General features: G+C 34.5%; 90 protein-coding genes, 2 tRNA genes and 3 rRNA genes (2 of these 95 running past the window's edge). 50 read left to right on the forward strand and 45 right to left on the reverse strand.

Annotated elements, in window-relative coordinates:
* From cysS to FLAK523_RS08120, 3 genes are all read right to left on the reverse strand, one after another.
* Nucleotides 1–937: the 5' portion of a cysteine--tRNA ligase gene (gene cysS / locus FLAK523_RS08110; protein WP_248902428.1), read on the reverse strand. The gene continues 542 nt to the left of window position 1, outside the view; the window shows 937 of its 1,479 coding nt (coding positions 1–937); its start codon is at nt 935–937; its stop codon lies beyond the left edge, outside the window.
* Nucleotides 938–1,081: 144 nt separating this feature from the next.
* Entirely contained in the window at nt 1,082–1,753 is a 672-nt protein-coding gene (gene folE, locus FLAK523_RS08115; protein ID WP_248902430.1) for a GTP cyclohydrolase I FolE, read from the reverse strand.
* Nucleotides 1,754–2,023: 270 nt separating this feature from the next.
* Nucleotides 2,024–3,217 (reverse strand): pyridoxal phosphate-dependent aminotransferase, encoded by a 1,194-nt coding sequence (locus FLAK523_RS08120; protein WP_248902432.1) that lies wholly within the window; start codon nt 3,215–3,217, stop codon nt 2,024–2,026.
* A gap of 204 nt (nt 3,218–3,421) precedes the next feature.
* Here FLAK523_RS08120 and FLAK523_RS08125 point away from each other — a divergent pair, with 204 nt between their 5' ends.
* Nucleotides 3,422–4,750, forward strand: a complete 1,329-nt coding sequence (locus FLAK523_RS08125; RefSeq protein ID WP_248902434.1) for a retropepsin-like aspartic protease — start codon at nt 3,422–3,424, stop codon at nt 4,748–4,750.
* 57 nt (nt 4,751–4,807) lie between these two features.
* Here FLAK523_RS08125 and FLAK523_RS08130 read toward each other — a convergent pair whose 3' ends face one another.
* Nucleotides 4,808–5,197, reverse strand: coding sequence for a DUF1573 domain-containing protein (locus FLAK523_RS08130; protein WP_248902436.1), 390 nt, complete (start codon nt 5,195–5,197; stop codon nt 4,808–4,810).
* 227 nt (nt 5,198–5,424) lie between these two features.
* On the opposite strand from FLAK523_RS08130, the gene FLAK523_RS08135 reads away from it, so the two are divergent.
* Entirely contained in the window at nt 5,425–8,058 is a 2,634-nt protein-coding gene (locus tag FLAK523_RS08135; RefSeq protein ID WP_248902438.1) for a valine--tRNA ligase, read from the forward strand.
* Nucleotides 8,059–8,208: 150 nt separating this feature from the next.
* Here FLAK523_RS08135 and FLAK523_RS08140 read toward each other — a convergent pair whose 3' ends face one another.
* The 10 genes from FLAK523_RS08140 to FLAK523_RS08185 all read right to left on the reverse strand — a co-directional run bounded on the left by FLAK523_RS08140 (nt 8,209) and on the right by FLAK523_RS08185 (nt 19,560).
* Nucleotides 8,209–8,757 (reverse strand): porin family protein, encoded by a 549-nt coding sequence (locus FLAK523_RS08140; RefSeq protein WP_248902441.1) that lies wholly within the window; start codon nt 8,755–8,757, stop codon nt 8,209–8,211.
* Between the two features lie 322 nt (nt 8,758–9,079).
* Nucleotides 9,080–10,987 carry an alpha/beta fold hydrolase gene (locus FLAK523_RS08145; RefSeq protein WP_248902443.1) on the reverse strand — a complete coding sequence of 636 codons (1,908 nt, stop codon included), beginning with the start codon at nt 10,985–10,987 and terminating at the stop codon, nt 9,080–9,082.
* A gap of 129 nt (nt 10,988–11,116) precedes the next feature.
* On the reverse strand, nt 11,117–11,272 hold the full coding sequence (locus tag FLAK523_RS08150; protein WP_248902445.1) for a hypothetical protein: 156 nt from the start codon (nt 11,270–11,272) through the stop codon (nt 11,117–11,119).
* Complete coding sequence (locus tag FLAK523_RS08155) at nt 11,260–11,796, reverse strand: IS630 family transposase (RefSeq protein ID WP_248902447.1); 537 nt, start codon at nt 11,794–11,796, stop codon at nt 11,260–11,262. Before FLAK523_RS08155 ends, FLAK523_RS08150 begins: the two co-directional genes overlap by 13 nt.
* Before the next feature lie 11 nt (nt 11,797–11,807).
* Nucleotides 11,808–12,323, reverse strand: a complete 516-nt coding sequence (locus FLAK523_RS08160) for a hypothetical protein (protein ID WP_248902448.1) — start codon at nt 12,321–12,323, stop codon at nt 11,808–11,810.
* Nucleotides 12,295–12,828 (reverse strand): hypothetical protein, encoded by a 534-nt coding sequence (locus FLAK523_RS08165; protein WP_248902450.1) that lies wholly within the window; start codon nt 12,826–12,828, stop codon nt 12,295–12,297. Before FLAK523_RS08165 ends, FLAK523_RS08160 begins: the two co-directional genes overlap by 29 nt.
* 2 nt (nt 12,829–12,830) lie before the next feature.
* Entirely contained in the window at nt 12,831–15,224 is a 2,394-nt protein-coding gene (locus FLAK523_RS08170; protein ID WP_248902452.1) for a TonB-dependent siderophore receptor, read from the reverse strand.
* Between the two features lie 191 nt (nt 15,225–15,415).
* The gene (locus FLAK523_RS08175; RefSeq protein ID WP_248902454.1) at nt 15,416–15,895 is read right to left on the reverse strand and encodes a DUF6265 family protein; all 480 of its coding nucleotides are present in this window, start codon (nt 15,893–15,895) and stop codon (nt 15,416–15,418) included.
* A 535-nt stretch (nt 15,896–16,430) separates the two neighbouring features.
* On the reverse strand, nt 16,431–18,752 hold the full coding sequence (locus FLAK523_RS08180; RefSeq protein ID WP_248902456.1) for a type IA DNA topoisomerase: 2,322 nt from the start codon (nt 18,750–18,752) through the stop codon (nt 16,431–16,433).
* Nucleotides 18,753–18,909: 157 nt separating this feature from the next.
* A complete protein-coding gene (locus FLAK523_RS08185) occupies nt 18,910–19,560 on the reverse strand; it encodes a DUF1801 domain-containing protein (protein ID WP_248902458.1) in 651 nt (216 codons plus the stop codon).
* A gap of 630 nt (nt 19,561–20,190) precedes the next feature.
* Between FLAK523_RS08185 and FLAK523_RS08190 the strand changes: the two genes are divergently transcribed.
* Nucleotides 20,191–20,667, forward strand: a complete 477-nt coding sequence (locus FLAK523_RS08190) for a hypothetical protein (protein ID WP_248902460.1) — start codon at nt 20,191–20,193, stop codon at nt 20,665–20,667.
* A gap of 534 nt (nt 20,668–21,201) precedes the next feature.
* On the opposite strand, the gene FLAK523_RS08195 is transcribed toward FLAK523_RS08190, so the two are convergent.
* Complete coding sequence (locus FLAK523_RS08195) at nt 21,202–21,831, reverse strand: hypothetical protein (protein ID WP_248902462.1); 630 nt, start codon at nt 21,829–21,831, stop codon at nt 21,202–21,204.
* Between the two features lie 444 nt (nt 21,832–22,275).
* Between FLAK523_RS08195 and prfA the strand changes: the two genes are divergently transcribed.
* The 5 genes from prfA to FLAK523_RS08220 all read left to right on the forward strand — a co-directional run bounded on the left by prfA (nt 22,276) and on the right by FLAK523_RS08220 (nt 27,098).
* The gene (prfA, locus tag FLAK523_RS08200; protein WP_248902464.1) at nt 22,276–23,352 is read left to right on the forward strand and encodes a peptide chain release factor 1; all 1,077 of its coding nucleotides are present in this window, start codon (nt 22,276–22,278) and stop codon (nt 23,350–23,352) included.
* Nucleotides 23,353–23,508: 156 nt separating this feature from the next.
* Nucleotides 23,509–24,336, forward strand: coding sequence for an orotidine-5'-phosphate decarboxylase (pyrF, locus tag FLAK523_RS08205; protein WP_248902465.1), 828 nt, complete (start codon nt 23,509–23,511; stop codon nt 24,334–24,336).
* Between the two features lie 278 nt (nt 24,337–24,614).
* Nucleotides 24,615–25,415, forward strand: a complete 801-nt coding sequence (locus FLAK523_RS08210; RefSeq protein WP_248902467.1) for an ABC transporter substrate-binding protein — start codon at nt 24,615–24,617, stop codon at nt 25,413–25,415.
* A 12-nt stretch (nt 25,416–25,427) separates the two neighbouring features.
* On the forward strand, nt 25,428–26,213 hold the full coding sequence (locus FLAK523_RS08215; protein WP_248902468.1) for an alpha/beta fold hydrolase: 786 nt from the start codon (nt 25,428–25,430) through the stop codon (nt 26,211–26,213).
* 234 nt (nt 26,214–26,447) lie between these two features.
* Nucleotides 26,448–27,098: a VOC family protein gene (locus FLAK523_RS08220; protein WP_248902470.1), complete on the forward strand. Its 651-nt coding sequence runs from the start codon at nt 26,448–26,450 to the stop codon at nt 27,096–27,098.
* Between the two features lie 16 nt (nt 27,099–27,114).
* On the opposite strand, the gene purU is transcribed toward FLAK523_RS08220, so the two are convergent.
* Nucleotides 27,115–27,969: a formyltetrahydrofolate deformylase gene (purU, locus tag FLAK523_RS08225; RefSeq protein ID WP_248902472.1), complete on the reverse strand. Its 855-nt coding sequence runs from the start codon at nt 27,967–27,969 to the stop codon at nt 27,115–27,117.
* Nucleotides 27,970–28,001: 32 nt separating this feature from the next.
* Entirely contained in the window at nt 28,002–28,709 is a 708-nt protein-coding gene (locus FLAK523_RS08230; protein WP_248902474.1) for a DUF4197 domain-containing protein, read from the reverse strand.
* A 260-nt stretch (nt 28,710–28,969) separates the two neighbouring features.
* On the opposite strand from FLAK523_RS08230, the gene FLAK523_RS08235 reads away from it, so the two are divergent.
* The 4 genes from FLAK523_RS08235 to FLAK523_RS08250 all read left to right on the forward strand — a co-directional run bounded on the left by FLAK523_RS08235 (nt 28,970) and on the right by FLAK523_RS08250 (nt 41,521).
* Nucleotides 28,970–32,410, forward strand: coding sequence for a methylmalonyl-CoA mutase family protein (locus FLAK523_RS08235; protein ID WP_248902476.1), 3,441 nt, complete (start codon nt 28,970–28,972; stop codon nt 32,408–32,410).
* A 582-nt stretch (nt 32,411–32,992) separates the two neighbouring features.
* On the forward strand, nt 32,993–34,213 hold the full coding sequence (locus FLAK523_RS08240) for a 3-oxoacyl-[acyl-carrier-protein] synthase III C-terminal domain-containing protein (protein ID WP_248902480.1): 1,221 nt from the start codon (nt 32,993–32,995) through the stop codon (nt 34,211–34,213).
* A 1,616-nt stretch (nt 34,214–35,829) separates the two neighbouring features.
* Nucleotides 35,830–40,776, forward strand: coding sequence for a hypothetical protein (locus FLAK523_RS08245; protein ID WP_248902481.1), 4,947 nt, complete (start codon nt 35,830–35,832; stop codon nt 40,774–40,776).
* Between the two features lie 244 nt (nt 40,777–41,020).
* The gene (locus tag FLAK523_RS08250) at nt 41,021–41,521 is read left to right on the forward strand and encodes a hypothetical protein (RefSeq protein ID WP_248902482.1); all 501 of its coding nucleotides are present in this window, start codon (nt 41,021–41,023) and stop codon (nt 41,519–41,521) included.
* Nucleotides 41,522–41,594: 73 nt separating this feature from the next.
* Here the strand turns inward: FLAK523_RS08250 and FLAK523_RS08255 are convergent, their stop codons facing one another.
* Nucleotides 41,595–42,554 (reverse strand): TerC family protein, encoded by a 960-nt coding sequence (locus FLAK523_RS08255; RefSeq protein ID WP_248902483.1) that lies wholly within the window; start codon nt 42,552–42,554, stop codon nt 41,595–41,597.
* A gap of 453 nt (nt 42,555–43,007) precedes the next feature.
* A complete protein-coding gene (locus FLAK523_RS08260; RefSeq protein ID WP_248902484.1) occupies nt 43,008–44,036 on the reverse strand; it encodes a glutamine synthetase beta-grasp domain-containing protein in 1,029 nt (342 codons plus the stop codon).
* 253 nt (nt 44,037–44,289) lie between these two features.
* Here FLAK523_RS08260 and FLAK523_RS08265 point away from each other — a divergent pair, with 253 nt between their 5' ends.
* Both FLAK523_RS08265 and FLAK523_RS08270 read left to right on the forward strand, forming a co-directional pair.
* On the forward strand, nt 44,290–46,479 hold the full coding sequence (locus FLAK523_RS08265; RefSeq protein ID WP_248902486.1) for a glutamine synthetase III: 2,190 nt from the start codon (nt 44,290–44,292) through the stop codon (nt 46,477–46,479).
* A gap of 106 nt (nt 46,480–46,585) precedes the next feature.
* On the forward strand, nt 46,586–47,437 hold the full coding sequence (locus tag FLAK523_RS08270) for an OmpA family protein (protein WP_248902496.1): 852 nt from the start codon (nt 46,586–46,588) through the stop codon (nt 47,435–47,437).
* A gap of 145 nt (nt 47,438–47,582) precedes the next feature.
* On the opposite strand, the gene speB is transcribed toward FLAK523_RS08270, so the two are convergent.
* Nucleotides 47,583–48,374, reverse strand: a complete 792-nt coding sequence (speB, locus tag FLAK523_RS08275) for an agmatinase (protein WP_248902497.1) — start codon at nt 48,372–48,374, stop codon at nt 47,583–47,585.
* Between the two features lie 177 nt (nt 48,375–48,551).
* Here speB and FLAK523_RS08280 point away from each other — a divergent pair, with 177 nt between their 5' ends.
* The 7 genes from FLAK523_RS08280 (at nt 48,552) to rrf (ending at nt 56,209) form a co-directional block, all read left to right on the forward strand.
* Entirely contained in the window at nt 48,552–49,730 is a 1,179-nt protein-coding gene (locus FLAK523_RS08280) for an AIR synthase related protein (RefSeq protein ID WP_248902498.1), read from the forward strand.
* 55 nt (nt 49,731–49,785) lie between these two features.
* Nucleotides 49,786–50,142: a hypothetical protein gene (locus FLAK523_RS08285; protein WP_248902499.1), complete on the forward strand. Its 357-nt coding sequence runs from the start codon at nt 49,786–49,788 to the stop codon at nt 50,140–50,142.
* A gap of 844 nt (nt 50,143–50,986) precedes the next feature.
* A 16S ribosomal RNA gene (locus FLAK523_RS08290) occupies nt 50,987–52,498 on the forward strand.
* A gap of 126 nt (nt 52,499–52,624) precedes the next feature.
* Nucleotides 52,625–52,698, forward strand: a tRNA-Ile gene (locus tag FLAK523_RS08295).
* Nucleotides 52,699–52,805: 107 nt separating this feature from the next.
* Nucleotides 52,806–52,879 (forward strand) — tRNA-Ala (locus FLAK523_RS08300).
* 190 nt (nt 52,880–53,069) lie between these two features.
* Nucleotides 53,070–55,951: ribosomal RNA gene (locus tag FLAK523_RS08305) — 23S ribosomal RNA — on the forward strand.
* A gap of 148 nt (nt 55,952–56,099) precedes the next feature.
* Nucleotides 56,100–56,209, forward strand: a 5S ribosomal RNA gene (gene rrf, locus FLAK523_RS08310).
* The 16S, 23S and 5S rRNA genes sit together here with 2 tRNA genes alongside, the layout of an rRNA operon.
* 203 nt (nt 56,210–56,412) lie before the next feature.
* On the opposite strand, the gene FLAK523_RS08315 is transcribed toward rrf, so the two are convergent.
* On the reverse strand, nt 56,413–58,944 hold the full coding sequence (locus FLAK523_RS08315) for a PAS domain-containing protein (RefSeq protein ID WP_248902500.1): 2,532 nt from the start codon (nt 58,942–58,944) through the stop codon (nt 56,413–56,415).
* A 230-nt stretch (nt 58,945–59,174) separates the two neighbouring features.
* Here FLAK523_RS08315 and FLAK523_RS08320 point away from each other — a divergent pair, with 230 nt between their 5' ends.
* On the forward strand, nt 59,175–59,615 hold the full coding sequence (locus tag FLAK523_RS08320) for a hypothetical protein (RefSeq protein WP_248902501.1): 441 nt from the start codon (nt 59,175–59,177) through the stop codon (nt 59,613–59,615).
* A gap of 149 nt (nt 59,616–59,764) precedes the next feature.
* On the opposite strand, the gene FLAK523_RS08325 is transcribed toward FLAK523_RS08320, so the two are convergent.
* From FLAK523_RS08325 to FLAK523_RS08350, 6 genes are all read right to left on the reverse strand, one after another.
* Nucleotides 59,765–60,982, reverse strand: coding sequence for a peptidylprolyl isomerase (locus FLAK523_RS08325; RefSeq protein WP_248902502.1), 1,218 nt, complete (start codon nt 60,980–60,982; stop codon nt 59,765–59,767).
* Nucleotides 60,983–61,017: 35 nt separating this feature from the next.
* Nucleotides 61,018–62,142 carry a peptidylprolyl isomerase gene (locus tag FLAK523_RS08330; RefSeq protein ID WP_248902504.1) on the reverse strand — a complete coding sequence of 375 codons (1,125 nt, stop codon included), beginning with the start codon at nt 62,140–62,142 and terminating at the stop codon, nt 61,018–61,020.
* A 131-nt stretch (nt 62,143–62,273) separates the two neighbouring features.
* The gene (gldI, locus tag FLAK523_RS08335) at nt 62,274–62,969 is read right to left on the reverse strand and encodes a gliding motility-associated peptidyl-prolyl isomerase GldI (RefSeq protein WP_248902506.1); all 696 of its coding nucleotides are present in this window, start codon (nt 62,967–62,969) and stop codon (nt 62,274–62,276) included.
* Between the two features lie 6 nt (nt 62,970–62,975).
* On the reverse strand, nt 62,976–63,980 hold the full coding sequence (locus FLAK523_RS08340) for a bifunctional oligoribonuclease/PAP phosphatase NrnA (protein ID WP_248902508.1): 1,005 nt from the start codon (nt 63,978–63,980) through the stop codon (nt 62,976–62,978).
* Nucleotides 63,981–64,045: 65 nt separating this feature from the next.
* Nucleotides 64,046–65,293 carry a voltage-gated chloride channel family protein gene (locus FLAK523_RS08345; protein ID WP_248902510.1) on the reverse strand — a complete coding sequence of 416 codons (1,248 nt, stop codon included), beginning with the start codon at nt 65,291–65,293 and terminating at the stop codon, nt 64,046–64,048.
* Between the two features lie 60 nt (nt 65,294–65,353).
* Nucleotides 65,354–65,746 carry a RidA family protein gene (locus FLAK523_RS08350; protein WP_248902512.1) on the reverse strand — a complete coding sequence of 131 codons (393 nt, stop codon included), beginning with the start codon at nt 65,744–65,746 and terminating at the stop codon, nt 65,354–65,356.
* A gap of 287 nt (nt 65,747–66,033) precedes the next feature.
* Between FLAK523_RS08350 and FLAK523_RS08355 the strand changes: the two genes are divergently transcribed.
* From FLAK523_RS08355 to FLAK523_RS08410, 12 genes are all read left to right on the forward strand, one after another.
* Nucleotides 66,034–66,687 (forward strand): hypothetical protein, encoded by a 654-nt coding sequence (locus tag FLAK523_RS08355; protein WP_248902514.1) that lies wholly within the window; start codon nt 66,034–66,036, stop codon nt 66,685–66,687.
* Nucleotides 66,688–66,813: 126 nt separating this feature from the next.
* Nucleotides 66,814–68,343: a glutamine-hydrolyzing GMP synthase gene (gene guaA / locus FLAK523_RS08360; protein ID WP_248902516.1), complete on the forward strand. Its 1,530-nt coding sequence runs from the start codon at nt 66,814–66,816 to the stop codon at nt 68,341–68,343.
* Between the two features lie 134 nt (nt 68,344–68,477).
* Nucleotides 68,478–70,430 carry a LysM peptidoglycan-binding domain-containing protein gene (locus tag FLAK523_RS08365; RefSeq protein ID WP_248902519.1) on the forward strand — a complete coding sequence of 651 codons (1,953 nt, stop codon included), beginning with the start codon at nt 68,478–68,480 and terminating at the stop codon, nt 70,428–70,430.
* Nucleotides 70,431–70,515: 85 nt separating this feature from the next.
* On the forward strand, nt 70,516–70,917 hold the full coding sequence (locus tag FLAK523_RS08370; protein ID WP_248902521.1) for an OsmC family protein: 402 nt from the start codon (nt 70,516–70,518) through the stop codon (nt 70,915–70,917).
* 122 nt (nt 70,918–71,039) lie between these two features.
* Nucleotides 71,040–71,273, forward strand: coding sequence for a DUF3820 family protein (locus FLAK523_RS08375; RefSeq protein ID WP_248902522.1), 234 nt, complete (start codon nt 71,040–71,042; stop codon nt 71,271–71,273).
* 151 nt (nt 71,274–71,424) lie between these two features.
* Nucleotides 71,425–73,038: a CTP synthase gene (locus tag FLAK523_RS08380; RefSeq protein WP_248902524.1), complete on the forward strand. Its 1,614-nt coding sequence runs from the start codon at nt 71,425–71,427 to the stop codon at nt 73,036–73,038.
* 115 nt (nt 73,039–73,153) lie between these two features.
* The gene (yidC, locus tag FLAK523_RS08385) at nt 73,154–75,055 is read left to right on the forward strand and encodes a membrane protein insertase YidC (protein WP_248902526.1); all 1,902 of its coding nucleotides are present in this window, start codon (nt 73,154–73,156) and stop codon (nt 75,053–75,055) included.
* An 89-nt stretch (nt 75,056–75,144) separates the two neighbouring features.
* Nucleotides 75,145–75,858, forward strand: coding sequence for a toxin-antitoxin system YwqK family antitoxin (locus FLAK523_RS08390; RefSeq protein WP_248902528.1), 714 nt, complete (start codon nt 75,145–75,147; stop codon nt 75,856–75,858).
* Nucleotides 75,859–75,930: 72 nt separating this feature from the next.
* The gene (mnmA, locus tag FLAK523_RS08395; RefSeq protein WP_248902531.1) at nt 75,931–77,118 is read left to right on the forward strand and encodes a tRNA 2-thiouridine(34) synthase MnmA; all 1,188 of its coding nucleotides are present in this window, start codon (nt 75,931–75,933) and stop codon (nt 77,116–77,118) included.
* A 122-nt stretch (nt 77,119–77,240) separates the two neighbouring features.
* Nucleotides 77,241–78,854, forward strand: a complete 1,614-nt coding sequence (locus tag FLAK523_RS08400) for a S8 family serine peptidase (RefSeq protein ID WP_248902533.1) — start codon at nt 77,241–77,243, stop codon at nt 78,852–78,854.
* Between the two features lie 15 nt (nt 78,855–78,869).
* Nucleotides 78,870–79,814 carry a nitronate monooxygenase family protein gene (locus FLAK523_RS08405; protein WP_248902542.1) on the forward strand — a complete coding sequence of 315 codons (945 nt, stop codon included), beginning with the start codon at nt 78,870–78,872 and terminating at the stop codon, nt 79,812–79,814.
* Between the two features lie 11 nt (nt 79,815–79,825).
* Entirely contained in the window at nt 79,826–80,236 is a 411-nt protein-coding gene (locus FLAK523_RS08410) for a hypothetical protein (RefSeq protein WP_248902544.1), read from the forward strand.
* A 165-nt stretch (nt 80,237–80,401) separates the two neighbouring features.
* Here FLAK523_RS08410 and FLAK523_RS08415 read toward each other — a convergent pair whose 3' ends face one another.
* Nucleotides 80,402–80,836 carry a DUF4268 domain-containing protein gene (locus FLAK523_RS08415; RefSeq protein ID WP_248902545.1) on the reverse strand — a complete coding sequence of 145 codons (435 nt, stop codon included), beginning with the start codon at nt 80,834–80,836 and terminating at the stop codon, nt 80,402–80,404.
* A gap of 95 nt (nt 80,837–80,931) precedes the next feature.
* On the opposite strand from FLAK523_RS08415, the gene FLAK523_RS08420 reads away from it, so the two are divergent.
* Nucleotides 80,932–81,582: a CoA pyrophosphatase gene (locus FLAK523_RS08420; RefSeq protein ID WP_248902548.1), complete on the forward strand. Its 651-nt coding sequence runs from the start codon at nt 80,932–80,934 to the stop codon at nt 81,580–81,582.
* A 132-nt stretch (nt 81,583–81,714) separates the two neighbouring features.
* Nucleotides 81,715–82,524 (forward strand): 1-acyl-sn-glycerol-3-phosphate acyltransferase, encoded by an 810-nt coding sequence (locus FLAK523_RS08425; protein WP_248902550.1) that lies wholly within the window; start codon nt 81,715–81,717, stop codon nt 82,522–82,524.
* 37 nt (nt 82,525–82,561) lie between these two features.
* Here the strand turns inward: FLAK523_RS08425 and FLAK523_RS08430 are convergent, their stop codons facing one another.
* Both FLAK523_RS08430 and FLAK523_RS08435 read right to left on the reverse strand, forming a co-directional pair.
* Nucleotides 82,562–83,197 (reverse strand): hypothetical protein, encoded by a 636-nt coding sequence (locus FLAK523_RS08430; protein ID WP_248902551.1) that lies wholly within the window; start codon nt 83,195–83,197, stop codon nt 82,562–82,564.
* Between the two features lie 5 nt (nt 83,198–83,202).
* Nucleotides 83,203–83,697 carry an RNA polymerase sigma factor gene (locus tag FLAK523_RS08435; protein WP_248902554.1) on the reverse strand — a complete coding sequence of 165 codons (495 nt, stop codon included), beginning with the start codon at nt 83,695–83,697 and terminating at the stop codon, nt 83,203–83,205.
* A gap of 294 nt (nt 83,698–83,991) precedes the next feature.
* Here FLAK523_RS08435 and FLAK523_RS08440 point away from each other — a divergent pair, with 294 nt between their 5' ends.
* The gene (locus FLAK523_RS08440; RefSeq protein ID WP_248902555.1) at nt 83,992–85,296 is read left to right on the forward strand and encodes an NAD(P)/FAD-dependent oxidoreductase; all 1,305 of its coding nucleotides are present in this window, start codon (nt 83,992–83,994) and stop codon (nt 85,294–85,296) included.
* A 56-nt stretch (nt 85,297–85,352) separates the two neighbouring features.
* The gene (locus FLAK523_RS08445; protein ID WP_248902557.1) at nt 85,353–85,826 is read left to right on the forward strand and encodes a hypothetical protein; all 474 of its coding nucleotides are present in this window, start codon (nt 85,353–85,355) and stop codon (nt 85,824–85,826) included.
* Between the two features lie 170 nt (nt 85,827–85,996).
* On the opposite strand, the gene FLAK523_RS08450 is transcribed toward FLAK523_RS08445, so the two are convergent.
* A complete protein-coding gene (locus FLAK523_RS08450; protein WP_248902559.1) occupies nt 85,997–87,058 on the reverse strand; it encodes a DUF3810 domain-containing protein in 1,062 nt (353 codons plus the stop codon).
* A 113-nt stretch (nt 87,059–87,171) separates the two neighbouring features.
* Here FLAK523_RS08450 and FLAK523_RS08455 point away from each other — a divergent pair, with 113 nt between their 5' ends.
* On the forward strand, nt 87,172–88,635 hold the full coding sequence (locus tag FLAK523_RS08455) for an aminoacyl-histidine dipeptidase (RefSeq protein ID WP_248902561.1): 1,464 nt from the start codon (nt 87,172–87,174) through the stop codon (nt 88,633–88,635).
* Nucleotides 88,636–88,905: 270 nt separating this feature from the next.
* On the opposite strand, the gene FLAK523_RS08460 is transcribed toward FLAK523_RS08455, so the two are convergent.
* The 5 genes from FLAK523_RS08460 to FLAK523_RS08480 form a co-directional block, all read right to left on the reverse strand.
* Complete coding sequence (locus FLAK523_RS08460) at nt 88,906–89,247, reverse strand: DHCW motif cupin fold protein (RefSeq protein ID WP_248902563.1); 342 nt, start codon at nt 89,245–89,247, stop codon at nt 88,906–88,908.
* A gap of 104 nt (nt 89,248–89,351) precedes the next feature.
* Complete coding sequence (locus tag FLAK523_RS08465) at nt 89,352–90,119, reverse strand: carboxypeptidase-like regulatory domain-containing protein (protein ID WP_248902565.1); 768 nt, start codon at nt 90,117–90,119, stop codon at nt 89,352–89,354.
* Between the two features lie 87 nt (nt 90,120–90,206).
* Entirely contained in the window at nt 90,207–92,138 is a 1,932-nt protein-coding gene (locus tag FLAK523_RS08470; RefSeq protein WP_248902567.1) for a DEAD/DEAH box helicase, read from the reverse strand.
* A 210-nt stretch (nt 92,139–92,348) separates the two neighbouring features.
* Nucleotides 92,349–92,918, reverse strand: a complete 570-nt coding sequence (locus FLAK523_RS08475; RefSeq protein ID WP_248902569.1) for a non-canonical purine NTP diphosphatase — start codon at nt 92,916–92,918, stop codon at nt 92,349–92,351.
* A gap of 671 nt (nt 92,919–93,589) precedes the next feature.
* Entirely contained in the window at nt 93,590–94,393 is an 804-nt protein-coding gene (locus FLAK523_RS08480) for an NYN domain-containing protein (protein WP_248902571.1), read from the reverse strand.
* A 227-nt stretch (nt 94,394–94,620) separates the two neighbouring features.
* On the opposite strand from FLAK523_RS08480, the gene FLAK523_RS08485 reads away from it, so the two are divergent.
* Nucleotides 94,621–95,883, forward strand: a complete 1,263-nt coding sequence (locus FLAK523_RS08485) for an aminotransferase class I/II-fold pyridoxal phosphate-dependent enzyme (RefSeq protein WP_248908076.1) — start codon at nt 94,621–94,623, stop codon at nt 95,881–95,883.
* A 184-nt stretch (nt 95,884–96,067) separates the two neighbouring features.
* On the opposite strand, the gene FLAK523_RS08490 is transcribed toward FLAK523_RS08485, so the two are convergent.
* Entirely contained in the window at nt 96,068–97,186 is a 1,119-nt protein-coding gene (locus tag FLAK523_RS08490) for a GTP cyclohydrolase (RefSeq protein WP_248902573.1), read from the reverse strand.
* Between the two features lie 21 nt (nt 97,187–97,207).
* Entirely contained in the window at nt 97,208–98,143 is a 936-nt protein-coding gene (locus tag FLAK523_RS08495; protein WP_248902575.1) for a transporter, read from the reverse strand.
* Between the two features lie 138 nt (nt 98,144–98,281).
* On the opposite strand from FLAK523_RS08495, the gene FLAK523_RS08500 reads away from it, so the two are divergent.
* The 5 genes from FLAK523_RS08500 to FLAK523_RS08520 all read left to right on the forward strand — a co-directional run bounded on the left by FLAK523_RS08500 (nt 98,282) and on the right by FLAK523_RS08520 (nt 104,466).
* Nucleotides 98,282–98,566, forward strand: a complete 285-nt coding sequence (locus tag FLAK523_RS08500; RefSeq protein WP_248902577.1) for a DUF4834 family protein — start codon at nt 98,282–98,284, stop codon at nt 98,564–98,566.
* Nucleotides 98,567–98,612: 46 nt separating this feature from the next.
* Nucleotides 98,613–101,030 (forward strand): YfhO family protein, encoded by a 2,418-nt coding sequence (locus FLAK523_RS08505; RefSeq protein WP_248902579.1) that lies wholly within the window; start codon nt 98,613–98,615, stop codon nt 101,028–101,030.
* Between the two features lie 231 nt (nt 101,031–101,261).
* Complete coding sequence (locus tag FLAK523_RS08510; RefSeq protein ID WP_248902581.1) at nt 101,262–102,554, forward strand: glycosyltransferase family 4 protein; 1,293 nt, start codon at nt 101,262–101,264, stop codon at nt 102,552–102,554.
* 7 nt (nt 102,555–102,561) lie between these two features.
* Nucleotides 102,562–104,022 (forward strand): lipopolysaccharide biosynthesis protein, encoded by a 1,461-nt coding sequence (locus tag FLAK523_RS08515; protein ID WP_248902583.1) that lies wholly within the window; start codon nt 102,562–102,564, stop codon nt 104,020–104,022.
* A 147-nt stretch (nt 104,023–104,169) separates the two neighbouring features.
* Complete coding sequence (locus tag FLAK523_RS08520) at nt 104,170–104,466, forward strand: hypothetical protein (RefSeq protein ID WP_248902585.1); 297 nt, start codon at nt 104,170–104,172, stop codon at nt 104,464–104,466.
* 126 nt (nt 104,467–104,592) lie between these two features.
* On the opposite strand, the gene uvrA is transcribed toward FLAK523_RS08520, so the two are convergent.
* Nucleotides 104,593–107,379, reverse strand: coding sequence for an excinuclease ABC subunit UvrA (gene uvrA, locus FLAK523_RS08525; RefSeq protein WP_248908078.1), 2,787 nt, complete (start codon nt 107,377–107,379; stop codon nt 104,593–104,595).
* Between the two features lie 283 nt (nt 107,380–107,662).
* On the opposite strand from uvrA, the gene FLAK523_RS08530 reads away from it, so the two are divergent.
* Nucleotides 107,663–108,247, forward strand: coding sequence for an RNA polymerase sigma factor (locus FLAK523_RS08530; protein ID WP_248902587.1), 585 nt, complete (start codon nt 107,663–107,665; stop codon nt 108,245–108,247).
* Nucleotides 108,248–108,297: 50 nt separating this feature from the next.
* Nucleotides 108,298–108,441, forward strand: a complete 144-nt coding sequence (locus FLAK523_RS08535) for a hypothetical protein (protein ID WP_248902589.1) — start codon at nt 108,298–108,300, stop codon at nt 108,439–108,441.
* A gap of 87 nt (nt 108,442–108,528) precedes the next feature.
* Here FLAK523_RS08535 and nth read toward each other — a convergent pair whose 3' ends face one another.
* On the reverse strand, nt 108,529–109,179 hold the full coding sequence (gene nth, locus FLAK523_RS08540; protein ID WP_248902591.1) for an endonuclease III: 651 nt from the start codon (nt 109,177–109,179) through the stop codon (nt 108,529–108,531).
* A 114-nt stretch (nt 109,180–109,293) separates the two neighbouring features.
* On the opposite strand from nth, the gene bcp reads away from it, so the two are divergent.
* A complete protein-coding gene (gene bcp, locus FLAK523_RS08545) occupies nt 109,294–109,746 on the forward strand; it encodes a thioredoxin-dependent thiol peroxidase (RefSeq protein WP_248902593.1) in 453 nt (150 codons plus the stop codon).
* A 76-nt stretch (nt 109,747–109,822) separates the two neighbouring features.
* Here the strand turns inward: bcp and FLAK523_RS08550 are convergent, their stop codons facing one another.
* Nucleotides 109,823–111,283, reverse strand: coding sequence for a TonB-dependent receptor (locus FLAK523_RS08550; protein ID WP_248902594.1), 1,461 nt, complete (start codon nt 111,281–111,283; stop codon nt 109,823–109,825).
* Nucleotides 111,284–111,377: 94 nt separating this feature from the next.
* On the opposite strand from FLAK523_RS08550, the gene FLAK523_RS08555 reads away from it, so the two are divergent.
* The gene (locus FLAK523_RS08555) at nt 111,378–112,142 is read left to right on the forward strand and encodes an MBL fold metallo-hydrolase (protein ID WP_248902595.1); all 765 of its coding nucleotides are present in this window, start codon (nt 111,378–111,380) and stop codon (nt 112,140–112,142) included.
* Nucleotides 112,143–112,145: 3 nt separating this feature from the next.
* Complete coding sequence (locus tag FLAK523_RS08560; protein ID WP_248902596.1) at nt 112,146–112,649, forward strand: hypothetical protein; 504 nt, start codon at nt 112,146–112,148, stop codon at nt 112,647–112,649.
* 34 nt (nt 112,650–112,683) lie between these two features.
* Here FLAK523_RS08560 and FLAK523_RS08565 read toward each other — a convergent pair whose 3' ends face one another.
* The 4 genes in view from FLAK523_RS08565 to FLAK523_RS08580 are tightly spaced (at most 54 nt apart) and all read right to left on the reverse strand, a layout consistent with a single transcriptional unit that may run on beyond the window.
* Nucleotides 112,684–113,328: an alpha/beta hydrolase gene (locus FLAK523_RS08565; RefSeq protein WP_248902597.1), complete on the reverse strand. Its 645-nt coding sequence runs from the start codon at nt 113,326–113,328 to the stop codon at nt 112,684–112,686.
* Nucleotides 113,329–113,333: 5 nt separating this feature from the next.
* A complete protein-coding gene (locus tag FLAK523_RS08570) occupies nt 113,334–113,660 on the reverse strand; it encodes a hypothetical protein (protein ID WP_248902598.1) in 327 nt (108 codons plus the stop codon).
* Between the two features lies 1 nt (nt 113,661).
* Nucleotides 113,662–114,918: a dihydroorotase family protein gene (locus FLAK523_RS08575; RefSeq protein ID WP_248902599.1), complete on the reverse strand. Its 1,257-nt coding sequence runs from the start codon at nt 114,916–114,918 to the stop codon at nt 113,662–113,664.
* Nucleotides 114,919–114,972: 54 nt separating this feature from the next.
* Nucleotides 114,973–115,343 carry the 3' portion of a VWA domain-containing protein gene (locus tag FLAK523_RS08580; RefSeq protein ID WP_248902600.1) on the reverse strand. Its footprint extends 1,570 nt past the window's final position, so 371 of the gene's 1,941 nt are visible here — the last part of the coding sequence; its start codon lies beyond the right edge, outside the window; its stop codon occupies nt 114,973–114,975.

Raw genomic sequence — 115,343 nt, forward strand, 5'->3', positions numbered from 1 at the left:
AAGCTTTACTTAAAATGGTATTGTTACCCGTTAAAATTTCTCTTGGCAAAATATTGTTACCGGTAGATTTCGCCATCTTTTTACCGTTTAGGGTAAGCATATTGGCGTGCAACCAGTAATTGACAGGAGTTTGGCCTGTACAAGCTTCATTTTGCGCAATTTCACATTCATGATGTGGGAACTTTAAATCCATTCCTCCACCGTGAATGTCAAAATGATTACCAAGATATTTGGTACTCATTGCAGTACATTCCAAGTGCCATCCTGGAAATCCATCGCTCCAAGGAGAAGGCCAACGCATAATATGTTGCGGCTCGGCTTTTTTCCAAAGGGCAAAATCTTGCGGATTTCTTTTGTCAGATTGTCCGTCAAGATCACGGGTATTGGCAAGCATATCCTCAATATTTCTGCCGCTTAGTTTACCGTAATGATTTGTTTCGTTGAATTTAACAACATCAAAATAGACGGAGCCATTAGCTTCATAACCTATTCCAGTGTCAATGATTTTTTTTATGATTTCAATTTGCTCAATAATGTGACCCGTGGCAGTAGGTTCAATACTGGGGGGTAAAAAGTTAAAAGCCTTCAGGATTTCATGGAAATCAACGGTATAACGCTGAACCACTTCCATAGGCTCCAGTTGTTCTAAACGTGCTTTTTTAGCAATTTTATCCTCACCTTCATCAACATCATCCACAATATGCCCCACGTCAGTAATATTACGAACGTAACGCACCTTATAATCTAAATGCAAAAAATACCTAAATATAACATCAAAAGACATAAAAGTTCTCACATTTCCCAGATGGACATTGCTGTAAACTGTAGGTCCACAAACATACATCCCCACATTTCCTTCGTGTATAGGTACGAAAGTTTCTTTTTCTCCTGAAAGAGAGTTGTATATCCTTAGAGTTTGATTCTTGTATAACGGCATTTTATTTATTTTTTTTAGGAGCTAATTACTTCGTCTGTTCGCTTCGCTCGGGTCCTGCTTTTTGTTGCAATCTTTTTATTTAAAAAAAAATAAAAAGGATTTTTACTACAATCAGAGCTAGGGGATTATTTTTAAGTAATCCGTTTAGAATTTTGTTTCTAGTTTAATGTAATCCAAGAATTCTCTTCTTGCGCGATCTTCTTTAAACTTTCCACCAAATTCTGAGGTTACTGTACTGCTTTCGATATCGCTGATTCCTCTTGAATTCACGCAAAGATGTTTCGCATCAATTACACAAGCAACATCTAACGTACCTAATGCATTTTGTAATTCCTGAACTATCTGCATCGTCAGACGCTCTTGCACCTGAGGTCTTTTTGCAAAATATTCTACAATTCGATTCATTTTAGAAAGACCTATTACGGTACCGTTTGAGATATAAGCAACATGTGCTCTACCTATAATTGGTAATAAATGGTGTTCGCATGTGGAATAGACGGTTATGTTTTTTTCAACTAACATTTCGCCGTATTTGTAGTTATTGTCAAAAGTGGATGCCTTTGGTTTTTTTGCAGGATTTAAACCAGCAAAAATTTCTTTAACAAACATTTTAGCTACACGATTAGGTGTGCCTTTCATGCTGTCATCTGTCAAGTCCATCCCAAGAGTTAATAGAATACTTTCAACATCTTTTTTTATTTTTTCAATTTTTTCATCATCAGAAATATCGAATGCGTCGTCTCTAACTGGGTTTTTTGCACATGAACCAATATGATCATCTCCTATTTCGTCATGAAATTCTTCATTGTTTATCATTAAAAGCTACTATTATAGTGGGTATTTATTTTTAAGCTGTAAAGATAAATAATTAAAACTAAAGAATTTCTAAAGGCTTTAATAATTAATCATTGCTTTTTGTGGGTATTCTTCTATTCGAATTATTCAATATGCTATTAAAAAGCAAAGGCAATAACTTTAAAAATGTTATTGCCTTTGTTAATATGACTTAGAGTCAGTTATTTAAATTTTAAAATCAAATTTTCCGCAAATTAATCTGTGGGTTTTTTTCATTTTTGAAAAGTTGTATTATAATGCGTTGTAAGCTGTTATTGCTTCTTTTAGAATGCGTACAGCTATTATTAAATCTTCTTTTTTAAGCACGTATGCAATTCGAACTTGGTTTAAACCTACGCCAGGAGTTGAATAGAAACCTGCAGCAGGTGCTACCATAACTGTTTCTCCTTTATAGTCATAACTTTCTAATAGCCATTGAGCGAAATCATCAGCGTTTTTAATAGGAAGTTCTGCAATGCAATAAAAGGCACCTTTTGGTGTAGCCACTTTTACCCCTTCAATCTTTTTTAACTCTTCAATAAGTGTGTCTCTACGTTCTCTGTATTCAGATATTACTTCATCAAAATAACTTTGAGGAGTATCAAGAGCCGCTTCACTGGCAATTTGAGCAAATGTAGGAGGGCTTAAACGTGCTTGAGCAAATTTCATTGCTGCAGTCATAAGCGCTTTGTTTTTAGAAACAATACATCCTATTCTTGCACCACACATACTATATCTCTTTGAAACCGAATCAATCATGATCGCGTTTTCTTCTAATCCAGGAATGTTCATTACTGAATAATGAATGTCTCCGTCATAAGTGAATTCTCTGTATACTTCATCAGCAATCAAGAATAAATCATGTTTTTTAACTATTTCAGCTAATTGCATCATCTCTTCTTTTGAATACAAATACCCTGTTGGGTTACCTGGATTACATATTAGAATCGCTTTTGTTTTAGGTGTAATTAATTTTTCGAAATCTGCAATTGCTGGAAGTGCAAAACCAGTATCAATACTTGAGATAACAGGTACTACTGTAACTCCAGATGCAGTTGAGAATCCGTTGTAATTAGCATAGAATGGCTCAGGAATTATGATTTCATCTCCTTGATCCATTGTACTTCCCATAGCAAACATTAATGCTTCAGATCCTCCAGTGGTAATAATTATATCGGCAACATCAATAGGTAAACCTTGAGATTTGTAAAATTGGGACAACTTAGTTCTATAGCTTTCAAAACCAGCAGAATGGCTGTATTCTAATACTTTAATGTCAATGTTCTTAATGGCTTCCATTGCCACTTCAGGAGTTTTGATATCAGGCTGACCAATGTTCAAGTGATAAACTTTGTGACCTTTTTTCTTAGCAATTTCAGAATATGGAACCAATTTACGTATTGGAGATTCAGGCATTTGTAAGCCTTTGTTTGATATTTTTGGCATGATAGTTTTTATTGATATGCAAATTTGCAATTTTTTTTTTGGATTTCACATCCTGCTTTTCCTATTTATTGTTAAATATTTAATTTTTCGCTATGTTTTTTGTATTTTTATGGAAAGCTTTTCTTATTAAATGAATATGACTACGCTGTATGTATTTTTTGATAATATGCACATTTCTTTATAATGAAAGTAAACTCTTCAAGTATGAAAAAAACAGGTCTAATAATATTTCTTTTTATACATAGTATTTTTGTTTCAGCACAGAATGATTTTGTATTTGAAAAGAAAATAAATAAAGTCAGTATTCCTTTTAAAATGATAAATAATTTAATTTTTATTCCAATCGTTGTAAATGGAGTAGAATTGACATTTTTATTAGATTCAGGTGTTGAGGAGACTGTATTATTTAGTTTAGAAGATGAAAAAGAAATTAGTTTTAAAAATACAGAAAAAGTAATACTTAGAGGTTTAGGAAGTGATGAACCAATTCAAGGTCTGAAGTCTGGTAATAATGTTCTTGAAGTAAGGGGTTTAGTGTCTAAAAACCATTTGGTTTATATTATTCTAGATCAAGATTATAACATTTCATCACATATAGGGATTCCTGTAAACGGGATTATCGGTTATACTTTTTTTAAAAGTAATCTTATTGAAATCAATTATAATAAAAAGAAGATTTATGTTTATGAAGATAATAGTCGAAACAGAAAAAAAATAGAAAGGAAATTTGATAAAGTGGCTATTAGTATTGAAAAAGCTAAACCATATGTAAATGGTTCGGTAGTTCTGGATGAAAAAATAATCCCGGTTAAATTATTAGTGGATGTTGGGAACAGTGATGCTATTTGGCTTTTTGAACAAAAGTCTAATTCTATTATAATTCCTAAAAAAAATTTCGAAGATTATTTAGGGAAAGGATTCAGTGGTGATGTGATAGGAAAGAGGGCTCGAGTTTCAAAATTTCAAATTTCAAATTTCAATTTTATTAATCCAATAGCAGCATTTCCCGACTCTAGTTCTATTAAACACGTGAAAATGGTTTCAAGTCGTGCGGGTTCGATAGGTGGTGAAATTTTAAAACGGTTTTCGTTGGTTTTTGACTATAAAAATGAAAGTATGTTTTTAAGGAAAAACAAACTGTATAATAATCCTTTCTTGTATAATAAAAGTGGGGTTGAAATAGGGCACGCAGGTATGCAATGGGTTCAGGAGACTGTGAAATTAGAAACATTTAAAGTATATACAGACGGTACTGACCCAATGAAAAACAAAAACACTTCTGGATTTAAATATAAATTTGAGTTAAAACCAGTTTATGAAATTGTGTCTGTTCGAAATGATTCACCTGCTTCAAAAGCCGGCTTAAAAAAAGGGGATATAATAAAATCAATTAATAAGAATCCTGCATATAAATACACTTTACAAAATATTATATCTCTATTAAGATCTGAAGAGGAGAACTGGATAACATTCGAAGTAGAAAGAAGAAATCAGTCTTTAATCTTTAAATTTCAACTGCAAAATGTTTTATAAAAAAAGCGCTTCCTGATATTTATTCAGGAAGCGCTTGTGCTATATAATTATCAGTAATTAATTTTCGGTTACTTCACCTTTTATTTTTAATGGAATCCTTCCATTATCATAGTTAGTTGCATTAGATTCTACGGTAATAGTTTTTCTAATAGGACCAGTAGTCATATTGTATTTCACTTCAATCTTAGCTGATTTTCCAGGTAAAATAGTATCATTTTGTTTTGATAATATGGTGAAACCAGAAGTAGATTGTATAGAAGTAATTATTAAAGGAGCATCACCAGTATTTTTAAACTCAAAAGCTCTAATACCATTATCATTTCCTTTAGTGATAGTTCCGTAATCTATTGTGTTATTGCTGGCTTTAAATTCAATTTTAGCTCCGCTTTGTGCAAATCCAATACTGCTAAATAGTATAGCCGCTATTAATGTTGCTATTTTTTTCATTTGAAATTATTTTGTTAAAGTAAATGTACTTTGTTTTAATTAGGACACAAATTTTTATTTCTCTTTTTATAGTGTACTTAATTATTTACTTTTGTTCCCTAATAAGATTGCAATAATTAGACCAAAGTAAATCTTGGTGAATAGTGTTGAAGATACAATTTACGACTATTCTACTAATTATATATTAATCTATTATTAAATTTTTGATTAAACTTATCCAATATACAATGACAATTCCTGCACAATTTGACGCTAAAACTATTGAAAACAAATGGTACGACTACTGGATGGAAAACAATTATTTTCATTCTGAGCCAGATCATAGAACTCCCTATACTATTGTAATTCCTCCGCCAAATGTAACGGGAGTCTTGCATATGGGGCACATGTTGAACAATACGATTCAGGATGTTTTAATACGTAGAGCGCGTCTTAAAGGTTTCAATGCTTGCTGGGTTCCTGGAACTGATCATGCTTCGATTGCAACGGAAGCCAAAGTTGTGGCAAAGTTAAAAGCAGAAGGAATAAATAAAAATGATTTAACACGTGAGGAGTTTTTAAAACACGCTTGGGATTGGACTGACAAATATGGTGGCGTAATTTTGGAGCAGTTAAAAAAACTGGGTGCTTCTTGCGACTGGGAACGAACAAAGTTTACAATGGATCCTGATATGTCAGCTTCAGTAATTAAATCTTTTGTTGATTTATACAATAAAGGTTTGATTTATCGCGGATATAGAATGGTAAACTGGGATCCGGAAGCCAAAACCACTTTATCTGATGAAGAAGTAATATTCGAAGAACAACAAGGGAAATTATATTTCTTAAAATATAAAATTGAAGGAAGTGAAGACTTCTTGACAATTGCAACGACACGTCCAGAAACTATTTTTGGAGACAGTGCGATTTGTATCAATCCAAATGACGAACGTTTTGCTCACTTAAAAGGGAAAAAAGCGATTGTACCTATATGTGGTAGAGTGATTCCAATTATCGAAGATGAGTATGTTGATATCGAATTCGGAACTGGATGCCTAAAAGTCACCCCTGCTCACGATATGAATGACAAAACTCTTGGAGAGAAACACAATTTGGAAATTATTGATATCTTCAATGAGGATGCAACAATGAATAGTTTTGGTATGCATTACCAAGGGAAAGACCGTTTTGTAGTTCGTGAAGAAATTGCCAAAGAATTGGAAACAATTGGTGCTTTAGCTAAAACAGAAATTCACATGAATAAAGTGGGTACTTCTGAAAGAACAAAAGCCGTTATCGAACCAAGATTATCTGATCAATGGTTCTTGAAAATGGAAGATTTAGTAAAACCAGCAATCCAATCTGTATTAGTTGATGGAGATATTAAATTACATCCTAAACGTTTTGAAAATACCTACGCACACTGGTTGAATAATATTCGCGATTGGAATATCTCCCGTCAATTGTGGTGGGGACAACAAATTCCTGCTTATTTCTACGGAGATGGAAAAGAAGATTTTGTAGTAGCTGAATCAATCGAAGAAGCATTAGTTTTAGCTAAAGTAAGAACTAATAACCAAAACCTAACAACCCAAAACCTAACTCAAGATGTAGATGCATTAGACACTTGGTTTTCTTCTTGGCTGTGGCCAATGTCGGTTTTTGGTGGAATAATGGATCCAGAAAGTGAAGATTTTAAATACTATTACCCAACAAATGATTTAGTAACGGGTCCAGATATTTTGTTTTTCTGGGTAGCGAGAATGATTATTGCAGGATATGAATACACTGATAAAAAACCATTTACAAATGTATATTTGACTGGTTTAGTTCGTGACAAACAAAGACGTAAAATGTCTAAATCATTAGGGAATTCTCCTGATCCTTTGGATTTAATCGAAAAATTTGGTGCCGATGGTGTTCGTGTAGGATTGCTTTTAAGCGCATCTGCAGGAAATGACATTATGTTTGACGAAGAATTATGCAACCAAGGAAAAGGGTTTACCAATAAAATATGGAATGCCTTCAAATTAATCAAAGGTTGGGAAGTTTCGGATGCGATTCCGCAACCTGAATCTTCTAAAGTGGCAATTGAATGGTATGAAGCTAAGTTGCAACAAACACTTTTAGAAATTGAAGATAATTTTGAGAAATACAGAATTTCAGAAGCTTTAATGGGAACCTACAAATTAGTTTGGGATGATTTCTGTTCTTGGTTTCTTGAAATGATAAAACCTTCGTACCAACAACCAATTGACAGCGTAACTTTTGCGAAAGCGATAGAAATGTTAGAAAACAACTTGAGATTATTGCATCCATTTATGCCGTTCTTGACAGAAGAGATTTGGCAAATATTAGCTCCAAGAACAAAAGAAGAAGCATTGATTGTTTCTACTTGGCCAGAATTGAAACCGTTTAATGCGAGTTTAATTACTGATTTCGAAAATACGATTGAGGTAATTTCTGGAGTGAGAACAATCCGTAAGGATAAAAATATTCCTTTTAAAGATACTATCGAATTAAAAGTGATCAATAACGATAAGGTTTCAACTTATTTTGATTCGGTTATCACTAAATTAGGGAACATCACTTCATTAGAATATGTAGCTGAAAAAGTAGATGGTGCCTTATCTTACCGCGTTAATTCTAATGAATATTTTATTCCTATCACGGGAAGTATTAATGTGGAAGAAGAAATTGCAAAACTGACAACGGAATTGAATTATACTAAAGGTTTCTTGAAATCAGTAGAATCAAAACTGGCAAATGAGAAATTTGTTGCTGGTGCGCCTGAGAAAGTTTTGGCAAACGAAAAACAAAAACAAGCTGATGCCTTGGCAAAAATTGAAACTATCGAAAACAGTCTTGCTGGATTGAAATAAGATTTCTAATTTTAATAAAAAAGCAAACCCGACTTATATTATAGGTCGGGTTTGTTGTTTTTAGTAGACATGGAATGCAAATCTGTAATAGGGTTAAGGAAATCTAAAATAGATTTGTTTTGTTAAAATGATTTTAAAAATTATCAGGTCTTATAAAAAGAAGTAGCCAATAGAAACTTGTGCTACACCATTTTTATTATTAAAATTAGTTGTTTTACTAATATCAGATAATCCAACATTATATCGAATACCAAAATTAAGTCCATTGTCTAGTTTGTAACCTAGTCCTGCATTAATACCATAATCTAATGAACGGAATGAGTCCTTTACATTGACACTTTCTTGTTTAGCAGAAAGCAAGAACCCAATTTGTGGTCCTGCTTCTAAACTAAGTCCTTTTGTTACATAATATTTACCCATTAATGGAATGTTTAAATAATTTAATGCTACCACATCTTTGTTTATAGCAAATCCTTGACCCGAAAATAGTGCTTCAGGTTGAAACGAAAATTTTTCAGTTATAGGTATTTCTGCCAAAACTCCAAAATTAAAAGCCGTTACGGTTTCGGGCTTTGCGGTGTAATTTCCGCTAACTGAGGCAAAGTTTAGGCCCCCTTTAATCCCAAGTTTAATTTCTTGAGACTGAGCATTTAGTAATCCAAAAACTGTTACTACTGCTGTAAATAAAATTTTTTTCATAATTTAAAATATAAGATTTATATGTCAAATAACAGATTTTTATTTGGATGCTAAATCTGTTTTAAAACAGTTTTAACATTGATTTAGTTACATTTAACAAAAGGTTATATTTATTCTCCCATTTTCTTAAAATTAAATTAATAAAAGTTTTCAAATGAGAAAGTTTTGGCAAACGAAAAACAAAAACAAGCTGATGCTTTAGTAAAAATTACTACAATAGAGCAAAGTTTGGCTGGATTAAAATAAGGTTTTAGTCTATTTATAAAATTAAAAATCCCATCTCGATGTAAAATAGAGACAGGATTTTTCTTTCAGGAAACAATTACTTTTTAGGCGTTTTTAAATATTTTTCTAAAAAAGCTAAAGTTGTTTTTGTTGTAGTAATTTGATTTTCCTTTTTTTGAAAACCGTGCCCTTCGTCTGGATATACAATGTATTCAACAGGAACCCCGTTTTTCTTAACACCAGCTACAATCTCATTGCTTTCAATAGGAAGTACTCGAACATCATTTGAGCCTTGAAAAACCAGTAGAGGTTTGTTTATTTTGTCATAATTATAAAGGGGTGAAATCTTTTTTAGTCTAATACTATCTGAAGTATAAGGATCTCCCATTTCATCATACAAGGCTTTTCGGAAAGATTCCCAAAAAGGAGGGATGCTTTTTAGTGTTCGTGGCCAATTGGCAACACCAAATAAATCGACACCTACTTTAAATTCTTCTGGATGAAATGCTAATGCGCCAAGAACCATACATCCTCCATAACTTCCTCCATATATACCAATGGCATTTGGATCAATATAATCTTGTTCTGCAAGCCATTTTTTGCCCCAGATACAGTCTTTTAAATCTCCATTGCTATGGTCTTTGTTGTCCATTTTGTAAAAAGTTCTTCCATAACCGCTGCTTCCACGATTATTTACGGCTAGAACGGCGTAGCCGCGATTTACTAAATATTGAATACTGTTTGAATACCCAATGCGACTTTGCCCTCCAGGACCACCGTGTACCCAAATTAATGCAGGTACTTTATTGTCTTTGGATGCTTGAATTGGTTTGTAATAAATAGCAGGAATTTCTTTCCCATCAAATGATTTAAAACGAACTACTTCCGCAGTTACCAAATCGTTTTGATTTATTTTTTTGTTTAAAACGGAGGTGAGTTGTTTCAGTTTTTTAGTAGGAATGTCATAAAGAAAAAGGTTTGCTGGACTCGTACTGCTTCCCACGGTGAGCAGGAGTTTGTTTTCGCTATTGGATATAATTATATTAGTAACATCCCCATCATTAAATGCAGGGAGATCAATTTGTTTTCCGGTAGCATGGTCAAAAAGAAGCACTTTGTTTTTTCCGTCATTGTTAATGAATATCGCATGGTATTTTTCATTTTCACTTAAATACATATAATTAATATCCCATTTGTCCTCGAATATTTTTTCTGATTTTCCAGTATTGATATTGTATTTAACCAGATAACTGAATTCTGTATCTTCATTACTTGAATAATACATAATACTGTCATTTTTCTCAAACGCCATTGGGTTCCAGTTTGCTTCTTTGTCAGTACTGAGCCTTTTGGTCGTTTTTGTTTTTCGATCGTACAAATACATTTCGTTTTTATCAGTCGTAATGGATTTGTTTAACGCGATGTATCGTTCGGATTTGCTTATCAAGGAAGGCGATAAGTCAGAATCGGTTTGGTATAAAACGGTTGGTTTCCAAGAAATAGTGTCTAGTTTTAATAAATCAAAATATTTTACATCTCTATTGTTACTATTGATGTACATATTTTTTTTGTCTTGGCTCCAGCCAAAAAAACTATTGGCACTATTTTTCCAGGGAGTAATATCTTTTGGAGAAGTGCCTTTGCGATCCATTACATACAAGTGCGAATTCTCATTTCCACCTTCATCAGCAGAATAAATAAATTTAGAACTTCCGGGTAAATAATCTGTTGTAAAAATGCTCTCATTTGTAGATTTCGTCAACGCTATTGCAGTAGTATCTGAAATGTTTAACTCATAGGCGTTGTAGATTCCCGTTGCGTTATTCGTTATCAGTATTTTTGTCTCATCAGCATTAAATCCTGATGCGCTAATGGATTTTGTATTGTATAAATCTTCTAAAGCATATTGTTCCGGCATACGTGCTTCTTGAGCTTTTTTACCCTCTTTACAAGAAGTAATAATCAGTAATAAAAATGTCCCAAATAAAATCAGTGTTTTTTTCATAATTAAAAAATTTAGTAAGTATTTAGAAATCAGATGTTATACTATCAAATATATGTAAAAAACGTGATTTTTGTAAAAAAAAACCTCGTTTATTGCTAAACGAGGTTTGTTGATTTCTTTAAATTTGTATTAACCTAGTAAAAACAAGAATAATAAAGGGAAAATTAATCCTGCTAATGCCAGTTTCCAACCTCTATTTTTCCAACTAAATTTACCTCCTTTAACCATTATTGTTCCAGTTAATGCAATTGTTATTATACCAAACACATGTATTATATGGCCCAAATTTTATCTAAAAATACATAGCTATATCCACAGATACTCATTACCTCTTTTTTGCTTGTAGCTTTTACGACATTAGTAATGAAATCTTCTACATCTTCCAATGAATTATAAAATTTATTAGAAAATTCTCGTTTGTATTTTGCCCACATTTTTTCAGCGGGATTAAGTTCTGGACTATATGGTGGTAGAAAAACCAAAACAATATTTTCAGGAATGATTAATTTTTTTGCCTTATGAAACCTTCCATTATCCAGCACCATTATTTTGAGTTCTTTCGGATTTTCCTTTGAGAAATTATCTAAAAAAACTTGAAAATTATCAGCGTTGCAATGTGGGAGTATTAATTGAAAATGGTCTCCAGTTATGGGCGAAAAAGCTCCAGAAAGCCAAGTTGATTTAAAAACTTGTTGGAAAGCACAAATCGGCTTAACACTAATAGCAGTAACTGATTTTCCGTTTCGAGTGAACAAACCAAAACGCGATTCATCTTGAAAATACAAGTTTACAGAGTCAAAATCACCCACCGTATTTAGTGCTATTTCTTGACAGATTCGTCCGAAGTCTTTTTAAAAGAGATTCCCTGATCTTCGTCTTTTTTGACATGACTTTTGCGGGCTACTTTTACACTTGATTTAAAATTCCTGATGCAATAATAAAGCAACGTATTGTAATTGAAAGTCTTCCCTGATTCTTTTTCAATCCAATCTTTAAGCTCAACATAGCCTTGAAGTCCATTTTGAGGGTCGTTGAGTTTTGTTTCCAACATATTGTGTTCAATAGCATTAAAAGCCGACGGCTTAAAACCTGTTTTTTGATGCTTCATCAAACCCTCAATTCCAGAATTAAGGTATAATGTCCTCCAATTCTGAACGCTATTAGGGTCAACCACAGCTAATTTAGCAACCTCACGTTTAGAAATCCCTACTTTTTCGTTTTGCTTCAAAATCAGCAGAACTCTCAAACGTTGACCAATAAACGGAATAGATTGTTTGAGCAGATTTTTTATTTCTTTTTCGGTTTCCTTAATTACCAAAATTTTTGCATGCGCCATGATTACTTTTATAATATAGTCCAAATATAACATAAAAAAACCAATTATCAAAATTGGTATATATTATATTTTCGTTTGGTATTAAACTCAAGGCAAAAATATCCGAATAATAAATCCAAAAATCCGAGGTGCTTTTATGTATTTTCATCACTTGACTGATGACAGGAGTTTTTATAAAAGAGACGATTTCCCCTTTTTCCGTTTTCATATCGATTTCCACATCATTTTTTTCGAATGAAATTTTAAATTTACCTTCTTTAACATTATGACGTCTGAACTTATCGTCGATACCTAATTCTTTTCCTAAATTTTCAGCAAATTCTTCGGTGATATCACTTTCTATGGGTAAAATTACTTCGATTGCTTTGGTTTCAGTAGTGTATTTATCGGGATGCCAATAATCTCTGTGGTTCATCATTAGTCCAGAAAATGCAAATGATATAATTAATCCAATATAGAAATACCCTAAGTCACGATGAAGGTTGCGGAGTTTGTTTTTTTTCATTTTTAAAATTTATATTTGATTGATGTCGTTAGTTGTCTTGGTGCGATTGGGTTTACACTGTAATTTTCGTGAACGGTATAATTCAAAACATTGGCAATATTAGACAATTTACATAAGATAGAAAATTGTTTCCAGTTATATCCCGCAGAAAAATCTATTGTTGTATATCCATCTATTGGTATTTCCCTGTCTCTGATTGATACAGCGCCCGTAGTGGAGTTGATTACCAGTTGATTATTCCATCCTCCAACTCTGTTTCCAATGTAATTTGCAGCTGAACCTATGGAAAATCCTTTTAAAAGACCAACAGGCATAGTGTAGAAAAAACTAAGATTTGCAGTGTTTGCTGGGGTTCTTGCTAAACGATCTCCTTCGATAAAACTACCATTACTCCCTGTGGTTTTTGTATAACGCATATCGTTGTAGCTATATCCTGCGAGGATACAAAGTCCTTCAATTGGTTTTGCATTAATGTCTATTTCTATTCCTTTGCTTGTAGTTTCGCCGCTTAATGTTTTTATATTGGAATTCGTATTTATTGTTCCATCCAGATTGAATTCAGCGGTTTGGGATAAATTGCTGTTCACGATTTGGTATAACGTAATATTGGTACTTAGTTTTCCTTTTAAGAAATCATTTTTTACTCCTACTTCATACTGATCGATTATGGACGCTTCTATCGGGGTATTGTATATAGTTAGGCCTGAGTTTGGTGTAAATGAGTTTGCATAACTGGCAAACAATGAACTATTTTTTGTTGGTTGATATACGACACCTATTTTAGGTGTAAAAGCCACATCAAGTAATTTAGGCCCTTCAGTAGTTTTAATGGTAAGCAAGTCGTTTGTTATTGCTTGTGCTTCTTGCCAAGACCAACGCAATCCTGCCAGTATTTTTATTTTTTCAGTAACTGATATTAAATCCTGAGCATATACACCAAAACGATTCGTTGTAGTACTTACAATTTTTGTGTTTTTAACCAATGGAATATCTGTTCTTGGAATGTATTTGTCTAAATCAAAAATGTTTATTTGGTCGTAAGTTATAGGATTAAAAGTAAAGGTATAATTTTTTGAAAAAATGTTTTCGGCATCAATTCCAGAGAATAATTGGTGTTTTACTTTTCCGGTAAGAAATGTTCCTTGTATATTTATTTGCTCACTACCTCTTTGTTCAAGTGTTTTGTTTTTTCCAAGAGGACGATTCCAATCTCCGTTTAACAAAGGTTGTATGCGTTCCGTTCCTTCATTAGTTCGGTCATAGTTTTGGAAAGAAGTGTTGAAATTCAGTTTCCAATTGTTATTAATAGAATATTTCACAATACCGGAAACGGTAGCTTGGCTTGTTTTTCCGTTAGACCAGCTGGCTCCTAAATACGTATTTCGGGGAACAGCTGCAATTTCTTTTCCGATGGAACCAGTTCCAAAATCCGGTGTCCAATCATCGTGTAAATAATCCCCTTGCAATACAATTTCGGTTTTGTCGCTTACTTTAAATAGCACGGATGGATTGATGTAATAACGTTCTTTTTTTACAACATCCCTAAAGCTCTCCGAGTTTTCATAAGAACCTATAAAGCGGTAGGCAATGACGTCATTTAATGGCCCGTAAAAATCTATTGATGGTTTGTAAAAAGAGTAACTTCCCATTTGCATAGCTACTTCTCCACCTTTGTTGAATGAAGGCTTCTTTGTAACCATATTTAAAATTCCTCCTGGGGTTACATTTCCAAATAAAAGTGCGGCGCTTCCTTTTAGTACTTCCACTTTTTCTAAAGAGGCGACTTCTGGCATTGCTCCATTATTTATACGGAAACCATTTTTGAACATATTATTTGCCGACATATCGTATCCTCTGGACCAAAAAGTTTCTTGAGCACCACCACGAGCCGATCCTACATAAACACCATTCACATTTTTTACAACATCGCTTAATCGGATGCTTTGTTGTTGTTCAATAGTGGCGCTTCCTATAATTTGAATGCTTTGTGGGATATCCATTGGTTTTAAGTTAATCCCGGATAATACGCTTTCTCTTTTCTTATTTGGAGTGCCTTTAATCACAATCACAATTTCGTTTAGTGCCAGTATTTCTTCCTCAAGTTTAAATTCAACCTTGGTAGTTTGTGAGGGAGATACTTTTACTTCTTTAGTTTGTTTTTTCATACCATTGCCTTCTATAACAATGACGTGATTCCCGGTTGGGAAATTAGGGAAGCGAAATTCCCCATTTTGATTTGTTTTATTCGAATAGGATGCTTTTGCCTGTCTAATGGATATTCCTTTAATGGGAACTCCGTCAGAAGACAAGATTCTACCTTCAATATTTCCTGTTTCTTGGGCATTAGCAAATAAGGAGATGAATAATAAGACTATGATTTTAAATGATTCTTTCATTTTATTTAGATTGATTAAAAATAACAATGCAAATATAGAATGTAAAATCTGATAAATAAAGACTTATTTAGACTTAATAAAAATAATATTTATTAAAATAGGTAGTTTATTGACAATCAATAGTTTTGTAAAATAAAAAACCTCACCAAATAAAGGCAAGGTTGTATGTAGAAGATAGAAAACACTGTTTTTTACTGTTTTTTCTTCATCGGGTATTTTTCTGAAGTTGGTTTTCCTTGTTGGATTCCAGAAATTTCTGCCACAAGACTGTCTTTATTTATTTTTGTGTACGTTATTTTTTGTGGGTAATCGTGTTTTGGGTTTTCAAATACGAGTTGGTTTTCAGTTGAAGCTGTCAGTGCGAAACGTACTGATTTATCATTGTTTTGACCTTTTACCTGTGCATTATATTCTAATCCCTCATCAACTTGATTTAGGTTGATAGTTTCAAAATGCAAGGTGTCTTTCCCTTTAATAAAAAAGCTTTGCGCTTGAAAAGTGCTGTCGGTTGTTTTTTTCCAAGTTTCAGAAAGATTTCCCTCGGCTGAGTTATTCTCCCAAGTTCCTATTAACCAATTTGCAATTTTAATTTTTTCGTATTCTTTAGATGCCGATTTTTTACAAGAAACAATCGCTAACAAAAGCAGTATAAGTGTCGTTTTTTGAAACATTAGATAGAATATTTTGATATTGTTTTGAACGGCTAAATTAGGAAAAAATTGAATAGTGTCCCTTTTTTAGTTTTGGAATGTCCAAAAGGAATAAACTCCTGGCTGAATTAAAAATTATTCTGTATGGATTTTTTGTTTCACGTCACTTTTAGGCATAATTTTTTCACGAAAAAAGCAATATAATATGACGCTTGAGGATTTAAGTTGAATTCAATTACAAACTAAAATTGCTATTATTTACTAGGTTCAATTGTCCTTAGCTTCCGCAGTCGAGCGTCAAATGTTTGAAGAATACGTAAAAAGAAAAGCTGTTTGAGCGCAGCGAGTTCTTTTCTTTTAGTATTTGAGAACTAATTTGACCGACGAGGGAGTGTAGACTTGATTTTTTTGTTTCTTTTTTGATCAAGCAAAAAAGAAAATTAGTAAAACATAATTTTTTACTTTCAACAAAACGTCATTGGTAGTATTTCAAAATGTATCTTGAACGTACGCATAAAAAAAGCTGTCATTAAGTTTTTAGACTCAAAGGGATGTTCTAATTTTCTAAAACACTCTCTTTCAGTATAGTATGCACCAATTCTTTCGTTGGTTTTTGATTTTTTAGTTTTTCACGAACCACATCAAAAGTCACTTTGAAATCACAACCCAGTTTGTAGTTGCTGCAACCATAAGCGGTATTTCCTTTTAGAACTGTTCCTTTATGGCATTTCGGACAAGCTAATGCATCCGATGTTGTTTTGTTTTCAGTGGGTGGAGTAGGAGCGACTGTCTTTTTAGGTTCTAATATTAACTTGAAATTTTCATCAAAGCGAAGTAATCCTTCCACGGTTCCGGCTTCGGTTTTAAAGTCTTTTAAATTTACCGTTGAGCCTTTTTGAAGTAATCTCAAGTATTGATTCTCGGATATTTTTTTCTCGGCAAAAGTAAAGGGTAATAGAAAGTCACAACCGGCTTTATATCCAGTACAGCCATAAGCCGACTTTCCCGTTATAAGTGTTCCTTTTTTGCATTTCGGACAGGTTTCCGCCATTATTCCTGCCGCTTTCTTTTTTTCCACTTTGGCTTCTTCCTTTTGAACACTTCCCGCATGCGAAATATTAGCGCGTTTGGTTTCACTTCGTACTTCATACACTAAAGCTTCGACCATTCGTTTCATATTATTGATAAACGCACCAGCTGTAAAAGTTCCTTTTTCAATGTCTTTCAACTGCTTTTCCCAAGAACCTGTTAGCTCAGCTGACTTCACTAATTCATTTTGAATCGTGTCAATCAATTGAATCCCTGTTGGTGTTGGCAATACCTGTTTTTTGTTTCGAATAATGTACTGACGTTTAAAAAGCGTCTCGATAATATTAGCTCGCGTTGATGGACGGCCTATTCCGTTTTCTTTCATCAACTCGCGTAAATCTTCATCGTCTACCTGTTTTCCAGCGGTTTCCATAGCACGCAGTAAAGTCGCTTCCGTAAACTGATTGGGTGGCTTGGTTTCTTTTTCTAAAAACGAAGGCTGGTGTGGTCCTTTTTCGCCTTTTACAAAACTCGGTAATATATCGGCTTCTTTTTCTTTAGCATTTGGATTTTCAAAAACAACGCGCCATCCTTTTTTCAGGATTTCTTTCCCAGTGGTTTTAAAAGCGACATCGGCTGCTTTCCCGATTACGGTAGTATTGGCTACCAAACAATCGTCATAAAACACCGCAATAAACCGCTTTGTAATGATATCATATACTTGCTGCTGATTGTGCTGCAAATTAGATTGTATTCCCGTTGGGATAATGGCGTGGTGATCCGTTACTTTTTTATCATTGAAAACTTTGGTCGATTTTTTTATCTTTTTTTCTAATACCGGTTGTGTTAACGCAGCATAATTAGTCAGGTTTTGTAAAATCCCTTGAACTTTTGGATAAATATCGTTCGGTAAAAAGGTGGTGTCGACTCTGGGGTAGGTGACTACTTTTTGTTCGTACAAAGTTTGCACAATTTTAAGTGTTTCATCTGCCGAAAACCCAAACTTGGTATTGCAATACACCTGTAATCCTGTTAAATCAAACAGTTTAGGTGCAAACTCATTACCATTCTTTCTTTCAATAGAAACAATTTCGAAATCACTTTCTTGTACTTTATTGGCCAAAAGTTCTCCGTCTTCTTTATTCGAAAAACGACCTTCCTCATAACTGAAAAGCGTTTCTCTATATAAGGTTTGCAATTCCCAATACGGTTGCGGCACGAAATTTTCAATTTCTTTCCATCTGTCAACAACCATTGCCAGCGTAGGAGTTTGAACCCTACCAATTGACAATACTTGTTTATACCCGCCGTGTTTTACGGTGTACAAACGGGTGGCATTCATACCGAGCAACCAGTCGCCAATGGCTCTGGAAAAACCGGCATAGTATAAATTATCGTAGTTGGCGGATGGTTTTAAGTTCTCAAAACCCTCTTTAATGGCTTCAGTGGTTAGGGATGAAATCCATAAACGTTGTACCTCGCCTTTATAATTGGCTTCGTTCATTACCCACCGCTGAATGAGTTCTCCTTCTTGTCCCGCATCCCCACAATTGATTACCAATGTGGCTTTGTCGAATAAACTTTTTATGATTTTGAATTGCTTTTGGATGCCCGAATTCTGAACCACTTTAGTTTCAAATTTTTCGGGAAGCATAGGCAGGTTATTCAAATCCCAACTTTTCCAATACGATTTGTAATCGTTAGGTTCTTTCAAGGTACATAAATGCCCAAAGGTGTAGGTTACAGCATAGCCATTGCCTTCATAATAGCCATCATGTTTGGTATTGGCCCCTAAAACGGATGCGATTTCGCGTGCTACACTTGGTTTCTCTGCAATACAGACCTTCATTTTCTCCTACTGATTTGAAGCCGCAAATTAAGGATTTTGAAATTGGTATTTAATAGAAATCTTCAGTAGTTATGAACGACAATCAGAGAGTCATTGCGAGGAACGAAGCAATCACACAGTAATTAGAAAATTCAAAAAGAAATTTCCATCCACATTATCAACTTTTTTCTACTCGAATGTATTTGTGTGAACCGTCGCAGCTGGGCATTTTTTTAGAAAATCCACAAGTGCAATCGTTGATTCCTTTACCGTCAAGAATTCGCGGAATGTGTTTTTCAATTCTGTTCTCCCGTGTTTTGGATTGTTTCGAACCCGAAAAATAAAGATTATAACCTCGCTGCCGTCCCGTTGTTAAGGCTTCAAAAGCAGTTTTTAAACTTGGATATTTAGCCAAAGCATTTTGCAGTTCCTCGACCAATTCAAGTTCCGTATTGCTTTTAAATTGTACTTTTAAACCCGCTTTTTCTATTTCAATGGCTTCATAAACATAGTTTTTTATGATGGTTTGCATTTCCTGAATCTCGAGTAGATTGGTAAACTTAAAGAAACGTACTGCCTGACTGTTTTCTCCGGGTTTACTCAGTATGCCATTTGTGTCTTGTAATAAAGTCCCTTTGAAAAAACTAAGCGCACAAAAGGTTTTAAAACTCCCTATAAGAACAACGTTATTTCCTTGAAAGCTGTAGCAAGGCGTCTTCCATTTGAATTCTTCAGTAAGTCCACAATCAAGTAGCCATTGTCGTAATTGTTTCATTTCTGGCTGCCATTTTTTGGCATTACTGATAAAGTCATCAACTTTAAGATTCATTTTATTGGTTTTAAATAAAGTGAGTTTTTTTGGTTTTATAAAAGTATTAAAAAATGTTTTGTAAATTCTGTGATTTTGCTGTAAATTAGAAACAGCAGTTATTGCTAACAAGTGCTTAATTTCATTAAGTTAAGATGATTCACACGTCACTTCGAGTAATTTTAAATATTAAAGCGACAGCTTTAAATGTTTAAAATTGTATCGAGAAGCTTATGAAATATAAATGTTTTCGATACTTCGTTATAATTTTCTATCGCAAATTATTGCTCAACTCGAACTGATGTTCCCTAAGCTTTATGACATTGTATGATTGTCAGTGGGCGATTGTGTTTTTTGTTCAATCCATTTCCACAATATTGTCATCCCGAAGAATGAGGGATTACATCCAGTATATCCGCTTGAATGATTAATTGTATTTGCTTTGGATAGTGAGATTGCTTCGTTCCTCGCAACGACTTTAAATGTAGAACTGTATTGCTTACTCAATTAGTTTTACGAGTTCTGAAGACCTCGTAAAGCTGGCTCTTGTGGATTACCATTATATAAAGTAATAAACAGATGTTAATTCACGTAAATTATTCGTAAATTAGTAGAATCTAATCCCAAATTATTAACTAAAAGTTTACTATTATGAGAAAACTAAGTCTATTTTGTTTGTTAATGTCTTGCATAGGACTGCAGAGCTGTAAAAATTTTGAAAGTAATACAGACAAAGTCATAGAAGCGGATGGTGCAAAGGTCGTTAGTGTGCAATGCTATAAAGCGTTGTATGAAAGTGATACTATTGATTTGAAAATAAATACCTTGAAGAACAATAAGATATCCGGAAATATGATTATGAAAATTGAAAATATGCCTATAAAAACTGGAGAAATTGAAGGTGAATTCCATGGAGATACTCTTTTTGTTGACTATTCTTTTATTCAAGGAACGAATGAAAAAAAAACAAGGAAAAATCCAATGGCATTACTAAAAAAGGGAGAGGAACTCATTATGGGTAATGGGAAAATGGAAACCACTTTAGGACAGACTTATTTTATTAAAAACAGTCCAATAGATTTCGATCGTGTGAAATATAAATTTACTAGTGTGGATTGCGTCGATTAATGATACACTAATAAAAATAAATATTTTGCTTTTGCGATCTTAGACGATAAGCTTAAACCATCGATTATAGAATCCTAAATAGGTATTTCTTGAATCGGTGGTTTTGTTTTTTAAAGTGAGATTGCTTTCTTATGGGAGAACAAGTTCAACACAAAGACTTTGATTGTGGAATTGTATAGTTTACTCAATTTGTGTTATGAAGCTGTGGGTCTTGTTGTAGCTGGAAATGCACAAAATAAATATAGGTTTAGCAAGTCATTGCGAGGAACGAAGCAATCTCATCCAGTATATCCGCTTAGATGATTTGTTGATTATTGTGTTTTTTGTTCAATCCATTTCCTCAATCCATTTCCATAATATTGTCATCCCGAAGAATGAGGGATCACATCCAGTATATCCGCTTAGATAATTTATTTGATTTGCTTTTGATAATTAGATTGCTTCGTTCCTCGCAAAGACTTTGATTGTGGAATTGTATTGCTGAGCACGGAAAACATTTCCGCGCTATTGGGTTACGGTTTTGTAAAGTTTGTATTATTCAATTAAATACTCATCAAATATTTCACATAACCTTTCCTGCCAACAAAATCCGGTTGAAGATATATTCATTACAAACCATCCTAGTCCGACTGATAAATAAAGATGTCTTCGAATGTCGTAAACACTATTTAATTCAATATTCTTCCAGTTTTTAAGCGCAATAATATCAGACATTGGAAGTCTTTCAATAATAAATGATACTCTCCAAAATTCATCTTTTGATATAATTTTATTACCAAAAAGAGTTAATGTCTTTCCAAGAAGTTTAGCTTTTGAACCCGTTTCTAATTTATCAATAATAGCAATTAATTTTTCACCTACTTCTGATTGATATTTACTGTCTTCTAAATCTTCAATTATTTTTTTTCGGTTGGTTTCTGATAAAGATGATGATTCTTTAAGAAAAAGAATCATTTTATTAAGAAACCTAAAATCATTTACCGCTACTCCAGTTTTCCAAATTCCAATTAAAGACCCTACAATTGGTAAATCTTTAAGTACACCATTTTCTAATATTGAATCAATTGATATTTCTGCGATGTCAATTCCAATTTTGGTTAAATCAGATTCAGTAATAGTTTGAATAAGTGATTTAGAAAGTTCTTTATCGTTATTATCTGTCATTCGTTCAATTTCTATTGGTAGATTATAGCTTGTTTAGATGTCTTCGCTTATTATAGCGACTATTTATCCAAATAGATTGGATTTGCTTCTGTTCGTTTCCTATTATTCATTTTTTCAAATATATAACTTTCCACCGAAAATGCTTACTAAAATATTCGACTTTATAAATTCTCTCAAATCTACCTCCTTTCCAATCAAGAACTTTACAGAAAACCTCAAAACAAACTTCTTAACACAAATGCCCTAGCCCTGATAGAAGCGGCATCCTTTTTCTTGCTCCTTTAGCAAGAAAAAGATAAAGCGGATAGCAGGAATAGCTCCTAAAAAACAGAATAATTCTATTGAAATAGCAGCTGAAATGAGGGTTGAAAAACTTGGGACTTTAAACTTTAAACTTTAAACAAAAATTTCGTATTTTTGCACTCCAAATAAAGGACTAAGATTATGTTAGATAGACTTCAAATAGTAAAACAACGTTTCGATGAGATATCGGATTTGATTATCCAGCCGGATGTTATTTCTGATCAGAAGCGTTATGTGCAATTGAATCAAGAGTATAAAAGCTTAAAAGCATTGGCTGAAAAAAGAGATGAATACGTTCTTTTGATGGCTAATATTGAAGAAGCAAACGAAATAATAGCCGATAACAGTGATGCAGATATGACCGAAATGGCCAAGATGCAACTGGATGAAGCAAAAGGAAGATTGCCGGAACTGGAAGATGAAATCAAATTTATGTTGATTCCTAAGGATCCTGAAGACGCCAAGAATGTTATGGTGGAAATTCGTGCCGGAACCGGTGGGGATGAAGCGAGTATTTTTGCAGGGGATTTATTCCGTATGTACACAAAATATTGTGAAAACCGCGGATGGAGAACATCAGTAGTGGATATGAATGAAGGAACTTCAGGTGGTTTTAAAGAGGTGATTTTTGAAGTAACTGGAGAAGATGTTTACGGTACATTGAAATTTGAAGCAGGTGTTCACCGTGTGCAACGTGTTCCTCAAACGGAAACGCAAGGACGTGTGCATACATCAGCAGCGACTGTTATGGTATTGCCGGAAGCAGAGGAATTTGATGTTCAAATTGATATGAATGATGTACGTGTGGATTTCTTTTGTTCGTCAGGACCTGGTGGACAATCGGTAAACACAACTAAATCAGCTGTACGTTTGACGCACATTCCTACGGGATTAGTGGCGCAATGTCAGGATCAAAAATCACAACACAAGAATAAGGATAAAGCTTTTATTGTATTGCGTTCTCGTTTATACGAACAAGAATTAGCCAAAAAACAAGCTGAGGATGCTACTACACGTACTTCTCAGGTAAGTTCAGGTGACCGTTCGGCTAAGATTCGTACGTACAATTATGCGCAAGGTCGTGTTACTGATCACAGAGTTGGTTTGACGCTTTATGACCTAGGGAACATTATGAATGGTGACATTCAGAAAATTGTTGACGAGCTTGCCTTAGTGAACAATATGGAAAAATTGAAAGAAGCTAGCGAAGTTTTTTAAGAAAATAGAGCAAAGAAAATAGAATAAAGAGAATAGAAAAAAGATGCCATACTGAATTTTAGTTTTGGCATTTTTTTTAATTTTAAATTAACTAAAGAGTATAATTAAGTTTAAGCGGGGCAACCTGAAACTTTAAACTTTAAACTTTTCATTCGAATGACTACACAACAACTAATCAATCAAATCAAAGATAAAAAATCGTTTCTATGCGTAGGTTTAGATGTCGATTTAAATAAGATTCCGAAACATCTTTTAGATTTGGAAGATCCTATTTTTGAATTCAATAAAGCGATAATTGATGCGACTCACGATTTGGCCGTTTCTTATAAACCCAATACCGCTTTTTATGAAGCGTACGGAATAAAAGGATGGATGTCATTGCAAAAAACCATCAATTACATCAACGAGAACTATCCAGATATTTTCACCATTGCCGATGCAAAACGTGGGGATATTGGGAATACTTCTTCGATGTATGCCAAAGCTTTTTTTGAAGATTTGAAATTTGATTCAGTTACTGTTGCTCCATATATGGGGAAAGATTCGGTTGAGCCTTTCTTGGCATTTGAAAATAAACACACTATAATGTTAGCGCTGACATCAAACGAAGGTGCTTTTGATTTCCAAACGTTAAACGTGAACGGAAAAGAATTGTACAAACAAGTTCTGGAAACGTCTAAATCTTGGAAAAACAGTGAAAACCTGATGTATGTAGTAGGCGCAACCAAAGCGGAATATTTCACGGAAATTCGTAAGATTGTCCCTGACAGTTTTTTACTGGTTCCAGGAGTGGGAGCACAAGGAGGAAGCCTTTCTGAAGTTTGTAAATACGGTATGAATGCTAACGTAGGATTGCTTATCAATTCATCAAGAGGAATTATCTATGCATCAAATGGAACTGACTTTGCTGATAAAGCAAGGGAAGAAGCGTTGAAAATGCAACAGGAAATGGAAACGATTATTAGTTTAAAGTTTCAAGTTTAAAAAAAGTTTCAAGTTTCTTGGATTGTCCATAAAATATTGTGAACACGATAAATCTTAACTTTTCTTAATTTCTTAATGGTTTAAGTTTTTAAACATTAAGAAATTAAGTTTCATTAAGCTTGTGTATAGCTTTTAAACTTAAAACAAGAAAACTTTGTGACCTTTGCGTAAAACTTCGCGACCTTTGTGGTAAAACAATAAAACTTAACTTTTCTTAATCTCTTAATGGTAAGAAAAAAAATAGTGGTTAAACTTTTAAACTTGAAACCTTTTCAAACTTGAAACAAAATATTTTTATAGATCAACTCGGAACTCAACACACATTTGAAACTTCGCCTAAGCGTATAATTTCACTTGTTCCTTCCCAAACGGAATTACTGTTTGACTTAGGTCAGGAAGCTAAAATCGTTGGGATAACAAAATTCTGTGTGCATCCTTATCATTTAAAGTCAACCAAGAAGATTGTAGGGGGAACCAAGAAAGTGCATTATGAGAAAATCCGTTTGTTACAACCGGATATTATCATTTGCAATAAAGAAGAAAACACCCTGGAGATCGTTGAAGAATTGCGAAAGATATGCGCAGTTTGGGTAACTAATATCATCACTATTGAAGATAATTTTCAGATGATTACTGATTTTGGTCAGCTATTTAATTGCAGAACCGAGGCCAAAAAGTGGAACGATAAATTGGCTTTTGCCTTGAGCGATTTCAAGAACTTCATTAAAGACAAAGCGATAAAGAAAGTGGCCTATTTCATTTGGAAAAAGCCTTATATGGTTGCGGGTTCAGATAATTTCATCAATGAGTTGCTGAAGCTGAATCACTTTGAAAATTGCTATGGCAATTCAGGGCGCTATCCAGAAATAGAAATTGAGAAAATACAGGAAGAAGGAAATCCTGAAATAATTCTGCTTTCCTCAGAGCCTTTTCCTTTTAAAAAGGAAGATGGGTATGAAATAGCTGAATTTGTTCCTGACGCCCACATTATTATCGTTGATGGCGAAATGTTTTCTTGGTACGGAAGCCGACTCCTAAAAGCCTTCGATTATTTTAAAAAACTACATAACACTTTATAATATTAAATCACTGTGATTAATTACACCATTTATAAGAACGAAAATAGCACGCAGTGGGTAACTTTTGTCCACGGAGCAGGTGGTAGCTCGTCTATATGGTTCAAACAAATCAGGGATTTTAAAAAAGAATATAATGTTTTGTTGTTGGACTTGAGAGGTCACGGAGATTCAAAACCTTCGATAAGAACTGCTTTCAAGCAGGAATATACTTTTAAGGCTATAGCCAATGATATTCTGGAAGTGTTGGATCATTTAAAAATAGATAAATCCCATTTTGTGGGGATATCGCTTGGAACAATATTGATTAGACAATTGGCTGAAATGTATCCTGAAAGAGTACAAAGTATGATAATGGGAGGCGCAATCCTGAAAATGAACTTCCGTTCCCAAATATTAATGCGACTGGGGAATACGTTTAAATATGTATTGCCTTATTTAGTATTGTATCGCTTTTTTGCCTTTATGATTATGCCTAAAAAGAATCATAAAAAATCCCGTTTGTTATTTATCAATGAGGCGAAGAAATTATACCAAAAAGAATTTCTAAAATGGTTTAAGCTTACCGCTGAGATAAACCCAGTCTTGAAATGGTTTCGCCAAATGGAATTAGATATCCCTACGCTTTATGTTATGGGAGAAGAGGATTATATGTTCTTGCCTTCCGTTAGAAAAGTTGTGGAGGCTCATTATAAATCATCCAGGTTATTTGTCATAGAAAATTGTGGACATGTAGTGAATGTAGAGCAACCCAATGCTTTCAATACTGCGGTTCTCTCTTTTATGAATACCACTAAATAAAAAATGCCGGCATCTTACGAAGCCGGCAATTTTTTTACTAACCAAAACCAAAATAATAAATAACCAGTTTATTACTCTACAAAGATCATATATTCATAGACTTAATGCTGTTAAGATTTTGTTATTAGTTTGTTGTGTATAAGTTAAGTTTTTTAACTTTATATGGGATTAAACTACTGATTTAGTGTTTTCTATCTTTATTTTTGTTTTAATTTTATTCTAAATCATAAATAAATGACAATTTTAAAAATTGAATTGCTAACTAATAATATCAATGCAACTTCTGAGTTTTATCAGGAAGTGCTTGGGTTAAAAATGATTGCAATCAATGAAACCAGTGTTTCGTTTCAAGCAGGATCCACTACGTTGAGATTTGTTTTGTCTAAAATTGAAAACCCCATTTATCATTTTGCTTTTGATATTCCAAATAATCAATTACTAGAAGCATTTGGTGCTATCGAAAAATACACTGAAATACTCGAAGTTATTCCCCCTGATAAAATTGCAGACTTTTATAATTGGAATGCAAAGTCGTTTTATTTTTTTGATAATAACGGAAATGTTTTAGAACTCATATGCCGTTATAATTTGGACAACAAATCAGAGGAACCTTTTAGCGGTTCTTCCATTATTTCGATAAGTGAAATAGGTTTTGTGTCCAAGAATGTTTCGCAGCTTTGTGATGAATTAGTGGCGAAATATGATGTTCCTGTATTTTCTATGCAGCCTAAACTCGAGAAATTCATCGTTCTAGGAACCGAAATCGGACTTTTTATACTCGCTGCAGAAGGAAAAGATTGGTATCCCACAAATATAAAAGCAAAATCGTTTTGGTCGAAAGTGACTTTTGAAATAGACAATGTGCTTTCTGTATTTGAAACCTAAAAAAGAACGGCAGTGTTTAGTAAAACACAACCGTTTTATTAGAATATACCATCACTTTTCTTTCTGAATGTAGTTTAATTGCTCTTGCCAATACGGTTCGTTCCAGATCGCGCCCTTTCATGATAAAGTCTTCCACGGAGTTGATATGGGAAACACGGGTGATGTCTTGTTCGATAATTGGACCTTCATCCAGTTCTTCGGTAACATAGTGACTGGTTGCCCCAATAATTTTCACCCCTCTTTTAAATGCCGAATGATACGGTTTTGCACCTGGGAAAGCAGGCAAAAAGGAATGGTGAATGTTGATGATTTTATTTTCGTAAAGCGAAATCAACTTGGGAGTTATAATTTGCATATAGCGCGCCAATACCATAAACGTGATTCCGTATTGTTTTAATAATTCGATTTGTTTTGCTTCTCCTTCAATTTTATTGTCTTTAGTAAAAGGAACATGGTAAAACGGAATGTTAAATTGATCAGCAATTGGCTTTAAGTCGGTATGGTTACTTATGATCAATGGAATATCCACATTCAATTCCCCAGCACTATGGCGTCCAAGAATATCAAACAGGCAGTGATTGTACTTAGATACAAACAAGGCCATTTTTGGTTTCACATCTTTATTGTAAAACTCCCATGACATATTGAAATCATTTGCAATTGTTTGTTGGAAATCCTCTTTTATTGCTTGTAAACTTATAGAAGCGTTAGTGAGTTCACTTTCCAGTCTCATAAAAAAAACATCTTGTTCTACATCAACGTGTTGGTCGATATAAGTGATGTTTCCTTCTACTTTTAACATAAAATTAGTCACTGCGGCAATAATTCCTTTTTGGTCTTTACAGTGAATAAGTAGGGTAATCGTTTGCATTTTGGTTGGTTGTTTTTTGGTAGTAAATTAATCTATTTGTGATCTTGCATTGCAAAAACTCTTTGTAATAAAGGCGTTGTTCTAGAGCTCAAATTAGTTCTGATGTTTTTCTCTTCGACAGCAATCATTTTGAAAACGCCTATCAAAGCTTGATTGGTAACATAATCCGTTAGATCTGGATTTACTTTGTTTACAAGGGGAATGCTGTTGTATTTGGTGATAATGTTTGCCCAAACTTTGTCAGCTCCCACTTTTGTAAACGAATTTTTAATCACCGGATTAAATTTTCCGTATAAGGCAGTTGAGGTACTGTTATTTAAATACGCAGTTGCTGAACTTTCATTTCCCATCAGGATTCCTCTGGCATCTGTAAAAGACATATTTTTTACAGCAGAGACAAATATAGGAGTTGCTTCTTTTACTGCATCTTCGGCAGCACGATTCAATACTTTTAAACCTTCGTCAGCCATGGAACTAAGACCAATTTTTCTCAAACCCGCATCTACTTTTCGCAACTCTTCCGGCAATAGAATTTTTACGGCTTCATTTTTATAAAAACCATCGGTAGCAGTTAATTTAGTTACTTGTTTTGAAATCCCGTTATTCAAAGCTTCTTTTAGCCCATTAGAAATATCAAACATTCCTATTCCTTGCGTTTGGGGCAATTGATTCATTACTTGTTGCATTTCGGCACAGCCAAAAAAAGCAAAGACTACTAATAGTAAGGTAAATTTCTTCATTGTAAGTTGTTTTAGGTGTTTTAAAAAAGCTTCTGGTTCAAAAATACTGCCATATTTCTATTTAGTAGCATAAACAATGGGTTTTATTTAGGAGCAACAGTCCCGCTGTCCGTTATATCCACCCAAAAAAAGGGTGGGATGCCACTTCCATCGGGGCTAATGAGCCAGATTTCTGCTTTTTTATTAACAACTGAGTGTAGGAGCAAACAATCATTAAAAAAATTTGTAAATTGCAGCACTAAAATTATCATATTCATAAAATGGATTTACAAACACCATATATTCCCAAAAATAAAGTTAGAATTGTTACTGCAGCCTCATTATTTGATGGGCATGATGCAGCAATTAACATAATGAGAAGAATTATTCAATCTACAGGAGTAGAGGTAATTCATCTAGGTCATGATAGAAGTGTCGAAGAAGTGGTGAATACCGCTATTCAAGAAGATGCTAATGCTATTGCCTTAACTTCATATCAAGGAGGACATAACGAGTATTTCAAATACATGTATGACTTGTTGAAAGAAAAAGGAACGGGTCATATCAAAATTTTTGGAGGAGGAGGAGGAGTAATTTTGCCTTCTGAAATTGCTGAATTACAGGAATACGGAATTACTCGTATTTATGCGCCAGATGATGGTCGTTCAATGGGACTGCAAGGAATGATCAATGATTTAGTTCAACGTTCTGATTTTCCTACTGGAGACAAATTAACGGATGAGGTTCAACAATTAGAATCTAAAAATCCAACAGCAATTGCCAGAATCATTTCTGCGGCTGAGAATTTTCCTGAAATTGCAAAACCAGCATTGGATGCAATCCATAAAATAAACGAAAACTGCAAAACACCAGTTCTGGGAATCACCGGAACAGGAGGAGCAGGAAAATCATCATTAGTAGATGAATTAGTTCGTCGTTTCTTAATTGATTTTCCTGAGAAAACCATTGGTTTGATTTCTGTAGATCCATCTAAACGTAAAACTGGAGGAGCATTACTAGGAGATAGAATCCGTATGAATGCGATTAATAATCCAAGAGTTTATATGCGTTCATTGGCTACGCGTCAATCGAATCTAGCTTTATCTAAATATGTTGCCGATGCGATTCAAGTAATCAAAGCGGCTAAATACGATATCATCATTCTTGAAACTTCGGGAATTGGTCAGTCTGACACGGAGATTATGGACCATTCGGATGTTTCCTTATACGTAATGACACCTGAGTTTGGAGCTGCAACCCAATTGGAAAAAATCGATATGCTTGATTTTGCTGATTTGGTGGCACTTAATAAATTTGACAAACGTGGAGCGCTAGATGCGATTCGTGATGTTAAAAAACAATACCAACGCAATCATAATCTTTGGGATGTGAATCCTGATGAGATGCCTGTTTTTGGAACCATTGCTTCTCAGTTTAATGATCCTGGAATGAATACGCTTTACAAATCCATAATGGATAAAATTGTAGAGAAAACGGATTCCGACCTAAAATCTACTTTTAAAGTGACTCGTGAGATGAGCGAGAAGATTTTCGTTATTCCGCCGCATAGAACCCGTTACTTGTCTGAAATTGCAGAAAGCAACAGAAAATATGACGAGACCGCTTTGAGCCAACAAAAAGTAGCTCAAAAATTATACGGTATTTTCAAAACGATAGAATCAGTTTCTGGAAATGTTCCTGTAATAACTAAAACAGGAATTGATGATACAACAGTTTATCCAAGTGCCATCAAAGAACACGATGAAAACAATATATTCCTTAACCTTTTACTGAATCAATTCGATAAAGTAAAAATGGATTTGGATGCTTACAATTGGGAAGTGATTCTTACTTGGGACGAAAAAGTAAACAAATATAAAAACCCAATCTACTCGTTTAAAGTGAGAGATAAGGTTATCGAAATAAAAACACACTCAGAATCGTTATCACATTCTCAAATACCAAAAATAGCCTTGCCTAAGTATGAAGCTTGGGGAGATATATTACGTTGGTGTTTGCAAGAAAACGTACCGGGAGAATTTCCTTTTACCTCAGGATTATATCCTTTTAAAAGAGAAGGTGAAGATCCATCACGTATGTTTGCAGGTGAAGGTGGACCGGAAAGAACAAACAAGCGTTTTCATTACGTGAGTGCTGGTTTACCGGCTAAGCGTTTGTCGACCGCTTTTGACAGTGTGACTTTATACGGTAATGACCCGCATTTACGTCCTGATATTTATGGAAAAATTGGTAATGCCGGTGTTTCTATCTGTTGTTTGGATGATGCTAAAAAACTGTATTCTGGTTTCGATTTGGTTCATGCTATGACTTCAGTTAGTATGACTATCAATGGGCCAGCACCTATGTTGCTTGGTTTCTTTATGAACGCTGCTATTGATCAACAATGTGAATTGTACATTACGGCAAACGGATTAGAGAAAGATGTTGAGGTTAAAATCAACAAAATATACAAAGAAAAAGGAGTGGCTCGCCCCGTTTACAATGGCGATTTACCGGAAGGAAATAATGGATTGGGATTGATGCTTTTAGGAGTAACAGGAGATCTTGTTTTGCCTTTGGATGTATATAATGAAATTAAGGTAAGAACGCTTTCACAAGTTCGTGGAACGGTTCAAGCTGATATTTTAAAAGAAGATCAAGCACAAAACACTTGTATTTTCTCTACTGAATTCGCTTTGCGTTTAATGGGAGATGTACAGGAATATTTTATTACAAATAATGTAAGAAACTTTTATTCGGTTTCTATCTCAGGATACCATATTGCCGAAGCGGGTGCAAACCCAATCACACAATTGGCATTCACGCTTTCAAATGGATTTACGTATGTAGAATACTATTTGAGTCGTGGAATGAGTATCAATGATTTCGGACCTAACTTATCATTCTTCTTTTCGAATGGAGTAGATCCAGAATATGCGGTTATTGGTCGTGTGGCACGTAAAATTTGGGCGAAAGCCATGAAAAACAAATACGGAGCTAACGAAAGAGCGCAAATGTTGAAATACCATATTCAAACTTCGGGACGTTCCTTACACGCCCAGGAAATTGATTTCAATGACATTCGTACCACATTACAAGCATTGTACGCTATATATGATAACTGTAACTCATTACATACTAATGCATATGATGAGGCGATTACAACACCTACAGAGGAATCTGTGCGTCGTGCGATGGCGATTCAGTTGATTATCAATAAGGAATTAGGTTTAGCCAAAAACGAAAACCCAATTCAAGGTTCGTTCATTATCGAAGAATTAACGGATTTAGTGGAAGCAGCCGTTTTACAGGAATTTGATAGAATCACTGAAAGAGGTGGCGTTCTTGGTGCTATGGAAACAATGTACCAACGTTCTAAAATTCAAGAAGAAAGTCTGTATTATGAAACTTTGAAACATACAGGTGAATTCCCAATTATTGGAGTAAATACATTCTTGAGTTCTAAAGGTTCACCAACGGTTATTCCGGCTGAGGTGATTCGTGCAACTGAAGAAGAGAAGCAATTCCAGATTCAAACTTTGGAAAACTTGCATAAAGCTAATGCAACTCAGGTGCAACAACAATTGGATAGTATTCAGGATGCAGCCATTAAAAACGAGAATTTATTCGACCATTTAATGGAAGCTACTAAAGTGTGTACATTAGGGCAAATAACCGCTGCTTTATTTGAAGTGGGCGGTCAGTATAGGAGGAATATGTAAGCAGAGAACCACTTTTTGCGTAGCAAAAAGTGTGTGAATCGCTTATCCCGCTTTTCAGCGGGATATCAGAGAACTACTCTGGCAAAAAGTGTGTGAATCGCTTATCCCGCTTTTCAGCGGGATATCAGAGAACTACTCTGGCAAAAAGTGTGTGAATCGCTTATCCCGCTTTTTAGCGGGATCTCGGGCACTGCTCTGGCAAAAAGTGTGTGAATCGCTTATCTTTTTAGCGGGATCAATAATAAATTAAGAATTAAGACCTTTCAGCGATGAAAGGTCTTTTTTTGTCATAATAACATAATGTTTGTTTGAATATATAAATGTGTATTTCACTTCTAAAATTGGAAAATTTGATTTAAATGTTTAAAAATATAGGAATTAAATTTCTGTTGTTTTGAATGGTTAATCAGTCGTGATTTTATTCTTACAATGTGCTGATAATGAGTATTTTAACAAAAATACAACATATCTAAATCCTTATTAATCAAGGGTTTAAGTGATTTTGGGTACGTGCCGTTATTTAGCTAGTGTTTTTTAATTGGTTTTATTTTAATTTTGATTAATTATTTAAGACAGACGATTATGAAAAATATTATACTTTCCAATTTTCATCCCGTTCTAGTAGGTAAATTATTCGACCAGGAAAAGCTTAATCAATACACTAAGTTTTTATATTATCATTTTCAAAATCTCCCATTATCAGATAGTCCTGCTAGTGAAATTGATGGTCAGGAAAAAGTTAGTTTCGAATTTATATCTAATCAGGTAGATAAGTATTCCGTTTCTCCCGAAAGTATTAATTGCAGGCAAAGTATAATTTTTGAAGAGGTTGAAGAATTCATTGAAAATATAATGAGCATTACTTCTCCTTCAGAATATCATTTTCCTTATGGTTTTGAAGTTAATCCAGAAAATTCTTTTGGACCTAAAATTGCTGTCCGTATGGAATGGTTTAAAAAGAAAATGGGGTTGGTTTTTGATGAATTTTATTCTAATACACCTTCCAGACCTGAAAACCTTATTCACGTCACTTGTTCTGGTTATTCCTCGCCAAGTGTTGCACAAGAAGCTGTAATTGAAAGAAACTGGGATACAGTTCAGGTTACGCATTCGTATCATATGGGTTGCTATGGAGCTTTTCCAGCCATTCGTACCGCCAGTAGTCTTATTTGCTCGAGTAAAAATAACGGTAGGGCAGATGTGGTTCATACGGAATTATTGTCCGCTCACTTAAATTTAACGGAGTTCTCAGCCGCAAATACTATGATTTGTTCTCTTTTTGCGGATGGTTTTATAGGCTATTCTTTATACGAAGAAAGGGCATTTATGAAGGATGATACCATTAAAGAAAAAAAGGGATTGCGAATTTTGGCTTTTCATGAAGTTATCATTCCGGATTCTTTAGAAGATATGTCTTGGGATTTAGGAGAGTATAATTTTTTAATGACGCTGTCTAAACGTGTTCCTGTTTTTATTCGAAAAAATATTAAAGCTTTTTTAACTACACTTTGCGCAAATGCCGATGTTAATCTTGAAGAGCAGAAATCAAAGATGCATTTTGCCATTCACCCCGGCGGTCCAAAAATTATTGATTATGTAATTGATGCTGTAGGATTGTTAAAAGAACAAGCTCACTGGTCTTATGAAGTCTTGCGTGGCTATGGGAATATGTCTTCCGCCACAATTCCTCATGTTTTAAATGAAATTATAAATGATCCAAACATCAAATCAGGAACTAAAGTTGTTGCTATGGCATTTGGGCCAGGTTTAACTGCAACTGGACTCCTGCTAGAAAAACTGTAATTTTTTTTATGTGAAATATAAAATGTCAATACTGTGTAAAGACCAGTATTGACATTTTTTTTTTTTAGCTCCCGACACTTCAGAACCGCAATGCGGAAAACTTTCACCGCAAACTTTCGCACAAACACTTACCACGTACTTTCACCGCAAACTTGTCATTTCGATGCTTCCTTTGTCAGCACAGGCTCCGGAAAAATCTCATTACGGTTATCAACTTGATGTGATTTCTCCCATTGGTCGAAATGACAAACGGTGTGGAATGATTGTGAGGAGATTCCTCTCCAGACGCTTCGGGATCGGGCACGAGGGCTATGCTCGAATTGGAGAAGCAATGGCAAACGAGACGATATTCACGCAAACCCTCACCTCAAACTTGTCATTTCGACGAAGGAGAAATCTCATTACTTTTATCAACTTGATGTGATTTCTCCCGTTGGTCGAAATGACAAACGGTGTGGAATGATTGTGTGGAATTACTGTGTTGAGATTCCTCTCCAGACGCTAGGGGAACGGACACGAGGGCTATGCACGAACTGGCGAAGCAATGGCAAACTGTACGGAATGACAAACTGTGTGGAGATTCCTTCTTTCAGCAATGTTGTCTTTTTTTAAATTATTTGCAGTTCACTCCAAGTTTTTGTCCTCATTAAAAAAAAAGATGTTAAAATCCAGAATGTTATTTGGGAATTTTAAAAAATGAGAATCAATTTTAAGAATTTAGGATAATGAGTTTTTTATCATAATTTTTTATCGAAAAATCAACGCTAAATTAATTAAATGTGAATCTGTTAGATTTATTTTTAGAAGTTTAACACTATTTTAGGTTTAACAAAACGTATGTAATACAATACGCAATCAACTCATATTCAATTAGTTAACGAGTACTTCATTGTTAATATATTATTCGTGTAATGCTTTTCTTAATGAACTGTGCATTTCATCGGAAAAAGTAGAATGTTACCTTATCTCTCTTTGTTTTTATTGCCTTTTTTTAGTTTAACAACTAACTTTGGGTAACAGATAAATTCATTTTAGGTTGTTTTATAAAACAGCTTTTGATATAAAAATAAGGATTTTAGTTTTTATTTCCCCCATAAAAACAGCCTTTGATGATGTGATACTTCATAAATTTAATTTTTGAAGATGTTTCGTTCCCTACAAGTTTTCTCCCCAAGTTTGGAAACTTTTGTTTTTAACCTTCTTTATTAATTTCGATGCTAATTATTTTGTATTAGGGTTTTAAGTTGTTTTAAAAAATGACTTTGTTGGTTAGTAAAAGGCTTTTATTTTATTCCTCCCCATAATAAAAAGACCCTTTGGATAACAGCACACTTCATAATTTTTTTTGGAAGCTGTCTTGTTTTGTGCAGGTTTTCTCCCCCAAGTTTGAAAACTCCTGTTTTTAACCTATTCGTTTAATTATAACTTTAAAAGTCGTTTATCATAAATGACTCTCTTATTGCTGAAGGATGCGTCTGGTTTTATTTTCAATTGACTCTCCTTTGGATGATGTGTACTTCATAAAAAGGTTTATGAAGATGATTTTTTTATACTTGTTTCCCCAACTCTCTCAATAGCCTGCTTAATATAACTTATGGAATAAAAATACTATTATTATGAAAAATACTATTTTTTACACGATTAAAAGTGTGCTGAAATATTGGTACACTTTTTCCTGCTATCTCAAAGCAGGTTTTTCGAGCTTTTTTTGGACGAATGCGTTCACTAAAAAGCTCGTTTTTTATGGAACGTTGCTGCTTTTAGGGTTAGGTTTTAGTTCCAATTCCTATGGGCAGTTTGTTGGGTCATCTGCTGTCAAGGCTGGCTTCGGTGTTGATGGCGATGCATATGCAAACCTTGTGCAATTTGGCAATCTGGATCCCCCACCCCCAATTCCTCACCCCCTCACTCCTCTTACAGGTACGGATGACTGGTTTAAGATAGTGGTTCCAACTCCTCCGCCAAGCCCATTTAATGGTTCCGGCTTAGGTGTTATTGAGCAAAGCCTTACCGGCGTGGTTGGTAATCCAACATTTGATATTGTTGCTGCAATTAATGCAAACAGCAATACTTCCTTTGTAAAAAGGCAGTCATTTCCTCCTCTTAGCTTTGTTCCTGGTCTTGATAAGGATAATAATATAGTTGACTATTTATGGATAGACGCAGTGTATGGCAGGGATGGAAATAGCGCCCAGGGGAATAAGGATTCCAGTATTTTTACCTCCACGGCAGACAAGAACTCTGACAACCCGAATACTTGGGTTCTTGGATCAGGAAGTGTTCCCCAAAAAGACGACATCATTGATGTGATGGCACATTTAAGAGGAGTAGGAGAACCAGATGAAGCCAAAGGCACACCTTTTTCAACACTTTGGGCCTTTGCTGCGGCCACGCTAAGGGAAACTTCTGGTAGCAAACATATTGATTTTGAATTCTTCCGAACCCTGGTGACCATCAATCAAGAAGGCACACAATTCGTGAATACGGGCACAAAAGACCCCATTACCGGACTTTATACTGAAGGAGGCCGTACGGCATTCACTTTTAATGATAATGGAACTGTTGACGTTCCAGGGTCCATAATTGTTTCGATTGATTATGAAAACGGGGGTACCAAAGCGGATGTGAGGATTAGGGTATGGATGGAAGAGTCCGTTTTTAATAGTGTTAATTCATTACCATTAGCTAGGCCTTTTAACGTAGTCCCTGGTACTTTTGTGAAAGGGGAAGGCAGTGGAAATTTTGGATATGGACGTATTGAAGCTAAGGATCAGGACACAAATATTTTTGGAAGGGTCAATGCAGAGGGAAGTACCCTTGCAACACCTTGGGGAACCTTGTTTGGTGAGAAAGCGACATTTTCTAATGAATATCAATCCTTTCAGCACGTAGAAATCGGTATTAATCTTTCCGCTTTTGGTTTGGATAAAAGAGGATCTGAAAATCCTTGTGAAAATATACTGGGTAGTTTATTGGTTAAGACCCGTAGTTCTGCCGGTGGACAGTCAGATTCTTTTACCAGCGAGCTGAAAGATTTTGCGGGACCGTTCCCGTTTGGGAATACTATTGCTCCACCAGGAATAACCCCGTTAGATCTTACTGTTTGTGCAAATTCCGACAACAATCAAACATTTGATTTTGATGATAGGATTATTGTTGTGGGTGATGGAACTATAACATTCTATGCAACAGAGGAAGATAGAGATGCGGGGACTAACGCGATTACTTCAGCATCTTCCCCTTCAAAAGATTTTTACCCTGTGCTAGCAGGTGTTACGAAAAAAATCTATGTTCGAGGTGGTACAACGAATGCTGCCTGTTTTAGTAAAGCTGAATTTACTATTACTGTGAATGCAGTACCAGGAGCCCCTACAGCAGGACCAAATTCCCGTTGTGGAACAGGTACAGTAAGTTTGACTGCTTCAGGTTGTACAGGTACACTTAATTGGTACGCTGCTGCAAGTGGAGGTTCATCTTTAGGTACAGGTTCACCATTCGTTACAGCTAGTATAAGCACTACAACTTCTTACTATGTTTCCTGTACCAGTGCTGCTGGTTGTGAGGGACCAAGAACAGAAGTGGTTGCTACTATTAATGCAATACCGGGTGCTCCTACAGCTGGACCAAACTCCCGTTGCGGAACAGGTACAGTAAGTTTGACTGCTTCAGGTTGTACAGGTACACTTAATTGGTACGCTGCTTCAAGTGGAGGTTCATCTTTAGGTACAGGTTCACCATTCGTTACAGCTAGTATAAGCACTACAACTTCTTACTATGTTTCCTGTACCAGTGCTGCTGGTTGTGAGGGACCAAGAACAGAAGTGGTTGCTACTATTAATGCAATACCGGGTGCTCCTACAGCTGGACCAAACTCCCGTTGCGGAACAGGTACAGTAAGTTTGACTGCTTCAGGTTGTACAGGTACACTTAATTGGTACGCTGCTTCAAGTGGAGGTTCATCTTTAGGTACAGGTTCACCATTCGTTACAGCTAGTATAAGCACTACAACTTCTTACTATGTTTCCTGTACCAGTGCTGCTGGTTGTGAGGGACCAAGAACAGAAGTGGTTGCTACTATTAATCCAGGACCGGGTGCTCCTACAGCTGGACCAAACTCCCGTTGCGGAACAGGTACAGTAAGTTTGACTGCTTCAGGTTGTACAGGTACACTTAATTGGTACGCTGCTGCAAGTGGAGGTTCATCTTTAGGTACAGGTTCACCATTCGTTACAGCTAGTATAAGCACTACAACTTCTTACTATGTTTCCTGTACCAGTGCTGCTGGTTGTGAGGGACCAAGAACAGAAGTGGTTGCTACTATTAATGCAATACCGGGTGCTCCTACAGCTGGACCAAACTCCCGTTGCGGAACAGGTACAGTAAGTTTGACTGCTTCAGGTTGTACAGGTACACTTAATTGGTACGCTGCTTCAAGTGGAGGTTCATCTTTAGGTACAGGTTCACCATTCGTTACAGCTAGTATAAGCACTACAACTTCTTACTATGTTTCCTGTACCAGTGCTGCTGGTTGTGAGGGACCAAGAACAGAAGTGGTTGCTACTATTAATGCAATACCGGGTGCTCCTACAGCTGGACCAAACTCCCGTTGCGGAACAGGTACAGTAAGTTTGACTGCTTCAGGTTGTACAGGTACACTTAATTGGTACGCTGCTTCAAGTGGAGGTTCATCTTTAGGTACAGGTTCACCATTCGTTACAGCTAGTATAAGCACTACAACTTCTTACTATGTTTCCTGTACCAGTGCTGCTGGTTGTGAGGGACCAAGAACAGAAGTGGTTGCTACTATTAATCCAGGACCGGGTGCTCCTACAGCTGGACCAAACTCCCGTTGCGGAACAGGTACAGTAAGTTTGACTGCTTCAGGTTGTACAGGTACACTTAATTGGTACGCTGCTGCAAGTGGAGGTTCATCTTTAGGTACAGGTTCACCATTCGTTACAGCTAGTATAAGCACTACAACTTCTTACTATGTTTCCTGTACCAGTGCTGCTGGTTGTGAGGGACCAAGAACAGAAGTGGTTGCTACTATTAATGCAATACCGGGTGCTCCTACAGCTGGACCAAACTCCCGTTGCGGAACAGGTACAGTAAGTTTGACTGCTTCAGGTTGTACAGGTACACTTAATTGGTACGCTGCTTCAAGTGGAGGTTCATCTTTAGGTACAGGTTCACCATTCGTTACAGCTAGTATAAGCACTACAACTTCTTACTATGTTTCCTGTACCAGTGCTGCTGGTTGTGAGGGACCAAGAACAGAAGTGGTTGCTACAGTAAATCCGAATCCAATTTTAATTGTTACAAACCCAGCATCAGTTTGTTCTCCATTGACAGTTGATTTAACTGCTGCATCAGTAACAGTAGGAAGTACATTGTATGGAGCAACCTTGACTTATTGGACTAATGCAAGTGCAACAGTAGAGTTGGCAAATCCAAATGCGGTATCAGTATCTGGAACATATTATATAAAAGCCACAACGACTGCAAGTTGTTACGATATCGAGGCCGTTTCTGTATTAATTGAAACTTGCGGAGGTCCTTTATGTACTTATACTCAAGGAGCTTATGGTAATTCCGGAGGTAAATATTGTGATGGCACAACAGGTGGAATTCCTACTGCTGATCTAATTACGCAGGCATTAACTAATGCCGGATATTCAATTAGAGTAGGTAAACCTGGTCATTCCGTTATCATGAATTTAGGGGATGAAAGTTGTATCATTGATGTATTGCCAGGTGGAGGTAAAGCCAAAGAGCTTGGTGTAGCAGATGATATTAACATTTGTGCATTGCCAAGTTCTTATTTGAAAAATGGTAAAATCAACAACGTACTTCTATCACAAACCATTGCTTTGGCATTAAATGTTAATATTACCAGTCCATCTGAATTAGGTGCATTTATATTACAAGCAGGTACTTTGGCAACAGCCAAACCGGTTGGTGGATGTGGTACTTCAGTTACAAAAGATGAGATATGTGGTTATTATGATGAAAACAATATTTGGATACCAACAGAAAATGAGTATACTCGTAGAACATTCAGTGCTGCTGTTATTGAGGCTATCAAAGGTGATAAAACTGTTGCCGGATTGTTAGATTTGGCAAACCGAGCTTTAGCTAATGTTGACGGAATTAAAAACTCTGAGGATGATGTATCATTATCTGAAATTGCAGGTGCCGTTGGTTCCATAAATGAAGTGTTTGACGAATGTGCTATATTCAAAGGTTGGATTGTTGAATGTCCTCCTAAACCAGGAAATTCTAGCACGACTTCAAAAATCGAACTTGCCGGCTTCACCGCCAGTCCAGTTCCTTTCGAAGATCAATTGACTATTAGATATGATTTTGATTATCAATCTGACGTTAAAATAGAAGTATTTAATGCACAAGGTATTTTAATACTTTCTAAAAACGATACTAATAGTTATTTGAATAAAGAAATCTCACTAAGCCTTAATGTAAATAGAGGTCAAGAGCAGGTTTTTATTGTGAAACTAACTACTGATAGAGGAAGCAGTACTAAAAAAGTAATGTCTTCTAAATAGTTTAACCGTTTAATTTAAAATGAAAAGCATCCGTTTTCGCGGATGCTTTTTTGCGTTTATCAATTTGATGTAATTTCTTCCGCCGCAGCGGATCGAAATGACAAAATGCTGTTGAATAACTCTGTGTAGATTCTTCTCCCCGCGTTTCGAGATCGGATTTGTAAAATAATGATTTTATTCAAAAACAAACTTTGGCACAGTTAATGGATAGTGTATAAAAAGATAACCTTTAAAAAATAAAATTATGAAAAAGATATTTACCCTTTTGGCCATTGCAGGACTGTTCAGTTTGCAAAGTTGTACTGTTGTTGATGATACAGTTTATGTAGATAACAACACCATTAGTGAAGTTTTTGAAGTGAATGCTTCTTTTAATTCAACTAATAATTACAGTAGGTTTATTCAGTTGAATCCTGCGATATTTCCTTCGGATGTAGTTTTAGTATATCGATTGTCTGGAGTGAGTCAAGGGAAGGACATCTGGAAATTATTACCGGAAACGTATTATTTTAATGATGGAACACGTGATTTTGGCTATAATTTTGATTATACTAGAACCGATGTAAGTGTTTTTATGGTAGGGAATGATTTACAATCCGTTTCCACAGATTTCAGGTTGAATCAGGTATTAAGAATAGTGATTGTTCCTGCGAGTTTTTCTACTTCAATAAACAAAAACAGTTTGGCTGATGTAATGGCTGCTTTAAAATTAGATGAAACTCAAATCCAAAAAATTGATTTTTAATTAATTAGATTCATAGCGCATAAAAAAAGGAAATCGAAAGATTTCCTTTTTTTATGCGCTATTGTTTTTTGGGTTAAGATACTTCTTCAGTTGTTTTCCCATTGTTCATTTTTAATGAAACCACAATTCCAGTTAGAAGAGCTACAGCTATAAAAGCTAAAGACGCCCATTCCGGGATCTCCATAAAATCGTGAAGCAGCATTTTTAAACCTACAAAGCTCAAAATGGCTATAAGACTAAATTCCAGATAATTGAATCTTTCTAACATATTAGCCAAGAAGAAATACATAGATCGCAAGCCAAGTATTGCAAAAATATTCGAACTGAATACTAGAAAAGGATCACTAGTTATGGCTAGAATAGCCGGTACACTGTCAATCGCAAAAACGACGTCCATAACTTCGATAACTATTAAGGCAACAAAAAGGGGAGTTGCCGCAGTAGTATGTCTTCGCTTAACGAAAAAATGTTCACCGTCGATATGACTTGTGATAGGAATAATCTTTCGTAACATTCTGTAAACTAATGAATTTTTAGGCTCGAATTTTTCTTCTCCGTCTACAAACAGCATTTTCATAGCGGTATATATTAAGAATGCACCTAATATATAGGTAGCCCAAATAAATTTGTGGATTAGAAGTACCCCAAAATAGATCATTAAACCCCTAAAAATAATCGCTCCTAAAATTCCCCAAAACAATACCCGATGCTGATATTTTTTTGGAATTTTGAAAGAAGAGAAGATAATGGCAATAACAAATATGTTGTCGATGCTTAGAGAAAGTTCAATTAGATATCCAGTAATATATTTAATTGCGGCAGCTCCAGGTTTTAAATTATCTGGATTAGAAATGTAATTGTTGAGGTATAACCAATAAATAACTCCGGAAAACAAGAAGGATAGTGTGACCCAGACAGCAGTCCACTTCGCTGCTTCCTTAGAGTTTATTATATGTGGTGTTTTATTGAAAACACCTAAATCTAATGCCAGAAATAATATAACAAGAGTTAAAAAAGAAAGCCATACAATCATAAAACAGGTTTTACACCACTTATGTTTATAAATTAGTCCGATTGTCAGTTCTAGGGCAGTCGAGAACCAATACAGTATCTCAACTGCACTCGATGTTAAGCTCATTAAGTTAAGTTGAATCACTCGTCACTTCGAGTGATTTCAAACATTAATGCGATAGCTTTAATGTTTGAAATTGTATCGAGAAGCCTTTAAAACAAAAGGGTTCTCGATACTTCGTGATAATTTTCTATCGCAAATTATTACTCAACTCGAACTGACGAACCCTTAACTTAATGACATTGCGCTCGAAAAGACAAAAAAACATTGGACTAAAGTATATTAACAAATGGTTTTATTTGAACAACAAATATACCTTTTGATTGTTTAATTTGATTGTTAATACATTATTTTTCACATAAAAAAAGTGCTTTCATTACAAAAGCACTTCTGGGTATTTTAAAGAATATAGAATTATACTAGCTCTTCTACTAAAGCAGAGTTAACGGTCTTAATAATTCTTGCGGCAATTTTATATGGATCACCGTTTGAAGCTGGTCTTCTGTCTTCAAGCCATCCTTTCCATCCTTTTTGAACAGTGATAATTGGTATTCTGATTGAAGCTCCTCTATCTGAAATTCCATAAGAGAAATCATGAATAGAAGCAGTTTCATGTTTACCGGTTAAACGAAGGTCGTTATATGCTCCGTAAACAGCAATATGTTCTTCAACTACTGGGCGGAAAGCCTCGCATATTGCTTCGTATGTTTCCTGAGAACCACAAGTTCTTAAAACTTCATTTGAGAAATTAGCATGCATTCCAGAACCATTCCAGTCTGTATCACCTAATGGTTTTGGATGGTATTCAATATAGTAACCGTATTTTTCAGTAAGTCGATCAAGTAAGTATCTAGCAATCCAGATTTCATCACCTGCAATTTTTGCTCCTTTTGCAAATAATTGGAATTCCCATTGTCCGCAAGCAACTTCTTGGTTAATACCTTCGAAATTAAGACCAGCAGCAATACATAAATCGGCATGTTCTTCAACAAATTTTCGTCCATGGGTATTTTTTCCTCCTACTGAACAGTAGTACATTCCTTGTGGTGCTGGATATCCACCTATAGGGAATCCTAATGGCAATAATGTTTTAGTATCCATAATGAAATACTCTTGCTCAAAACCAAACCAGAAATCTCCGTCATCATCAATAGTTGCTCTACCGTTAGATGCGTGTGGCGTACCATCAGCATACATAACTTCTGTCATAACTAAATATCCATTGATACGTGTTGGATCAGGGTAAATCGCAACAGGCACTAATAAACAGTCAGAAGCACCACCTTCTGCTTGTTTTGTAGACGAACCATCAAAAGACCAGTTTCCTATTTCTTCTAATGTTCCTTTGAAGTTTTCGTGCTCTTCCACTTTAGTTTTACTTCTAAGGTTTTGAGTTGGTTCGTATCCGTCTAACCAAATGTATTCTAGTTTTATTTTAGCCATGATAGTTTATATTATATCTGTAATTTTTCTTGGGTGCAAATATAAAATCTTTTTCTTAATGATTAAAAAATAGGGGGTAGTATTTATTGAAGTGTATTAATTTTTCTAATTTGAGTATTTTTACAGGGGTAAAATTATTAAAAAACAGTTTTAAGGGCGTTTTAAAATTAAATTCACAATGGTTAATTCTTAGTTTTTGGTTTTTATTTCTTATATTTGCCCACTATTTATTAACAAAATAAAATTTGTCTATATGTCAACATTACGTTTCCAAGCTTTGAGAGAAGCTTCTACAAGAAAACCAGTTCAATTTGAAGAATCAGGAAGAAAGTCTGCTATTTTCGGTTCAAATGTGTTTAATGATAAGGCAATGAAGCAGTATTTGACTTCGGATGCTTTTAAAGGAGTTCAAGGTGCTGTTCAGCACGGAACTAAAATAGATAGAAAATTAGCAGATTATATTGCTATGGGTATGAAAGAATGGGCACTTTCTAAGGGAGTAACTCATTATACACACTGGTTTCAACCGCTTACTGGTGCAACCGCTGAAAAACACGATGCTTTTTTTGAGACATCATATGATGGAAGCGATCCAGTTGAAAAATTTGGTGGAGCACAATTAGTGCAACAAGAACCGGATGCTTCTAGTTTTCCAAATGGAGGAATTAGAAATACATTCGAAGCAAGAGGATACACTGCTTGGGATCCAACGTCTCCAGCATTTATATATGGGACTACTTTATGTATTCCAACCGTTTTTATTTCTTACACAGGTGAGGCTTTAGATTATAAAACACCTCTTTTAAGAGCTTTAACCGTTATGGATGAAGCTGCTACTGATGTATGTAAATATTTTGACAAAAATGTAAAAAAAGTTACAGCTACCCTTGGATGGGAACAAGAATATTTCTTAATCGACAGATCATTAGCTGAATCTCGTCCTGATCTTATGATGACAGGAAGAACTTTGCTAGGACATACTTCTGCAAAAGGACAACAATTAGACGACCACTATTTTGGTTCTATCCCAACTCGTGCATTAGTTTATATGAGAGATTTAGAACAAGAATGTATGTTGTTAGGTATACCGGTTAAAACCCGTCATAATGAGGTGGCTCCAAACCAATTTGAGTTTGCACCAATTTTTGAAGAAACAAACCTTGCCGTTGATCACAACTGTCTATTAATGGATGTAATGCAAAAAGTGGCTGAACGTCATGATTTAAAAGTGTTATTACATGAGAAACCATTTAAAGGAGTTAACGGTTCAGGGAAACATAATAACTGGTCATTAGCGACAGATACAGGGGTAAATTTATTGAGTCCTAGTAAAACTCCTATGACTAATTTGCAATTTTTAACTTTCTTTATCAATACAATTAAAGCAGTTAATGATAACGAAACATTATTAAGAGCAGCGATTGCTACAGCAAGTAATGACCATAGATTAGGGGCTAATGAAGCGCCACCGGCAATTATTTCTGTATTTATTGGAGCTCAATTGACTAAAGTTTTAGAAGAGTTAGAAGGAGTGACTACTGGAAAATTATCTCCTGAAGAAAAAACAGATTTAAAACTAAATGTAGTTGGTAAGATTCCAGAAGTAATTTTGGACAACACGGATAGAAACAGAACGTCTCCTTTTGCCTTTACAGGAAATAAATTTGAGTTTAGAGCGGTAGGTTCTACGGCTAACTGTTCGAATGCAATGACTACTTTGAATACCATTGTTGCAAAACAATTGAAAGATTTCAAAAAAGAAGTGGATGCTTTGATCGAAACTAAAGACATGAAGAAAGATGATGCAATCTTTAATGTTTTAAGAGAGTATATCAAACATTCTAAAAAAATCCTTTTTGAAGGTGATGGATATAGTGAGGCTTGGGAAATTGAAGCTGGAAAAAGAGGTTTGAGTAACTTTAAAACTACACCAAAAGCATTAAAAGCAAGAGTTTCTAAACAGGCTTTGGATTTATTCTCTGAAATGGGGATTATGAACCATATTGAAATGGAAGCCCGTTACGAAATTGAATTGGAAGAGTACACTAAGAAAATCCAAATTGAAGGTAGAGTTTTAGGTGATATTTCAACAAATCACGTAATTCCTACAGCCATTCGTTACCAAAATACATTAATCGAAAATGTAAAAGGATTAAAAGATATTTTTGGTGCTGAATTTGAAACTATCGCTAAGGAGCAAATCATAATTATAAAAGACATTTCAAGACACATTGAAGGAATTAATTCTAAGGTACTTGAAATGACAAATGAAAGAAAGAAAGCAAATGTAATGACTGATGCACAAGAAATGGCTGAAGCTTACTGTGATAATGTTAAACCTTATTTTGATATTATCCGTGAGCACTGTGATAAACTGGAGCTTTTAGTTGATAATGAATTATGGACTTTGACTAAATACAGAGAGTTGTTGTTTACTAAATAACAACAATTCCATATACTATTTAACCCGATACATTTTTAATGTATCGGGTTTTTTTATACGATTTCATTTTTTTGTACGTTATTTACGATATATAATTTGGGTAACTATGAGAGTAAGGATTTGTTTAGTTTTTTTGTTTTTTAATTTGATTTCTGTTTCTGGACAAGAAAAACTAGAGCTGTTTTTTGATTTTAATAGAGACGTAATTAATGAAAAATCGAATTTAGATTTCAATAATTGGTTGGTAAAATCAAAGGATAAAGAGGTCTTGAAAATTTACGGGTACTGTGATAGTGTGGATACAAACTTATATAATAAGGAATTGTCATCCAGAAGAGCTAATAATGTGTTGTCACTTATCAGATTTAATAATGTCCAGTTAAGTAAAGATTTTGAAATCAATGGTTATGGGGAAGATTTCGAGCCTTCAAAAGTGTTAAGTGAGAATCGAAAAGTAGTAATCTATTATGTCGAAAAATTAAAAAGTAAAGATAATGAAACGAATGGGGTGAATGTTTTAATTGTACAAAAGAGACAAAAAGACAATCCATTAATCAGTTCATTAGATACAGAAAACAGTTTAAAGAATGAAATTAGTAAAGCCAAGGCTGGAGATCTTATCCGATTAGAAAATTTGAATTTTCATTTTAATTCTGAAAAAATAACCGAAAGATCAGAACCCATACTTTTAAATCTCCTAGGTATCCTTAAGTCAAACCCGAAGTTAAATATTGAAATTCACGGTCATATATGTTGCAATAATAATCCTAATGATGTTAAACTTTCCTATCGGAGATCCAAATTCGTATTTGATTATTTAATAAAAAACGGAATTGCTACAGCCAGATTAGGCCACAGAGGCTTTGGGAGTACAAGACCAATTTATGCATTGCCAGAAAAAAATGAAGAAGAGCGTTTGAAAAACCGAAGAGTTGAAATTAAAATCATGAAAAAATAAATTTTAATATGTTTTTTACGAGTCTTTGTTTTTCTTGTTAGGAGTCGTTGTTGTTTACTATTTTAAAGGAAGAGGATAATGACTTAGGTTGTTATCCTCTTGTTTTTATAATTTCAATTTTATTAAATGAAAGTATCGAAAATAATCAACTCATTTTCGCCACTAATTCCTTGAAAAGTTTATATGCCACCATAGCAGTCATATTGTTTATGTCTCGTGTTGGATTGTATTCCACAATATCCGCACCAACAATTTCTCCAGAAATCGATTGTATGATTTTTATCAATTCACGAGTTGACATTCCGCCTGGTTCATGATGAGAGATTCCTGGTGCAAAAGCAGGGTCAAGTACATCTAAATCCAATGAAATGTACAACGGGAATTGCAATTCTTTGATGAAGTCAAAATTGAAGTCTTTCATTTCGATGACTTTTACCCCAAAACGATTTGCTTGTTCTTTTTGATGGGTATTAAAAGTTCGAATACCTACTTGCGTCAGGGACTTTATAGTTCCCATTTCCATCAGTCGGGCAAAAGGGGAAGCGTGCGAATATAGATTGTCATCAAAATTATCATACAGATCTGCATGTGCATCAAAATGTAGAATATTTAAATCCTTGTGTTTTTCTGAAAAGGCCTCGATTATTGGAAACGAAACAGAGTGATCTCCTCCAAAACAGATTATTTTATCATCACTTAATAGTTCATCTTGTATTTTTTTCTTGATGGTTTTATAAACTGATTCAGGATTCATATTACTGAAAACAATGTCTCCTTTGTCTGAGTAACTTTTGTTGTTTGTAATTTCAGTCCCGTTCTCGGCAAATGAATTGGCTGAACCATCGCTGTCCATCAGTCGTATGCGAGGTGGAGCCATTGCAGGGCCTTTTAAAAAAGAGGAGTTTCCGTCAAATGGGATGCCTATTAGTTTTATCATAATTAAATGTGTTTATAGTTTGTGTCTATTTTGTTTTTGGAATATTATGATGAATCAATTCTAGCGAAATAACCTAATTCCTTATAAATATATTGTTTTTTATAAAACACTTGCGAAAACGCAATAGGCTAAACCCAAAAAATAATTATCTTTGCCGCACACAACACCAATAATTTCATGAGTTCAGATACTTCAAAAAGATACGCACTTAGAGGCGTTTCGGCATCCAAAGAAGATGTGCATAACGCCATAAAAAATATAGACAAAGGTTTGTTCCCTCAAGCTTTTTGTAAAATTGTCCCAGATTATTTAACCCAAGATGAAGACTATTGTCTTATTATGCATGCTGACGGAGCGGGTACTAAATCCTCTTTGGCATATATGTATTGGAAGGAAACCGGCGATATAACAGTTTGGAAAGGTATTGCTCAGGATGCGTTGATAATGAATATTGACGATTTATTGTGTGTAGGGGCAACTGATAATATTTTGCTTTCATCCACAATAGGAAGAAATAAAAACCTAATTACTGCCGATGTGATTTCAGCGATCATCAATGGTACTGAGGAATTGATAAAAGAGTTAGATTCATTTGGGGTAACAATTCATTCTACTGGTGGTGAAACTGCTGATGTAGGTGATATCGTTCGAACTATTATTGTGGATTCTACAGTAACTGCAAGAATGAAGCGTTCCAAAGTTATTGATAACGCAAACATCAAGGCTGGAGACGTTATTGTAGGATTGGCTTCTTTTGGTCAGGCTACATACGAGAAAAGCTATAATGGAGGAATGGGAAGTAACGGACTTACATCTGCTCGTCATGATGTATTCGCTAAATATTTGGCGACTAAATACCCAGAAAGTTTTGACGCTGCTGTTCCTGAGGATTTGATTTATTCAGGTCAGGTAAAATTAACTGATGCTGTGGAAAACAGCCCAATCGATGCGGGACAATTGGTTCTTTCACCAACTCGTACCTATGCGCCAATTATTAAGAAAATTTTAGACTCTTACGATGCTAATGAAATTCACGGAATGGTACACTGTAGTGGTGGAGCACAAACTAAGATTTTACATTTCGTAGAGAACTTACATATTATAAAAGACAATTTGTTTCCGGTACCTCCTTTGTTTCAATTGATACAAGAGCAGTCAAAAACAGATTGGAAAGAAATGTACCAAGTATTCAATTGTGGTCACCGTATGGAATTGTATGTTCCTGAAGCGGTTGCCCAGGATATAATTGCCATTTCAAAATCATTCAATGTCGATGCTCAAATCGTGGGTAGAGTTGAAGCTGCAGATGGTAAGAAACTGACTATCACTAGCGAATACGGAACTTTCGAATATTAATTATAGCTGCGTATCCTGTTGTTAGATATGTTTGACTAAAAAAAAACAAATTGTTATGTACGAATTACTTTTTTGGAAATATTTAGAAGGCGTTTATTTAAATCACCATGAGGTTTATGAAGCTTTGGAAGATCAAGCTGCTATAGACGGTTTAGAGGAGCTTCCTGTTCAGATCATCTTGAATAGAATCGCTTCAGTATTTTCTAAATGGGAAAAAGTAGATGATAACAGTTGGAAAAACAACAGTGGAGTAGGTGCTTTTCAAGTAAAGACTACCCCTCAAAGCATACAAATTGATTGTTATGGTACCGAAGGGAAGACAATGGATGCCTTGGTAAATATTATGGAGGAATTTAAATGTCCACTTTATGACCCACAGGTTCCGGAGCGATACGATGAAATGAACGAATAATTCGAATGTGTAAATTATTTGGGCGTTCCCCATTATAAAAAAAAAGAGACTATACCTATATATAAGGAATAGTCTCTTTTTTTTTATAATAGGTCGGGCTATCCGTTACAAGTCCTCGTCCCGCCAAAAAAAAGGCGGGACTGTGGGCTTTTCACTTCTATCCCTAACGCAATCTCGGAATCCAAACTTTGTTTTGAGGCATTATTTCTTATTCATTATATGAGTTATGATTTAAATCAACTACAATATTCTCAAATCTTCCGTTCTTCTGTAGGCTGGAATCTTTCTTTTTTAGTTTTAAATTTCAGCAAATCCCCATCAATCTTCACAAACCACTCTCGTAAATACTATCTTTCCTTCGGTAGTAATAAGAGAGAGGAAAAACTTTTGCTTTCAACAACCACGTTTTAAGCAATTTAAAATAAAAGAAAAAAAAACATCAAAAAAAAGCGTTTAAAAAGCTTGAATAACTGAAAAAAGGAGGTAGTTTTGCACCCGCAATAGCAAACAAGTTCATTAACAAATTGAGTAAGCGAAACACGGGAAACCGGGTTTAAAAAGAAAGAAAAAGAGAAACGAAAGTTTCTAAAAAAAAACTTTTCAAAACGCTTGCGAGATTAAAAAGAAGATAGTATCTTTGCACCCGCTTCGAGAAACACGCTAAGTGTTTTAAGAGGTTTAAAAACAAGAAGAACACGTTCCTAGACATATTGAATTGACAGCCGTTTTTGAGAGAGATTTCAAGAACACAAGAATAAAGAGTAATGAATCGAGAGATTTGAAAAAACCGATAGATCTTCAGTCAAACATAAATAGAATCAAAGCAATTTGATTCGCATAATATACGATGAAGAGTTTGATCCTGGCTCAGGATGAACGCTAGCGGCAGGCTTAACACATGCAAGTCGAGGGGTATAGGGAGCTTGCTTCCTAGAGACCGGCGCACGGGTGCGTAACGCGTATGCAATCTACCTTTTACAGAGGGATAGCCCAGAGAAATTTGGATTAATACCTCATAGTATTACGACCTGGCATCAGGATGTAATTAAAGTCACAACGGTAAAAGATGAGCATGCGTCCCATTAGTTAGTTGGTAAGGTAACGGCTTACCAAGACTACGATGGGTAGGGGTCCTGAGAGGGAGATCCCCCACACTGGTACTGAGACACGGACCAGACTCCTACGGGAGGCAGCAGTGAGGAATATTGGTCAATGGGCGCAAGCCTGAACCAGCCACCGCGTGCAGGATGACGGTCCTATGGATTGTAAACTGCTTTTATACAGGAAGAAACCCTCCGACGTGTCGGAGCTTGACGGTACTGTAAGAATAAGGATCGGCTAACTCCGTGCCAGCAGCCGCGGTAATACGGAGGATCCAAGCGTTATCCGGAATCATTGGGTTTAAAGGGTCCGTAGGCGGTCAGATAAGTCAGTGGTGAAAGCCCATCGCTCAACGGTGGAACGGCCATTGATACTGTCTGACTTGAATTATTAGGAAGTAACTAGAATATGTAGTGTAGCGGTGAAATGCTTAGAGATTACATGGAATACCAATTGCGAAGGCAGGTTACTACTAATTGATTGACGCTGATGGACGAAAGCGTGGGTAGCGAACAGGATTAGATACACTGGTAGTCCACGCCGTAAACGATGGATACTAGCTGTTGGGAGCAATCTCAGTGGCTAAGCGAAAGTGATAAGTATCCCACCTGGGGAGTACGAACGCAAGTTTGAAACTCAAAGGAATTGACGGGGGCCCGCACAAGCGGTGGAGCATGTGGTTTAATTCGATGATACGCGAGGAACCTTACCAAGGCTTAAATGTAGTTTGACCGGTTTGGAAACAGATCTTTCGCAAGACAAATTACAAGGTGCTGCATGGTTGTCGTCAGCTCGTGCCGTGAGGTGTCAGGTTAAGTCCTATAACGAGCGCAACCCCTGTTGTTAGTTGCCAGCGAGTCATGTCGGGAACTCTAACGAGACTGCCAGTGCAAACTGTGAGGAAGGTGGGGATGACGTCAAATCATCACGGCCCTTACGCCTTGGGCTACACACGTGCTACAATGGACGGTACAGAGAGCAGCCACTACGCAAGTAGGAGCGAATCTACAAAACCGTTCTCAGTTCGGATCGGAGTCTGCAACTCGACTCCGTGAAGCTGGAATCGCTAGTAATCGGATATCAGCCATGATCCGGTGAATACGTTCCCGGGCCTTGTACACACCGCCCGTCAAGCCGTGGAAGCTGGGGTGCCTGAAGTCGGTGACCGCAAGGAGCTGCCTAGGTAAAACTGGTAACTAGGGCTAAGTCGTAACAAGGTAGCCGTACCGGAAGGTGCGGCTGGAACACCTCCTTTCTAGAGCCTTAGTGTTAGTTGATTTATCAACACGCTAGGGAAAGAGACGAAAAGAGAAATTGGAAACAAAGATTAAAATTTATTACTCTTGCTGTTAGTTCAAATAATACAATTTAAGAATAAGAGTGTCTCGTAGCTCAGCTGGTTAGAGTACTACACTGATAATGTAGGGGTCGACAGTTCGAGTCTGTCCGAGACAACTATTTATACTTAAATAAAAGAAGAATCTAGAGTTAGCAATTCACAACTCATTTGGATGTAAAGTAAAGTTACTGAAAACTGAATACTGAACACTGCCAACTGTATTGGGGAATTAGCTCAGCTGGCTAGAGCACCTGCCTTGCACGCAGGGGGTCAACGGTTCGACTCCGTTATTCTCCACTATCTGAAGAAGATAGAATTTAGAGAAAAGAATATAGACTTAGTCTATTATCTATTTTCTTTGTTCTTTATTCTAAAGAAAAAGTTCATTGACATATTGAGATAAGAAAATAATAAAAAGTAGAAAGCAGATTTACTATTTATTTAGTAAATCGAAAAAAAACGGTCTTAATTGATTTTAAGATTGGTACAATAAGCAAAATAAGGGCGTATGGGGAATGCCTAGGCTCTCAGAGGCGATGAAGGGCGTGATAAGCTGCGAAAAGCTACGGGGACGAGCACACATCGATCGATCCGTAGATACCCGAATGGGGCAACCCACTATGTTGAAGACATAGTACACCGATAGGTGAGCAAACCCGCTGAACTGAAACATCTAAGTAGGCGGAGGAGAAGAAAACAAAAGTGATTCCGTAAGTAGTGGCGAGCGAACGCGGATTAGCCCAAACCAATGTTGTTACGGCAATGTTGGGGTTGTAGGACCACGTTATTTGTTGCGGATAGAATTAGAATCTACTGGAAAGTAGAGCCAAAGAAGGTGATAGCCCTGTATAAGTAATAGAAGATAACGATAGTGGTATCCTGAGTAGGGCGGGACACGAGAAATCCTGTCTGAATTTGGCGGGACCATCCGCTAAGGCTAAATACTCCTGAGAGACCGATAGTGAACCAGTACCGTGAGGGAAAGGTGAAAAGAACCGTGAATAACGGAGTGAAATAGATCCTGAAACCATACGCTTACAAGCGGTCGGAGCCCTTTCGTGGGGTGACGGCGTGCCTTTGCATAATGAGCCTACGAGTTAACGTTGCTGGCAAGGATAAGTGGTTAAGCCACGGATCCGTAGCGAAAGCGAGTCTGAATAGGGCGCTTTAGTCAGTAGTGTTAGACGCGAAACCGTGTGATCTACCCATGGGCAGGTTGAAGCTGTGGTAACACACAGTGGAGGACCGAACCGGTTGACGTTGAAAAGTCTTCGGATGACCTGTGGGTAGGGGTGAAAGGCCAATCAAACTCGGAAATAGCTCGTACTCCCCGAAATGCATTTAGGTGCAGCGTTATGCGTAAAGTTATATAGAGGTAGAGCTACTGATTGGATGCGGGGCTTCACCGCCTACCAATTCCTGACAAACTCCGAATGCTATATAATGTTTCATAACAGTGAGGGCTTGGGTGCTAAGGTCCAAGTCCGAGAGGAAAGAACCCAGACCATCAGCTAAGGTCCCCAAATATACGCTAAGTTGAAAGAACGAGGTTTGTCTGCATAGACAGCTAGGATGTTGGCTTGGAAGCAGCCATTCATTTAAAGAGTGCGTAACAGCTCACTAGTCGAGCGGACGGCGTGGATAATAATCGGGCATAAGCGTATTACCGAAGCTATGGATTTCATATTAAATTATGGAGTGGTAGGGGAGCATTCTCACAGGGTAGAAGGTGTATCGTAAGGTATGCTGGACTGGTGAGAAAAGAAAATGTAGGCATAAGTAACGATAATGCGGGCGAGAAACCCGCACACCGAAAGACTAAGGTTTCCACAGCTATGCTAATCAGCTGTGGGTTAGTCGGGACCTAAGGCGAACCCGAAAGGGACAGTCGATGGACAACGGGTTAATATTCCCGTACTACTTATTACTGTGATGGGGTGACGGAGTGATGAAAGCGCCGCGAACTGACGGAATAGTTCGTTGAAGTACCTACCTATAAGATCTGCAGGCAAATCCACAGATCTTGGGGAAATACGATAGTACTCGGAGTCTTCGGACAAAGAGATAGTGCGCCTAAGGGCTTCCAAGAAAAACCTCTAAACTTCAGGTAATGAGTACCCGTACCGCAAACCGACACAGGTAGTCGAGGAGAGAATCCTAAGGTGCTCGAGAGATTCATGGCTAAGGAATTAGGCAAAATAGACCCGTAACTTCGGGAGAAGGGTCGCCACGCTTTACGGCGTGGCCGCAGTGAAGAGGTCCAGGCGACTGTTTATCAAAACACAGGGCTCTGCAAAATCGTAAGATGAAGTATAGGGCCTGACACCTGCCCGGTGCTGGAAGGTTAAGTGGAGATGTTATCTTCGGAGAAGCATTGAAATGAAGCCCCAGTAAACGGCGGCCGTAACTATAACGGTCCTAAGGTAGCGAAATTCCTTGTCGGGTAAGTTCCGACCTGCACGAATGGTGTAACGATCTGGACACTGTCTCAGCCATGAGCTCGGTGAAATTGTAGTAACGGTGAAGATGCCGTTTACCCGCAGTGGGACGAAAAGACCCTGTGCACCTTTACTATAGCTTAGTATTGACCTTGGACAAATGATGTGTAGGATAGGTTGGAGACTGTGAAGTGGCGTCGCTAGGCGTTGTGGAGTCATTGTTGAAATACAACCCTTTGTTTGTCTGAGGCCTAACCCGCGAACGCGGGGGACATTGCTTGGTGGGTAGTTTGACTGGGGTGGTCGCCTCCAAAAGAGTAACGGAGGCTTCTAAAGGTTCCCTCAGTACGCTTGGTAACCGTGCGTAGAGTGCAATGGCATAAGGGAGCTTGACTGAGAGACATACAGGTCGATCAGGTACGAAAGTAGAGCATAGTGATCCGGTGGTTCCGCATGGAAGGGCCATCGCTCAAAGGATAAAAGGTACGCCGGGGATAACAGGCTGATCTCCCCCAAGAGCTCATATCGACGGGGGGGTTTGGCACCTCGATGTCGGCTCGTCACATCCAGGGCTGGAGAAGGTCCCAAGGGTTGGGCTGTTCGCCCATTAAAGTGGCACGCGAGCTGGGTTCAGAACGTCGTGAGACAGTTCGGTCTCTATCTACTGTGGGCGCAAGAAATTTGAGTGGATCTGATTCTAGTACGAGAGGACCGAATTGGACAAACCTCTGGTGTATCTGTTGTTCCGCCAGGAGCATCGCAGAGTAGCTACGTTTGGAAGGGATAAGCGCTGAAAGCATATAAGCGCGAAACCCACCACAAGATGAGATTTCTTTTAAGGGTCGTGGGAGATGACCACGTTGATAGGCTATAGATGTAAAGGCAGTAATGTCATAGTCGAGTAGTACTAATAACCCGTAAGCTTATGTACACTTTTCCTCCACGCTTCGGCGTGGAGGGAGAAACTTTCTAAAAAATACTTTTTTCTTTATCTCAGTATGTTAAGATATTTTGTAATTGATAGTTAACTTTAGTTAATTAATAATTATGATAATTGCCCAAAGCAATTATAACAACCTTAAGGTGGTTATTGCGGCGGGGCTCACCTCTTCCCATCCCGAACAGAGTAGTTAAGCCCGCCTGCGCAGATGGTACTGCAGTTATGTGGGAGAGTATGTCGTCGCCTTTCTTTTGAAAACCCTATCCAAACTGGATAGGGTTTTTTTTGTTTTTCATAGGATCGACGTGTTCGCCTAACGGCTCGGCTTGTCGTCTTTCTTTAATCTGGACTTGTTACAGATTCTAAAACCCGTTTCTTACGAAACGGGTTTTTTTGTGCCTATTTTTTTTGGAATTATTACAACATTTAGACTTGATTTAGTCTATCTTTTATCATTCGTTTTTGTCATCTCCCTTTTTAAAACCAATTAATTTTCTGTATTTTGATTCCGTTTCTTTTAATTCTTCCTCTAATTTTTTATATTCACTAATATCTCTTATAGTTACAACAGCAGCTACTACTTTCTCATTTTGATCAATTAATGGTCTACCACTTATAAGCACACGTTTTTTTTCTTTGGAAATTGGATTCCAAAGAACTACATCTATATCATTTGTTTCTTCACCTTCTAATGCACGTGCCATTGGTAAATGTTGAGAGGGAAAAATAGTTTTCTCATCTGGAAAATAAAGTTCAAATTGGTCTGTTAGATTTACAGGAATGCTATTATTTTCTTCAATCCCAAATATTTCATTCGCCATATAATTTGCCATTATGATTTGCTTATCAGAATTGGCTACAATTACACCTTCGCTTATATTATCTATTATTAAACGTAATTTTTCTTCGTTTTCATATAGGTCATTTATTATTTGCTTATTATCTGTTATATCTCTTAAGAAGCCTATGAAAAATATTTTTTCTCCCATTTTTACTGGAGAAACACTTATAGATACTGGAAATTCTACTCCTTTTTTATTTATAGCTTCCATTTCGGTAGATTTATTTATTATAGGACTTATACCTTCAGTCATATATTTTTTCATTTCTTTTTTGTGTGTTGCTCTGTATCGTGAAGGAATTATATATTCATATATTGGTTTACCAATTACTTCTGTATCCTTCCATCCAAATATTGATTCGGCTTTAGTATTCCATCTTAATATTTTACTTTGCGAATCTATTATGATAATTGGATCAGGTGCACCATCAAAAAAAGTTTGTAATTGTTGTTCATCTTCTTTAAGTTTTTGTGTGTAGTTTTTAAGTTTTTCATCATCAATTACTTTTTGGGTAATATCACGAGCTACTCCATACATTATTCCCGTTTTTATATCTACTGTTGTGTTCCAATTTAACCATATTTTAGAACCATCTTTACGACGTGAAAGATCTATCCAATTAACCATAGATTCGCCTTTTAATAACTTTGAAACAACATCTTTAGCTTGTTCTACGTTACCCGTTAATTCATAAAATGATAAGGCATCCATTTCTTTTTGGCTATATCCCATTGTTTTTGAAAATGCGGGGTTTACTTTAATAAAATGATCTTCTTTTCCTACTACAAGCATATCAAATGACATATTAAAAAACGTATTTGCCATTTTAAGAGACTTTTCATTTTCAACTAATTTTGTTACGTCACGTGCTACAGTATACATCATATCTGTTCTAACATCATAAGTGCTTGTCCAGTCTAACCATTTGTATGATCCGTCCTTACATCTAGCTCTGGCTCTATGGTTTAAAAGCGATACTCCTTTTTGTAATTTTTTAATAGCATCGACTGATGCTTTTATATCATCTGGATGTGTGAAAGATAAAAAAGTTTTATTATTCATATCTTTTTGTTCGTATCCAAGTGTTTTAGTGAAGGCAGGATTAACTTTGATGAAATAATCTCCTTTGCCAACTATTAGCATATCATAAGACATCATAAAAAAATTATCTGCAAATATTAAAGATTTTTCATTTTCTTTTGCTTCTGTTACATCTCTAGCTATTGCATATAATAAACCAGTTGCAAGATCAGTGGATGCAGACCATTCAAACCATTTAACTGAACCGTCTTTACAAATCCATCTATTTTCAAATTGACTTGTTAAAGCACCTGTTTTTAGTTTATCAATTTCCTTTTGTGTAATTAAGATATCTTCAGGTTCTACAAATGAAATAAATGGTTGGTTAAGCAATTCTTCAGAGCTATAACCAAGTAGTTTACTCATAGTTGGGTTTATTTTAATAAACTTATCATTTGAGGCAATAACCATTATGTCTAAGGACATATTAAAAAACTTGTCGGATGTTTTGAGTGAAATTTCTAATTTCTTTCTATCTGTAATATCGGTAGATATTCCACCAATAGCATATATTCTTCCATTCGAATCATACAAAGGAAATTTTACTGCGATATAGGTATGGTTTCCATCTGATAATTCAATAGTTTCTTCTGTTTTTAATTCTTTAAGTTGTTTTACTACTTCTAAATCTGAACTTCTATATACATCTGCGATTTTTTTAGGTAAAAAGTCGTGGTCTGTTTTTCCAATAATTTGTTCATTAGTAATTTTAAACAATGATTCACACTGCTTGTTTATTAATAGATACTCCCCGTTTATTTTTTTTACGAAAATCGGATTAGTTGTGTTGTCTATTATTGACTGTAAAAGTTGCTTGTTTTCTAAAAGTAAATTTTGGGATTGATTTTTAGCTTTTAATTGTGATTTAATGATAAAATACACAATTACCAACAGTATTATTGAGAGAATTAATAAGGAGAGTTCTATCCACTCTAATACAGAATCCATTGTTTTGTCCCTTTTAATGTCAAGTCTGGATATGAATATTAAGCCTGCAGCAATAACAACTAAAACATTAATTACAAAACCTAGGAATATTTTTTTTTCAAATGAAATTTTCATGTTCTTAGTGTATTAAAATTATACTGACATAAACTTAATTGGAAATTATAAAACGGCTAAATTTATATGAAAGTTAGTGATTATTATTTAATTTATTTGAATCGTTGTCCTAATCGGATGAATTTTGTATTAAGTGAAGTATTATAAATTTGGACTCTTTTTATTATTATATCAAACATAGTGGAGTTTGAGAAAAACTTTGCGAACTTTACACTCAAATAAAAGAACAGATGAAAATAAATTTAAAAAACGGAATCGATAAACTCCTTTTTGGTATGAAACAAAAGGATGTTACAGCTATTTATGGTAAACCAGATAGAAATTACAAAGATGAAGATGACAATGTGATTTTTGCGTATAATTCACTTAAAATTCGTTTGACTTTCTATAAAGAAGAAGAATTTAAATTGGGGTATATGGTTGCGTCGAGTTCAGATCTGGAACTCTCTGGCAATAAAATTATCGGTAGAAACATTAATGACGTCAAAAAAGAATTAACACAAAAGGGACTTACTAAATTCACCCAGGAAGAGTTTGACACTTTCGAGAACTATTTTAATGAAGATAATTGGATTATTCTTCAGACAGAATTTGACGAGGTCGTTAAGTTTGAAATTGGAGCAATTATTAATGATAAAGACGAATTTGATTGGAAATTTGGAAAGAAATAATTTAAATTTAAAAGGCTCAAAGAGGCACTTATATTTTTTCTAAATTAGTATTGATAAATCAAAAAAGGCACATAGAAAATTTACTATGTGCCTTTTTAATTTATTCATTTTAATTTAAAATTGTCTCAATTAGTTATTATTTAATTAACTTATTTATGGGTTGTAGTCTTATTTTCAAACATTTCTAATTCAAATATAAGTGTTGTGTTTGGAGGAATAACATCACCAGCACCTCTTTCACCATATGCTAGATTTGAAGGTATAAAAAGCACTACTTTGTCACCATAATTCATAAGACTTAAACCTTCTATGAATCCAGGAATCATACCTTCTTTTTTACCTGCTTCAAAGGGAAAAGGTTGATATCCATTATGAGCTGCTCTGTTGGCATCATATTTACCAAATTCTTTATTTACGTCTTCATAACTGCTGTCAAAAAGATTGCCGTCTTCAAAATAACCTGCATAATGAAATAGAAATGTCGAACCATCAACGGGTTTTACCCCAGTTCCTTTTTTTACAATCTTATATGTTAATCCGGTAGCTGTGGTGGTCGCACTCTCTTTGGTGCTTTTAAAGTAGGCTGCTTTTGAAGTTATTACACCTTCGTATTTTTCATTGTGTATTCTTTTGTTTTCTGCTTCAACGGCCTCTTGTTTCTTTTTGTTTTCCGCTTCTATTTCTGCTTGTCTCTTAGCATCTTCGGCTTTGTTCTCAAAATAAACGGAGAAAATTTTTGGAGCATTAAAAAGTTTTGCCAATTTTCCTTTTCTTGTAATTGAAATTTTTAGGATAACATCATCTTGAACAATGCTGTTTACAATTTTCATTCCTTCGGTTACTTCACCAAAAATAGTGTGTTTTCCATTTAACCAAGGTGTATCTTTATGGGTAATGAAAAACTGACTTCCATTTGTTGTTGGGCCGGAATTGGCCATAGCCAAAAGACCCGCTTTGTCAAATTTTACATCAGAAAATTCATCTTTGAAAGCATAACCTGGTCCTCCAGAACCATTTCCAGTAGGATCACCACCTTGAATCATAAAATTATTGATTACCCTGTGAAATTTTAAACCATCATAAAATGGTTTTCCTATTAGTTTTTCATCGGTTACAAAAGTATTTTTACCTTCGGCAAGTGAGATGAAATTTGCAACTGTAACGGGTGCTTTATTATAATCTAATTGTATTGTAATATCACCTTTGTTTGTCGTTATAGTTGCAAATATCCCTTCAATTACTACGGCTTTTTTTACTGAGGCTTTAGCAATTGTAGTTGGTTTTTTGTTTACAGGTGTTTTTTTAGAACTCTGAGCTTGAACGTTCAACATTCCTAAGAATACTAAAAAGAGAATTTTAAATTTCATGTTTTTTAATTTAAGGTCTTTTATATTTTATAAACTTATTGTGGCATTTCACCCATTAATTCGATTTCGAAAATAATATTTGCATTTGGCGGGATTGCATCACCTGCACCACCTGCTCCATAAGCTAAATGTGCTGGAATGAAAAGTATTGCTTTGTCACCAAAAGACAACTTTTCTAAACCTTCAATAAATCCAGGAATCATTCCGTCTTTACGCCCTGCTTGGAAAGGAATAGGTTGGTAACCATTCTGAGCCGCTCTATTTTGATCAAATTTACCAAAAGTTTGAGAAACACTTTCTATACTACTATCAAAAAGCTCTCCATCTTCAAGAAAACCTGCATAATGAATATAAAGATGAGTCCCGTTTGTTGGTTTTTTACCGCCGCTTTTTTTAGTAATAACATATTTAAGTCCTGTAGGTGTTGTAGTTGCTTTGCTTTTCAATGCATTAAAATAACTAACTTTCTCTTCACGAACTTCTTTGTATTTTTCGTTGTATTCTTTTTTGTTGAGTGCATCAAGAGCTTGTTTTTTCTTTTGATTTTCTGATTCAACAGAGAAATAATTATAAAAAGTTTTTACTGCATTGAATTTTTTTGCTGCTTCACCATTTCTAATTATAGTAACTTTATTGATGTAATCATTTTGTTCAATTAAGTTAACGACATCCATTCCTTTATCAACAACATGCCCAAAAACAGTATGTTTCCCGTCTAACCATGGAGTTGCAAGATGTGTTATGAAAAACTGACTACTATTTGTCATTGGTCCGTTATTGGCCATAGCCAAAACTCCTCCTTTGTCAAATAACAAATCGGAGAACTCATCTTTAAATTTGTATCCAGTATCTCCTGACCCCGTTCCTAAAGGATCACCAGTTTGTATCATAAAATCCTTTATTACCCTATGGAATTTTAAACCATCAAAAAAAGGTCTTCCTTTTAAGTTGTTATTGGTTACAAAATCATTTTTACCTTCGGCTAAAGTGATATAATTGGCAACTGTAATAGGTGCTTTTTTATAGTCTAATTTCACAATGATTTCTCCTTTGTTTGTATCAATTTTAGCATATAGTCCATCAGGAAGATTGCTATGGTCCTCTTTACAAGAGAATAATGTTGCGATAACAAGTAACAAGGATAGGATTCTTTTTTTCATGAGTAGTTAATATTTGTTTTTTTAAAGGAATATGGAATTGCTTCACCTGTTCACAAAAGCTAGGGTCGTATATCTTAATCCGTTTTTGAATTCCAATTTCGATATGCTTCTTTCATAAGTAAGTTGATTACTTACTCTTTTACGGTATCGATTGGTTTATTTTCGGTTTTAATTTGTTTTTTTACTGGAGCTGGAGATTGTGAATTGTCCTGAAGAATATCGTTATTTATAGTGCTTTCAGGTCCAGTTGTTTTTATAGTTTTTTTCTTTTTTACAGCAGTTTCAGGTTTGAAATCATGAAGCTTTACAGTACAAAGTAAAGGTTGGTTCATACCTATTTTTTTATTGTCACCATGATAACCATATGCCATATGTGATGGAAAAAGGAAATTCACTTTTTCGTTTTTACGCATTAGTTTTATACCGTCTCTTATTCCCATCATAATATCCTGTTTGTCAACAAAATATATTTGTGGCTTAAGTTCTAACTCTGTATAGATAATATTTCCATTAATGTCTTTAATTTCAAAATCAAAGAAAGCAACATCCCCTTTTTTAGGTGTTAGTGTGTCAAGTTCATTTCTGGTTTCATAAGAATACCAATATCCTTTTGCTGAAGTAAAGTACTCCGTTGTTGGATTGTTTTTGATTATTGTTTTGATTTGATCTTCCTCGCTTGCAACTAGTTTTTTATTTCGAATAACTGATTTCTTCATAAAACTACCTGAGCTTTGTGAAAGTGGTCTTCTAGCATCCTGATGTTGTTTACAACTGGATGCAATTAGCAATGAGCAAAAAGAAATAGCAATTAACTTGTTAATTTTCATGATATTTTAAATCGTTAGTTTTGATACTAAATTCTCAAACTTCTGAATTGTTTCTTCCATCGATAAGTCCGATTTTCCTCCAGCAGCATTAATATGTCCTCCTCCATTAAAATGGTCTCTAGCAAATTGATTGACATCAAACCCAGCTTGAGAGCGGAAAGAAATTTTGATAATTTTCTCGTCTTTATTTTCTATAAATATAGCAGTAAATATGATATCTTTTATGCTTAAACCATAATTAACGATGCCTTCAGTATCACCTTTAACATAATTAAAAGTATTCAGTTCTTCTTGTGTTAAAGTACTGTAAGAAGTTTTATGGCTTGCTAAAACTTTTAGGTTTTGAAGTGCTCTCCCTAATAATTGTAAACGGCTATAAGAGCTATTATCAAAAAGTAATGTTGGAATTTTTGTGTTTTCAACCCCTAAATCGATTAATTCAGCAATAATACGATGTGTGTTTCCAGTTGTTCCTGTATAACGAAACGAACCAGAATCTGTAAGTATTCCAGTGTAAATACAAGTTCCAATAGTAGCATCGATATCTTCTTTTTTATCCAAAAGAGAAATGAAGTTATAAAGCATCTCGCAGGTCGATCCAAAAGAGGTGTCCGAATAGGTATAAGTCGAATAATCATCCGGTTTTTGATGGTGATCAATCATTATAAATGGAGCTTTCATTTTTACTAGAACGTGTTCCATTTCTCCTACACGGTGCAAAGCATTGAAATCTAACGTAAAAATTAGATCAGACTCCTCAAGTATTTTAGTGCAGTTTTCTTTGTCTTTTTCGAATATTTTAACGGTTTCTGAACCAGGAAGCCAAGCCAGGAAATCAGGGAATTCGTTTGGAGCAATTACTGTAGGGAAATGATTGTTTTTTAATAAAAAATGATATAATCCTAGAGTAGAGCCCATAGCGTCGCCGTCAGGGCTACGGTGTGGAATGATTGCTATTTTTTTTGGCGTTGCTAATAACAACTGTATCGCTTGAATGTCTTGTATTTTCATAGTATGCGAAATTACATTTTTTAATGTAAAGATTAAAATCATTTAAAAATTTTCGCGTTATTATATCAAAAATTCTCCAGTTCTTTTCTTCTCATTTTTTGATACAAACGTGATTTTGCCCCTTTTACAATTTGAGCTTTGTAAATTCCCACTGATCCTGAAGTGAAATAAGCAATAAGGCAGGCGATACCAATATATAAACCACCTTGAATTCCAAAAAGCTCCATTCCCATTATCGTACAAGCTATAGGTGTATGTGTAGCACCAGAAAAAACAGCGACAAATCCCATTCCTGCTAATAGTGCAATAGGAAGTGGTATAAAAGGAGATAATGCACTACCTAATGTAGCACCCACGAAGAATAAAGGAGTCACTTCCCCACCTTTAAATCCTGCACCAAGAGTAAATCCTGTAAAGAGTATTTTGATTAGAAAGTCGTAAGCTGTATTTGGATTCGAAAAAGAGTCAACAATGACAGGTATTCCAAGTCCAATGTATTTTGTGGTGCCAATGAAGTAAACAGCTAAAGTAAGTATACAACCTCCAATAAAAGGACGTAATGGAGGATATTTTATGGTTTTCGAAAATAAATCAGTCCATAAATGTGTACTTCTAGAAAATAACATAGCTGCAAAACCAAATAAAGCGCTTGCGAAAATGACCCAAAAGAGAATTTGAAAGTTCAGTTCAGGCACAATAGGAATGGCGTAATGAGTATGTTCAACTTTCCAGAATTCAACTGTGTAATACGCTATGAAGGCCACTAAAAATGACAATATTGTGCTTTTGAAACTTACTTTGCTAAAATATAAAACCTCTAATGCAAATACGGCTCCAGCTAATGGAGTTCCAAAAACAGAAGCGAATCCTGCACTAATCCCTAAAATCAACAATGTCTTTCTGTCAGTAGCTTTGAGTTTAAAGAGGGCCGTAAATTGATCAGCTATTGCACCGCCCATTTGTACAGCAGTACCTTCACGTCCTGCTGAACCTCCAAATAAATGCGTTATTAATGTGCCAATAAGAACTAAAGGCACCATTTTTAGAGGAACTGTTTTTTGAGGGGTTTCATATTCTTCCAGCAATAGATTATTGCCTTTTACAACTGATGCTCCATAATAATGATATACAAGACCTATAAGCAAACCTCCAATTGGTAAAAACCAAATCAGCCAATTAGTATGTTCTCTATATTGAGTAACCCATTCTAAGGAAACTAAAAAAAAGGCAGATGCCGAGCCAGATAAAAAACCTATCAGGACACATATTAAGATCCATAAAAGAACAAGATGGGTGGTTTTTTTAAAATTCATTATTTTAATACGGTGCTATTCAGTACTTTTTTTGCTAAAGTATTACAATCCTTTATATTTTTAATGCATTTCAGTAACTACTGCGGTAAATTCTATTTCTACTAGGTATTCAGGAGCAATTAATTTGCTAATTTCATAAAAACCTGTTGCTGGCTTTATATCTTTAAAATAAGAGGAGTGCGCCAGGGCTACAGCTTCAAATGTAGTGATGTCTGTGGTAAAAATCCTTGTTCTTATTACATCTTTTATGTTGACATTTAGGTCTTCGAGCACTTTCTCTACTCTTTCAAGAATATTAAGCGTTTGAGCGTAAGCATCATTGGCTTTTATTTTTTCTCCGTCTACTATGGCAACTGTTCCGGATACTTCAATGTAATTTCCTATGCGTACCGCTCGACAATAGCCCATTTTATCTTCCCATAGGGAACCGGTCAATATGTTTTCTCTGTTCATTTTAATTGTTTTTCCAGCTTATATATTAATTAAGTCAGTCCGATTTTTAAAAATTGGTATGTTTTTTGCAATTTGTAAAAGCAGTGAAATGAAAAACCATTGATTTTTATATTTTTTTTAAAAACAATTTAGTATTAAACGCTTTTGAGGTGTCCTGTATTCTAAAAACGCATTAAAAAAAAATATAGTTATAATAGAAAGTTAAATAACATCATTTTTAACATTAAATGAAATCGGTTTTTTATTTTTAAAAAATATTAAATAATTCACAAGTAAATATTATCGTCATGATACGAATCCTTTTTTTTATTTTAATGGTTGGGATGTCCTTTAGTGGATATTCGCAAATTGAATCAAACACTAAGTTTAAATCTATACCTCCCAAGAATACAGATATTAAGCCTAAAAAGATAATTCCACCAGTTCCTGAAAAACCAGCAAAAGTTACTCCAAAAGCGACACCAAAAATTACTGAATATCCGGATTTAGATAAGCCAAAACCGGCTCCACTTTCAATGGTTCCAAAGGACGAATTTATCAATCCCGGAGATGCTGTAAAAGATAGATTAAATAAAAAGGAACCTTTTCCTGAAGGTGTTTTTTATAGAAGGAATCAAAATTTAGGAAGTTTTAAAACGAGTGCAGTTGTTTCAAAAGTGCTTTATCGTGATGCTGCCTATGTTGATGGAGATAAGATACGAGTCTATTTAAATGACAAGGTTATCCAATACGAAGTGTATTTAGACAGTAATTTCAAAGGATTTGAAATAGTGTTAGAAAAAGGGATTAATAAAATTGATTTCGAAGCTTTGAATCAAGGGGAATCTGGGCCTAATACTGCTGAATTTCAGGTTTATGACGATAAGGGAGTTGTGATTTCTGCGAGTCAATGGAATCTTGGGACCGGTTTTAAAGCGACTATTATTCTTATAAAGGAATAACAATGTTTGAAATCGTTTATTCATTATTCGAATAATAAAGGGACAATGTAATTTTAATGTCGAAAATAAATTCAATTTTTTTAAAATTCAATTTTTGAATTCCAAATTTAAAAAGTATTTTTGCGCATGCAACACAACGTACTTATTTTAGATTTCGGATCGCAATATACTCAACTTATTGCGCGTAGAGTTCGCGAATTAAATATATTCTGCGAAATTTTTCCATACAATCATTTTCCGAGTGATTTATCAAGTTATAAAGCCGTAATTCTTGGAGGAAGTCCATTTTCTGTTCGTGCAGAAGATGCTCCGCATCCAGATTTATCTCAAATTAGAGGAAAACTTCCTGTGCTTGCCGTATGTTACGGTGCGCAATATCTAGCACATTTTAGTGGTGGAGAAGTAGCTGCTTCAAATACAAGAGAATATGGTAGAGCTAATTTATCATATATTAAGGAAAACGAAGTTTTCTTTGATGGTATTTCTGAAAACAGCCAGGTTTGGATGAGTCATAGTGACAGTGTAAAAGCATTGCCAACTAATGGAGTGAAGCTTGCGAGTACACATGATGTGGAATTTGCAGCTTACAAAATTGAGGGTGAAACAACTTACGCTATTCAATATCATCCTGAAGTTTTTCACTCTACTGATGGATCGAAAATGTTAGAGAATTTCTTGGTTAAAATCGCCGAAGTTCCTCAAAATTTCACGCCAAATGCTTTTGTTGAAGAAATGGTTTCTGAATTAAAAGAGAAATTACAAGACGATAAAGTAGTTCTAGGACTTTCAGGAGGAGTAGATTCTACTGTAGCTGCGGTGTTATTGCATCAAGCGATTGGTAAAAATTTATACTGTGTTTTTGTAAATAATGGTTTGCTTCGTAAAAACGAATACCAGAGTGTATTAGATCAATACAAAGGAATGGGATTGAATGTTAAAGGAGTAGATGCGGGAGATCGTTTTCTATCTGAATTAGCAGGTGTAAGTGATCCAGAAACCAAACGTAAAATTATTGGTAGAGTTTTTATCGAAGTTTTTGATGACGAATCTCACCTTATTGAAGATGTGAAATGGTTAGCACAAGGAACAATATATCCTGATGTTATTGAATCGGTTTCTGTAAAAGGACCTTCAGCAACTATAAAGTCTCATCATAACGTAGGTGGTTTGCCTGATTATATGAAATTGAAAATTGTTGAACCTTTACGTATGCTTTTTAAAGATGAAGTACGTAGAGTGGGAGCATCATTAGGAATAGATCCAGAATTATTAGGAAGACATCCTTTCCCTGGGCCAGGATTGTCAATACGAATATTAGGAGATATAACTCCAGAGAAAGTAAGCATATTACAAGATGTAGATGCAGTATTTATTGATGGATTGAAATCTTGGGGATTATACGATAAAGTATGGCAAGCAGGAGCTATTTTACTTCCTGTAAATAGTGTAGGGGTAATGGGAGATGAGCGTACTTATGAAAAAGTAATTGCGCTTCGTGCTGTTGAATCTACTGATGGGATGACTGCTGACTGGGTTCACTTACCTTATGAGTTCTTAATGAAAGTATCTAATGATATTATCAATAAAGTAAAAGGAGTAAATCGTGTAGTTTATGATATTAGTTCTAAGCCACCAGCTACAATTGAGTGGGAATAGTGGTTTGATTTAGTGTTGTTTACACTTAAAACCATTGTTCTAAATTTTTCTATATAAACGGTATCAAATTAATTGGAATAAAATTTGATACCGTTTCATTGTTATTAATCGAATAATTTTTACATATATAAAGGATGAAGTATTTTTTTACAATTTGCATTGTTGGTTTATTGTCTACGTTTAGTGTATTTTCTCAAGGAAGGCACATTACTCATACAGTAGAAAAAGGTGAAACCATAAACCAGATAGCTCAAAAGTATAGCGTAACTCCTTATGATATTTATCAATTAAATCCGGATGCTCAAAGCGGTTTAAAACCGAATAGTGTATTGCTTATTCCAAAAAAGTCAACTAAGGAAATCACAAATGTGCAGGCCGAAAAAACATCTAATGAAAGAACGCATGAAGTAGTTGCTAAAGAAACTTTGTACGGAATCGAAAAAATGTATGGAGTTTCAGATGAAGATTTGAAAAAAGCCAACCCCAATATAGAACTTTATGGTTTGCAAATAGGTCAAATATTAACCATACCTTCTAAAAACAGTATAAAAAAAGCGACTCAGGTTCAAGATAAATTAATCTATCATGACGTACTTCCAAAAGAAACTAAATATTCTATTGCTAAGCAATATGGTATTACTATCGAAGAATTGGAAAAACGCAATCCTGAAATTGTAGCTAATTTGCCAATTGGATTTAAGTTGTTAATTAAAGGGAATGCTCCTAAAGTAGTTAAAGTTGCTGAAGTGGCTGAAGTAACTGAAGCTAAAAAAGAAATTCTTAAATCGAATCCAATAATTGCTCCTACAGTTATAGAGTATTTAAGCTACGAGGTGAAACCAAAAGAAACACTTTACAGTCTTTCAAAAATGTTTGAAATGACTCAGGAAGAATTAATCAGTCTTAATCCTGAATTAAAGAATGGAGTTGAGATTGGGATGCTATTAAAGGTTCCTTCGAAAACTTCAATTTTAAATGATTCCAAAAAAGAATATTCATCATTATCTAAGATCATAAGTGATGGCAAGCGTAAAAAAATGGCGTTGCTATTACCTTTTAATATTTCTAATATCGAAAGTGACACGGTAAATTCAACTAGTACTCGATTGAAAAAAGATAAGTTTTTGAATATGACCTTAGATTTTTATTCTGGAGTTTTGATGGCTATAGATTCTGCTAAAGTATTAGGTCTTCCTATCGACGTTAGTATTTTTGATTCACAAGAGACTAAAAACAATTCCAATATTGCTGCTATTGTACAAAAAAACAAATTACATACTTACAACGCTATTGTTGGGCCATTTTATCAAAGTAATGCCGAAACTATCGCTGTAATGCTTAAGGAGTATAATGTTCCAGTTATTTCTCCTTTGTCAAAAGATGTAGGGAATCCATACTCTAATTTATACCAAACTATTCCAACAAACGAAGCGGTGAAAAACACTATGTTCGAATATATGCGTGCAAACAATGGAAACATTATAGCGGTAGTCGATAAGAAAAAAGAATCCATTATTCAATATATTAAGGAATATCAAAAAGGAGTTCCCTTTGTTGCTTTTAATAGTAATGGAAGTGTGTCCGCAGATAATCTAAAAAGTTTATTGGTAAAAGATAAAATGAATTATGTTGTTATGGAAACAGGAAATACCTGGATGATAAAAACAACAATTGCATCTATGTTGAGTTCAATGACCGACTATCGTGTTCAGTTAGTAATTTTAGAAACTAACGAGACTTTAAATACGGATGAAATTAACTTTTTGAATCTTACCAAATTAAAATTAATGTATCCTTCTGTAACTCGCGAAAACGAATCTCCAGAAGCAGTTATTTTCGATAAGGAATATAAAAAGAATAATAATGTTTTTCCAAGTGCTTTTGCAACCAGAGGATTCGATGTGACTTTTGATACGATGATGCGATTAGTACAAAACACAAAATTTGAAGAAACGGTAAATTCTGTTGCAACGAAGCAGATTGACAGTAAATTTGAATATTATAAAAAAGAAGATGGAGGCTATACTAATAAAGGGGTCTTTATTTTGTATTACGATACCGACTTGATTATAAAAGAAGCAAAATAAAATAGTGTTCAGTTTTTAGTGGCGAGTGTTCAGCTTGAAACCTCTAACTTTTAACTTCAAACCCGTAACTTATAACTAAAAAGAAATGACTTCAAAAGTAACCTACATAGGTGAGTTAAGAACTTCATCAATACATTTGCAATCTGGAAACGAAATTATTTCAGATGCCCCAATAGATAATAACGGTAAAGGAGAAGCTTTTTCTCCAACAGATACTGTTGCAAATGCATTAGCAAGTTGTATGATGACTATTATGGGAATCAAAGCTCGTGATATGGAAGTGGATATGGCAGGTGCTACCGCTTCGGTTACTAAAATAATGAATGGGGAGCCGAGAAGAATTGGTGCTATAGAAATCACATTCGAAATGAATATTGAAGTTGATCAAAAAAACAAAGTCATTCTTGAAAGAGCCGCAATGACTTGTCCGGTTTTCTTGAGTTTGAATACTGATATTGAGAAACGCATCGTTTTTAATTGGAAATAACCAGAAATTAGAAAGACGATGACAAATATAAGTCAGCGGTCATCAAACGTATTTTTCAATTTATGGATTAAATGTTGAAATTTATGGATTAAATGTTAAATCTAAAACTTTAAACCTGAAACTTGGATAAAAATCAATTACAGTTAGTGAAGCTAGCTCATACAAAAATGCCTTTTGGAAAATATGAAGGCAAATTCCTTATAGATTTACCGGAATATTATGTTGTATGGTATCATAATAAAGGTTTCCCAAAAGGGGAATTAGGAGAGCAGTTGAAATTGATTTATGAGCTGAAACTAAATGGACTCGAAGAATTAATACGGAATATTAAAAAAAGATACCCAAAACCTCATTAGTTTTTAAATTAATGAGGTTTTAATTTAAAATTTGGTGCGTTAAACAATTGTCAATTTTCAAAATTATCTCTTTTCCAAATTAGCATATTCTCAATTTATAATCGTATTTTTGCCAAGTTTTTTACACAACTACAAAACAAACAACAATAGAATGAATCAAACGAAATATATTTTTGTTACCGGCGGTGTGACTTCTTCTTTAGGGAAAGGAATTATTGCAGCGTCTTTAGCAAAATTGTTACAAGCAAGAGGGTATAGAACAACTATACAAAAGTTCGACCCTTATTTAAATGTTGACCCAGGAACTTTAAATCCATATGAACACGGAGAGTGTTATGTGACTGATGATGGTGCCGAAACCGATTTAGATTTAGGTCACTATGAGCGTTTTTTAAACGTTCCTACTTCTCAAGCCAATAACGTTACTACAGGAAGAATATATCTTTCGGTTATTGAAAAAGAAAGAAGAGGAGAGTTTCTTGGAAAAACGGTTCAAGTTGTGCCACATATTACCAATGAAATTAAAGACAGAATGCAATTGCTTGGTAATTCAGGTGATTTTGATATTGTGATTACTGAAATAGGAGGAACTGTTGGAGATATTGAATCTTTGCCTTATATCGAATCTGTACGTCAATTAGTATGGGATTTAGGTGAAAGTAACGCTATTGTTATTCATTTAACTTTAGTGCCTTATTTAGCTGCAGCGGGTGAGTTGAAAACTAAACCTACTCAGCATTCAGTGAAAACTTTAATGGAAAGCGGAATTAAAGCTGATATTTTAGTTTGTAGAACTGAACATGAAATATCTGACGAAATTCGTAATAAATTAGCATTGTTTTGTAATGTAAAAAGAGAAGCTGTTATTCAATCTATTGATGCTGCTACTATTTATGAAGTGCCTAATTTAATGTTAGAAGAAGGTCTTGATGTAGTGGCGCTTAAAAAATTAGATTTGCCTAAAAAAGCGGCTCCAGATTTAAAAAACTGGAATACTTTTCTACGTCGAATTAAAAATCCTAAGCATACAATAAATATTGGATTGATTGGTAAATATGTAGAAATGCAAGATTGTTACAAATCAATTTTGGAATCTTTCATTCATGCAGGTGCTGCTAATGAAACAAAAGTAAATGTAATTTCTATTCATTCTGAGCATATTGATGCTGATAATATTGAAGAGAAATTAAAAGGTCTTGATGGTGTTCTTGTTGCGCCAGGTTTTGGTGAAAGAGGTATCGAAGGAAAAATTGCTGCTGTTCGTTACGCACGTGAGAATAAAGTTCCTTTCTTCGGAATTTGTTTGGGAATGCAAATGGCCGTTATCGAATATTCAAGAAATGTTCTAGGGTTTGCTGATGCAAATTCTACTGAAATGAATGAAAACACGAAACATCCAGTTGTTAACTTGATGGAAGAGCAAAAAACGATTACTGATAAAGGTGGGACAATGCGTCTTGGGGCTTGGAAATGTGATATCAAAGAAGATACTTTAGCATATAGTATTTATGGTAAAACTTCTATTTCTGAACGTCACCGTCACCGTTATGAGTATAACAATGAATATGCTAGTGCATTGGAAAATGCAGGATTAAAATCTTCAGGTGTAAATCCAGATACGGGTTTGGTAGAGATTGTAGAATTAGAAAACCATCCTTTTTTCATCGGGGTTCAATACCATCCTGAATATAAAAGTACAGTTGCAAACCCACATCCTTTATTCGTGAGTTTTGTTGCTGCTGCCGTAAAAGAAAAAAAGAAATAATATTTCTGTAATCCGTTTTTAGTTGTAGATTACAACAGTTAAAAACAAAATAATAATGCCCTGGTTTAACGTTTTTATAAAAACTTTAAATCTTAAACTTTGAACTAAAATTAGAATGGAACAAAAAAAATTAGACCTGAATTCGATTATAGGTTTTGTATTGATTTTTGGAATTTTGATATGGATTATGTATCAAAACCAACCTACAGAAGCTGACCTAGCTGCTGAAAAAGCTAAAAAAGAATTAGTAGTTAAAGAAGAAACTAAAGCCAAAGAAACAGTGGCGCAAGTTGTGGCTACTGATGCAGCTGTAACTACTGGAGATACTTTACAACTAGCTCAATTACAAAAATCACTTGGGAATTTTGCTTATTCAGCGACACTTCCTTCAGCAACAGCTGCTTTTACCACGATTGAAAATGAAATGGTAAAATTGAAAATTGCTAATAAAGGAGGATATATTGTTGAATTGGTTTTGAAAAACCATGAGAAATTTAAGAAAGGTTCTGGAGAATTAGTTGAATTGATAAAAGACAACAATGCCAATTTTAATATTCAATTACTAACTAGCGATAATCGTACATTAAACACAAAAGACCTGTTTTTTGAGCCAACACTAACTAAAAATGGTGCTGATCAAATTTTGTCAATGCGTTTGAAAGCGGGTGAAAATGAGTTTCTTGAATACAAATATGTATTGAAACCGAATGAGTATATGATTGATTTCGATATTCGCTCTCAAGGTTTAAATAAAGTATTGAACACTTCTAAATCATTGGACTTACAGTGGGATTTGAAAACGAATAGAAATGAGAAAAGTGTTTCTTATGAAAATCGTTATACTGAAGTTGCTTACCAATATGAAGAGGATAAACATAATTATGTAGGGCAAGGTGATGATAAAGAAGAAACTCCTGAAAAAGTAAGTTATATTGCTTTTAAGCAACATTTCTTTTCTTCTATATTATTGACTAATACGCCTTTTGAAACTTCAATGTTAAAGTCTTATAATTTAGTTAAAGACGATGAAGTTGATACAACTTATACAAAACAATTTAAAGCTACTATTCCATTAGCATTTACAAATGGAGAGTTAGATTATAAAATGAATTGGTACTTTGGACCATCAGATTATAAGACTTTAAAAAGCTATGATAAAAATTTAGAGAAAATAATTCCATTAGGTTGGGGAATTTTCGGATGGATTAACAAATTTGTGTTTATTCCATTATTCGGATTTTTAAGTTCTTACATTGCTTATGGTATTGCAATTATCATTTTTACTGTTTTGATAAAAATTGCCATGTCTCCTATTACATATAAATCATTCTTGTCACAGGCAAAAATGAAAGTATTGCGTCCTGAAATTACTGAGTTAGGTGAGAAGTACAAGAAAGATGCTATGAAAAAGCAGCAAGAAACGATGAAGTTATACAACAAGGCTGGGGTTAATCCTATGGCAGGTTGTATTCCTGCTCTGATTCAGCTTCCTTTTATGTATGCCTCATTTCAGTTTTTCCCTTCGGCTTTTATCTTAAGACAAAAAAGCTTCCTTTGGGCAGATGATTTATCTTCATTTGATGAAATTGCTAAATTGCCTTTCCATATTCCTATGTACGGTAGTCATATTAGTTTGTTCCCAATATTAGCTGCAGTCGCTATTTTCTTCTATATGAAAATGACTTCAGGGGATCAACAAATGGCAGCTCCGCAACAAGAAGGTATGCCTGATATGGCAAAAATGATGAAAATCATGATTTACGTTTCGCCATTGATGATGTTAATTTTCTTCAATAGTTATGGTGCAGGATTGAGTTTATATAACTTTATATCTAACTTAATTACTATCGGAATTATGTTTGTAATTAAGAATTATATTGTTGACAGTGATAAGATTCACGCTCAAATTCAGGAGAATAAATTGAAAGAGCCTAAAAAACAAGGTAAGTTTCAACAAAAACTTCAAGAAGTTATGGCGCAGCAAGAAGCTATAAAAGCAGAACAAAAAAAGAAATAATATTTAAAAAAAAAATCCCGATTTTCGGGATTTTTTTGGTTTTAGGCATAATTTGTGCGATTCTAATGCGTTACTAATAAAAAAATGAAATGAAAGTATTTTATAAGAGAGTCCTAGTTCTTTTTGCATTTTTAAATTTGTGGTCCCTTCATGCACAAACTAATTTTAATGCCCTTGATGAAAGCGGAAAAAAGCATGGGGTATGGAAAGGTGTTTTTGAAGAATCGAAAAGGCCCAGGTATGAAGGAACTTTTTCTCATGGTAAAGAAATTGGTTTGTTTAAATTTTTTGATGATACTAAAGCCGGTTCTGTTATAGCTACAAGAGAATTCAATGATAAAGACAATACTGCCTATACGATATTTTATGATCAGGCTAATAACAAAGTCAGTGAAGGGAAGATTGTAAATAAATTATTTGATGGGAAATGGATTTACTATCACCAAGCTTCAAAAAAGGTGATGACCTCTGAAAATTATAAAAACGGTAAGTTAGAAGGACTTCGTTCTGTGTATTTTCCTGATGGAAAAATTGCCGAAGAAATCAACTATAAAAATGACGTTAAAGAAGGTTTTTATAAAAAATATACTGCTGACGGAACTGTACTTGAAGAATCTAATTATAAAAATAATGAGTACAATGGCTTAGCTGTTTTTAAAGATCCTTCGGGGAATGTGGTTTCTCAAGGACAGTTTGTAAATGGAAAAAAAATGGGGATTTGGAAATTTTTCGAAAAAGGGAAACTTCTAAGGGAATTGAATATGAGTATTCCATCGAATGCCACAAAAAGTAAGAGCAATTAAGTGTTGCCCTTAATGGCATACTGTTATAAATCTTTGTAACTTTGCCCCTTATTAAAATATAATTAGATTAAAATGAAGCGTGTTGTAGTAGGACTTTCAGGTGGTGTTGATTCAAGTGTTGCAGCTTATTTATTGCAACAGCAAGGGTATGAAGTGATAGGTCTTTTTATGAAAAACTGGCATGATGATTCAGTTACTATTTCTAATGACTGTCCGTGGCTAGAAGATAGTAACGACGCCTTATTAGTTGCTGAAAAATTAGGGATTCCTTTTCAAACAGTGGATCTAAGTGAAGAATACAAAGAGAAGATCGTTGATTATATGTTCAACGAATATGAAAAAGGGAGAACTCCTAATCCTGATGTGCTTTGCAATCGCGAAATAAAATTTGACGTTTTTATGAAAATTGCTTTAAGTCTTGGTGCTGATTATGTGGCAACTGGGCATTATTGTAAAAAAAGTGAATTAGAAGTCAATGGTGAAACAGTATATCAATTGCTTGCCGGTGCCGATAATAATAAAGACCAGTCTTATTTTCTTTGTCAATTGTCACAAGAGCAATTGTCAAAATCCTTATTTCCTATTGGAGAGTTAACTAAGCCTGAAGTACGCGAAATTGCTGCCGAAATGGAATTGGTAACTGCTGAAAAGAAAGATTCTCAAGGATTGTGTTTTATTGGTAAAGTACGTTTGCCAGAATTTTTACAACAAAAATTACAAACAAAAGAAGGTTTGATTATACAAATCGATAAAAATAATGCGGTATATAATTCAGTGATTAATGAAGGATTATCTGCAGAAAATACTTTGGCTTTAGCCTCAAATAAAATTTTATACACACCAGACATGGGTAAGGTTGTAGGGAAACATCAAGGTGCTCATTATTTCACTATTGGACAACGAAAAGGATTGAATGTAGGAGGTACTACTGATCCCTTGTTTATAATTGCTACTGATGTAACCACTAATACTATTTATACTGGTTTAAGTAGTCAACATCCTGGTTTATTTAGAAAAGGACTTTTTATTGATAAAGCAGAAGTGCATTGGATTCGTACTGATATGGCTTTGGCCAATGGAGAACAAATGGAAGTTATGGCAAGAATTCGCTACAGACAGCCGTTACAAAAAGCGATATTGCACCAGTTCGAAAACGGAATGTATGTTTCTTTTGATGAACCACAATCTGCAATTACCGAAGGCCAATTTGTAGTCTGGCATATAGGGGATGAATTAGTTGGTTCGGGAGTAATATCTTAGATTAGTACTTTGGGTTTAAAAAGCTTGAAATTCAGGCTGTTTATTAAATTGGGAAATCTTCGGTTTTTAAAAGAATTTGTTTGATAGTATGAATTCTATTAAGCATCAAATAATGGTTAATTATGAAAAATTTTTACATTCTCATTTTTTTATTGCTAACTACAATAGCGTCTTCACAAGAAGATGCTTGGGTGTATTTTAATGCTAAACCTAATTCGCAATTTTACTTTGACTCTCCACTGCAAATGCTTTCTCAAAGGGCATTAGATAGAAGAACAAAACAAAATATAGCTATAGATTTCAAGGATGTTCCAGTTGAACCCACTTATATTAGTCAAGTTGAAGCTGTTTCTGGTATTAGCGTTATGGCCAAATCGAAATGGCTGAATGCCATCCACGTTAGAGGGACCCAAGCTGTGATAAATTCGTTAAAAACATTCTCTTTTGTTGCTAAAGTTGACTTTGCTAACAAGACTTTGAATACATCTGGTAAAATAGCCAAAACTTACAAAAACCAGGAACAAAATAAGACGGAGAAATCTAAAGTTGATTTTACTTACGGTACATCTGCAAACCAAATACAGATGTTAAATGGTCATTTATTACATCAGCAAAATTATACAGGCTCCGGAAAAATAATTGCTATTATGGATGGCGGATTTCCAGGAGTAAATACTGCTTTGCCCTTTCAAAGATTACGTGATAATAACCAAATTTTAGGAGGTTATGATTATGTAAATAGAAACAATAATTTTTATGTTGGTGATAATCACGGTACATTGGTTCTGTCATCAATAGGAGGATATAAAGAAAATGCATTGGTAGGGTCTGCGCCAGATGCATCATATTATTTATTTATAACTGAAGATGTGCGTAATGAAAATCCTGTAGAGGAATCTCTTTGGGTTGAAGCAGCTGAAAATGCTGATATGCTTGGAGTCGATATAATAAATACGTCATTAGGGTATTTTGAATTTGACAATCCGGCTTATAACCATACTTATAGTGAAATGAATGGCATTACTACATTTATGTCAAAAGGTGCCGAAATTGCTTTTAGTAGAGGAATAATTGTTGTTGCCGCAGCAGGTAACGAGGGAGCAACCAGTAATCCCCATATTGCAGTTCCAGCAGATGCCGTTTCTGTGATTGCCGTAGGTGCTGTTAATGCTACAAAAACAAAAACTTCTTTTAGTTCTATAGGGCCCTCTTATGATGGAAGGACAAAACCGGATGTTATGGCACAGGGGAAAGCAGCCGTTTTGTCGAATGAAGCAGGTACAATCATCACTGCAGACGGAACTTCTTTTTCAAGTCCGATAATGGCTGGTGTGATAGCTTGTTTATGGCAGGCATTCCCAACCAAAACAAATCAAGAAATCCGTCAATTAATTATTCAGTCAGGAGATAGATTTGTTTCACCTAATGATCAATACGGTTATGGTATTCCGAATTTTAGTTGGGCTTTATCGAATGGACTTTTTGTGGAGGATTTTTTAACTAATTATTTTACGGCTTATCCAAATCCAACTTCAAATTTTGTTACAGTCACTTTTCCCGAGAGTTTTAATAGAGGGAAAGTGGTTTTCTATTCTGTATTAGGGCAAAAAGTGTTAGAGAAAAACATCATTGGGCAAACAGACAATATCTCTTTAGAGTCGCTGAGCAAGGGGACTTATTTTTATCAAATAGAATCAGATGTTTTTTCTAAAAGCGGAAAAATAATAAAACAATAATATTCAAGCTATTAAATGAATAAAATCACAAGCCTTTTTAAGATTAAGTACCCAATTATTCAAGCAGGAATGATATGGGTAAGTGGACATAAATTAGCTTCTGCAGTAAGTAACGCGGGAGGATTAGGAATAATAGGAGCAGGATCGATGTACCCTGAGGTATTGAGAGAGCACATACAGAAATGTAAAAAGGAAACATCAAAACCTTTTGCAGTAAATGTACCAATGTTGTATCCTAATGTCGAAGAGATAATGAAAATTATTGTCGAGGAAGGAGTTAAAATCGTTTTTACATCGGCAGGAAATCCAAAAACGTGGACCTCTTATTTAAAAGAAAACGGGATAACGGTAGTACATGTAGTCAGCAGCTCTGTTTTTGCTTTAAAAGCGCAGGATGCAGGTGTTGATGCTGTTGTTGTTGAAGGTTTTGAAGCTGGAGGCCATAATGGAAGGGACGAAACAACTACACTGACACTTGTGCCAATGGTCAAAGAGAAAATAAAAATTCCTTTGATTGCAGCTGGAGGAATAGGAACGGGTCGCGGAATGCTTGCTGTAATGGTTTTAGGCGCAGATGGTGTACAGGTAGGAAGTAGGTTTGCCGCTTCAATAGAATCATCAGCTCACGCACATTTTAAGAAAACAATCATTGAGGTCAAAGAAGGGGATACACAGTTAACATTGAAAGAATTGGCACCTGTGCGATTGATAAAAAATAAATTCTATCAGGATGTTCAGGAATTATATGAAAAATGCCCTTCGAAAGAAGAGTTAACAGCATTATTAGGTAGAGCAAGAGCAAAACGCGGAATGTTTGAAGGTGATTTAGTGGAAGGGGAACTGGAAATAGGTCAGATAGCCGGATTGATTCACGAAATAAAATCAGCGGAAGATATTATTGTTGAAATGCTTACAGAATATGAATTAGCCAAAAAAGAAGTAACGGAATTCAATTTCTAAAAAGATAAAGAATGACTAAAGTAAAAGTATATGTAGTGCTGCTCTTTTTGGGTTTAGGTTTGCAGCAATCGTATAGCCAAAAATACAAATTCAAAACATCAGGTTTTAGTGTTTTGGAAAAAAACGAAAGAGGGAAATGGGGGAAGTGGTCTGACCTGAATTTAGTCAATTTAATGGTTTCATTGGATACTGATAAAAGCAGAATTGTTGTTTACTCTCAGATTATTCAACTATTTGAAATTATTGTTTATCAACCAACTGAGGAAAATGAAAACGACATTGTTTATTCCTTTACCTGTAAAGACAATAACGGGGAAGATTGCACCGTGTCTATTATTACAAGAAAAAAACAGGAAAACAGGAAACAGCTCTATATTAACTATGACAATAAGATTATTCTTTATAACATCTTTAATATGTAGTTATTAAACATAAAAAAGTCGCTCTAGAGCGACTTTTTTATGTTTAAAATGTTTTTGTTTTTTTGCGTGAGGGATGGAAATGTAAAGCCCACAGCCTGACGAAGGAAGAGCGCGGACTTGCAATGTACAGCCCGACCGTAGCTTTTGCGAAGGGCACGCCCAAATTTACTCTATGTCTTTTATAAAATCATCGTATTCAGAATAGAACTTCTCTAATGCGCTCATTTTTTCATTGTAAAAATCGAATATTTCGTCCCAGTAATTTCGATTGCTGACACTAACACCCAGTTTTTCAACCCAAATACGGCTAATGGTTTTTCCGTTTTCAAGAACGTGGTTTTGTTCGAAAACTAAATCAGTGATGAATTCCTCTGCTAAAATATTCTTTAAGGCTTCGAGTTTTTCAAAATACGCGTTTCGAATGTCATTATTGCGATGCTCAATGTCTATAAGAACCTGTGCTTTTTTATTGTCAACATAAAACTTGAAAGAGAAGTCTTTTATTTTTGTATCGTATAACACCCATTTTCTTGGGTATTTATCTGCGAATGTGACCCAGAATTCTCGCTTTAGTTTTTGAGTTTCTTCTTTGCTGTACATTTTGTTAGGTTGTATTTGATTCTGGAAAATTTGCTAACTGTTTTTTTCCAGCGTATATTTATAGTATAATTAGAATGCAAAAATAGACTTTGATTATGGATTTTCAATATTTTTTAGAATATGTTCCCAATTTAGCTGTGGCAAAACTTCCAGCTATAGAAGCTCATATGAAAATGGTGCCTTTTGAGCGCATTGAAAGTTTGAAAAAAGGGGGGGATGTAAAGATGAAACCAAGAATTGCTGCGGTAATGATGCTGCTTTATCCTAAAAATGGGATAACCCATTTGGTACTTATAGTTCGGAATTCCTATGAAGGAGTTCACTCGGCTCAAATTGCTTTTCCAGGCGGGAAATATGAGACAATAGATTCCGTTTTTTCAAATACCGCTTTGCGTGAAACTCATGAAGAAGTGGGGGTTCATCCTGATAATATGGAAATCATAAAGCCATTTACACCCATGTATATTCCGCCAAGTAATTTTGAAGTTCATCCTTTTTTAGGAATCTGTAAGGAAGAAGTTTGTTTTGTGCCAGATCCTACAGAAGTGTCTGCAATCATTGAATTACCGTTATCAGTTTTTTTAAGCGATCAAATAATTGTAAATGCTAATATGTCCACTTCATATGCCAAGGATGTAAATGTTCCGGCTTTTGAAATTGAAGGACATATTGTTTGGGGAGCTACCGCTATGATGTTAAGTGAATTGAAAGACGTTTTGAAGGATGTGTTTAGTTCGCAGAAATAAGTATTATTGATACTGTTATTTTCTTATTAAAATGTAACTGCGCTTTAATTCAGTGTGTTAGCGTTTTTAAGTGCTAAAAAATAAATTTCGTAAGTTTGCACACCAATTTTACAAACACTTATACTCATATTTATGGGATTATTTAAAAGAAATCCATTTGGTCATATACTCTTTTTAAAGAGATTGTTAATTCGGATTTTCGGAGCGGCTACTCATAGACGTTATAGAGGATTCAATGAATTACAGATTGAAGGATCGGAAATTATTAGAAATTTACCAGAGACTAACGTGCTTTTTATATCAAATCACCAGACTTATTTTGCTGATGTGGTGGCTATGTTTCATGTTTTCAACGCCAGTTTGAAAGGTAGGGAAAACAACATAAAAAACGTATTGTACTTATGGAATCCTAAGATGAACATTTATTACGTTGCAGCCAAAGAAACGATGAAAGCAGGTTTGTTGCCTCGTATTATGGCTTATGCAGGAGCAATATCAGTAGAACGCACATGGCGAGCTAAAGGTGTTGATGTAGCGGATAAAAAAGATGTGAATCCTAATGACACCGAGAATATAAAAATAGCTCTTAAAGACGGTTGGGTTATTACGTTTCCTCAAGGAACAACAAAGTCTTTTAAGCCAGTTAGAAAAGGAACTGCCCATATCATAAAAGAACACCGTCCTATAGTGGTGCCTATTGTGATTGATGGATTTAGACGTTCCTTCGACAAAAAAGGCCTCCGTATGAAGAAGAAAGGTATTCTTCAGTCTTTTATCATCAAGGAGCCTTTGGAAATTGATTATGACAACGATACTATTGATGAAATAGTAGAAAAGGTGGAGTTTGCAATTGAGCAACACGCTTCCTTTTTAAAAGTGATTCCAGTAGAGGACATTGAAGAACAGGAAAAATTAAACAAACTCCGTAAATGGGAGTATTAAGATAAAAAAAAGAGTTCGCCGTGGCGAACTCTTTTTTTTATAAATCTATTTTCTTTAATTCTTTATAATTGGCATACAGCCTGCGGAGCAGGATTCCGTAAAGCAATCTGTAAAACAACCAGAATGCCCCAACAAATGCAAGTGTGACTAATAATAATAATATACCTATAGTAATTGCCATTACTTTATCATTATGAACAATTTTGTCTCTTAAAACAGCTGTTTCAGGAGTTAAAGTAAATGCGATTACAAATCCAATAATTAAACTAATCAAAATCATTCCAAGGTTGTACCAAACATAACATTGTACCGTTTTTCGGGTTTTTAGTATGTCTTTCATCAACTGTTTTGTAGAAACGGTTGTCGTTATTTGGATATAATTTCTATAAAATAAATAGATAAAAATTAATATAACTCCATAATTAAAATAGGTTAATCCTTTTAAAAGAGGAATTAATTCATCCTGATGCATTTTTTTAAAATAGTCGTCAGTATTGAAAAATATACTAATCGATGTCCATAATAACACCTCTAAAATACTAATAATCAAAATCCACTTCACGATAGAAGACGACTTTTTATGGATCATTTTGTAGATCTCCGTTTCGCTTACCTGCTCAAAAGAATTCTCATTCTTTTTCCAGTCTTTTTTTAATAAATCCAGCTCTTTCATATTCCTTAAGGATTTAATATTTTTTTTAGTTTCCCTTTAATTCGGTTCATTTTTACTCTCGCATTTACTTCGCTTATACCTAAAGTTTCTGATATTTCATGGTAATCTTTATCTTCTAGATACATGAAAATTAATGCTTTCTCAATGTCATTTAATTGGTGTACTGCTTTGTACATCAGCTTTATCTGCTCCTCCTCTTCATAATTATAATCAATTTCTTTTGTGAAATGTTGCCTTGCTTCAAACTCTACAGTAGCCACTGACCGTTTGTTTTTTCTATATAAAGTAATGGCTGTATTCAATGCTACACGATAAGCCCAAGTGGAAAATTTGCTATCGCCTCTAAATTTTGGAAAAGCCTTCCATAACTGAATCGTAATTTCCTGAAACAAATCCTTATGTGAGTCATCGCAAGAAGTATATAATCTACAAATTTTGTGGATTATATTCTGATTTTCCTGCAATTGCTTTACAAAAGAATGTTCTAGATTTTCACTCATAATTCATTAGTGTAACATAAGTCGTTTTTGTTACAGTTTACTTTTTTTTTATTTAGGAGCATAACTTTTTAGATATATAAAAACGTCTAGTCCCGCTGTACATTTCAATCCACTCGCCGCGGCGAGTGGGATTTTCATTTCCATCGGGGCTATTTATTAAATTTAGTTTTCCAAAACCTGTTTCCAATACACTCTTTTGTACTTCCACACTTCCTTTGTATTCTTTACAACCATAAAATGAGTTAAACTTTAGTATATTTATATTTTACAACTTTGATCACAATCATCACACATATGAATATCCCAATTTCAACTTTACCCAGAATCGTAATTATAGGAGGAGGTTTTGCAGGAATCGCTATAGCTAAAGAACTAAGAAACCAAAAAGCGCAGGTTGTTCTTTTAGACAAACACAATTACCATACTTTTCAACCTTTATTGTATCAGGTGGCAACAGGCGGCCTCGAAGCGGGTTCTATTGCTTACCCTATTAGGAAAGTGATTCAGGAACACGATGATTTTTATTTTAGACTTACTTCTGTTCAGGAAATAGATACCAAAAATCAAAAAGTCATTGCCGAAATAGGTGAATTGAGTTATGATTATCTTGTTATTGCCACAGGGTCCAAAACAAATTATTTTGGGAACAAGGATATAAAACGCTTCAGTATGGCTATGAAAACCATACCCCAATCCCTCAATATACGAAGTCTGATTCTCGAAAATTTTGAACAGGCTGTACTCACAACGGATACAGCCGAGAAAGATAGCCTAATCAATTTTGTTCTTGTAGGTGCTGGTCCCACAGGTGTAGAGCTTGCGGGCGCTTTGGCCGAAATGAAAAAAGCCATCCTTCAAAAAGATTACCCCGATCTTGATATTGCCAAAATGGAAATCAATCTGATTCAAAGTGGGGACAGAATACTAAATACGATGAGTGAGAAATCGTCTTTGGCGGCCGAAAAATTTCTACTTAGCCTCGGTGTGAAAATCTGGAAAAATGTAAGGGTAACTAATTATGACGGACGAACCATAACCACAAATTCCGATTTGAGTTTTGAAACCGCAACCGTAATTTGGACCGCTGGAGTACAAGGAGCTCTAGTGGCAGGTTTAGATGCGGAATCTCTAGTTGAAAGAGTAGAACGCATCAGGGTAAATGAATTCAATCAGGTAAAAGGTTATGATAATATATTCGCAGTAGGTGATATTGCCTCAATGGAATCCGAAGAATATCCTCAGGGACACCCTATGATGGCACAACCTGCGATACAGCAAGGAAAATTATTGGGGAGTAACATTGTGAAATTAATCCAGAAAAAGGAAATGAAACCTTTTGAATACAATGACAAAGGATCTATGGCGACCATAGGACGTAACAAAGCGGTGGTTGATTTACCCCATTATCATTTCAGTGGTGTTTTTGCTTGGTTTGTCTGGATGTTCGTGCATTTGTTTTCATTGATTGGATTCAAAAACAAAGCCGTGGTTTTCCTGAATTGGGTGTACAACTACATCCGATTCGACCGTGAAGGAAGGTTAATCATCAGACCATACAAAAAGAAAAGTTTTACCGCTTTTACCAGCGATGAGATATAAAGATGAGATATAAAATAATTATGGGCTGGAGTATAGCTTAAATCAAAAATGACAACATGGAAATAGAACATATCTTTATTTTGCTAATAATTATTCTTTTAGTTTTAAACTTTAAAAGAATATTTTTCTATTTTAAAAATTATAATCATCAAAAAGAAATTGATTTTAAAAAAAGAACAAATTTAGAATTATGGAAATTGAGAAAAATATCAAGTGGAATTTTCATGTTTGGGTTAGAAAAATATTTTATAAATAATTCAGACTTTTATTTTGATGAAAAAAAGTTATACTTAATTAAAACTAACCAACCAGTAATAGAACATTCCATTTCTGATATTATAGAAGTTAGTAAAACTTTACTGAGTATAAATAAATGTAAAGTTTGGAAAATAATTATCAATGATTTAAATGAGCAAATAGTTTATAAGATTATAACAAATGATTCATTGTCGAACAATAATTTCAACTTGTTTTTAGATAAAGTGAATGAAAACAGTGATTCAATTGTTGATTCAAATTGGTTGTGGTAATTATAATAATTAAAAAAAAGATGCGGCAATATCTGTTTATATAGATGGCAGTATAAGTGATTTGTATCATAGATGCTCTAATGAATTCAATCATGGTTTTGCGCTTGAATTTATAATCAAAGTCACCCGGTTATAAGTAATGTGATTTTAAATGGAGCTAAATTTATAGTTTAGAACTCTTTTTCTTTATAGTAGTTCACCATCAAATTCACAAACTTACTGTAACTCTCCATACCATCTTTTTGTTGATTGATTTTTAAGAAATTATCGTAGATTAAATGAAAACCGGTTTCGATAGGGGATTGGTATTGTTTCCAGAAATCCTCACTTTCCTGATAGTTTTTTAGAATTCCGGGATGAACTGTTTCCAGTAATTGTTGGAAAACTTTTTCATCTCGTGCTCGCCAATTTCCTAAACAATAATGCAAAGCAAAACTATATCCCGAATACTGAAAATACGGATTATCGTTTTTTACTGATGCTAAAAAGCCTATAAAGTTGCATTCGCTCTCACTTGCAAATCCCATTTGATGCGCCATTTCGTGGCAACTGGTGGTTGGTGAGTTGTACATAGGCATCATATAGTTCACTTGTGCTTCATTGGTAAACGGATTCAAATAACCTCCAAAACCCATATAAGTCAAGGGTAAACTAATAATCGATTTTTTTGCGCTTAGTTTTTCGTAAGTAAAAAAAGAATAGTCGGTAGCTAGGTTTTTATACCCATTTAAATTCATTGTAAAGACCTGATTGTGGGAATAGGGAAGTGCGACTTTCAGGCTGTCATTTTTTGTGATTTGGCTATGAATAGCGTTTGTTTTTGCAATTAAATTTTTGGTAAAAACCAATAAATCAGCATCACTGTACTCTCTTTCAATCGCCATTTTTTCGAATAATGGTTGACGGTAATAATTCAACGCCCATAAAATATGAAACAAAAAATAGAATACCGATAAAAAGCTTAAAACCTGTAACGTATTATCTTTCCATTGCAGTTTCCAGGTTTTTCTCTTGTTCCAAAACCATCTTAGAACCATTACAATTACTATAGAATAAATGATGTCTCCTATAGAAAATGGGATTCTACCAAAAACAGTTCTTGAAAACAAAGCGATTTTTGGGTACAAACCAGTACTATAGTAATGTTCGATAAATTCAGGAAAAAAGGCAATGATTTGTAGTGCAGTAATTTGGAAAACAAGGAATATTGGAAGAATGTGTTTTGGTTTCAAGGCAATAATTTTTTTATAAATGTAAATATAATTACAATAGCATTTAGTGCCGAAAAAGAATTTAAACTTTGTAACTTTGATGCTATTAAATAATAAACTTCAAACACAAATAAATGAGTCAAGAAATAAGAAATTTAGAGCCCAAAGTACTTTGGAATAAATTTGCCGATTTGAACGAAGTTCCACGTCCATCTAAAAAAGAGGAGCGTGTAATCGAGTTTATGAAAGATTTCGGAAACAACCTAGGTTTAGAAACTTTTGAAGATGATATTCGTAATGTAATTATCCGTAAGCCAGCCACTCCAGGAATGGAAAACCGTAAAGCGATTGTTTTACAAGGACACTTGGATATGGTACATCAAAAAAATGCAGATACTGTATTTGATTTTGATACACAAGGAATTGATATGTATGTTGACGGGGACTGGGTTCGTGCAAGAGGAACTACTCTTGGTGCTGACAACGGTCTGGGTGTAGCTACTATTATGGCGATTTTAGAAAGTAAAGATATTCCTCATCCAGCTATTGAAGCTCTTTTTACAATTGACGAAGAAACTGGAATGACAGGGGCTTTGAATTTAAAAGGCGGAATTCTTCAAGGTCAGATTCTTTTGAATTTAGATACGGAAGAAGATGATGAAATTGACATTGGTTGTGCAGGTGGAATTGATGTAACTGCAGTTGCAGAATACGATGAAGAGGAGACTCCTGAAGGGTCTGTTGGGTATACGATTACTGTAAAAGGATTGAAAGGTGGACATTCAGGAATGGATATTCACAAAGGTCTAGGGAATGCCAATAAAATTATGAACCGTTTGTTATTTGATGGTTTTGATAATTTTGGTTTACAAATTTCCGAAATAAAAGGAGGAAGTCTTCGTAATGCCATTCCTAGAGAAAGTGAAGCTAAAGTTATTATCGCTGCCGTTTATGATGAAGCTTTTGTTTTTGACATGCAACAAATTGTAAACGAAATCAAAGCTGAATTTAAAACAACAGAGCCTAATCTAGAAGTTGTTTTTAACAAGATGGATGTAACTCCAGCTACAGTTATGCCTACGATTGCTCAGTTTTATTTTGTGAGAGCAATGTATACGGCTCATAACGGGGTATATAGAATGAGTGCTGATTTTGATGAATTAGTAGAAACATCTAATAATATTGCTAAAGTAGTTTTAGGTGAAGGAAAACTTTCTGTTCAGTGTTTAACACGTTCTTCTGTTGAGACTTCAAAATTTGATTTGGCTAACGCCTTGCGTTCTGCTTTTGAATTAATGGGTTGTGAAGTGGAATTTTCAGGATCTTATCCAGGATGGACACCAAATGCTGAATCTGAAATATTAGATGTATTGGTTCCTATTTACGAAAAGCAAAATGGCGAAAAACCAAAAGTGGTGGCTTGTCACGCTGGATTAGAATGTGGAATTCTTGGGACAAATTATCCTGATATGGATATGATTTCTTTTGGACCTACTATTCACGGTGCGCACTCTCCAGATGAAAGAGCAAGTATTTCTTCTTCACAAAAATATTGGAAATTTGTATTGGAGATTTTAGCTAATATTCCAATGAAATAGTATTAAGTGTTCATTATTCAAAAAAAAATAGTGTTCAGTAACTTACGAAACTGAACACTATAATTTGAATATTGAATACTAATTTTAGTCTCTTTTAGGACTGTTTTTCTTGTCTCTTTTCTCTTCTTTTTTCTCTTTAGCCGTTTTAAGGGGTTCTTTTTTGACGGTTTTTTTTGAGTCTTGACTTTTTGCCATGATATAAGTATTTAAATTGTGTTTTTATTTTATGATTTGAGTAAATGTATATATTATTTTGGTTTGTTTCGAAAATTATTTTAAAAAATCACCATCGATGATTAATAATTCGGTTCCGTTGCCCGAAATAGAACGATGTGAGCTTAAATTTTCGGAAACAACATAAGTCATTCCTTTAGAAAGTATAGTTTGTTCCCCATTCTCCATTTCGCTAATAAATCCCCCTTCCAGACAGTAGTGTACGATATGCCCTTTTTGACACCAATGATCTGCAATGTACTCTTTTGAATAAAATACTTTCCGAATACGTAATCCTCCTATTTGCATTGTTTGCCAATGCGATATTCCCGTTGTACCTTCGTGTGTTGTTTTTTCTATAATATCCCAGTTGATAGCTTGGAAAGGAATGATTGACATTTTTAGGATTGATTAAATTATTATAGAATTGGTTTTATATTCGTGTCTTAAAAAAAATGTCCCTAAATACAGAAGTAAATAGGGACATTTTTTTTTCTAAGATGTTATCTTTTTTTCAATATTTTATACTCCTCATAGCAGCCACTAATTGCATCCATGATTTGTAAATCATTTGCTGTTTTAATAAAGGATTCAGAGTAGTTACATCGCTGTAATATTTCAGCTATTTCGTTTTTGTCTACACCTAAAAGGATTGCTATGGTTTCTCTGTCAAATTTTGATTCCAAAACGTGACGTACGGTATCATCCTTTTTCATTTCTTTAAGCTTTTTGAGCTCTTTTGGTCTTCTTCCAAAAAAGTTGTAAAGCATATCGGCAGGGTTGAAAATAGATCCCAAGACTTTGCTGAAAGCATTTGGAGAATATTCACCAGCTTCATAACCGTGAGTTAATCCAGAAATGCTATAGCGATAGTTTTCCTTGGTTGGAATTGTTTTTGCATCTACTTCAAGGTATCCAGTTAGATTAAAAGGACGAATGACTACTTCTTCAAGTGCAATTGCTTTTTCAGTAAGATAGATCCTTGTTGTTTTGTTTTTTATCCAGTCGTTTGTGACTTTTACTCTAAGGGATTGAAATCCTAAAAGGGAAAGATGTAAGGTGTCGTTAGCTTGTACGCTTATTTCAAAGTAACCTTCAGTGTCCGTCTGGGCACCTCTTACTTTGTTGATGTTGATGATGTTGACACTTGCTAAAGGCAATTTAGTGTTGTCGTTGAGGATGAATCCTACTACTTTTAGGGAAGGTTCTGTGGTTTGTGCCAAAGCTGTTGCCGAAAGTATTATAAAAAAGAAGACTACAAAATATTTCATAAACTGGTTTAAAACTTTAAAAGTAATAAAACAGGATTAAATATTTTGTAGTCTCTTATATTATTATAAGAAAATTAACAATAGCTGTTAGTCTCTTCTTGGTCTTCTTGGTCTTGGAGCATCTCCAAAGCTTTCAGAACGTCTTGGCTCTCTATCAGATGAACCTTCAGTTCTAGGGCCGAAACCACCGCTACCTTCTCTTCTTGGTGCTGAGCTTCTAGAATCACTTCTTCCGCCAAAACCACCTTCTCTTGGAGCAGAACCTCTGTCGCTTCTAAAACCGCCAGAACCTTCTCTTCTTGGAGCAAAACTTCCTTCACGTCTTGGAGCAGAACTTCTTCCGCCACCAAAACCACCACCAGAACTTCTTCCGTTATGGTCACGTCTTCCGCCACCGTCATTTTTAGAAATTTCAACATTGATTCTACGTCCTTCTAATTGTACGTTGTTCAATACTTCCATTACTTTATCCGTGTGTTCTGGATCCGTGTTAAAGAAAGAGAAACCTTCTTTTACATCTACTTTGAAAACATCATCACGACCTAGGTCTAATGTTTCTTTCAAGTAGTCTTTCAATGACATCCAGTCAAAGTTATCTCTAGAACCAATGTTCACGAAATATCTTGTTGCGCCGCTGTTATTGTTTTCTCTTGGAGCACCATCTCTATCATCACGATCACGTCTTTCAGAGTTCGATTGGTTAGAGATATCTCTATTTTTCTTGTAGTAAGCAATGAAACGGTTGAATTCTACCGATACCATTTTCTTAATCAATTCTTCTTTTGAAAGACCTTCAAGAACATTGTTGATAGCTGGAAGATAGTTGTCAATTTCGTGATCAACTTCAGTATCTTTTATCTTGTTAGCTAAGTGTAATAATTGAATTTCGCAGATTTCAATTCCAGATGGGATTGTTTTTTCTTCGAATTTTTGTTTGATGATTCTTTCGATTGAAGAAATCTTACGCAATTCACTTTTAGTTACAATTACAATAGACGTACCTAATTTTCCAGCACGACCTGTACGACCTGAACGGTGATTGTACGTTTCGATTTCGTCAGGTAGTTGGTAATTTACTACGTGAGTAATATTGTCAACGTCAATTCCACGTGCAGCAACATCAGTAGCTACAAGCATTTGGATTTGTCTTCCTCTAAAAGATTTCATAACACCATCACGTTGCGCTTGAGATAAATCTCCGTGCAATGCAGCAGCGCTGTATCCATCTTCAATTAATTTTTCAGCAACAGCTTGTGTGTCTCTTTTAGTACGACAGAAAACTACTGAGAAAATGTCTGGATTAGCATCGGCTAAACGTTTCAAAGCTTCGTAACGGTCACGAGCATTTACTAAGTAAAATTCGTGAGAAACCGTTGCAGAACCTGAATTTTTAGCTCCTACAGTAATTTCAATAGGGTCAGTCATGAATTGTTTACCAATTCTAGCTACTTCTGCAGGCATTGTAGCCGAGAATAACCATGTGTTTTTTTCGTCTGGTGTAGTTGAAAGGATGTTTACGATATCTTCGTAGAATCCCATATTCAACATTTCGTCAGCCTCATCAAGAATACAATAGTTAATTTGAGAAATGTTAACCAATCCTCTATTAATCATGTCTTGCATTCTACCTGGAGTAGCCACAATAATTTGTGCTCCTCTTTTTATGTCTCTTGCTTGCTCAGTAATACTAGCTCCACCGTAAACTGCTACCACATTAATACCTTTTTCGTATTTAGAGTAGTTTTTAATTTCGTTGGTAATCTGTAAACAAAGTTCGCGTGTTGGAGATAAAATTAATGCTTGTGTGTTTCTGTTGTTGGCATCAATTTTTTGGATAACTGGAAAACCAAATGCTGCCGTTTTCCCTGTCCCTGTCTGAGCCAACGCAACCATATCTGTGTCTTTTTCCAATAATAGGGGAATCGCTTTCTCCTGTACTTCAGTCGGACTTTCAAATCCTAGATCTAAAATCGCCTTCAGTAACGATTCACTCAATCCTAATTGTTCAAATTTATTCATATGTATTTTTAAATAGGGTGCAAAATTACTGTTAATAATCCATATAAACTAATACTATGTTAAGTTTTAATCGTTTATTAATATTTGATAATCAGAAAGTTATGGTTTTAATTTTGCTTTTTCATTGTTTTTAATTTCATTTTGCTAGTAAATCACGACTTGAAAAAAGCAAAAATCAAATAAAAACATTTGTTTTTTATGTTTTTGTTTTTATTTTAAGAAGTTTATTAATTGTTTAGTTGCCTTTCCTCGATGACTTATAATTGATTTTTCTTCCATACTTAACTCGGCAAAAGTCTTAGAATGGCCCTCTAGTTTAAAAATAGGATCATACCCAAAACCCTGATTTCCAGTTTTTTCTGATGTTATTTGGCCTTTGGCAATTCCTGTAAAAAGTGTTTGTGTATTGTTTAGGTTTAAAGCAATGACAGTTTTGAATTGTGCATTTTTATTAGTTTTGCTTGATAATGCTTGTAAGAGCTTATTCATATTGTCTTCGGAACTTCTTTGTTCTCCGGCATAATGCGCCGAATCTACCCCTGGAGCTCCATTTAGTGCCTCTACCTCTAAGCCAGTATCGTCAGCAAAACAATCGTAACCATAGTTGGTTGTTACATAATTTGCTTTTAGTATTGCGTTACCTTCAATGGTGTCAGCAGTTTCTGGAATTTCTTCATGACAGCCTATTTCTTCAAGACTTAATATTTGAATGGTTTCAGGTAGTAATTGCTGAATTTCCTTGATTTTATTTTTATTGTTGGAAGCGAATACAAGTTGCATCTTTATAGATTTGAGATTGAATTTTCAAAGATACAATTTTTAAAATTCGGGATGCCTCCTGTAGGTTGGCCTTGTCTAATATGTAAAATTGATTTTTTTACAGAAATAATGTGAATTTGATAATTGAGGGAGTAGAACTAGTTAAAAACAGGTTAAATAACTGAAAAACAGTTATGTAGAACGGGTTTAGTCTTATCTTTGAGTATGGTTTTGATTAATTACTTGTTTTTGGCATTCTTCACATGAGATATGACAATTCAATAATCAGCTATACAAGTTAGAGTATAAGTTGATAATGGTAAATCAGAACTTACAACTGGAGGGCTTCAATAGCCCTCCTTTTTTTGTGTTTAACTTTTATTAATTTCCAATTAGGATTAATGTCGCTCAGAATTCTAGAAGGCACTTTTAAACAAATGATATTAAGCAAGTTAAATAACAGTTAAATAGTTGGTAATTAGTTATTTAACGTGTTATTATTTGTATCTTTGAGTATGGTTTTGATTAATTACTTGAATATGTCTATCTTACAATGAGATATGAAAATTCATAATCGGCTATATCAGTAACGGTATAAGTCAATATTGGTAAATCAGAACTTATAACTGGAGGGCTTCAAAAGCCCTCCTTTTTTGTATGTATATAATTCTATTTTTAATTTCGGGTAGTTGTTATGAATACTTCAATCTTACATAAACATGCTTAATCCCTTTCTTTTCTGAATCTCTTTCGTCAATTTCGAGAATGTCAGTAAGTGATTTTAACATAGGAGTAAGTTTATGGAAGCCATAATTTCTTGGGTCAAACTCTGGTTTTTTCTTAACTATCAGGTTTCCTACGTCTCCAAGGAAAGCCCAGCCGCTATCATCAGCAATATCGTCGATAGAGTCTTCTATTAGATCAATTGTAGGCTCGTCAATTTTGTTAAGCGGTTTTTGAGTTGTTTTTTCCGTTGTTCTTGAAGTACTTTTTTCAACTGTTTTTTTGGATTCAGTTCCAGTGTTTCTTTTTGGAGCTTTTTTACTGATTGCTCCATCCAGAACTTCAATGAATACGAATCTATCACAAGCGCTGATAAACGGTTTTGGGGTTTTTTGTTCTCCAATTCCAATCACTTTCATACCAGATTCTCTAAGTCGTATGGCTAAACGTGTAAAATCACTATCGCTTGAAACAATACAAAATCCGTCCAGTTTACCGGAGTACAATAGGTCCATTGCATCTATAATTAAGGCAGAATCAGAAGAATTCTTTCCAGATGTATAGCTGTATTGTTGAATAGGGGTGATGGCGTGTTCTAATAAAACACTTTTCCAACCTCCAGCATTTGGACGAGTCCAGTCGGCGTAAATACGTTTGGTAGTAGGAGTTCCGTACTTAGTGATTTCTTCCATCATTCCTTTTACATTACTATAAGGGACGTTGTCAGCATCTATAAGTACAGCTAGTTTTAATTCTTTAGTATCTTGTGACATATAAAGTTTTTCATTGAAATATTATTCAAAGGTACGAAGTTTATCCTATAAATATGTGTTTTTAGCCCTGATGGGAGTGTCATCCTCTTGTGCCGGGGTTCGGCACAAGAGATATAGCGGACAGCAGGAAATAGCTTTTTAAAAATAATTTTATTTAAAAGACTATAATAAACTTTAAATAATTATTTTTGCAACTTCTTAAAATTAAAATATTACTTCAATATATTATGGTAAAAGATTTATTCGAAAGAATTCAAAACAATAAAGGTCCTTTAGGAAAATGGGCTTCACAAGCTGAAGGTTATTTTGTTTTTCCAAAATTAGAAGGTGAATTAGGACCAAGAATGCAGTTTGAAGGGAAAGACATTTTGAACTGGAGTTTGAATGACTACTTAGGACTTGCAAATCATCCAGAAGTGCGTCAAGCAGATACAGATGCTGCAATTCAATATGGTGCAGCTTACCCAATGGGTGCTCGTATGATGAGTGGTCACACTAAATATCACGAACAATTAGAGGAAGAATTGGCTGCTTTTGTAATGAAAGAATCTGCTTATTTATTGAATTTTGGTTACCAAGGAATGGTATCTATTATAGATGCTTTAGTAACTAAAAACGATGTTATTGTTTATGATGTTGATGCACATGCTTGTATTATTGATGGTGTTCGTTTGCATATGGGAAAACGTTTTACATACCGTCATAATGACATCGAGAGTATGGAAAAAAACCTGCAACGTGCTACTAAATTAGCTACTGAAACAGGTGGAGGTATCTTGTTTATTACCGAAGGTGTTTTTGGAATGCGAGGACAACAAGGGAAGTTGAAAGAGATTGTTGCAATGAAGCAAAAATACAATTTCCGTTTACTTGTAGATGATGCACATGGTTTTGGAACACTTGGAAAAACAGGTGCTGGAGCAGGTGAGGAGCAAGGGGTTCAAGATGATATTGATGTTTACTTTTCTACTTTTGCTAAATCAATGGCTAACATTGGTGCTTTCGTAGCTGCGGATAAAGATATTATTGATTATTTAAAATACAATTTGCGCTCTCAAATGTTTGCAAAAGCATTACCAATGATTCAGACAATCGGTTCGTTGAAACGTTTGGAATTGTTGCGTAATCACCCAGAATTGAAAGACAAGTTGTGGGAGAACGTTAATGCTTTACAAAGCGGTTTAAGATCAAGAAATTTCAATATTGGAGACACAAATACATGTGTAACTCCTGTTTATCTTGAAGGAAGTGTGCCAGAAGCAATGGTTATGGTTAATGATTTAAGAGAAAATTATAGTATTTTCTTATCGATTGTTATCTATCCAGTGATTCCAAAAGGAATTATCTTGTTGAGAATGATCCCAACAACTTCTCATACTTTATCGGATATTGATGAAACTCTTGTTGCTTTTGAAGCGATACGTGAAAAATTAGAAAACGGTACTTATAAAGAAATAGCAGCTAGAACTACTGTAGATTTAGACGCATAATATTAAGATGTCAATGGTCAGTTTAAAGTGATCGTTAGAAATATAAAAAAAATCCATCAGCCGCGACTGATGGATTTTTTGTTTAAATTAAATCTGACCGTTTTCTGAATTCTGGCGTGTTTGTTTGTATTGCTCTGCAACTGATTTTTTTAAAAAACTGAACACTGAACACTGAACACTCTCTTTAAAGTTCCTTGCGAAATGTTTTTCTACGGCAATATATTTTTGGGTCAAAATTTTTCCATAATAAATGAATAGCAGTATTATCAGCTAGTTCCGGAGTTCTAATGCAGGTATCAATTCCTTTTTCGGTAAAAGTAGTGTGCATTTCTTTGAAAAGTATAGCGTGCACTCCCTTGTTTTGGTATTCTGGATGAACCCCAATTAAGTAGAAAGTCACTTCTTTACTGTTCTTTCTCGCATTTAATAAATGATAAAAACCAAAAGGGAAAAGTTTTCCTTTGGCTTTTTGTAAAGCTTTTGAAAAACTAGGCATAACAATGGCAAACGCTACCAGCCTTCCATCCTTGTCTTCTACGAACTTGATGTATTCTGGATTGATAAAGCTGATGTATTTTTTCTTGAAATATTCTTTTTGAGAATCAGAAATAGCTACAAATGAAGATAAACTAGCGTAAGAAGCATTAAATAAATCAAACATTTTGTCTACATAAGGCATAACATCCTTAGTCTTTTTAAAGTTTAAAGACTTAAGTTGGTATCTTCTTTTGATTAATTCCTGTGCTTTGTCAAAGAATTCTAATTTTACATTTTCGAATGGAAATTTGTTTTCTAGGTATTCTTTTTCAGGAACATAGCCTAATTTCTCAAAATGTGTAGCGTAATAAGGGTGATTGTACCAGGTAATCATCGTTCCTAATTGGTCAAAACCTTCAGTTAGCACGCCTACTTTGTCTAAATTTGAAAAACCCATTGGTCCTTCAACATGTTCCAGATTGTTTTTTTTACCCAATTCATACACTTTTTCAAGTAAAGCCTGAGTAACTTCAATGTCGTCTATGACATCAAACCATCCAAAACGCACTTTCTTTTTCTGTTGGTCGTTTACCTCGCTCCAGTTGATAATTGCCGCAATTCTACCTGCGATTTCATTCCCTTTATAGGCGATGTAAAAGTAAGCTTCGGCATTTTCGAATGCAGGATTTTTTGTTTTATCAAAAGATTCCAGTTCATCGGCAATAATGGGTGGTACCCAGAATTCGTTGTTTTTATATAGTGAAAAAGGGAATTTTATATATTCGGTTAATTCACTTTTCGTTTTTGCTTCTTTAATTGTAATCATTGTGTTTTTTACTTGTAATTGCTATCCTTTTTTAGTTTTCTTCGCTCTTCTCTTCGCTTTCTTGTCAGAATCTCCGGTATCAATGCTAGTTCTGACTTCTTTGTAATTAGCATCATATCGCCATGAGAATCCAACACCTCCATAAAGGATTGAAGGAGTGTCTTTTAAACTTGTGCTTATGGAAGCATCAATTTGCATGTCTTTGTTAATTAGATACGCTGCTCCACCACGAATAATGGCATCACTGTAAAAATCACTTTTGAATCCTTGGTTTTCAACAAATCCAGACCATTTATTGTTAAATCCTCTTGTCATAGTAAGAACGTAACCATAGCTTGGGAATTCAGTCGAGATATAATCAGCAATAATATTAGTTACAAAAACCCATCTTCCGTCACCCAAATGGTTTTGGGTAATCAACATCACTTTTGGGGAGATGCTTGCTTCTTTAGAAAAATGAAACGGATTGTCAGAAAAAGAAAAGTTTGCTCCTGCAAATACAGAAACTGCAGGTATTAATTGATGCCAATTGAATTTTTGATTGGCTTTCCAACTGTAGATATTTACTTTTTTCTCGTAATTTTTGAAAGGGTCATATATAAGGTACTTTGCTCCTAAAACGGTTTGTTTAAAATCGGCTCTGTTAAGTGAACTTAAGTTGGATGTATAAACTTGATTTTGATATTGTAAGTCGGCTATTAATTCCAGTTTTTCCATAAACAATCCCCATCTTAGGGTCATGTCAACCCCAAAACCATTTGTTTCATAATTTAATAAACTGTGTTTTTCCTTGATGCCGTAAATTCCCGTTTCTACCTGGAATACGGATTTTCCAACAGAAAATGCAGACATGGTTTCGCCTGGTCTATTCGAATTGATTTGATCAGTATGTTGTCCATAATGAAGACTTGGAATCATTAATATTGCAATTATAAGCGAAATTTTTATTTTGAACATATTTCTTTCCTTTTTGAGTTTAAAAATAATAAAGCTTTTCAAATGTACTATAATTTATCATTTATTTAAGAATGATATTTTAATTTTGCCTCGAAGTTTCGGCTTGGATTTGTTAATTTTGCATAAAAATATTTGATTATGCAAACTGCCTCTTTTTCGGGTTTTATGAAAACACTTTTTTATATTATATCATTCTATTATATTTTCAGGTTTCTGGCTAAATTGTTCCTGCCTTTAATAGTAAAGAAAGTAGTGGAAAAAGCAAGCACGAATTTTCAGCAACAGCAACAACAGCATACACAAGATACTTCATGGAAGAAATCAGTGAATAATGACGAGATTATTTATAATACTGCCAATTCCAAAAATCCTCGCGAAACCAAAAAAGTAGGGGATTACGTAGATTATGAAGAAATAGACTAAATTTGTCTCGAATAGCTTTCCTTTACCCTAACAAAAACCTCAGAAATTGAAAATAATAAATAAGTTTTATCCGCACGCCCTTGCCATTTTTGGTTTTGTACTCATTTCTCTAATTTATTTTTATCCTGTTTTACAAGGAAAGCAAATTTTTCAATCCGATATTGCCCAATACACCGGTATGGCAAAGGAACAAAACGATTTCAGAGCTTCGGATCATACAGAGCCCTACTGGACAAATAGTGCTTTTGGAGGAATGCCTACTTATCAATTAGGGGCAAAATACCCGCACGATTATATTGGGATGCTTGATGATGCTTTGCGTTTTTTACCACGCCCTGCTGATTATTTATTTTTATACTTCTTAGGTTTTTATGGTTTATTATTGGTATTGAAAATAGATCCATTGAAAGCTTTTTTTGGAGCATTAGCCTTTGGGTTTTCCACTTATTTGATAATTATACTTGGTGTAGGACATAATGCAAAGGCACACGCTATTGCTTATATGCCTCTTGTTATTGCAGGTGTTATTCTTGTTTTTCAAAAAAGATACATACTGGGAGGATTATTGACTCTATTTGCATCGGCATTAGAAATTAATGCTAATCACTTTCAAATGACTTACTACCTTCTTATCTTTTTATTGATATTGGCAGGTTATTTTATTTATTTGGAAATAAAAAACAAAGAATATAAATCACTCTTAAACACTTTTGGTGTTTTTGCAGTTGCCGGGATTTTTGCTATTGGTTCGAATGCTACTAATTTATTGGCCACAGCCGAATATACGGATTTTAGTACCCGTGGAAAAAACGAATTAAGTTATAATCCTGATGGTTCAAAGACTGTTGGAGACAACGCGTTATCTCGAGATTATATCACGGAATACAGTTATGGAGTTGCCGAAAGTTTCAATTTGATTGCGCCTAGAATTTTTGGGGGTTCTAATAATGAAGCATTGGGAACTGACAGTCAGATGTATGAGTTTATGATAGGTCAAGGCGTACCGGAAGGTCAGGCAAAGGATTTTGTATCAGGAATGCCTACTTATTGGGGAGATCAGCCTATTGTGGCTGCACCTGCTTATATAGGAGCGGTGGTTTTCTTTTTGGCAATTTTGGCTTTATTTATTGATGAAAGAAAGATTAAATATGTATTTCTTTCTGGAGCTACTGTAGCTTTGCTATTATCTTGGGGAAAAAATTTCCCGCTATTAACCGACTTTTTTATCGATTATATTCCGTTATACAATAAGTTTAGGGCGGTTTCCTCCATTCAGGTAATTTTAGAACTGTGTTTTCCTGTTCTTGCTATTATGGGATTGCAATCCTTTTTTAAATTGGAAAAGGAACATAGATGGAAAGCTTTGTGGCAATCAGGAGCTGTAGGACTGGGACTTATTTTAATTTTGTTTTTCTGTAAAGGAATGTTTAGTTTCTCTGGAGGTAGTGATGGCTACTATATTGAAAACTACGGCCCAGGTTTTGTAGACGCATTGAAAGTTGATAGAATGAGCTTGTATAGCGCTGATTTATTGCGTTCTGGATTCTTTATTTTTGTTGCTGCAGGTGTTTTATGGTTGTTTATAAATAATAAAATAGCGCAAAATACAGCCATCATTCTGGTAGGATTTTTAATGGTTTCTGATTTGTTTTTCGTAGATAAAAAATATGTATCCTCAAAGGATTTTGTTAGCGGAAGAGAAGTTGAAGTTCCATTTCAAGAAAAACCTGCTGACACTGAGATTCTAAAAGACACTTCACATTACCGTGTTTTTGAAGTAAGCGGAAACTTTTCAAGTGCAAGAACGTCTTATTTTCATCATTCAATAGGTGGTTATAGTGCGGTAAAACCAAGAAGAATACAGCAATTATTCGATTATCAGATTTCTAAAAACAATATGGAAATTTTGAATATGTTGAATGTAAAATATATTATTCAAACTGATAAAGAAGGTAAAGAATTTCCAACATTGAATCCTAAAGCGAATGGAAATGCCTGGTTTGTTACTGATATTAAATTGGTTAACAAAGTCAATAACGAAATGAAAACGCTGGATAATCTAGATACTAAAAGGGCGGCTGTTTTCAATATTCATTTATACGAATCTAAATTTAAGAATGTTCGTTTAAAAAGAAATTTAGATGCGTCAGGAACAATCAATTTAGATATTTACAAGCCTAATTATTTAAAATACACTGCAAAAACTAAAAATGAGGGATTGGCCGTTTTTTCTGAAATCTATTATGAAAATGGCTGGAATGCTTATATAGATGGTGAAAAAACAGATCATTTTCCTGTTGATTATGTATTAAGAGCTCTAGTTGTACCAGAAGGAGAACATACTATTGAATTCAAGTTTGAACCTCAAGTAGTAAAAACTGGAAGTACAATTGCACTTGTGAGCTCTATAGGGATGTTACTTTTATTAATAGGCGGAATTTATTTCGAAAGAAAAAAACAATAGTTATGAAACAAATATTTAGTCTAGAGTCATTTCAAAAAATATTTTTTTGGTTTTTTATGCTAGGATTTTTTCTAGGGGTACAGTTGTATTTGTATTTTGTTAGTTCTAAAGATTTTAATTTCATTTTAATTATACCTTTTTTTCCTCTATTGTTTTATATATCTAGGGGCTTGTATAAAAACGGAAAACTGTTCTTTATAGATTTAAAATCAATTAAAGAGCAAGCCTAAATTGGAATCAAAGAAACTTTTAATAATAACCTATTATTGGCCACCCGCAGGAGGTCCAGGAGTGCAGCGTTGGTTAAAATTCGTTAAATATTTACCGGATTTTGGGGTGCAACCCATTGTTTATATTCCGGAGAACCCAACGTATCCCATTGTGGATGAAAATTTGGTTAGGGAAGTTTCGGACAAGGCGATTATTTTGAAACGAAATATATTCGAACCGTATCAGTTGGCTTCGTTTTTTTCGAAAAACAAAACAAAAAAAATCAGTTCTGGTATTATCCCAAACCAAAGGAAACAATCTTTCTTAGACAAAACCTTTCTTTGGATTCGAGGCAATCTTTTTATTCCAGATGCACGGGTTTTTTGGGTGAAGCCTTCTGTTTCATACTTGGAGAAATACATTAAGGAAAATAATATTGACACTATAGTTACCTCAGGGCCACCACATAGTTTGCATCTTATAGGGTTGCAATTAAAACAAAAAACGAATGTGAAATGGTTTGCTGATTTTAGGGATCCTTGGACGACTATAGGCTATCATAAATCATTGCGTTTGTCTAATTATGCTGCCAAGAAGCATAAAAAATTAGAACATCAAGTTTTAAACGCTGCCGATACCATTATTGTCACTAGTAAAACAACAAAAACCGAATTCCAAGCCATTACAAGCAAGCCTATTGCTGTAATCACTAACGGCTATGATGTGGAAAATGTTGAAAAGCAAACGTTGGATTCCAAATTCAGTTTGGCGCACATTGGTTCGTTTCTATCGGAGAGAAATCCTAAAATCTTGTGGGAGAGTTTAGTGGAACTAATTAATGAAAATCCGGATTTTAAAAGTCATTTGGAAATTAAATTAATTGGTGCGGTAAGCCAAGAAGTATTAGAAACAATAGCAGGATTTGGGTTAAATTCTTTTCTGAATAATCTAGGTTATGTTTCCCATTCGGAAGCAATAGCTCATCAAAAAAAATCTCAGGTTTTGTTGCTTATCGAAATTGATTCTGAAGACACTAAAAGCATTATTCCGGGTAAATTATTCGAATATATGGTTTCTGAAAGACCAATTATTGCAATAGGTCCTAAAGATTCGGATTTCGCGGATATTATAATGCAAACGAATACGGGTGTGTTTTTTGATTATTCTGAAAAAGAAAAGCTAAAAGAAACTATTTTAGACTATTACAAACAATTTTCAGAAGGTAAGTTGAAGTCTAATGCCATTGGATTGCAAAAGTATTCTAGAAAAAACCTGACCGAGCAACTATCAAAACTTATAACATATAACTCATAATTCTATAATGGGAATAGTATTAAATCAGTCCTTAAAGAATACCATAATTACTTATTTTGGTTTTGGTATCGGAGCAATAAACACGCTTTATTTGTATCCAATATTCTTGGGGGCAACTTTTTATGCATTAACAAATTACGTGCTTTCTGCGGCTAATATCATTATGCCAATTTTAGCTTTTGGTATGCAAAACACATTAGTGAAGTATTATTCTCAATACAATACCGAAGAAGAACGGTCGCGTTTTCTTTCCTTTACTGTTTTATTCCCATTGCTTCTTTGTATTCCTGTGGGTTTGTTAGGATTATTTTTCTATAATGATATTACGACTTATTTGTCTAAGGTGAATCCTATTGTTAAGGATTACATCTGGTTGATTCCATTCATTGGTTTATGTATGGGGTATTTTGAAATATTTTATGCATGGGCACGAGTGCATATGCATTCTGTATTTGGGAATTTTATAAAAGAGGTTGGATTACGATTGTTCTCATTATTTGCGTTGATTGGAGTGTATTACGATTTGATAACAATTATTGAGTTCGTTTATGTTACGGCTGGGCTCTATTTTTTAGCTTTTATAGTTACTATGTTTTATGCTTTTTATCTAAAGAAACCTAAATTTCAATTTGCTATTCCTGAGAACACTAAGGACATCTTAGTTTATACTTTTTTTATTATTTTATCTGGAAGTGTAGCAACATTACTATTAGATTTAGATAAGATAATGTTGAATCAATATATCAAAATTGAAAATATTGCCTATTACTCTGTAGCAACCTATATCGCATCCGTAATTGCGGTTCCTAGTCGCGCAATGCATCAAATAACGTATCCTATTACTGCTAAGTTAATGCATGAGAATAAATATGTTGAGTTAAATGATTTATATAAAAAGACATCGATAAATCTTCAGGTAGTGGGTGGTTTTGTATTGTTGTGTATTTTGGTAAACATTAATCAACTGTATGTATTAGTTCCAGAAGAATATGGAGGTGGTGTTACAATTGTATTTATGATTGGTATTTCTAAATATTTCGATTTGGTTTTAGGGAATAATAATGCTATAATATTCAATTCTAAATATTATAGGATGGTCTTGTTTTTAGGACTTTTTCTTGTTTTTTTAACGGTAAGTTTAAACATGTTTTTTATTCCAAGATTTGGTATAACAGGAGCAGCTGTTGCAACTTTGCTTTCCATTACATTATACAGTCTGGCTAAATTATTATTTGTTGTAAAACGCATGCACTTGTATCCTTTTACAAAACAAACAATATATTCATTACTGATTACTATTTTATTGTTCCTTGCTTTTTACTTTTGGGAGTTTCCTTTTTATCCCATCATTGCAATTGGAATTAAGTCTGCAATTGTAGGCCTGATCTATCTTTATGTCAATTATAAGTTTGTTATTTCTGTCGAAATAAATCAAGTTGTAGATACTTTATTGAAAAAAATAAGGTAATTTTTTAGAGTTAAAAGGCATCTGAAAAATTGAATATGTTAATCACTAAAAGTGGGTATTGTGAAAGTGGAAAAGAACTTTTAAATTTGATTGTAGTTTTTATATATGAGGATCACATATAAAGACGCAGTCGTTTAAATGTTTATTATGAAAATGCATCAGATTAGAAATACCGAAAATTTACAAAAATTCACAAATATTCTAAACAGTAAAATCAATAATGGTTTTGTGATAATAGAAAAGAATGAAAAATTACCTTTTGCTGTTTTATCTAAGAAAGGGGTGAAAGTTAATCACAACATCAATTTTTTAATATCCTGCTTTACTTTAGGTTTATGGTCTATACCATGGATGTACACTAGTTTTGTTTCCTCTAAAGAGAAAAAAATATTAGTTGGTATCGATGAAGACGGAAATACTTTTGAAGACAAATGTTATAATTAATTTATATTGGCTTTGGTTTAGCTATTTATTAAAACATTTGCTAGCCGCAGGTAACTGAGTTTATAAAAATTCAGTTACCTGCGGCTTTTTTTTTTACTTGTATCTAGTACAGCAAAGCTAAATTTCTTATAGTTTGTCTTTTAAGTACTTTCCTGTTATAGAGGCTTTCTGTTTTACGATATCTTCGGGTGTTCCTACTGCTAATAGTTTTCCGCCATTTTCTCCTCCTTCAGGCCCCAAGTCGATTATCCAGTCGGCACATTTTATTAAATCGAGATTGTGTTCAATTACAATTATTGAATGGCCTTTTTCTATTAAGGCATCAAAAGAAGCCAGTAGTTTCTTGATGTCATGAAAATGCAATCCTGTTGTAGGTTCGTCAAACACAAAAAGCGCTTTTTCTTTTGTGGCCCCTTTTACAAGAAATGAAGCTAGTTTTATACGTTGAGCCTCACCACCTGAAAGAGTAGAAGAGGATTGCCCTAGTTGTACATAACCTAATCCTACATCTTGTAGCGGTTGTAGTTTTTGAGTAATTTTATTTTGATTGTTCGAAGAAAAGAAAGATACGGCATCATCGATAGTCAATGTAAGAATATCATGGATGTTCTTTCCTTCAAATGTTACTTCAAGAACTTCTTTTTTAAATCTTTTTCCGTTACAAGTTTCACAGGGCAATTGAACATCGGCCATAAAGACCATTTCAACATTAATCGAGCCTTCTCCTTTACAAGTTTCACAACGACCACCATCTACATTAAAAGAAAAATGTTTGGGCAAATAGCCTCTTATTTTAGATAGTTTTTCTTTGGCAAATAAATCCCTAATATCATCATAAGCCTTTATATATGTCACCGGGTTAGAACGGGAGCTTCTACCGATAGGATTTTGATCTACGTACTCAATATGCTTAATATGTGAAAACGAACCTGTAATATCGCTAAATTGACCTGCTTTTTCTCCTGCGTTGTCCAGTTTCTTTTGCATGGCTGGAAACAGAATCTTTTTAACCAGTGTGCTTTTTCCGCTACCGGAAACCCCTGTAATTACCGTTAGTACATCTAATGGGAATACTACATCAATATTTTGAAGATTGTTTTCTCTTGCTCCTTTTATTTCTATAAAGTTTTTAAAAGTTTTTCGTTTTTTAGGAACCTTAATTTCTAAGTCACCGTTGAGGTATTTAGCGGTCAACGAAGTTGATTTTAATATTTCTTCAAAAGTCCCTTGAGCCACTAATTCTCCTCCAAAAGTCCCCGCTTCGGGTCCTATATCAATAATCATATCAGCAGCTTTCATAATGTCTTCATCATGTTCAACCACAATAACCGTGTTGCCAAGGTCACGGAGTGACAGCAATACTTTTATAAGTCTTTCAGTGTCTTTTGGGTGTAAACCAATACTAGGCTCATCAAGAATATACATCGACCCCACTAAACTACTTCCTAAAGAAGTGGCTAGATTAATTCGCTGTGATTCTCCTCCAGACAATGTTGCTGAATTTCTATTTAATGTCAGATAATCCAATCCAACTTCGGTCAAGAAGCTTAGTCTATTGTTGATTTCTGTCAATAATCGTTTTGCTATTTGCTTTTCATATTCGTCAAGTTCAATTTCTTTAAAAAAAGAAACTAAATGTTTTATTGGTAAGTCAACTAAATCAGAAACTGTTTTGGAATTGATCTTTACATAGGAAGCCTCGATTCTTAAACGTTTTCCTTTACAGGAATCACATTTGGTTTTTCCTCTGTAACGGGAAAGCATTACCCTGTTTTGAATTTTATAATTTTTCTCTTCCAATTCCTTGAAAAAGTCATTCAATCCCTGAAAATAACTGTTTCCTTTCCATACCAGTTCTTTTTGTTCCTCGGTTAACTGAAAGAATGGTTTGTGGATTGGGAAATCAAATTTGTAGGCGTTATTTACTAATTCGTCTCTGAACCAACTCATACTTTCACCACGCCAAGGGAAAATGGCGTTTTCAAAGACTGATAAACTGGTATTTGGAACAACTAATTCTGAGTCAACACCTATTATGTTTCCGTATCCTTCACAAACAGGGCAGGCTCCATAAGGATTATTGAAACTGAATAAATGAACATTAGGCTCTAGAAAAGTAATTCCGTCCTGTTCAAAATTATTGGAATAAGAATGTTTTTTATCGGATTTCAGTTCTTGTAAATAGCAGATTCCTTTTCCTTCATAAAATGCAGTTTGTACCGCATCAGCAAGACGATTGTAGAATTCTTCTTCCTCTTTAACTACAATACGGTCAATGATTAGTAAAATATCTTTATTGTCTAATGAGTGCTGGTCAATTTCATCCAGACGAATCATCTGGCTATCCACTAGAATACGAGCAAAACCCTGTTGTAAGAGTGCTTTAAGTTTATCCTCTAAAGGTCTTCCTTCTTCGAGGTGAATAGGAGCCAGGAGTAGCCATTTACTGTCGGCTTCAAAGCTTTTTACATCATTAATTACATCCGTGACCGTGTTTTTTTTGACTTCTCTTCCTGAAATAGGCGAAAATGTTCTACCTACTCTGGCAAACAATAGTTTTATATAGTCGTAGATTTCAGTTGAAGTTCCTACTGTAGATCGCGCATTAGTTGTGTTTACTTTTTGCTCAATAGCAATTGCAGGAGCAATACCCTTAATGTATTCTACTTTTGGTTTGTCCAAACGGCCAAGAAATTGTCTTGCATAAGAGGATAAGCTTTCTACATAGCGTCTTTGTCCTTCGGCGTACAAAGTGTCAAAGGCCAGGCTGGATTTTCCTGACCCAGATAAACCAGTGATGACAACTAATTTGTTTCGAGGAATTGCAACATCTACATTTTTTAAATTATGTACTTGTGCACCTTTTATAATAATATTTTTCTTTGGGTCTAATTTGGAAAAGTCAATGGGCATAAAAACAATGGATTTCCACAAAAGTAATCAATTTTTGAGTGTTATTTGCTAATGATATAATTACAAATTTTTATTGTTAGGAGGCAAAATATAGCGAGGGATCAGTAGTCTAGTTAACAATATTCAGAGTGAAATGTTAATTATTCTTAATATTATTGGGTTATTTAAATAAATAATTGTTAAATTTGGTTATTAATTGAACCCAAAATTATTATAGCCTATAGTATAAAACTACTTTTTAGAAAAATTTTTCATTTTTTATTAAAAACTAAAAGGTATGACTATGGCTAATATTCAACTCCCCGACGCTTTATTGGTACAAAATTATGTTGCAGGCAATGAAAACGCATTGGAAACATTAATTAAAAGACACGAATCAAGAATTTACGGCTTTATATATTCTAAAATCTCAGATAGAGATATTTCTAACGATATTTTTCAGGACACTTTTATTAAGGTGATCAGGACATTAAAATCCAATTCCTATAATGAGGAAGGTAAATTTTTGCCTTGGGTTATGCGTATTTCACATAATTTAATAATTGATCATTTCAGAAAATGTAAAAAAATGCCCCTTTTTAGAGAGACTGAAGAATTTTCTATATTTTCTATAATGTCTGATGATTCTTTGACTATAGAGAATAAGTTAATTACGGAACAAGTTGAAAGTGATGTACGTCGATTGATAGAAGAACTTCCTGCTGATCAAAAAGAAGTTTTGATTATGAGAATGTACCAAGATATGAGTTTTAAAGAAATTTCTGAATGTACGGGTGTTAGTATCAATACGGCTTTAGGTAGAATGCGTTACGCTTTATTGAATTTAAGAAAAGTTATTGATAAACATCAAATAGTTTTAACCAATTAACAATATATCAATAAATTGCTCGTTGTAATAGAAACAAATAGATTTACAATATGGCAAAAATTTACTCTAGAAATTCATCGGCTCAAAAGTCAATGAAACCTGAAAAAGAAATTGTTTCTTTTTTATTGAATTATTCAAAAGCATTAAGAATGATTAAAACAAATAACAGATTTATTGAGATAATAATCAATTAAAATAAGACTGCTTTTTGGTGTGAATTATTTTTAAGCATATTAAAAAACGTTTATCATTAAACTTATAGTTAATGATAAACGTTTTTTTTATTTTTTAAGGTATTCGTTCAATACTGATTTTCTTCCTATAGTTTTTGTAATAATGTCTTTTTCTAAATCCCATCCTCGTGCAGGTGAGTATTCCCTTCCATACCAAATTATTTGCAGGTGTAAATCATTCCATATTTCCTCAGGAAAAATACGTTTGGCATCCTTTTCTGTTTGAACAACGTTTTTACCTGAAGTAAGGTTCCAACGGTACATCAAGCGGTGAATGTGAGTATCCACAGGAAACGCAGGTACTCCAAAAGCCTGGGACATAACTACGCTTGCCGTTTTATGACCTACGGCTGGTAATTCTTCTAAGTATTCAAAACTTTGTGGGACTTCGCCGCCATGTTTGTCTATTAAAATATGGGATAAGCCATGGATTCCTTTCGATTTCATTGGCGATAAGCCACAAGGACGTATGATTTCTTTAATCTCTTCTACTGACATTTTTATCATATCGTAGGGGTTATCCGCTTTTGCAAATAATAATGGTGTTATTTGATTTACTCTTACATCAGTACATTGAGCAGAAAGTAATACGGCAATCAACAAAGTGTATGGGTCTTTATGATTTAGCGGAATAGGTATTGTAGGGTATAATGTAGCTAGTGTGTCAATTACAAATTGAATTTTCATTTCCTTGTTCATGATGAAGCAGGCCTTTTTTATGTTGGAAACACGAAAGTACAACTTTTAATCTTTTCCTGATAATCAAGGAATACTTTGTAACTTTGATACTTTACAACTTTGAAATAATAAAAAATGATAACATTAAAAAAAGGAGATAAAGCCCCTCAATTTTCAGCTATAGATCAGGACGGAAAACTACATCAACTTGCAGATTATGCAGGAAAGAAATTAGTGGTTTTCTTTTATCCAAAAGCAAATACGCCAGGATGTACTGCTGAAGCTTGTGACTTAAGAGACAACTATGAACGTTTTCAAGCTAATAACTATGCTATTTTAGGTGTAAGTGCGGACGCTGCTAAAGCTCAAGCTAAATTTAAAGAAAAGTACGACTTCCCTTTTCCATTACTTGCTGATGAAGACAAGTCTGTAATTGAATCATTTGGCGTTTGGGGACCCAAAAAATTTATGGGAAGAGAATATGACGGTATTCACAGAACCACTTTTATAATTGATGAAAACGGAATTATAGAAGAAGTAATCGAAAAAGTAAAAACCAAAGAACATACTGCTCAGATATTGAAGTAACCTGAATTGAAAAGAGCCAAGGAAAAGACATTTACATTCTTTTTCTTGGCTCTTTTTATTACTTTTTATATGCTAATTAATTACTTTCTTTCAAAATTTTATTAGACTCATATCCAAAAAGATTATGTTCCTTAATTATTTCAGCAATACCAGAAGGAAGCATATGTTCCCATCCAGGTTTTCCATCACTAATCATTTTTAAGACTTCACGAGAGAATACTTCCAAAATATTTGGGTCATAGTTGTCAATATCAACTACTTTTCCGTTGAATTTAAAGAATTTATATAATTCTTTCATTCTTGGGTGTACTTTTAAATTACTCGAATTTACTAATTCCCCGTTGTCATCTAGCATTGGATATAAAAACACTTTCATGTCTCTAAAGAATAATTTACCAAAAGCTTCAAGGATTCCACCGCTTAAATGACGGTAATACTTTTCATCAAATATATCAATTAGGTTGTTTACGCCCATTGCTAATCCCATTCTTGCTTTGGTATAATTAGCGAAGTATTCCACAACTTTGTAATATTCCTGGAAATTCGATATCATTACTGTTTGCCCTAGAGAACAAAGTAATTCAGCACGATCCATAAAGTCACGTTCGTCGATTTCTCCATCAGAACGTAAATTTGAAAGCGTAATTTCAAAAACAACCAAGGTGTTTTCTTTTTCCACTTTATTTTCTTCGAGGAACATTTTCAATGACTTCTCATACATATCCATATTTACTTTCGTAACCGGACGGAAACTTCCTCTTAAAGCAAGAATGTTCTTTTTGTATAATATAGCAGCAGGAAGTATGTTTTTACCATCTGGATCAAACATAACGGCATCTGTCATTCCGTTTTTAACAAGTTGTAAACTCATCAAACGATTGTCTACATCAGCAAAACGAGGTCCAGAGAAATTTATGGTGTCTATTTCTAGTTGGTCTTTGTCTAAATGGTCATATAAATAACGTAATAAACGTTTAGGGTCATTGTATTTATAAAACGCACCGTAGATTAAGTTTACTCCAAGAATCCCAAGAGTCTCTTGTTGTAAACGAGCATCGGTTTCTTTGAAACGAATGTGTATAATTATTTCGTTGTATTCTTCATCTGGTTCGATTTGGTATCGAATTCCAACCCATCCATGCCCTTTAAATTGTTTAGCAAAATCAATTGTCGCAACGGTATTCGCATAACTAAAAAACATTTTATTTGGATGTTTTTCTCTGCTCAATCGTTCTTCAATTAACTGACCTTCCATAGTCAGCATTTTTTTAACACGACTTTCTGTTACATAACGGCCGTCTTCCTCGATACCATAAATGGCATCACTAAAATCTTTGTCATAAGCAGACATTGCCTTAGCTATAGTTCCTGAAGAACCTCCAGCTCTAAAAAAATGTCTTACAGTTTCTTGTCCAGCACCGATTTCAGCAAATGTTCCATAAATGTTTTCATTTAGATTGATACGAAGAGCTTTGTCTTTTATAGAAGGTATTTTTTCGATGACTTTGTCACCTTTTAGTTTTATTTCAGTATCCATTTTGTTTGTGTATGGCTAATATGATACAAAGTTAATGAAATTGGTTTCTAATGAAAGATAATTAATCCTATTTTTGTAAAAAAAAAACACACAATTGAAGATATATTTTTTAGGGACAGGAACGTCACAAGGAATTCCGGTTATAGGCAGTAATCATTCGGTTTGTAAAAGTACAGATCCTAAGGATAAAAGACTTCGAGTTTCGGTCTGGATTTCCTGGGATGATTCCTCTTATGTAATTGATTGCGGCCCTGATTTTAGACAACAAATGCTTACTTGCGAGTGTCAAAAATTAGACGGAATCCTTTTTACTCATGAACATTCAGATCATACTGCCGGAATTGATGACATTCGTCCATTTAATTTCAGGCAAGGGGAGATGCCAATGTATGCTCATTCAAGGGTTATTGAAAATCTAAAAAAACGTTTTGATTATGTTTTTGAAACTGAAAACAGATATCCCGGAGCTCCATCTGTAAAAATTATTGAAGTGAATAAGGATATTCCATTTTCTATTGGTAATAAAACGGCTATTCCAGTAAACGCGATGCATGGAGATCTGCAAGTTTTTGGATATCGTATTGATGATTTTGCTTATTTAACTGATGTGAAAACCATTGAAGAAAAGGAAATTTCAAAGCTGAAAAACCTAAAGGTTTTAGTTATAAATGCATTGCGTGAAGAACAGCACTTTTCGCATTTCAATTTGCAGGAAGCTTTGGATTTTATAGCCTTGGTCAAACCTGAAAAGGCTTATCTTACTCATATTAGTCATATATTTGGTTTCCATGAAGAGATACAAAAAAAGTTGCCTGAAAACGTATATCTTGCTTATGATAATTTAGAAATTAATATTTAAAAAATGAAAAGATCTTTAGTGCTTTACCTGTTTATTCTTGCTATTCTTACGAATGTATTTACTTATATGTTTTACAGCAAGGAAGTTGCATTTGAACAAAATAGATATAAAAAAACAACTACGAAATTAAAGGATAGTTTAAATTCAGTTACCACAAAACTCAATGAAGCCAACTATTTTTCATTAGAAAAAAATCAAAATGCACAAAATTATTTTGATTCGGGAAGTTCAGATAAAACGATTCAGTTTGATAAATTAATTCCCGCTGTAACCGAGAAATTGTTTGATTTAAATACAGACCCAAAAGGAAATCCATATGTAGGTCAAGACCAAATAGGAGTCAATAAATTTATAATCAACAAAGTGAAAGTGTTAAATCACAGATGGATTATTGCTGATTTTAGTGATGGTGATATTTGGGGAGAAGTACTACTGAAGTATTTTGTTAATGATGACGAGAGTTTTTCATTCGAAGTCAATCAGTCTTTATTATACCAAAAACATTAAAAAAAAAGGTTCCGAAATTTTCGGAACCTTTTTTTTATTCTAATAACCAATTCTTGAAATCATAGAAATTCTGTGGAGAAACGCCATGACCAATAGGGTATTCTTTGTATGTTGAGTTTATTTCTAAATTGTCTAAGAAAGGCTTTGTTTTTCTAGCCCAATCCACTGGAATTACTTGGTCAACCGTTCCGTGTGAATGGTATATTTTAAGTTTTGAAAAATCATTGGATTTGTAATTGTCCATTATGATTTCTTCATTTGCATAACCACTCAAAGCTACAACTTTACTAATCTTATCAGGATGTGAAAGTGCTATTGCATAACTTAAAATAGCACCTTGACTAAATCCTGTCAAAATAACTTGGGAAGAATCTATAGGGTATTTAACAATTAATTCATCAATGAACTTTACTATTAAATCTCTTGAAGATTTAGCTTGTTCATTGTCTGAAAATTTGTTTTGGTCTGCATCAAAATTAATGGCGTACCACGCATAACTACCATATTGCATATTATACGGAGCACGTGCTGAAATGATGTAATATTCTTCAGGAAGTTCAGCTGCAAATGAGAAAAGATCTTCTTCGTTGCTTCCGTATCCGTGAAGTAAAATTAAGAGCGGGTTTTTGTCTAGTATTATTTTAGGTTCTCTAACGAGATACTCAAGAGATAAATTCATTTTAATTATGTTATGTTTTTAAGCCATTTTTGAAAAAATGTTCCTAGTAAAGGAACTGGTTTTGTTTCACCTTTGATCGCATTAAATATGCCGTAAGACCATAAAGCAAATACGAAAACCCACATTGGTGCAGAAATCATTAAGCTATCAAAATTACTGATGATTAAACCCAGAGAGATAAAAGTCAGGGTTATTCCTAAACCTTGACGGATGTGAAAGGACGCAAAGCTGTTTTTGTCCTCCGCATTCATCGACATAGCAATAAATACGCCTATTCCTAATATATAACTAGTAATGGCAGCCGTTTTGCCTTTTTCTATCGTGTTGTTCATATTATTGTGCTACTATTAATTTTCCTTGATTTACAATTCCATATACTTTTCCTTTCATTTCCATCCCCAGGAAAGCCGAGTTTTTAGATCTCGATAAAATAGATGATTTGGTAAAGGTACTGTTTCCTTCAGGGTTGAATAAACTCATTGAAGCTTTTGCACCTTCGGTGATTGAATTACTTTCGATACCAAAAGTAGCTTTTCCTACTGTCAATTTTTCGATAATGGTTTCAAGAGGCAACACAGTCATCAAAGCGCCAAAAGCACTTTCTAAACCGATAGTTCCGTTTTTAGCCATATCAAACTCCATTTTCTTGTGCTCAATATCCATTGGGTTATGGTCAGATGTAATCATATCGATTGTTCCGTCCAATACTCCTTCGATTAATGCTTTCCTGTCGGTTTCTATTCTTAAAGGTGGTGATACTTTATACCTAGTGTCAAAACCTTCCAAGATTTCGTCAGTTAAAACTAAATGATGCACGGCAACACTACAGCTTACTTGCAAACCTTTGGCCTTAGCCTCTTTGATAAGCTGGACTGATTTAGCAGTTGAAATAGTTGGGATGTGTAATTTCCCTCCTGTATATTCTAGAATAAATAGGTTTCTTGCAATTTGTAATTCTTCAGCTAGTGTTGGAATCCCTTTTAATCCTAATCGAGTGGATACAATTCCTTCATTGACTACGCCGTTTCCTTTGATTTTTTCGTCTTGAGGAAATGCAATTACTAATCCGTCAAAATCCTGTACATATTGCAGGGCTATTTTAAGCATATTAGCATTGTCTTGGCTCTTGTTGTAATCCCCAAAAGCAACTGCTCCTGCATTTTTCATATCGAATAATTCTGCCATATCTTTTCCTTCGCTTCCTTTTGTTAAAGCGCCTATTGGGAAAAGAGATGTAGCAAAGCCATTGGCTTTATTTACAACAAAATTGATTTGAGATTGATTGTCAATTACTGGATAAGAATTTGGTTGTAGCGCTATGGCAGTAAAACCACTTTTGGCTGCAACTTCTAATCCATTAGAAATGGTTTCTCTTTCCTCAAAACCTGGTTCGCCAAGGGAAACACTGCTGTCAAACCATCCTTGAGAGACGTGAAGGTTTTCTAGTTTTATTTCTTGAGCATTTTCTTCGTTAGAAAGTGAAGTTCCTATTTGTTTAATAAATCCATCTACAATTAATATATCTGCCGTCTTTTGATGAAAAGGACTTTTTGGATCGATAATTTTTGCTTCTCGGATGATTATTTTCATATGGATTCTATTTGTTTTTTTATTGAATTTGGAAAACGCTTGATTGAAGCGCCATTATTTTACGAATCGTACAATTGCCATTTCGCTAACTAAAAATAACAGTGCAAAGATAACAAACCATTTCCAAATTTGATTGTCCGATCGACTGCTTTGTATACTGTCAAAAACAGCGGCTATGGATTCAATTGTTTTGTACTCAGAAAGTGCTTCTTCATTAGCTTTCTCTAAATTACTTTCTGTTCGACTATAATTAAAACTGATGTTTTCTAATCCTTCTTTTTGTTTGAAAACTCCAAAATTTCCTGCTTGTTCCGGTAAATCATTAAAAATCAATTTGACTTTATTATTCAGGATTTGTTGAACTGGAATGAATTGTTCTGCTGCGTCTCCAAACGTGTTTTTAACAGTCAGAATTTCGTCCTTGG

This window comes from Flavobacterium sp. K5-23, assembly GCF_023278045.1.
Lineage (GTDB): Bacteria > Bacteroidota > Bacteroidia > Flavobacteriales > Flavobacteriaceae > Flavobacterium.

What these genes read in the sequence shown, in the direction of transcription:
- folE (WP_248902430.1), bottom strand. Translation starts at nt 1,753, where the DNA reads ATGATAAACAATGAAGAATTTCATGACGAAATAGGAGATGATCATATT.
- FLAK523_RS08120 (WP_248902432.1), bottom strand. Translation starts at nt 3,217, where the DNA reads ATGCCAAAAATATCAAACAAAGGCTTACAAATGCCTGAATCTCCAATA.
- FLAK523_RS08125 (WP_248902434.1), top strand. Translation starts at nt 3,422, where the DNA reads ATGAAAAAAACAGGTCTAATAATATTTCTTTTTATACATAGTATTTTT.
- FLAK523_RS08130 (WP_248902436.1), bottom strand. Translation starts at nt 5,197, where the DNA reads ATGAAAAAAATAGCAACATTAATAGCGGCTATACTATTTAGCAGTATT.
- FLAK523_RS08135 (WP_248902438.1), top strand. Translation starts at nt 5,425, where the DNA reads ATGACAATTCCTGCACAATTTGACGCTAAAACTATTGAAAACAAATGG.
- FLAK523_RS08140 (WP_248902441.1), bottom strand. Translation starts at nt 8,757, where the DNA reads ATGAAAAAAATTTTATTTACAGCAGTAGTAACAGTTTTTGGATTACTA.
- FLAK523_RS08145 (WP_248902443.1), bottom strand. Translation starts at nt 10,987, where the DNA reads ATGAAAAAAACACTGATTTTATTTGGGACATTTTTATTACTGATTATT.
- FLAK523_RS08160 (WP_248902448.1), bottom strand. Translation starts at nt 12,323, where the DNA reads ATGGCGCATGCAAAAATTTTGGTAATTAAGGAAACCGAAAAAGAAATA.
- FLAK523_RS08165 (WP_248902450.1), bottom strand. Translation starts at nt 12,828, where the DNA reads ATGAAAAAAAACAAACTCCGCAACCTTCATCGTGACTTAGGGTATTTC.
- FLAK523_RS08170 (WP_248902452.1), bottom strand. Translation starts at nt 15,224, where the DNA reads ATGAAAGAATCATTTAAAATCATAGTCTTATTATTCATCTCCTTATTT.
- FLAK523_RS08175 (WP_248902454.1), bottom strand. Translation starts at nt 15,895, where the DNA reads ATGTTTCAAAAAACGACACTTATACTGCTTTTGTTAGCGATTGTTTCT.
- FLAK523_RS08180 (WP_248902456.1), bottom strand. Translation starts at nt 18,752, where the DNA reads ATGAAGGTCTGTATTGCAGAGAAACCAAGTGTAGCACGCGAAATCGCA.
- FLAK523_RS08185 (WP_248902458.1), bottom strand. Translation starts at nt 19,560, where the DNA reads ATGAATCTTAAAGTTGATGACTTTATCAGTAATGCCAAAAAATGGCAG.
- FLAK523_RS08190 (WP_248902460.1), top strand. Translation starts at nt 20,191, where the DNA reads ATGAGAAAACTAAGTCTATTTTGTTTGTTAATGTCTTGCATAGGACTG.
- FLAK523_RS08195 (WP_248902462.1), bottom strand. Translation starts at nt 21,831, where the DNA reads ATGACAGATAATAACGATAAAGAACTTTCTAAATCACTTATTCAAACT.
- prfA (WP_248902464.1), top strand. Translation starts at nt 22,276, where the DNA reads ATGTTAGATAGACTTCAAATAGTAAAACAACGTTTCGATGAGATATCG.
- pyrF (WP_248902465.1), top strand. Translation starts at nt 23,509, where the DNA reads ATGACTACACAACAACTAATCAATCAAATCAAAGATAAAAAATCGTTT.
- FLAK523_RS08220 (WP_248902470.1), top strand. Translation starts at nt 26,448, where the DNA reads ATGACAATTTTAAAAATTGAATTGCTAACTAATAATATCAATGCAACT.
- purU (WP_248902472.1), bottom strand. Translation starts at nt 27,969, where the DNA reads ATGCAAACGATTACCCTACTTATTCACTGTAAAGACCAAAAAGGAATT.
- FLAK523_RS08230 (WP_248902474.1), bottom strand. Translation starts at nt 28,709, where the DNA reads ATGAAGAAATTTACCTTACTATTAGTAGTCTTTGCTTTTTTTGGCTGT.
- FLAK523_RS08235 (WP_248902476.1), top strand. Translation starts at nt 28,970, where the DNA reads ATGGATTTACAAACACCATATATTCCCAAAAATAAAGTTAGAATTGTT.
- FLAK523_RS08240 (WP_248902480.1), top strand. Translation starts at nt 32,993, where the DNA reads ATGAAAAATATTATACTTTCCAATTTTCATCCCGTTCTAGTAGGTAAA.
- FLAK523_RS08245 (WP_248902481.1), top strand. Translation starts at nt 35,830, where the DNA reads ATGAAAAATACTATTTTTTACACGATTAAAAGTGTGCTGAAATATTGG.
- FLAK523_RS08250 (WP_248902482.1), top strand. Translation starts at nt 41,021, where the DNA reads ATGAAAAAGATATTTACCCTTTTGGCCATTGCAGGACTGTTCAGTTTG.
- FLAK523_RS08255 (WP_248902483.1), bottom strand. Translation starts at nt 42,554, where the DNA reads ATGATTGTATGGCTTTCTTTTTTAACTCTTGTTATATTATTTCTGGCA.
- FLAK523_RS08260 (WP_248902484.1), bottom strand. Translation starts at nt 44,036, where the DNA reads ATGGCTAAAATAAAACTAGAATACATTTGGTTAGACGGATACGAACCA.
- FLAK523_RS08265 (WP_248902486.1), top strand. Translation starts at nt 44,290, where the DNA reads ATGTCAACATTACGTTTCCAAGCTTTGAGAGAAGCTTCTACAAGAAAA.
- FLAK523_RS08270 (WP_248902496.1), top strand. Translation starts at nt 46,586, where the DNA reads ATGAGAGTAAGGATTTGTTTAGTTTTTTTGTTTTTTAATTTGATTTCT.
- speB (WP_248902497.1), bottom strand. Translation starts at nt 48,374, where the DNA reads ATGATAAAACTAATAGGCATCCCATTTGACGGAAACTCCTCTTTTTTA.
- FLAK523_RS08280 (WP_248902498.1), top strand. Translation starts at nt 48,552, where the DNA reads ATGAGTTCAGATACTTCAAAAAGATACGCACTTAGAGGCGTTTCGGCA.
- FLAK523_RS08285 (WP_248902499.1), top strand. Translation starts at nt 49,786, where the DNA reads ATGTACGAATTACTTTTTTGGAAATATTTAGAAGGCGTTTATTTAAAT.
- FLAK523_RS08315 (WP_248902500.1), bottom strand. Translation starts at nt 58,944, where the DNA reads ATGAAAATTTCATTTGAAAAAAAAATATTCCTAGGTTTTGTAATTAAT.
- FLAK523_RS08320 (WP_248902501.1), top strand. Translation starts at nt 59,175, where the DNA reads ATGAAAATAAATTTAAAAAACGGAATCGATAAACTCCTTTTTGGTATG.
- FLAK523_RS08325 (WP_248902502.1), bottom strand. Translation starts at nt 60,982, where the DNA reads ATGAAATTTAAAATTCTCTTTTTAGTATTCTTAGGAATGTTGAACGTT.
- FLAK523_RS08330 (WP_248902504.1), bottom strand. Translation starts at nt 62,142, where the DNA reads ATGAAAAAAAGAATCCTATCCTTGTTACTTGTTATCGCAACATTATTC.
- gldI (WP_248902506.1), bottom strand. Translation starts at nt 62,969, where the DNA reads ATGAAAATTAACAAGTTAATTGCTATTTCTTTTTGCTCATTGCTAATT.
- FLAK523_RS08340 (WP_248902508.1), bottom strand. Translation starts at nt 63,980, where the DNA reads ATGAAAATACAAGACATTCAAGCGATACAGTTGTTATTAGCAACGCCA.
- FLAK523_RS08345 (WP_248902510.1), bottom strand. Translation starts at nt 65,293, where the DNA reads ATGAATTTTAAAAAAACCACCCATCTTGTTCTTTTATGGATCTTAATA.
- FLAK523_RS08350 (WP_248902512.1), bottom strand. Translation starts at nt 65,746, where the DNA reads ATGAACAGAGAAAACATATTGACCGGTTCCCTATGGGAAGATAAAATG.
- FLAK523_RS08355 (WP_248902514.1), top strand. Translation starts at nt 66,034, where the DNA reads ATGATACGAATCCTTTTTTTTATTTTAATGGTTGGGATGTCCTTTAGT.
- guaA (WP_248902516.1), top strand. Translation starts at nt 66,814, where the DNA reads ATGCAACACAACGTACTTATTTTAGATTTCGGATCGCAATATACTCAA.
- FLAK523_RS08365 (WP_248902519.1), top strand. Translation starts at nt 68,478, where the DNA reads ATGAAGTATTTTTTTACAATTTGCATTGTTGGTTTATTGTCTACGTTT.
- FLAK523_RS08370 (WP_248902521.1), top strand. Translation starts at nt 70,516, where the DNA reads ATGACTTCAAAAGTAACCTACATAGGTGAGTTAAGAACTTCATCAATA.
- FLAK523_RS08380 (WP_248902524.1), top strand. Translation starts at nt 71,425, where the DNA reads ATGAATCAAACGAAATATATTTTTGTTACCGGCGGTGTGACTTCTTCT.
- yidC (WP_248902526.1), top strand. Translation starts at nt 73,154, where the DNA reads ATGGAACAAAAAAAATTAGACCTGAATTCGATTATAGGTTTTGTATTG.
- FLAK523_RS08390 (WP_248902528.1), top strand. Translation starts at nt 75,145, where the DNA reads ATGAAAGTATTTTATAAGAGAGTCCTAGTTCTTTTTGCATTTTTAAAT.
- mnmA (WP_248902531.1), top strand. Translation starts at nt 75,931, where the DNA reads ATGAAGCGTGTTGTAGTAGGACTTTCAGGTGGTGTTGATTCAAGTGTT.
- FLAK523_RS08400 (WP_248902533.1), top strand. Translation starts at nt 77,241, where the DNA reads ATGAAAAATTTTTACATTCTCATTTTTTTATTGCTAACTACAATAGCG.
- FLAK523_RS08405 (WP_248902542.1), top strand. Translation starts at nt 78,870, where the DNA reads ATGAATAAAATCACAAGCCTTTTTAAGATTAAGTACCCAATTATTCAA.
- FLAK523_RS08410 (WP_248902544.1), top strand. Translation starts at nt 79,826, where the DNA reads ATGACTAAAGTAAAAGTATATGTAGTGCTGCTCTTTTTGGGTTTAGGT.
- FLAK523_RS08415 (WP_248902545.1), bottom strand. Translation starts at nt 80,836, where the DNA reads ATGTACAGCAAAGAAGAAACTCAAAAACTAAAGCGAGAATTCTGGGTC.
- FLAK523_RS08420 (WP_248902548.1), top strand. Translation starts at nt 80,932, where the DNA reads ATGGATTTTCAATATTTTTTAGAATATGTTCCCAATTTAGCTGTGGCA.
- FLAK523_RS08425 (WP_248902550.1), top strand. Translation starts at nt 81,715, where the DNA reads ATGGGATTATTTAAAAGAAATCCATTTGGTCATATACTCTTTTTAAAG.
- FLAK523_RS08430 (WP_248902551.1), bottom strand. Translation starts at nt 83,197, where the DNA reads ATGAAAGAGCTGGATTTATTAAAAAAAGACTGGAAAAAGAATGAGAAT.
- FLAK523_RS08435 (WP_248902554.1), bottom strand. Translation starts at nt 83,697, where the DNA reads ATGAGTGAAAATCTAGAACATTCTTTTGTAAAGCAATTGCAGGAAAAT.
- FLAK523_RS08440 (WP_248902555.1), top strand. Translation starts at nt 83,992, where the DNA reads ATGAATATCCCAATTTCAACTTTACCCAGAATCGTAATTATAGGAGGA.
- FLAK523_RS08445 (WP_248902557.1), top strand. Translation starts at nt 85,353, where the DNA reads ATGGAAATAGAACATATCTTTATTTTGCTAATAATTATTCTTTTAGTT.
- FLAK523_RS08455 (WP_248902561.1), top strand. Translation starts at nt 87,172, where the DNA reads ATGAGTCAAGAAATAAGAAATTTAGAGCCCAAAGTACTTTGGAATAAA.
- FLAK523_RS08460 (WP_248902563.1), bottom strand. Translation starts at nt 89,247, where the DNA reads ATGTCAATCATTCCTTTCCAAGCTATCAACTGGGATATTATAGAAAAA.
- FLAK523_RS08465 (WP_248902565.1), bottom strand. Translation starts at nt 90,119, where the DNA reads ATGAAATATTTTGTAGTCTTCTTTTTTATAATACTTTCGGCAACAGCT.
- FLAK523_RS08470 (WP_248902567.1), bottom strand. Translation starts at nt 92,138, where the DNA reads ATGAATAAATTTGAACAATTAGGATTGAGTGAATCGTTACTGAAGGCG.
- FLAK523_RS08475 (WP_248902569.1), bottom strand. Translation starts at nt 92,918, where the DNA reads ATGCAACTTGTATTCGCTTCCAACAATAAAAATAAAATCAAGGAAATT.
- FLAK523_RS08480 (WP_248902571.1), bottom strand. Translation starts at nt 94,393, where the DNA reads ATGTCACAAGATACTAAAGAATTAAAACTAGCTGTACTTATAGATGCT.
- FLAK523_RS08485 (WP_248908076.1), top strand. Translation starts at nt 94,621, where the DNA reads ATGGTAAAAGATTTATTCGAAAGAATTCAAAACAATAAAGGTCCTTTA.
- FLAK523_RS08490 (WP_248902573.1), bottom strand. Translation starts at nt 97,186, where the DNA reads ATGATTACAATTAAAGAAGCAAAAACGAAAAGTGAATTAACCGAATAT.
- FLAK523_RS08495 (WP_248902575.1), bottom strand. Translation starts at nt 98,143, where the DNA reads ATGTTCAAAATAAAAATTTCGCTTATAATTGCAATATTAATGATTCCA.
- FLAK523_RS08500 (WP_248902577.1), top strand. Translation starts at nt 98,282, where the DNA reads ATGCAAACTGCCTCTTTTTCGGGTTTTATGAAAACACTTTTTTATATT.
- FLAK523_RS08515 (WP_248902583.1), top strand. Translation starts at nt 102,562, where the DNA reads ATGGGAATAGTATTAAATCAGTCCTTAAAGAATACCATAATTACTTAT.
- FLAK523_RS08520 (WP_248902585.1), top strand. Translation starts at nt 104,170, where the DNA reads ATGAAAATGCATCAGATTAGAAATACCGAAAATTTACAAAAATTCACA.
- uvrA (WP_248908078.1), bottom strand. Translation starts at nt 107,379, where the DNA reads ATGCCCATTGACTTTTCCAAATTAGACCCAAAGAAAAATATTATTATA.
- FLAK523_RS08530 (WP_248902587.1), top strand. Translation starts at nt 107,663, where the DNA reads ATGGCTAATATTCAACTCCCCGACGCTTTATTGGTACAAAATTATGTT.
- FLAK523_RS08535 (WP_248902589.1), top strand. Translation starts at nt 108,298, where the DNA reads ATGGCAAAAATTTACTCTAGAAATTCATCGGCTCAAAAGTCAATGAAA.
- nth (WP_248902591.1), bottom strand. Translation starts at nt 109,179, where the DNA reads ATGAACAAGGAAATGAAAATTCAATTTGTAATTGACACACTAGCTACA.
- bcp (WP_248902593.1), top strand. Translation starts at nt 109,294, where the DNA reads ATGATAACATTAAAAAAAGGAGATAAAGCCCCTCAATTTTCAGCTATA.
- FLAK523_RS08550 (WP_248902594.1), bottom strand. Translation starts at nt 111,283, where the DNA reads ATGGATACTGAAATAAAACTAAAAGGTGACAAAGTCATCGAAAAAATA.
- FLAK523_RS08560 (WP_248902596.1), top strand. Translation starts at nt 112,146, where the DNA reads ATGAAAAGATCTTTAGTGCTTTACCTGTTTATTCTTGCTATTCTTACG.
- FLAK523_RS08565 (WP_248902597.1), bottom strand. Translation starts at nt 113,328, where the DNA reads ATGAATTTATCTCTTGAGTATCTCGTTAGAGAACCTAAAATAATACTA.
- FLAK523_RS08570 (WP_248902598.1), bottom strand. Translation starts at nt 113,660, where the DNA reads ATGAACAACACGATAGAAAAAGGCAAAACGGCTGCCATTACTAGTTAT.
- FLAK523_RS08575 (WP_248902599.1), bottom strand. Translation starts at nt 114,918, where the DNA reads ATGAAAATAATCATCCGAGAAGCAAAAATTATCGATCCAAAAAGTCCT.